The organism is Gottfriedia endophytica (assembly GCF_017814275.1).
GTDB classification, from domain to species: Bacteria; Bacillota; Bacilli; order Bacillales; family Bacillaceae_G; genus Gottfriedia; species Gottfriedia endophytica.
Window position 1 is genome coordinate 288,358 of sequence record NZ_JAGIYQ010000004.1, and the last position, 82,327, is coordinate 370,684.

The 82,327-nt window shown below is 33.0% G+C and carries 64 protein-coding genes, 2 pseudogenes and 3 riboswitches (1 of these 69 cut by a window edge); of the genes and pseudogenes, 44 read left to right on the forward strand and 22 right to left on the reverse strand.

What is annotated here, in order from left to right; all coding sequences use genetic code 11:
* The 7 genes from J5Y03_RS08050 to J5Y03_RS08080 all read left to right on the forward strand — a co-directional run.
* Positions 1–1,999, forward strand: partial view of a beta strand repeat-containing protein gene (locus J5Y03_RS08050; protein ID WP_209404378.1) — the 3' portion only. The gene continues 1,802 nt to the left of window position 1, outside the view; the window shows 1,999 of its 3,801 coding nt (coding positions 1,803–3,801); the start codon falls outside the window, past its left edge; the stop codon is at positions 1,997–1,999.
* A 992-nt stretch (positions 2,000–2,991) separates the two neighbouring features.
* The gene (locus J5Y03_RS08055; RefSeq protein WP_209404380.1) at positions 2,992–3,351 is read left to right on the forward strand and encodes a hypothetical protein; all 360 of its coding nucleotides are present in this window, start codon (positions 2,992–2,994) and stop codon (positions 3,349–3,351) included.
* Between the two features lie 491 nt (positions 3,352–3,842).
* Positions 3,843–4,166, forward strand: a complete 324-nt coding sequence (locus tag J5Y03_RS08060; protein ID WP_209404382.1) for a transposase — start codon at positions 3,843–3,845, stop codon at positions 4,164–4,166.
* 320 nt (positions 4,167–4,486) lie between these two features.
* Positions 4,487–4,954 (forward strand): transposase, encoded by a 468-nt coding sequence (locus J5Y03_RS08065; RefSeq protein WP_209404384.1) that lies wholly within the window; start codon positions 4,487–4,489, stop codon positions 4,952–4,954.
* A 289-nt stretch (positions 4,955–5,243) separates the two neighbouring features.
* Positions 5,244–5,777, forward strand: a complete 534-nt coding sequence (locus J5Y03_RS08070) for a transposase (RefSeq protein WP_209404386.1) — start codon at positions 5,244–5,246, stop codon at positions 5,775–5,777.
* Position 5,778: 1 nt separating this feature from the next.
* The gene (locus J5Y03_RS08075) at positions 5,779–7,296 is read left to right on the forward strand and encodes a YifB family Mg chelatase-like AAA ATPase (protein ID WP_209404388.1); all 1,518 of its coding nucleotides are present in this window, start codon (positions 5,779–5,781) and stop codon (positions 7,294–7,296) included.
* Between the two features lie 172 nt (positions 7,297–7,468).
* Positions 7,469–7,840: a hypothetical protein gene (locus J5Y03_RS08080; RefSeq protein ID WP_209404390.1), complete on the forward strand. Its 372-nt coding sequence runs from the start codon at positions 7,469–7,471 to the stop codon at positions 7,838–7,840.
* A gap of 151 nt (positions 7,841–7,991) precedes the next feature.
* Here the strand turns inward: J5Y03_RS08080 and J5Y03_RS08085 are convergent, their stop codons facing one another.
* A complete protein-coding gene (locus J5Y03_RS08085) occupies positions 7,992–9,737 on the reverse strand; it encodes an Ig-like domain-containing protein (RefSeq protein WP_209404392.1) in 1,746 nt (581 codons plus the stop codon).
* Between the two features lie 411 nt (positions 9,738–10,148).
* Here J5Y03_RS08085 and J5Y03_RS08090 point away from each other — a divergent pair, with 411 nt between their 5' ends.
* The 10 genes from J5Y03_RS08090 (at position 10,149) to J5Y03_RS08135 (ending at position 25,743) form a co-directional block, all read left to right on the forward strand.
* Positions 10,149–12,263, forward strand: coding sequence for a PPC domain-containing protein (locus J5Y03_RS08090; protein WP_209404394.1), 2,115 nt, complete (start codon positions 10,149–10,151; stop codon positions 12,261–12,263).
* A 185-nt stretch (positions 12,264–12,448) separates the two neighbouring features.
* Entirely contained in the window at positions 12,449–14,608 is a 2,160-nt protein-coding gene (locus tag J5Y03_RS08095; RefSeq protein ID WP_209404396.1) for an Ig-like domain-containing protein, read from the forward strand.
* A 292-nt stretch (positions 14,609–14,900) separates the two neighbouring features.
* Positions 14,901–15,506: a transposase gene (locus tag J5Y03_RS08100; RefSeq protein WP_322099562.1), complete on the forward strand. Its 606-nt coding sequence runs from the start codon at positions 14,901–14,903 to the stop codon at positions 15,504–15,506.
* A 111-nt stretch (positions 15,507–15,617) separates the two neighbouring features.
* Positions 15,618–17,201: a spore germination protein gene (locus J5Y03_RS08105; RefSeq protein ID WP_209404398.1), complete on the forward strand. Its 1,584-nt coding sequence runs from the start codon at positions 15,618–15,620 to the stop codon at positions 17,199–17,201.
* Positions 17,170–18,276: a GerAB/ArcD/ProY family transporter gene (locus J5Y03_RS08110; RefSeq protein ID WP_209404400.1), complete on the forward strand. Its 1,107-nt coding sequence runs from the start codon at positions 17,170–17,172 to the stop codon at positions 18,274–18,276. Before J5Y03_RS08105 ends, J5Y03_RS08110 begins: the two co-directional genes overlap by 32 nt.
* The gene (locus tag J5Y03_RS08115) at positions 18,273–19,436 is read left to right on the forward strand and encodes a Ger(x)C family spore germination protein (RefSeq protein WP_209404402.1); all 1,164 of its coding nucleotides are present in this window, start codon (positions 18,273–18,275) and stop codon (positions 19,434–19,436) included. The genes J5Y03_RS08110 and J5Y03_RS08115 overlap by 4 nt, the downstream gene beginning before the upstream one ends.
* 399 nt (positions 19,437–19,835) lie before the next feature.
* Positions 19,836–20,783 carry an Ig-like domain-containing protein gene (locus J5Y03_RS08120; protein WP_209404404.1) on the forward strand — a complete coding sequence of 316 codons (948 nt, stop codon included), beginning with the start codon at positions 19,836–19,838 and terminating at the stop codon, positions 20,781–20,783.
* A gap of 212 nt (positions 20,784–20,995) precedes the next feature.
* The gene (locus J5Y03_RS08125; protein ID WP_209404406.1) at positions 20,996–22,300 is read left to right on the forward strand and encodes a PD-(D/E)XK nuclease family protein; all 1,305 of its coding nucleotides are present in this window, start codon (positions 20,996–20,998) and stop codon (positions 22,298–22,300) included.
* Between the two features lie 507 nt (positions 22,301–22,807).
* A complete protein-coding gene (locus J5Y03_RS08130; protein WP_209404408.1) occupies positions 22,808–23,974 on the forward strand; it encodes an ATP-grasp domain-containing protein in 1,167 nt (388 codons plus the stop codon).
* Between the two features lie 11 nt (positions 23,975–23,985).
* The gene (locus J5Y03_RS08135; RefSeq protein WP_209404410.1) at positions 23,986–25,743 is read left to right on the forward strand and encodes a methyl-accepting chemotaxis protein; all 1,758 of its coding nucleotides are present in this window, start codon (positions 23,986–23,988) and stop codon (positions 25,741–25,743) included.
* A gap of 150 nt (positions 25,744–25,893) precedes the next feature.
* On the opposite strand, the gene J5Y03_RS08140 is transcribed toward J5Y03_RS08135, so the two are convergent.
* The 4 genes from J5Y03_RS08140 to J5Y03_RS08155 all read right to left on the reverse strand — a co-directional run bounded on the left by J5Y03_RS08140 (position 25,894) and on the right by J5Y03_RS08155 (position 31,349).
* Positions 25,894–27,258: a nucleotide sugar dehydrogenase gene (locus tag J5Y03_RS08140; RefSeq protein ID WP_209404412.1), complete on the reverse strand. Its 1,365-nt coding sequence runs from the start codon at positions 27,256–27,258 to the stop codon at positions 25,894–25,896.
* A gap of 14 nt (positions 27,259–27,272) precedes the next feature.
* Entirely contained in the window at positions 27,273–28,691 is a 1,419-nt protein-coding gene (locus J5Y03_RS08145) for a glycosyltransferase family 2 protein (protein WP_209404414.1), read from the reverse strand.
* The gene (locus J5Y03_RS08150) at positions 28,688–29,182 is read right to left on the reverse strand and encodes a hypothetical protein (RefSeq protein WP_209404416.1); all 495 of its coding nucleotides are present in this window, start codon (positions 29,180–29,182) and stop codon (positions 28,688–28,690) included. Before J5Y03_RS08150 ends, J5Y03_RS08145 begins: the two co-directional genes overlap by 4 nt.
* Positions 29,183–29,276: 94 nt before the next feature.
* Entirely contained in the window at positions 29,277–31,349 is a 2,073-nt protein-coding gene (locus J5Y03_RS08155; RefSeq protein WP_209404418.1) for a hypothetical protein, read from the reverse strand.
* A gap of 426 nt (positions 31,350–31,775) precedes the next feature.
* Between J5Y03_RS08155 and J5Y03_RS08160 the strand changes: the two genes are divergently transcribed.
* A complete protein-coding gene (locus tag J5Y03_RS08160; RefSeq protein WP_209404420.1) occupies positions 31,776–32,693 on the forward strand; it encodes a hypothetical protein in 918 nt (305 codons plus the stop codon).
* Positions 32,694–33,367: 674 nt separating this feature from the next.
* Here the strand turns inward: J5Y03_RS08160 and J5Y03_RS08165 are convergent.
* Positions 33,368–35,056: a methyl-accepting chemotaxis protein gene (locus J5Y03_RS08165; RefSeq protein ID WP_209404422.1), complete on the reverse strand. Its 1,689-nt coding sequence runs from the start codon at positions 35,054–35,056 to the stop codon at positions 33,368–33,370.
* Positions 35,057–35,574: 518 nt separating this feature from the next.
* On the opposite strand from J5Y03_RS08165, the gene J5Y03_RS08170 reads away from it, so the two are divergent.
* Entirely contained in the window at positions 35,575–36,555 is a 981-nt protein-coding gene (locus tag J5Y03_RS08170) for an AI-2E family transporter (protein WP_322099565.1), read from the forward strand.
* 248 nt (positions 36,556–36,803) lie between these two features.
* Here the strand turns inward: J5Y03_RS08170 and J5Y03_RS08175 are convergent, their stop codons facing one another.
* The gene (locus J5Y03_RS08175; RefSeq protein WP_209404426.1) at positions 36,804–37,157 is read right to left on the reverse strand and encodes a response regulator; all 354 of its coding nucleotides are present in this window, start codon (positions 37,155–37,157) and stop codon (positions 36,804–36,806) included.
* Positions 37,158–37,219: 62 nt separating this feature from the next.
* Positions 37,220–37,307, reverse strand: a riboswitch (cyclic di-GMP riboswitch).
* A gap of 325 nt (positions 37,308–37,632) precedes the next feature.
* Here J5Y03_RS08175 and J5Y03_RS08180 point away from each other — a divergent pair.
* From J5Y03_RS08180 to J5Y03_RS08220, 9 genes are all read left to right on the forward strand, one after another.
* Positions 37,633–37,938, forward strand: a complete 306-nt coding sequence (locus J5Y03_RS08180; protein ID WP_209404428.1) for a hypothetical protein — start codon at positions 37,633–37,635, stop codon at positions 37,936–37,938.
* Positions 37,939–38,632: 694 nt separating this feature from the next.
* Positions 38,633–38,893 carry a metal-sensitive transcriptional regulator gene (locus tag J5Y03_RS08185; protein ID WP_209404430.1) on the forward strand — a complete coding sequence of 87 codons (261 nt, stop codon included), beginning with the start codon at positions 38,633–38,635 and terminating at the stop codon, positions 38,891–38,893.
* Positions 38,894–39,037: 144 nt separating this feature from the next.
* The gene (locus J5Y03_RS08190) at positions 39,038–39,517 is read left to right on the forward strand and encodes a DsrE/DsrF/DrsH-like family protein (RefSeq protein WP_209404432.1); all 480 of its coding nucleotides are present in this window, start codon (positions 39,038–39,040) and stop codon (positions 39,515–39,517) included.
* 21 nt (positions 39,518–39,538) lie between these two features.
* Positions 39,539–39,898 (forward strand): rhodanese-like domain-containing protein, encoded by a 360-nt coding sequence (locus J5Y03_RS08195; protein WP_209404434.1) that lies wholly within the window; start codon positions 39,539–39,541, stop codon positions 39,896–39,898.
* Between the two features lie 25 nt (positions 39,899–39,923).
* Positions 39,924–40,220, forward strand: coding sequence for a rhodanese-like domain-containing protein (locus tag J5Y03_RS08200; protein WP_209404436.1), 297 nt, complete (start codon positions 39,924–39,926; stop codon positions 40,218–40,220).
* Between the two features lie 80 nt (positions 40,221–40,300).
* Complete coding sequence (locus tag J5Y03_RS08205) at positions 40,301–40,876, forward strand: sulfurtransferase TusA family protein (protein WP_209404438.1); 576 nt, start codon at positions 40,301–40,303, stop codon at positions 40,874–40,876.
* 37 nt (positions 40,877–40,913) lie between these two features.
* A complete protein-coding gene (locus tag J5Y03_RS08210) occupies positions 40,914–42,041 on the forward strand; it encodes an MBL fold metallo-hydrolase (RefSeq protein WP_209404440.1) in 1,128 nt (375 codons plus the stop codon).
* A 175-nt stretch (positions 42,042–42,216) separates the two neighbouring features.
* Complete coding sequence (locus tag J5Y03_RS08215; RefSeq protein ID WP_209404442.1) at positions 42,217–42,444, forward strand: sulfurtransferase TusA family protein; 228 nt, start codon at positions 42,217–42,219, stop codon at positions 42,442–42,444.
* Between the two features lie 59 nt (positions 42,445–42,503).
* Positions 42,504–43,295, forward strand: a complete 792-nt coding sequence (locus J5Y03_RS08220) for a sulfite exporter TauE/SafE family protein (RefSeq protein ID WP_209404444.1) — start codon at positions 42,504–42,506, stop codon at positions 43,293–43,295.
* 338 nt (positions 43,296–43,633) lie between these two features.
* Here the strand turns inward: J5Y03_RS08220 and lgt are convergent, their stop codons facing one another.
* On the reverse strand, positions 43,634–44,446 hold the full coding sequence (lgt, locus tag J5Y03_RS08225; RefSeq protein ID WP_209404446.1) for a prolipoprotein diacylglyceryl transferase: 813 nt from the start codon (positions 44,444–44,446) through the stop codon (positions 43,634–43,636).
* A gap of 793 nt (positions 44,447–45,239) precedes the next feature.
* Between lgt and J5Y03_RS08230 the strand changes: the two genes are divergently transcribed.
* On the forward strand, positions 45,240–45,563 hold the full coding sequence (locus tag J5Y03_RS08230) for a 2Fe-2S iron-sulfur cluster-binding protein (protein WP_209404448.1): 324 nt from the start codon (positions 45,240–45,242) through the stop codon (positions 45,561–45,563).
* Positions 45,564–45,671: 108 nt separating this feature from the next.
* On the opposite strand, the gene J5Y03_RS08235 is transcribed toward J5Y03_RS08230, so the two are convergent.
* Positions 45,672–46,367 carry a hypothetical protein gene (locus tag J5Y03_RS08235; protein WP_209404450.1) on the reverse strand — a complete coding sequence of 232 codons (696 nt, stop codon included), beginning with the start codon at positions 46,365–46,367 and terminating at the stop codon, positions 45,672–45,674.
* A gap of 539 nt (positions 46,368–46,906) precedes the next feature.
* On the opposite strand from J5Y03_RS08235, the gene J5Y03_RS08240 reads away from it, so the two are divergent.
* Positions 46,907–48,877: a methyl-accepting chemotaxis protein gene (locus tag J5Y03_RS08240; protein WP_209404452.1), complete on the forward strand. Its 1,971-nt coding sequence runs from the start codon at positions 46,907–46,909 to the stop codon at positions 48,875–48,877.
* Positions 48,878–49,047: 170 nt separating this feature from the next.
* Positions 49,048–50,382, forward strand: coding sequence for a TcaA 3rd/4th domain-containing protein (locus tag J5Y03_RS08245; RefSeq protein ID WP_209404454.1), 1,335 nt, complete (start codon positions 49,048–49,050; stop codon positions 50,380–50,382).
* Positions 50,383–50,475: 93 nt separating this feature from the next.
* Here the strand turns inward: J5Y03_RS08245 and J5Y03_RS08250 are convergent, their stop codons facing one another.
* Positions 50,476–50,760, reverse strand: a complete 285-nt coding sequence (locus tag J5Y03_RS08250; protein ID WP_209404456.1) for a hypothetical protein — start codon at positions 50,758–50,760, stop codon at positions 50,476–50,478.
* A gap of 208 nt (positions 50,761–50,968) precedes the next feature.
* Between J5Y03_RS08250 and J5Y03_RS08255 the strand changes: the two genes are divergently transcribed.
* Both J5Y03_RS08255 and J5Y03_RS08260 read left to right on the forward strand, forming a co-directional pair.
* Positions 50,969–51,565, forward strand: coding sequence for a lysozyme family protein (locus J5Y03_RS08255; protein WP_245208812.1), 597 nt, complete (start codon positions 50,969–50,971; stop codon positions 51,563–51,565).
* 241 nt (positions 51,566–51,806) lie between these two features.
* The gene (locus J5Y03_RS08260; RefSeq protein ID WP_209404460.1) at positions 51,807–54,539 is read left to right on the forward strand and encodes a glucosaminidase domain-containing protein; all 2,733 of its coding nucleotides are present in this window, start codon (positions 51,807–51,809) and stop codon (positions 54,537–54,539) included.
* 111 nt (positions 54,540–54,650) lie between these two features.
* Here J5Y03_RS08260 and J5Y03_RS08265 read toward each other — a convergent pair whose 3' ends face one another.
* Positions 54,651–58,082 carry a S8 family peptidase gene (locus J5Y03_RS08265; protein ID WP_209404462.1) on the reverse strand — a complete coding sequence of 1,144 codons (3,432 nt, stop codon included), beginning with the start codon at positions 58,080–58,082 and terminating at the stop codon, positions 54,651–54,653.
* A gap of 303 nt (positions 58,083–58,385) precedes the next feature.
* On the opposite strand from J5Y03_RS08265, the gene J5Y03_RS08270 reads away from it, so the two are divergent.
* Positions 58,386–58,688 carry a PTS sugar transporter subunit IIB gene (locus tag J5Y03_RS08270; protein ID WP_209404464.1) on the forward strand — a complete coding sequence of 101 codons (303 nt, stop codon included), beginning with the start codon at positions 58,386–58,388 and terminating at the stop codon, positions 58,686–58,688.
* A gap of 21 nt (positions 58,689–58,709) precedes the next feature.
* Entirely contained in the window at positions 58,710–59,996 is a 1,287-nt protein-coding gene (gene celB / locus J5Y03_RS08275) for a PTS cellobiose transporter subunit IIC (protein ID WP_209404537.1), read from the forward strand.
* Positions 59,997–60,988: 992 nt separating this feature from the next.
* Here the strand turns inward: celB and J5Y03_RS08280 are convergent.
* The 4 genes and pseudogenes from J5Y03_RS08280 to J5Y03_RS08295 all read right to left on the reverse strand — a co-directional run bounded on the left by J5Y03_RS08280 (position 60,989) and on the right by J5Y03_RS08295 (position 65,206).
* Complete coding sequence (locus tag J5Y03_RS08280) at positions 60,989–61,705, reverse strand: polyadenylate binding domain-containing protein (RefSeq protein WP_209404466.1); 717 nt, start codon at positions 61,703–61,705, stop codon at positions 60,989–60,991.
* A gap of 581 nt (positions 61,706–62,286) precedes the next feature.
* A pseudogene (locus J5Y03_RS08285) lies at positions 62,287–62,427 on the reverse strand (YunG family protein); the annotation flags it as partial.
* 144 nt (positions 62,428–62,571) lie between these two features.
* Positions 62,572–63,228, reverse strand: coding sequence for a sugar transferase (locus tag J5Y03_RS08290; RefSeq protein WP_209404469.1), 657 nt, complete (start codon positions 63,226–63,228; stop codon positions 62,572–62,574).
* Between the two features lie 334 nt (positions 63,229–63,562).
* The gene (locus tag J5Y03_RS08295) at positions 63,563–65,206 is read right to left on the reverse strand and encodes an N-acetylmuramoyl-L-alanine amidase (RefSeq protein WP_209404471.1); all 1,644 of its coding nucleotides are present in this window, start codon (positions 65,204–65,206) and stop codon (positions 63,563–63,565) included.
* 266 nt (positions 65,207–65,472) lie between these two features.
* On the opposite strand from J5Y03_RS08295, the gene J5Y03_RS08300 reads away from it, so the two are divergent.
* The 3 genes from J5Y03_RS08300 to J5Y03_RS08310 all read left to right on the forward strand — a co-directional run bounded on the left by J5Y03_RS08300 (position 65,473) and on the right by J5Y03_RS08310 (position 68,235).
* Positions 65,473–66,399 (forward strand): GDP-mannose 4,6-dehydratase, encoded by a 927-nt coding sequence (locus J5Y03_RS08300; protein ID WP_245208813.1) that lies wholly within the window; start codon positions 65,473–65,475, stop codon positions 66,397–66,399.
* Positions 66,400–66,522: 123 nt separating this feature from the next.
* Positions 66,523–67,143: a YigZ family protein gene (locus J5Y03_RS08305; protein WP_209404475.1), complete on the forward strand. Its 621-nt coding sequence runs from the start codon at positions 66,523–66,525 to the stop codon at positions 67,141–67,143.
* A gap of 96 nt (positions 67,144–67,239) precedes the next feature.
* Positions 67,240–68,235, forward strand: a complete 996-nt coding sequence (locus J5Y03_RS08310) for an LCP family protein (RefSeq protein ID WP_209404477.1) — start codon at positions 67,240–67,242, stop codon at positions 68,233–68,235.
* A gap of 96 nt (positions 68,236–68,331) precedes the next feature.
* Here J5Y03_RS08310 and J5Y03_RS08315 read toward each other — a convergent pair whose 3' ends face one another.
* Positions 68,332–68,652 (reverse strand): DMT family transporter, encoded by a 321-nt coding sequence (locus J5Y03_RS08315; protein ID WP_209404479.1) that lies wholly within the window; start codon positions 68,650–68,652, stop codon positions 68,332–68,334.
* Position 68,653: 1 nt separating this feature from the next.
* Entirely contained in the window at positions 68,654–69,001 is a 348-nt protein-coding gene (locus J5Y03_RS08320; RefSeq protein WP_209404481.1) for a DMT family transporter, read from the reverse strand.
* 225 nt (positions 69,002–69,226) lie between these two features.
* A riboswitch (purine riboswitch) is annotated at positions 69,227–69,329 on the forward strand.
* Positions 69,330–69,486: 157 nt separating this feature from the next.
* On the opposite strand from J5Y03_RS08320, the gene guaA reads away from it, so the two are divergent.
* A complete protein-coding gene (gene guaA / locus J5Y03_RS08325; protein ID WP_209404483.1) occupies positions 69,487–71,022 on the forward strand; it encodes a glutamine-hydrolyzing GMP synthase in 1,536 nt (511 codons plus the stop codon).
* A 157-nt stretch (positions 71,023–71,179) separates the two neighbouring features.
* Positions 71,180–72,118: a tyrosine-type recombinase/integrase gene (locus J5Y03_RS08330; protein ID WP_209404485.1), complete on the forward strand. Its 939-nt coding sequence runs from the start codon at positions 71,180–71,182 to the stop codon at positions 72,116–72,118.
* Positions 72,119–72,292: 174 nt separating this feature from the next.
* On the opposite strand, the gene J5Y03_RS08335 is transcribed toward J5Y03_RS08330, so the two are convergent.
* Positions 72,293–73,555: a PIN-like domain-containing protein gene (locus J5Y03_RS08335; RefSeq protein WP_209404487.1), complete on the reverse strand. Its 1,263-nt coding sequence runs from the start codon at positions 73,553–73,555 to the stop codon at positions 72,293–72,295.
* 267 nt (positions 73,556–73,822) lie between these two features.
* On the opposite strand from J5Y03_RS08335, the gene J5Y03_RS08340 reads away from it, so the two are divergent.
* A complete protein-coding gene (locus tag J5Y03_RS08340) occupies positions 73,823–74,392 on the forward strand; it encodes a recombinase family protein (protein WP_209404489.1) in 570 nt (189 codons plus the stop codon).
* 173 nt (positions 74,393–74,565) lie between these two features.
* Here J5Y03_RS08340 and J5Y03_RS08345 read toward each other — a convergent pair whose 3' ends face one another.
* From J5Y03_RS08345 to J5Y03_RS08360, 4 genes are all read right to left on the reverse strand, one after another.
* Entirely contained in the window at positions 74,566–75,072 is a 507-nt protein-coding gene (locus tag J5Y03_RS08345) for a DUF1572 family protein (protein ID WP_209404491.1), read from the reverse strand.
* A gap of 224 nt (positions 75,073–75,296) precedes the next feature.
* Positions 75,297–76,394: a hypothetical protein gene (locus tag J5Y03_RS08350; RefSeq protein WP_209404493.1), complete on the reverse strand. Its 1,098-nt coding sequence runs from the start codon at positions 76,392–76,394 to the stop codon at positions 75,297–75,299.
* Between the two features lie 253 nt (positions 76,395–76,647).
* Positions 76,648–76,851, reverse strand: a complete 204-nt coding sequence (locus J5Y03_RS08355; RefSeq protein WP_209404495.1) for a helix-turn-helix domain-containing protein — start codon at positions 76,849–76,851, stop codon at positions 76,648–76,650.
* Positions 76,852–77,129: 278 nt separating this feature from the next.
* The gene (locus J5Y03_RS08360; protein ID WP_209404497.1) at positions 77,130–77,285 is read right to left on the reverse strand and encodes a hypothetical protein; all 156 of its coding nucleotides are present in this window, start codon (positions 77,283–77,285) and stop codon (positions 77,130–77,132) included.
* Between the two features lie 470 nt (positions 77,286–77,755).
* Here J5Y03_RS08360 and J5Y03_RS08365 point away from each other — a divergent pair, with 470 nt between their 5' ends.
* The 3 genes and pseudogenes from J5Y03_RS08365 (at position 77,756) to J5Y03_RS08375 (ending at position 81,660) form a co-directional block, all read left to right on the forward strand.
* Positions 77,756–79,480 carry an ATP-dependent nuclease gene (locus tag J5Y03_RS08365; protein ID WP_209404499.1) on the forward strand — a complete coding sequence of 575 codons (1,725 nt, stop codon included), beginning with the start codon at positions 77,756–77,758 and terminating at the stop codon, positions 79,478–79,480.
* Positions 79,481–79,722: 242 nt separating this feature from the next.
* A pseudogene (locus J5Y03_RS19995) lies at positions 79,723–79,818 on the forward strand (GMP synthase (glutamine-hydrolyzing)); the annotation flags it as partial.
* Between the two features lie 279 nt (positions 79,819–80,097).
* Positions 80,098–80,197: riboswitch (purine riboswitch) on the forward strand.
* A 137-nt stretch (positions 80,198–80,334) separates the two neighbouring features.
* The gene (locus J5Y03_RS08375) at positions 80,335–81,660 is read left to right on the forward strand and encodes an NCS2 family permease (RefSeq protein ID WP_209404501.1); all 1,326 of its coding nucleotides are present in this window, start codon (positions 80,335–80,337) and stop codon (positions 81,658–81,660) included.
* Positions 81,661–82,327 lie beyond the last annotated feature (667 nt).

Consider the following 82,327-nt stretch of genomic DNA (forward strand, 5'->3'; position numbering starts at 1 on the left):
TTCTCAAGTTGTATTATCATTTGATAAAGCAATCACAAATGTTGGAGATGCAAACGTTGAGTTCTATCAAACTAATGTTGGTACTGCAGCTTATAAAGCTACACAATCTTTATCTGCTGATGGTAAAACATTAACTTTAACATTTGCTAACCCATTAGCAGCTGGAAATGTAAATCTATATTTACATTATGTAAGTAACACTGGTGCTAAACTTCAAGATGCATGGGGTAACAAATTAGCAGAAACAGCATTTACTGCAAATGTTGTAGTTGATACAACAGCTCCTACAATTACTAAAGTAGAGCCAAACTCAAATACAGCTATTCAAGTAACTTATAGTAAAGCAGTTTCAGCAAGTGCAACAAATTCTGCAAACTATACAGTTAAAGATGCTGATGGTAACGTTGTTCCATTTACAAACGTAACAAATGTATCAGGAAATACTTATAGCATTAACTTTGCTCCTGTATTAAATGGCGGAAATTACACAGTAAGTGTTAAAAACGTTACTGATACTACTTTAAAAGCTAATAAATTAGCTGATTTCACTACTACAGTGGCTGTAGCTGATAAAGTTCCTCCACAAGTTGGTACTGTTCAAGTACTTTCAGATAAAAAAGTGAAAATCAACTTTACAGAAGCAATGGATGCAGCTTCTATTACAAATAAAAACAACTACCTATTTGGTCCTTCAGCTCTAGATAGCAATGTAACATTAACAGCTGTTGATAACAATAAAGCTGTAATCTTAGATTTCACAAATGTTGCTTCTGGTGTACAAACGAATCCTAAAGGTCAAACAATTAACGTTGGTCGTGTTGCTGATGCAGCTGGTAATTTAATTGCAGCATTCTCAACAGCTGCTGTAGTTCCTGGTACAATTTCAGCTCCATTATTCAAAAAAGCTGAAGTAACTGGAGCACACACAGTTAAATTCTACTTTGATGAAGTAATTACTTCATCACAAGCAACTGATTTCTTAATTAGTACTGACAATGGTGTTACTTACAAACCAGCAGATGCAATTTCAGTATCAGTAGTAGATGGTAAAACAGTAGTTACTGCAACTACTAATGTATTAACATTACCAACTTCAGCTAACAATGTGGTTGTAGCAACTGCTGATACTGTATTAGGTGGTACTGTATCAGGTAAAAATGTTTACGGTGCTCCAATTGCAATTGCAGCTGGAACAGTAACTGCTGATAAATTTGCTCCAGTAGCAACATCTGCAACTGCATCTGACCTAGGTGGAGCTGCAAACCAAGTGGATACATTCACAGTTCAATTCTCTGAAAATTTATATGTTGCATCTGTACAAGATAGTGACTTCACAGTAGATGGATATGAAGTTACTGGTGTATCTGTTAATGGTTCTACTGTAACATTGACTGTTAAAGAAAAAACAACTAACGATTTAACTGCAACTCCTAAAGTAACATTAGTAGGAACAGTTGAAGATAATGGACGTAATGTTAGTATTACTCAAGATCCATTAACAGCTGTTGCTGCACAAGCAGGTATTGATGCTGCTAACCAAGCTGCTGCTAATGTTGTAGCTAATAAAATCACAGCTTTACCAGCAGTGACTGCTCTAGCTTATACTGACAAACCAGCAGTAGATGCAGCTCGTCTTGCTTATAATGGATTAACAGCTACTCAAAAAGCACTTGTTGCAAACTACACTACTTTAACAAATGCAGAAGCTAAAATCACTGCATTAGGAAATGTAATAGTTTCTGCTACTGCTCCAACAGTAACTAATGCAACAGGTACTTATGCAGATGAAGCAGCAGTACAAACAGCTTTAAAAAATACTATCCAAGTTACTTTAGTAAATGGTAATACAGTAACAGCTTCAGTTGTTTGGACAGCTTCAACTAATTATAATGCTGCTACAGCTAACACAGTAGTAACTTATACTGGTGCTATTACTCCAACCGCTCCAGTTACTCAACCAGGAACACCTGTAACTTCAAGTGTAACTGTAACTAAATAATTTTTGGAATTAGGGAATGGTGCCTGTCATCACCCGAAATTTGTCGAAAGACTAATAGATCTGAAGGAAGGCTCAGTGGAGAGAAAACCTCTGCTGGGTTTTTCTTTAAAAAGTCGTGGAGAAATCCTCGGCTTTTTTTATATTCAAGATAGGACAAAGTTCCGTTTTAAAAAATAATAAATGTACAAGCTGTTCGAGACGCAAAGAATATACTGAACTTAAACTCATGATATGAAGAGGTTGAGAAATATTCTTTTTTTATAACTAAATTTAACTCAATTATCAAGAAGAAATTAATACTCCCGAATCATCAAAAGACCACAATCTCTTTTAATAGAGATTGTGGTCTTTTGATTTTTTTAGAAATTGTAACTCAAATGAAGTTTTACTTTTATACTCAATTGATCGGTAGGGTAGATATTTAAAGTAAATATAGAAATTAAATTTTTATAAGAAAGGTATAAAAATAGAATAATAAGTTAACAATACTACTATTGCAATCAAAGATAGTTAGTTATAGAAAGGAGATTACTAGATTGGAAAAAATAACAAAGTATTGGGAAATTAACAATAAAGATATATCCAAATCAACTAGAACAATAGTAAACGAATATTTATTAAGTCTAAAACTAGCCAACAAAGCTGAAGCAACGATCATAAAATATCGTAGGATATTGGAACGATTTTTCAAAGAGGTGACAAAACCGTTGGAATCACTAACATCCAATGATGTACTAGAATGGTTCACCACCTTTTCATATAATTGGTGCCTGTCACCATATGAAATGTGAATAGAATGTGGAAAAAGCTGGGGTAAATCCTCAGCTTTTTCTTTTTTTAGTAATTGGTGAATAAAGTGCGGAGAAGGTCGGGGAGAAATCTTCGTCTTTTTAATTTTATGAGTATAAATAGTATAAAAGTCTGATTAAAAAGCTATTTTACATCTTTAAGATTATTAATATAAAGGCAATAACAGTACATGGAGGGCAACTATGAAAAGGTTAGCAATAATTATTTTATGTATGTTTATGGTATCAGCATGTGGTAAGAAGGAAGTATCAGTTACAAAAGAAAAAGCCAATAAAACACAATCTATTTCAAATGAAATCAAAGAAAATAAACAAATGACAAGAGATATTAATAAAGAAAAAGGCGTTATTGCAGGAAAAGCATATGTTCAAGGTGAAATGGCAATAGGAACATTAGTATTAAAAAAGGGAGTAAGTGATAAAGAAGCGAAAATACTTAGTGAAAAGTATTTTAATCAGCTTAAGAGGGAATATAAGGGCAAAAAAATAAATGTGCAAGCAGTTAGAGACGGAAAGAATATTGTAAGTTTAAACAATAATTGAAGTTGAGGATAACACCCTCTTTTTCATTTTTAATAAATTTTAATATGATTTTCTAAAAATATACACAAATCATAGAGAGACCACAATCTTATCAATAAGGTTTGGTCCCTTTTTGTTTTCAACTACTTATAGATATATGAACTACCCCCATTTGGATTGGTTTGAAGAGCAAATGAAAGATTCGGTGCCTGTCACCTTTTGAGGTTCGGTGCCTGTCACTTTTTGAAAAGTGAATAAAATGTGGAGAAAGCTGGGGATAGTATTAGGTCCTCAGCTTTTTTTAGTATGAAAGGGAGTAATAATTTTTGTGGTGATCATAAGTAATTTTTGGAATGTTTTTTTGAAGGACATGGGGTTATTTTCTTCTTTTTTAGGTGTGAATTTTGAGTTTTAAAAAGGAATTTAGAATTTTGGTATTTTGTTAGATTGATGATTTGTAGATATGATGAGGGGAGTAGAGGAAAAAAGATAAGGTGGTGTAGAGTAGGTCGATGAGTCGAAAAAAACGGGAGTGGAGAAAAGATGTATTTTATCACGTAGTTAGTAGAGGAAATAGTAGGCAGGCACTTTTTTTAAACGGTGACGATTTTTCAACTTTTTTACAAATCTTGCAAAGAGTATTTGAACAAAAGGCATTCATCGTTACAGCCTATTGTTTAATGACTAATCATTTTCATTTACTAGTTTCTTTTCAGGAGGAATCTTTGTCTAAAATAATGAGTTTGGTAAATAAAAAGTATGCATCTTTTTTTAATAAAAAGTACAAGCGAACGGGTCATGTGTTTGAAAAAAGATTTTATGCAGAGGAGGTTTAGATTCGGTGCCTGTCACCTTTTGAAAAGTGAATAAAATGTGGAGAAAGATGGGGATAGTATTAGGTCCTCAGCTTTTTTTAGTATGAAAGGGAGTAATAATTTTTGTGGTGATCATAAGTAATTTTTGGAATGTTTTTTTTAAGGACATGGGGTTATTTTCTTCTTTTATGGATATGAATTTTGAGTTTTAAGAAGGGATTTAGAATTTTGGTATTTTGTTAGATTGATGATTTGTAGATATGATGAGGGGAGTAGAGGAAAAAAGATAAGGTGGTGTAGTTAGATCGATGAGTCGAAAAAAACGGGAGTGGAGAAAAGGAGTGTTTTATCACGTAGCTAGTAGAGGAAATAGTAGACAGGCACTTTTTTTAAATGGTGAGGATTTTTCAACTTTTTTACAAATCTTGCAAAGAGTATTTGAACAAAAGGCATTTATCGTTACAGCCTATTGTTTAATGACTAATCATTATCATTTACTAATATCTTTTCAGGAAGAATCTTTGTCTAAAATAATGGGCTTGGTGAATAAAAAGTATGCATCTTATTTCAATAAAAAATACAAGCGAACGGGTCATGTGTTTGAAAAAAGATTTTATGCAGAGGAGGTAAGTGGAAGAATTGCAATGATGGAAGTTAGTCGTTATATACACTTTAATCCAGTTCGAGCTAGTATGACGGAATCGCCTCAGTTATATCGATGGAGTAGTTTTTGTACCTATTATTATAACTTGAGCTCTTTTTCTTTTTTTGATAGATTCGGTGCCTGTCACCTTTTGAAAAGTGAATAAAATGTGGAGAAAGCTGGGGATAGTATTAGGTCCTCGGCTTTTTTGTGAAGTATGAAAGGGAGTAATAATTTTTGTGGTGATCATAAGTAATTTTTGGAATGTTTTTTTAAAGGACATGGGGTTATTTTCTTCTTTTATGGATATGAATTTTGAGTTTTAAGAAGGGATTTAGAATTTTGGTATTTTGTTAGATTGATGATTTGTAGATATGATGAGGGGAGTAGAGGAAAAAAGATAAGGTGGTGTAGTTAGATCGATGAGTCGAAAAAAACGGGAGTGGAGAAAAGGAGTGTTTTATCACGTAGTTAGTAGAGGAAATAGTAGACAGGCACTTTTTTTAAATGGTGAGGATTTTTCAACTTTTTTACAAATCTTGCAAAGAGTATTTGAACAAAAGGCATTTATCGTTACAGCCTATTGTTTAATGACTAATCATTATCATTTACTAATATCTTTTCAGGAAGAATCTTTGTCTAAAATAATGGGCTTAGTGAATAAAAAGTATGCATCTTATTTCAATAAAAAATACAAGCGAACGGGTCATGTGTTTGAAAAAAGATTTTATGCAGAGGAGGTAAGTGGAAGAATTGCAATGATGGAAGTTAGTCGTTATATACACTTTAATCCAGTTCGAGCTAGTATGACGGAGTCGCCTCAGTTATATCGATGGAGTAGTTTTTGTACCTATTATTATAACTTGAGCTCTTTTTCTTTTTTTGATGTATATGTATTACTACAATATTTTGAGAATCAATCTACCTATTATTGTGTATGGTGTTTTGAAGAGGAAAAAAAGAATAGTTTAAAAGAGAGGGAATTTTAACATGTATAGCATGATTAAAAGTATTGGCTTACGAGGAATGGAGGGATATCTTGTTGAAGTAGAGGTCAAAATTCAAGAGGGTGATGAAAGTTGTATTATTGTGGGCTTACCAGAGAGAGCAGTGAAAGAATCAAAGGAGCGTGTAATGGCTGCTTTACACTCATATGGAGTAGATTTATCAGATAAGAAAATCACCATTCAGTTATCTCCGGCAGAACGAAAGAAATATTCACCAGTATTTGATGTTGCAATCGCAGTCGCTATTTTAGTTGCTTTAGGAAAGATTCCCTCTATTCCAAGGAATACTGTATTTTTAGGGATTTTATCGTTAGATGGAAGTGTTCGTACGATTGATGGGATTTTACCACTTATAACAGCAGCTGTTGAATTAGAATTTGAAACCATTATTCTCCCTACAATTTCTTATTATCCAAATCTCTCCAATCACCAACTTATAGAAGTATCCCATTTAAATGAGTTAGTAACCTATCTATTAACAGGACAAACCACACTACATGAAACAAGGGAAGTCCTTTCGAACGAAACAAAAAGATCTATCTATACAAAAGATTTTCAAGCAATTATCGGACAAAGGGAAGCGAAACGAGTGTTGGAAATTGCAGCAGCTGGTATGCACCATGTATTACTCATTGGTCCTCCAGGCTGTGGTAAAAGTATGTTGGCTGAAGCATTTCCTTCAATCTTTCCCTCGTTAGAAGAAAAACAGCAAATTGAAGTATTAAGTGTGTATCAACTTGCACAAAAAACATGCGAAGCTTTACCATTTCCACCGATGCGCTCTCCTCATCACTCATCTTCTGCAATTTCATTAATTGGTGGAGGAACGTTTCCAAAACCAGGAGAAATATCCTTGGCACATAGAGGGATCTTATTTTTAGATGAGATTGCAGAATATCCGAGAAAAACACTAGATTTATTACGCCAACCACTCGAAACTGGACAAGTATCAATTTCTAGAGTGAGTGAACAAGTCACATATCCATCAAGAGTTTTATTGATTGGCGCAATGAATCCATGTCCATGTGGATATAATCAATCAAATATACGTTATTGTACATGCACAACGAAACAAATTATTTCCTACCAAAACAGACTATCTGGTCCAATCGAAGACCGCTTCGACTTATCTTCTATTCTATTACCAACCATCATTGAAAAAGAAATACATGAGCTAAGAGAACCATCCTATAAAATACTTGAACGTGTTATTCAAGCTCGAAAAATTCAAAAACAAAGATACCAATCTGAAATACATAATGGTACAGCCACTTTAGAACAACTGCTAAAAAATAATCCGCTTCAACCAAATCAGTGGCGTGCACTTCAATCAATTTCGGAAAAAAGAGGATGGAGTAACCGAGTACAAACAAAAATTATTCGTATCGCACGAACACTTGCGGACCTTGCAAACTCAGAAAATATTAAAGACGAACATTTACAAGAAGCAATCCAACTGAGAAAAGAATGGAAACAAAGTTACCATACTCAACAATCATAAAGTAAAAGCTATGCACATGTTTTGAAGTATCCTTTATTTGTTCTAAAAAAACGATCCACAGTTTATCCACTTTTTAAAAGTGACAGGAACAAAAAAATAATGGAAAACAAGGAATAAACAGGATCCTGTCGAATTATAAGGTAAAGAATAATTTTAAGGGGGAGGGAATGAAGTGGAAGAAAGGATTGTGGAAGTAAATGGTTTTGTTGGACCGTCTTATAAAGATGGTTTTTTTGGATTTCGTTATAATCAACAGCTAGTCCCAAATTACATAGGGGACCATTATGGTTCAGTTTATCATTTGAATATGAGTATGATTGAGTCGCTAGCAACCGATTTTCCTGCATATGTTTTAGCTTTTGATCCGAAAATAGACAAAATAAGTGAATGGGGACCGCAAACGGAAGTTGGCTTGTGTAAGTTAATGATGGATGGGAAAATGCAATTGATTAGAAAAAACGAAATTGGAGAAGAAATACTCATTCGCTTTATTTGGGACGGTCCTATTTGGATACCAAAGAATAGGCCAACAAAAAGAAAATGACAGTTTCAGTATGAATGTTTGAAGAGATTTTTTATTTTTTTGAAACGACTTCACACCAACAGATATTAATCTTGCAAAAAGTTATGAACTTTAAAGTGACAGGCACAAAAAAACAGCAGGTCTGGACGCAGAACCTGCTACTTCTTTTTTCTTATTTTTTTACAATGATAGTTACTTCCTTACTTTTATTCCCTGCCTTATCAATAGCTTGTACAGTTACAACTATTCCAGGCTTTTGCTGTGGAATTGGTAAAGAATATGTCCCGTTTGATTTGACGATAGTTTTATATGTTTTTGAACCGATTTTTGCTACTATTGTTGCTCCCACTTCAGCTTTTCCTGTTAGAATTTTCCCATTACTCTTTAATGAATCGACTACAGGAGGTAATGGCGGAGTTGTGTCCATTATGACAACATCTGCTGTTGCTTCAAAGTCTTTATAATGAACCTTCATACTTGTTTTACCTGGCTTTCTAGCAATTAACATATTCCCATATAGTAATGCAATATTAGTATCATCTACTTTTAAGTCAGTCTGATCAATTGGAATTTGATCCTCAGTTCCATCAGTATACTCTGCAATGAGAATGATTGGTTGTTGTCCTTTTTCTTTTAAAGAGTAAGAAATTTGTTTAAAATGAAGACCAGATAACTCTTTTAAAGGTTCTACTACTTCAAACGGTAATGAAGTTGTTAATCCCCCGTATGTTGCACTTAACGTTGCTGTGCCAATACCTCTAGGGATGATATTTCCATTGTTTGCTAGTAAAATATTAAAATCCGATGTTTGCCATTTTATTTGCTCTGGAGGTACAATCTGGGTGGTATTATTGCTGTAATGAGCAACTAATTGAATAGGTTTTTCTTCGTTTAGGAAGAGAGAATTTCCTTCAACTTCTATAGAAATAGATGTTAATTGTTTTGAAAGATCCTTTAGATCATATAAATTAATATTTTGGTGTTCAGCAATTGCTAAATATTTAAAATTAGGATCAATTCCAAAATCAAGGATATACGTTGACTCAGACGTATAAATTAATGATTGCTTAATAAAATCAAAAATATAAAAATGATAACGATCTTCTAAAAATAAAAATTTCCCATCAGGACTAAGGTTAACTTGGTCGATATTAGAAGGGATCTTAAACGTTTCTTTTCCCAATGGAATCTGTGAAAAATTTTGTTCTACATTAAATAATGTTGGCTGGTTTCCAGCTGCGACAGTTAAAAATTTCCCATCAGGACTAAAATTTATTTGATTTATCTCTTCGTTCGAATACAATGTCTGAATGTACTCACCTGTTAAAGCGTTTCGAATAGCAATTGTATTATTAGAAAGTGCAATTGCTAAAATATTTTTAGATGGGTGATATTTTATTGAAATAATTCTATCTTGAAACGTTATTGTATTTAGCTTAATCCCACTTGGTATGTCCCAAAATGTTGCAGTTCCGGTATTATCAGCAGTTATTAGAGTTTTACTATCAGGACTAAAAGTTAATGTCCGTTTATAGGATGAATAATCGTCTAATTCTAGTATTTTTTTATTATTGAAAATATCCCATACAATGACAGGCTTATAACCGGTAGCAACAGCTAAATATTTCCCATTAGGGCTAAATTCAACCTTATCAACACTTTGATCTACTGAAAAACTAGAAATCTCTTTTAGCTTTTGAACGTCCCATATTTTGACTACATTTTCTTGTTCACCAGTCGCAATATATTTCCCATCTTTACTAATTGCTAATGTATTAATCCAACCAGTATGTCCACTTAATGTCCCATAGTTTGGAATACTTAATTTTTCTTCTGCAAAGCTAGTAACTGGTAGATTTATAATACTTAAACCAATTACCAAAAGCAGAGATAAAAATTTGATAAAAATGCTTTTCATAACAACCTCCGATAAATTGTTTAATATAGTTCTAGAAAAACCCAAATATAAACAAATCCGTGTAACGTTATGTAATCATAATTATCTGTGCTGTTAAGTAAATTTACACTTCTAAATTTTGTTTACATTAGTATCATAACATTAGTGATGGTGTAAAATGTGGTGAAAAATACCTATTTTTGGGTGCGAGTGCCGGTGCCTGCCACTTTTTGAAGTGAATACAATTAAAGTTAGAAATTCGTACATCCTCTGTATTTTAGAAGTAATAATATCCCCTAAGTAAATTTAAAAATTTAAAACTAATTGCCGATAAAATATTAGATATATACCTCTAAAGGCTATTATTTATTTTCTTTATAAATCTTTAGTCTCTTTTTTATAGAGAGGTCTTAATTATTAAGGGGGAAAACTATGAAATTCTTAAGAAAAAAGGGTCAAGCCATAGCTATGATTTTAATTATGCTTTTTGCATGTATCTTAAATCAAGCTATACCAGTTAAAGCGGATTCTGTACAAGATTTATCTTTTAATAAAGAGGTAAATGGAGCAATCACAAATGATATTGATCAACAAGTGTATAAAATTGTCCTTCCACAAGCAGGGAAAATTACAGTTAATCTTTCATCTGAACTTAATGATGTTTATTTAGATTTATACGATTCAAATGGAAATAAGGTGTGGGATTCTGTAAATATCTATACAGGCAGTAAAGTGAATCCGAAAAAATGGTTAGATAGTGAGAATTTAGAAGCAGGAACTTATTTTGTAAAATTAAGTCAATATTATGATTACACTGGAAGTTTCAAGTTACAAGTAAATTACGAATCGGCTAATAATAATGATATAGAGCCAAACAATGGAATGGAACAAGCGCAACAAATAACGTTAAACGCACAAAAGTTAGTAGGCTATATAAGTTGGAATGATAATGTTGATTATTATAAAGTTGTATTACCGACTGGTGGTAGAATTGATGTAAATGTAAGTTCAGAATTGCACGATACAAATTTAGACTTATACGATGCGAATGGAAACAAAGTATGGGATACAGTAGATTTATATACAGGAAGTACAGTTAATCCGAAAAAATGGTCAAGTAGTGAAGATTTAGAAGCAGGAACATATTATATTCGAATGAGTCAGTATTCCGATTATACTGGAAAATATGAGATTCAAGTAAACTATCAAGCCGCGAACAATAATGAACAAGAACCTAATAATGGAACTGAGCAGGCTCAACAGATAACCTTAAATACACAAAAAATAGTAGGTTATATAAGTTGGAATGATAATCTAGATTATTATAAAGTTGTATTACCAAAAGCTGGAAGAATTGATGTAAATGTAAGTTCGGAATTGCACGATGTAAATTTAGACTTATACGATGCGAATGGAAACAAAGTATGGGATACAGTAGATTTATATACAGGAAGTACAGTTAATCCAAAAAAGTGGTCAAGTAGTGAAGATTTAGAAGCAGGAACATATTATATTCGAATGAGTCAGTATTCCGATTATACTGGAAAATATGAGATTCAAGTAAACTATCAAGCCGCGAACAATAATGAACAAGAACCTAATAATGGAACTGAGCAGGCTCAACAGATAACCTTAAACACACAAAAAATAGTAGGTTATATAAGTTGGAATGATAATCTAGATTATTATAAAGTTGTATTACCAAAAGCTGGCAGAATTGATGTAAATGTAAGTTCAGAATTGAACGATGTAAATTTAGACTTATACGATGCGAACGGAAACAAAGTATGGGATACAGTAGATTTATATACAGGAAGTACAGTTAATCCGAAAAAATGGTCAAGTAGTGAAGATTTAGAAGCAGGAACATATTATATTCGAATGAGTCAGTATTCCAATTGTACTGGAAAATATGAGATTCAAGTAAACTATCAAGCCGCGAACAATAATGAGCAGGAACCTAATAATGGAACAGGGCAGGCCCAACAAATTAATCTAAATACACAATTGGTTACAGGTTATATAAATTGGAATGATAGCTTAGATTACTATAAATTTAATCTCTCAAAACCTTCTAAAATAATCATAAATGTCGCATCAGAATTAAAGGATCTAGATTTAGACTTATATGATGCCAGTGGAAATAAAGTATTGGATACGGTAGATATCTACTCAGGAACTACAGTTAATCCCCAAAGATGGTCTCGTGAAATAGATTTAAAAGCAGGGACTTACTATGTTCGATTGAGCAAATATTACAATAACACAGGTAAGTATACGCTAGATGTACAATGTCCATCTTTACTGGCACCAACATTAAGTGTAGATAAAATAACTACTAATTCTCAGGCTATTACAGGGAAAGCAAGTTCAAATAATAAAGTTCTTGCTTATGTAGGAAATCAAAAAATTGGTGAAGCTAAAGTGGATTCACAAGGAAAATTTACTATCAAAATTAAGAAACAGAAAAAAGGGACTAAAATCAAAGTGACTATGGTCAATAATCAAGGGAAAAACGTAGGAGAGAAATTAGTTGTTGTAAGTTAGTTAAAGTGCCTGACACTTTAAAAATGTGAATAATGTGTGGAAAAAGTCGGGGATAACAATTTATCCGCGGCTTTTTTGTAGTAACTATAAACACCTATTTTCGCGAAAATTAGAAATATTTAATCCTCTTATGATATAATTTATATAAATAGTAACATTCAATCATAGTAAAATAGGAGGGCTAAATGGGGAGAAATTATAGATTTAATTTTTCAATTATAATTTGTTTCATATTATTTTCAAATGTTTTTATTTTGCCTTTTAAACCAATTCATACATACGCTAGTAAACAAGTAAATTATTTGAAAATAAAAGAAAAAGATCTAATACTAGAGGCAGGTAAATCTAAAGTACTGCATGTTGAAACAAACTTAATAAAGCCACAAATATCTTGGGTTTCTTCTGATGCAAATATCGTAACTGTTGATAGCAAAGGAGTTATTACTGCTAAAAGGGCAGGTAATGCAAGTATATCAGCGAATATAAAGAATTATAATTTATCCACGAAAATCTCCGTAAGAGTAAAATCATCGGATGTAGAAATTAATAGTATTGTCCCTGATAATAATTCGATAAGTCTATATTCTGGTGAATCAACTAAAATTAACGTCACAACATTTCCTATGAACGCTACAGATAAAAGTTTAATTTGGACTAGTGCTAACAAAGATGTTTTAGAAGTCGATCAACAAGGAGTAGTTTACGCAAAGAATCCTGGAACAACTTCAGTTATTATTACATCAAAGAGTAAAAAAGTGATTAGTTCAGTAACTATAACAGTTAGCAAAAAAGAAGAAACTATTCCGGTTACAATGCTAGAACTAAGTAATAAAGAGATTACAATGGAATCGGGGAAAACCATAAAAGCAAATCTAACTATCTATCCCACTAATGCTACAGACAAAAGTATTATTTGGTCAAGTAGTGATGAGAGAGTGGCAATTGTGGATCAAGATGGAAATATAACGACTAAACAAGATGGTGTGTCAAATATAGTTGCTTCAACAAAGGATCACTTAATATCTACTTATTTGACCGTTTATGTAAGAACCAATATAGTAGCATCTGATATCGAGTTAGAAAAATCGAATTATGATATAGAATTAAATCGAAAGTTACAAATCGTTGCAAAAGTACTACCAACTAATGCTACAAACAAAAAAATAATTTGGAAAAGCTTAAATCCTTCAATTGTTACTGTAGATCAAGAAGGAACAATAACTGGTTTACAAGTTGGGCAAGCTAGTATTACTGCCTCAACTGAAGATGGAAAAATAATAAAATCAATTAATATTAATGTGAAATCAGTGCAATTAACACCACAAGAAATTTATAAACTTGTAAACTCATCGATAGTCTATGTTGAGACTTATGATGTGAATAATAGATTAACTGCAAGTGGAAGCGGATTTATTACAAGCTCTAATGGAACAGTTGTTACCAATTATCATGTTATCTATAGTCAAGAATCTCCTGTAAAATATGTCAAAGTAAAGCTTCCTAATGGAAATATATACACAGTTACTAGAGTAATTGATTACGATAAAGAAAAAGATCTTGCTGTTCTACAAATTGACGGAGTGAATAATTTACCTCCAATTAAATTAGGTAATTCAGATTTAATAGAAGTAGGGGATTCAGTAGTAGCAATCGGAAGTCCTCTTGGATTAGAGAACTCTTTATCCATTGGAATAATTAGTAGTAAACAAAGATTAGTGGATGGTAACAATTATATACAAACTACAACACCAATCTCTCATGGAAGTAGTGGAGGAGCCTTAATTAATTTAAAAGGTGAGGTAATAGGTGTTACTTCAGCTGGGTTTACAAATGGTCAAAATTTAAATTTAGCAATTCCGATTAATAATTTTAAAAAAATGTCACTTGATAAAAATACCGACATATCTACACTCAATAATATTTCAGGTAATATTGGTGGCATTTTAAAGGGAAATCAAGATCTAGTTGAAAGAGAACCTAACGATGATTTAACTAATGCACAATTAATCTCTTATTCAAATTTTAGTATTATTGGAAATATCTACAAATATTATGATTTGGATTTTTATAAATTTACAATTTCTTCAAGTCAGTCTTTTAGAATGCTAGGTGCATTTAAAGATAGTTATTTAACTCATGATCTAGTAATTGGACTTAGAGACTCTAATGGTAAAATAGTAGCTGTTTCGAAGGATTATTATTCAAGTAATGGAATTTATCAAAGTATATCAGCAAATCTAACAGCAGGTACCTACTATTTGGTGGTTTTACAGGGAGGTTCATCGTTGTATTATTCTTTATACAATCAGCCTAGAACGTATTTTATTGCGGGAATATTAGAATAACCTAAATAGTGCCTGTTATTTAAATAGTGCCTGTCACTTTAAAAATGTGAATAATGTGTGGAAAAAGTCGGGGATATCAATTTATCCGCGGCTTTTTTGTAGTAATGATAAGTAATTTTTGGAGCTTTTTTTCGAAGAGTTGGCTATATTTTTAGCATTTTTTGAGTTTGAAATTTAAGTTTTTGGAAAGTATTTTAGATTTTGGGATTTTGTTGAATTGAATGTTTAATCATATGCTTAAGACAGTACATTGTAGGTTTAAGAATGATAGATAGGTGGTGTGTTAGAAGAGGTGAGTCGAAAAAAACGGGATTGGAGAAAAGGAGTATTTTATCACGTAGTAAGTAGAGGAAATAATCGAGAAGCACTTTTTTTAAACGGTGAGGATTTTTCAACTTTTTTACAAATCTTGCAAAAGGTGTTTGAACAAAATGCATTTAAAGTTACTGCCTATTGTTTGATGACCAACCATTTTCATTTACTAATAGCACCTCAAGAGGAATCATTATCTAACATAATGGGTTTGGTGAATAAAAAATACGCAACGTATTTTAATAGAAAATACAATCGAACAGGGCACGTGTTTGAAAAAAGATTTTATGCCGAGGTGGTTCATGGAAAAATAGCAATGACTGAAGTTAGCCGTTACATTCACTTTAATCCGGTTCGAGCTAGAATGAAGGAGTCACCGCAGCTATATCGTTGGAGTAGTTTTTGTGCTTATTACTACAACTTGAGTTCTTTCCCCTTTTTTGATTCATCAGCATTACTACAGTTTTTTGAGAATCAACCAACCTATTACTGTTCATGGTGTTTTGAAGAAGAAAATAAGAATAATTTAAAAAATGCAGACCTTACGAACTCCGAAAAAATATCCACAGTATATCCACATTTATAAAGTGACAGGCACCACTCAAGGCACCACTCAAAACAGGCACCCAACAATAAATATTTCCCATTTTTTAGGTAATGCTAAGGATTAAACGAGTTCGTTAAGGAGAATTAAAGAATGGAGCAAAGCTTTTTAAAAGGGAGATCCACTTCTCCGACATCTACTGGTAAACAGGATAGAACAAGTTCTGCAAGGCAGCTATTCTCTTTATCTTTGGAAAAAAACATTCAGCAGTTAAAAGATAAGTTTGGTGAAACTTTGGATTTTGTTGCTCACCTTTTCACTTTAACAAAGGAGAAAGTACCAGCAGCGCTTGTTTTTATTGATAGCCTTGTGGATTCGGAAAAAATAAATAATCAAATTACGAGATTTATCCTTCAGATTGAAGATGATCCTAATCTATCTGAAAGTGAAAATCTAGTTGATTTTCTTTTTGTTAATTTATTGCAGTTTATAAATGTCTACAAAATAAATAACATGGATAACGTAGTTCAAGCTTTATTGCATGGTGAAACGATTCTTTTTGTTGAGGGGCATAGCCTTGTCTTAGGAATTGGTACAGAACGGATTGAGACAAGGTCTATTTTTGAACCGAGTATTGAAAATGAGATAAAGGGACCGAAAGAATCATTTATTGAAGAAATGCGGACGAACATGGCAATGGTTCGTAGAAAGATTAAAAATGAGAACCTTCGTTATACTCAGTTGCAAGTAGGGGACATCACTCAGACTGGTGTATGTTTGGGTTATATTCACGGAATAGCTGATGAAGCTCTTGTATCAGAAGTCGAGAAACGTTTGAAAAAAATTAAAATTGATGGGGTATTAGAGAGTTCGTACATAGAAGAATGGATTCAAGACCATCCCCGTTCACCATTTCCTCTAGTGGATTACTCAGAAAGACCAGACAAGACGGCAGCCATGTTGTTGGAAGGTAGAGTCGTAATCTTTGTTGATGGCACCCCGCTAGTACTAATTGTCCCAGCTGTATTCATGCAATTCTTTATTACGAGCGGTGATTATTACTTAAACTATTATTTTGCTACTTTTCTTCGTTGGCTCCGGTTTATTGCCTTTGGTTTTGCATTGACTATACCGTCATTTTACATTGCACTGACAACCATGCATCAAGAGATGATTCCAACACAATTAGCCTTGCGAATAGCGGGTTCGCGTTCTGGAATTCCTTTTCCGGCTATTGTTGAAGCGCTTCTGATGGAAGTGACGTTTGAGATTTTGAGGGAAGCTGGAATCCGTTTGCCTAAGGGCGCGGGCCAAGCTGTTAGTATAGTGGGGGCTTTAATTATCGGCCAAGCAGCGGTTGAAGCGGGGATTGTTTCTCCTATCTTAGTTATTGTCGTTTCGTTAACAGGGATCTCATCGTTTACAATTGCAAAGTATGAGCTTGGTTTATCCGTCCGGCTTTTACGTTTTCCGTTAATGATCATGGCATCTATTTTAGGGATACCTGGAATAACAGTGGCATTGCTTGCACTTTTAGTCTATATGGTTTCGTTAAAGTCATTTGGAGTGCCATATATGTCACCACTTGCACCTTTAACAAAGTCCGACCTAAGGGATACGGTAATTCGTGCACCATGGACAAAACTTGGAAAAACGAAACATGTATTTGATAAACAAAGTGAATTTGATATAGAAGGTGAATGGGATGAAGCCGAGCCAAAACCAGCCAAGAATTAGCGCTATGCAGCTTAGTTTCATTTTAATTGCTAATCGGCTTTCAGTGTTGACTGTCTTTCTTCCAACTTTATGGGATGCAAAAAACTCAAGAGACACATGGATTTCTGCTCTTCTATCTGGCATTGGAGGTATGGTGATAACCTATATCGTCGTCACTCTCTCAAAAAGGCACTCGAAACTTACGTTAATTCAAATATGTACTACTTTATTTGGTAAATGGATAGGTGGATTTATCTCATTAGTGTACTTATGGTTTTTTCTTCATATTAGTCTCATTACGATTCGAGCATTTGCGGAAATTTTAAATACAGCGTTAATGCCAGAGACTCCTATTCAAATTTTTATTATTTATGTTGTTCTTGCTGTGGTTTTTTCCGTATATAGAGGACTAGAAGCAATTGCACGAACAAATTTACTGATCTTACCGGGCTCCATGATATCTCTTCTACTGATATTGATTTTATTAGCAAAAGATTTTCATTTAGAATTACTAAAACCGATTTTAGAAAATGGATGGAAGCCAATTATGATGGGGACAATTTTACCGATTGCTTTCTTTGGAGAAGGAATATTGATTTCTATGTTATATCCGTATGTAGAAGATAAACAGAAAGTAATGAAGTACAGCATGGGTGCCATCCTAATTGGAACATTTTTTTTAACAATTTTAAGTATGGCCGTCATAAGTATTTTCGGTCCAATTGAATCCGCAAATTTAACGTTAGCGGTTTATTCATTAGTTCGTATGATATCGATTGGACATTTCCTTGAGAGAATTGAAGCAATTATGGTAGCGGTATGGATCGGCCTGCTATTTATAAAAATATGCATCTTTTTATATGCAGGTGTACGTGGTACAGGCCAATTGCTTAACTTAAAACTGAATAAGTTTCTTATCATTCCTTTTAGTTGCATTGCTTTGATTCTTTCTTATACATCTTTTAAAAATCTTTCAGAAATTAAGCTTTATTTTTCACCAAAGCAATGGGGGATTTATAGCTTAACACTCGAGTTTTTGATTCCATGTATTCTATTAGTTGTCTCATTTTTTCGTAAAAGGAAGAATGCGATATGAAATGTTCACGACTCCGTAAGATTATATTGATTTGTTTACTTAGTTTTTCGTGCTTGATTTCATCGGGTTGTTGGAATCGTAAAGAGATTGAAACCCTCGCATTTGTCATTGCAGTTGGGATTGATTCGTCACCAAAAGGATTCTTAGTTAGTACTCAGGTTGCCAATACAGCAGCATTAACGAAACAAGGAGTCATGAACGCTCCGAACTTTTTTGTTTATTCTGACGCAGGCAAAACAGTCTTTGATGCAGTTCGAACGGCAACTCACTCTTCGCCTAATAAATTATTCTGGTCACATACAAAAGTATTAGTGGTTAGCGAGGAACTAGCGCGAAAAGGACTAAAGCCAGCATTAGATTTTTTTGCTCGTGATGCTGAAGAAAGAAGAAATTTTTTACTAGCGGTTACACCACAATCGGGGAAAGATATTGTAAGTGCAGATGTAAAAACAACTACTATTCCAGCTATCACATTATCAGAGCTATTAGAAGCCTATAAGTATTCTTCTCAAACAGCATATATTAATTTAAATGATTATATACGGGAGCAACACTCTACAATTTCTTCATTAGTTCCCGAAGTACGGATTGTGAAAAATCAAGGAGCAAATGTAGGCTACAAAGTATATAGAGCAGCTGTTATTAAGAAAAATAAATTTATTTCTTATCTTACACGCAAGGAAACGAGAGGAGCCCTTTGGATACTGGGAAAAGTAAAAAGTGGGATCGTGGATACTAAGTGTTTAGGTAAAAGTAAAAACTCGAAAGAACGAATAGCTTTTGAAATCTATAAATCAGATGCAAAAGTAAAGGTTAAAAAGAAATCCGGGCAGTATATGATTAATGTAGACATTAAAGAGCAAGGAAACATCGCGGAAGCATCCTGCACAAAAAATGAAATTGATCCTAAGAAAATTAAGAAAATGGAAAAAATGAAAGCAGAAGCGATTAAGAAAGAAATAAAAGCCTCACTAAAAAAAGCACAGGAACTAAATACAGATTATTTTGGTTTTGGTGAGATTATTCATCGTTCATATCCGAAAGATTGGAAAAAAATAGAGAAAAAATGGGATAAAATCTTCCCAACCTTAAAAGTAAAGATTAAAGTCGAAACCAAAATTACAAGTGATGCGTTAATCGAACGGAAACCACAAAAGTAGGTGTCATCTATGGTTATTTTCCTATCCGTTTTATTACTTACAATAATTAGTTTAAAGGATCTTCCTACACTGATAAATAAATCATGGAAGAAAGAAATAATTCTGTTCTCCTTCCTTGCAATCCTTAACCTAACAATGGCTCTTTTGGTCTTATTAGATATTCAACTTCCTAAGCCACAGGATTTTATTAATTGGATTGGGAAGAGTGCTAGTCATTTGTTTAAGTGGGAATAGCGCCGGGAATAGTGCCTGTCACTTTTCGAAGTGTGAGTAAAGTGTGGAAAAGTCTCGGGAAAAATCTTCGGTTTTAAAGTTGGATAAAATTGGAAGTTTATTAATTTTTTTTAATCTTTTTCTTTTGTCCCTTATCGGCTATTATAGACATTTGGGGGGAATAAGATGAAAAAGTTAGTAAGTTTTTTAGCAATCTTTTTTTTAATTGGTAGTTCGACTACCTATGCAGCAACTGTTACTGAAAATGGTAAGAACAAAGATCCACAAACTGCACAGAATTTCGTAATTGGTGATGACATCGTAGGCAGTGTGGCTAATTATGACGATGTGGATGTTTATAAATTTAACGTAACAAAGCCGAATACATTTTGGGCAGAATCTGATTTTAAAGAAGGAACTAAATATTCAACAAATTATGGACTAGCGGTATTCGACAAAACTGGCAACTTATTAGCAGTCAGTGATACATATATTGACGAAGAAAATATTCCTTTTGAAAGTGTTGAAAAATATTTGCCAGTTGGTACCTATTATTTAGTCGTTGAAAAAATTGACGAAGATAAATCTACTATCGAAGGTAAGTATGATATTACAACTGGAATAGCTGATTTAACGCCTCCTCCTGCTCCTATAGTAGACGGGAAAATGGTTACGAATAAAGCGAAATCTTTTACTGGTAAAGCAGAAGCAAATTCAGCAATTACTGTCAAAGTAGGAACAAAAGTAATCGCAACAGCTAAAACAAATGCAAGTGGTGTGTTTACAGTTACAATGCCACTTCAAAAAGAAGGAACAGTTTTATCAATCACTGCAACAGATGCAGCAAAAAATACAAGCAAGATAACGAAAATAACTGTTCGTGATGTGATTGCACCAGGATCTCCTGTAGTAAATCCTATTAAATATACAAGTACATCAGTGACAGGAAAAGCTGAAGCAAAATCAACTGTTACCGTTAAAGTAGGCAGTAAAATTCTTGGCTCAGGAAAAGCTGATGCAAAAGGTATGTTCAAGATCACGATTAAAAAGCAGAAAAAGGGAACTACACTGTCTATTACTGCAACAGATGCTGCTAAAAATAGTAGTAAAACAAGTATTGTAAAAGTTAAATAATTGCTAGAAATTGAGAATCTCATTCGTGGGATTCTCTTTTTTTGTGATGCCCAGTTCTACATAGTAGCATCTACTTATTTATTTTCCTTTCTATATATATAACCGACTGTTAAAAGGACGATATAAAATTATGTAGAAAAAGTTTGTTTGAAAATTTTCTTGGCTTTTTTTGAATCGTTCATACGTCTATACATATAAGGAGGAGATTTTTTATGAATTCATTAATTTGCCCGCGCTGCGGGGCTGTGTTATTGGAAGATGCTTGGGAGAGTTTGCAGGAAAAGGAAGATGGTGGGTTCTTAGTTGATGCGTATCCTGCCTATGTATGCCGTGCAAAGTGTGGTTATATGAAGATGATTGAGCCTATTCCGGAAGTGATTGCTCAACGAGGAGATGATTGTCTTTTATTATTATACCCTGATAATCAGGGACGGATATTGGATTTAAGAGATTCGTTAATTTTTCCGCCTATGCACATTGATGCGTTGCTCGCAAAAGGATACTGGGATGATTATATTGGGAATTATGATGTTGAGGTATTGCTTGAAAGTGTTCGTGATAGTCGGGGTGCTTTTCTTGAAACTCCTAATTTATTTCAGTTTGCAACAAGTGAATTGTCACAAGACGCTTTTTTATGCTGGTTGATTTCCTGGAGTCAACAAGCTTATAGATCAGTGGACGGTCCCTTACATGAAGCGGCAGTTGATTTTATTTCGATGATTTTTAATATACACGAAATTCCTGTTCCTATTGTAGAAACGCTCAAAGTTATGCGCCAATTTAAATCGCTTGATGTTCTAGTTATCGTGAATAATAAATATGCCATTTTAATAGAAGATAAAACGTATACTAAGGATCATTCAAATCAACTTATTCGTTATCGTAAAGCGGTAAGGGAAGCATATCCATCTCTAATCCAATTGCCAATCTACTTTAAAATTGCTGATCAAAGTCATTATCGTTCAGTAGATGAAGCCGGATATATTCTGTTTAATCGTAAAATGATGTTAGATGTTTTGAAGAAAGGAAAAGATAATGGCGTGAAAAATCCTATTTTTCTTGACTATTATCAACATTTACAGAAACTTGAGGATAGGGTTTCAGCTTTTAGGACTAAGCCTGTAAAAGAGTGGGACGAATTTGCTTGGCAGGGATTTTATAAAGAGCTACAAACAGAAATAAAAGGGGATTGGGGATACGTATCGAATCCTTCTGGAGGTTTTTGGGCTTTTTGGTGGGGATCTACCTATAGTAATCGATACTATCTGCAACTGGAACAGCTGAGACTTTGTGTGAAAATAACAGCTAAAGAAGATGAAAATAAACAAGAACTTCGAACGATGGCAATGAAAGAAGTTTTATTGGAAGCAGAAAAACGAAATCTATCATTACAAAAACCCGCTATAATGCGTAATGGCAAAACAATGACCATCGCCCAAAGACAAGATTATATTCAAACAAACGATGACGGCACGGTAGATATGCAGCGAACCATTTTAGAATTGAAGAAATACTAATAAGCACAAAAGGGAATCCATTCAGTTGGACTCCTTTTTTTACCTATTCACAGTTTATCCCCAATGTTAAAGTGACAGGCACCGCACGCGATCTATCCACAGCTTATCCCCAATGTTAAAGTGACATGTTGAAAGTGACAGGCACTAAACAAGAAAATCTGAATTTTATCACAAATCCAAAAAAATAGGTAATAAATATCGTTAATTGTAAAGTTTGTAAAAATGATACGACTTAAGTAACGAATATTCATAAAAGATTAAGAAATGTATATTTTTGTCGATATTTTTAAAGGGATGGAAAAAAATTCCACTTATTCCCACGAGTTATTTTATTCATCATAGAACTTCATAATAAGAGTTATTAGGAAAATAGTACTAATTTACTGAAGGAAGGGAACCCCTTTTACTTCTACCTTGAAAAAAGATAAGTCTACCTTAAGATCAGGTAGGTTTTTTTAATGCTACACGTAACAGTTGATATATATAAATTAGAAAAGGAGATTTTTGATGATAATCATTAATGACCAAATTATTTCACCGCTATTACTTACAACATTAGAAGAACTTAATACTCCGATTTTAATGGATGGAAATTCTGAAAAATTGCCAAACGAATTGTCTATTATGGAAGTAGAAGATTTTTTTGCTTCTCTAAAACCAAATCAAAAACTACTTACGAATTCTGAGAGTTGTATAAAACTCATTGAATCTCACATCCCAGAAAGTAACCAAAATCGTTGGTCAAAGTTACTTAAAGACAAAGGGCAACTTCGTGAAATTCTTTCTACAATCTATCCAAGTTATTTCTATAAAGTAGTATCAATTTCTGAATTATTCGAGCTTCCAGTTGAATCAATTCCATTTCCTGTTGTTGTGAAACCAACTTTTGGCTATTCGAGTGTTGGGGTTTATAAGGTAAAGAGTGCTGAGGAATGGGAAGAGGCATTACAAAAATTGAATGTTGAGCTTGTTCTTTCAAAAGACCAACTAAATCAAAGTGTCATTAATAGCGATAATATTCTGATTGAAGAATGGATACAAGGGGAAGAGTATGCAATTGATGGCTATTATGACGAAAACGGAAATCCTGTTATTTTAAACATGTTTAAACGATTATTTAAAGATGAGTACGATATTTCCGACAGAATTTATTACACGTCTAAACAAGTGGTTCGAGAAATCTACGAAAGTACGCTTTCATTTATGATGAAACTTAAAGAATTAGTACCATTTAAAAATTATCCTATTCATTTTGAAATTAAAAAGGATAAAGACAAAGTTATGCCAATAGAAATTAATCCAGTCCGTTTTGCTGGAGCAGGTACAACTGATCTTGGATTCCATGCGTATGGTAATAACGTATATAAACAATATTTTAACGGAATTAATCCAGATTGGGATTCAATTATTGAAGAGATGGATGATGCAGTATACAGTTTTTGTTGCGCAGAAGTTCCATTAACAATCTCAAGTTCTTTAGTAGAAAAAATCGAACACGATCGTTTTAAAGAACAATTCGAACACATCCTAGAATATAGAGAAATTCAAGCAGCTAATGATCGAACGTTTGCGATTTTATTTTTTAAGAGTCATAGTCTTGAAGAAAACCACAGAATACTTCAACTAGATTTATCAGAATATGTACAACTAACCAAAGAAAAAGTTCATATATAGGAGGAAGTTAAGTGAAACTTAAACTGGTAAGTCCTAAAAAATCAATTAAATCACAATTAATTATCAGTTTTCTAATCCCATTTTTAGTTTTCGCAATCGTTATTTGCCTTTTCTTTATGAAAATGATGAGTAATACAATAAATAATAATATTATTCCACAATTTGATAGTAGATTAGAAGATAATAGTAAAGCTTTAGTAAAGAATTTGGATTCTGGACTAATTAATCATGTGATGGAAAGTCCACAAGAATATGGAAGAAACTTAGAAGTGTTTTTAGATTCCTTTAATAAGGGTCGAAAGGGAATCCAATTTACATATGTATTATCCCGAAAAGATGGAAAAGATGTTATTGTTGCATTAAATGGAAGTAGTAGTTTTATGGGTGAACAACAATTTACAAGTGCTCAGAAAAAAGCATTTGATCAAAAAGAAGTTGTGTTTAGCTCAATTTATAAAGATAAATGGGGAGTACATAAATCAATCTTCGTTCCAGTGGAGGGCACGGATGCAATTATTGGTATGGATATGGACGCAGCCTTTATTGATAAATTGCAAACACAAATGATTCTATATCCAAGTCTATTTTTACTTTTAGCCGTTATTATTGGTTTGGCTTTAGCGATTTTTATCGGAAATAGAATTTCGAAACCACTTCAAAAAGTAGTGGGCTTTACAAAGACTATTGCTGGTGGGAATTTAAGTGAAAGTACTCGTAGCGACAGGCAAGATGAAATTGGTGAATTAGCAAATAGTTTTGAAGAAATGAGACTAAATTTAAGTTCAATCATCGATAATGTAAGAGGGAATTCTCAAACAATTACTGAATCAAGTAACATATTATTTACATCATTTGAAGAATTAGCTGGAGCTTCGGAGCAAATTGTAGATAGTACAAATGAGGAAGTAACAGGTTCTGAAGAAAGAGCAAAACATATTGAGAAAATATCAAATATGATTTCAGACATGACTGCTGCGATTGAAAATATGGACACACAAACGAAGCAAATAAAAGATGTTACTTACAACACTAGTAACTTATCACAAGAAGGTTCTGAACAAGTACAGATGGTTTCAGAACAAATTAACAAAATAAAAAATAATGGACTAGTTACGAAAGAGAATTTATCTGATTTAAATAATAAATTGGAGCATATTAATAAAATTATCGTTTTAATTAGCGAGATTTCTTCTCAAACGAATTTATTATCATTAAATGCTTCGATTGAAGCGGCTCGTGCTGGTGAAGCGGGAAAAGGATTTTCAGTTGTAGCACAGGAAATCCAAAAATTAGCAAACCAAACAGCAACTTCAACACAAGATATTTCGAATATTGTTAATGAAATCAACAAACAAACAGATAAAGTTCTACAATTAAATCAACAAGACTTTGAGGATATTGTTGAAGGAGTAAAGATTGTTGAACAAAACGGAAAATTATTTAATCAAATTTTCCACTCTGTTGAAGAACTAAAAACTAGATCAGAAAGTATTTTTGAAAGCTCTGAAAACATTTCGAAAGCATCTGATTCGACTCTTTCTTCAATACAAGAAATTGTTGCCATTTCAGAAGAAGGCTTAGCAAATACAGAAGAAATAGCTGCATCTGCAACGCAACAAAATTACACTGTTGAAACATTAAAACATCAAAATGAATTACTGACAAATGTTGCGAACACACTACAAGAAACAGTTGGTAAGTTCCATACAGGTAATGAATTGAAAGAAGATACTGAGGAAAGCATTTCAGAGGATCTTAATGAGGGATAAAACTTATTATAGCTACTGTATATACTGATTTGTTTTTGGAACAAAAAATAACCAACTATCTAAAGTATCATTTTAGATAGTTGGTTATAATTTTTATACCGCATTAACGGGTAGTAAGACCCCCACTGATGGAAGTTTAACTTTAATTAATTATACATGTAGTGGATTGCTTAGATTTTCTTGATACCATAATTGATCGCCAATACGGTAAATATGAGCATCTTTCGCGTCTTTAAAAATGTAACGGGTATCGTAAATTGGAACATTCATTTCACGAACTGCATTATAATCTACTTGATCATGAGGAGTAAGCATGATAAAAAGATCATGTTTTTTCATTTCTTCTGTATTCCATTCAATCCCTGTAACTAATTCGCCTTTTCCGTTGCGGAAGGTTTGAATGAATGGATCATAAAAACTTACTTCAGCACCTTGTGCTGTTAAAATTTCATATATCCATAAAGATGGGGATTCACGGACGTCATCAATATTTGGTTTATAAGCCATACCGAATAACACAACTTTGCTTCCACGTAATGCTTTTCCATAATTATTTAAAATCTCTTGTACAGCTTGTGAAACATGGAATGGCATATTATTATTTGTTTCTTGAGCTAATTCAATAAAACGACTGTGGAATCGAAACTCTTTTGCTTTCCATGCCAAGTACATTGGATCAAGAGGGATACAGTGACCACCAATTCCAGGTCCTGGATAAAACGGCATAAAGCCAAATGGTTTTGTTTTAGCTGCGTCGATTACTTCCCAAATTGATATACCCATAATTTCGCACATTTTCGCCATTTCATTAATGAATGCGATATTAACTGATCGGAATGTATTTTCAAGTAATTTCGTCATTTCAGCGATTTTTGGTGAACTAACTGGGACCATCGTATCAATGACATTTTCATATAATGCCATACCAATTTCAGTACAAGTTTCTGTTATACCACCTATTACTTTAGGTGTATTTTTTGTATTGAACTTTTGGTTGTTTGGATCAACACGTTCAGGTGAGAAACATACAAATAGATTTTCACCTATTTTAAAGCCATTCTCTTTTAAAGGCTCTGCAATTAATTCTTCTGTAGTTCCCGGATAAGTTGTACTTTCCAATACAATTAATGTATTAGGTTTTACGAAGGACTTTAACCAAGTTGTCACTCCTTCAATATATGATACATCAGGGTTCTGTTGTTCATTTAATGGTGTAGGAACACAAATACAGACAACATCAGCTTCATGGATGATAGCTGGATTACTGTCAGCTTTGTATTTATTTGTTTCTAATGCTTTTTTTAATTCGATATCAGAAACATCCCCGATATAAGAAACGCCACTATTTAACATGTTAACTTTTTTTTCATCAACATCTAAACCAATTACATTATATCCACCTTTGTTCATTTCCATTGCTAATGGTAAGCCAACGTATCCTTGGCCGATAACAATTACTGTTGCTTCTTTATTTTTTAACTTTTCTTTTAATACATCTATTTGGTTAATTGTCATGTTGGATTCTCCTCTTATGCTGATTTAGATTCTTCTTGGTCAAAACTTTGTCTAACCATTGTCCCCCAAGTGTTGTTATTTCGTAGATAGTCAATGAATCCTATAAACTTCCAATATGAGTTCAAATAATAGTATCCTAAAAACATAATTGGTACAGTTGCTAGTAATTTTACTAATTCTTTTGTATCTGTATAAAAGCGAAACTCTTTCATGTCTAATAGAATACTTCCGTAAGAAAGGATAAGTCCTAATAAGAAGTTTAGTAACATAAAGAATAGAACGATTTTGAGATTAGTCATGTTGTAATATGAGTAACCTAGTAGTGCTAACGCACCAGATAGTTTTAATAATGGATTTAATGTTTCATACAAAATGGTATATGGTAATGTAATAAGTCCAACGGCTTTATATTTTGGTCTTAACGTCATTGATAAGCCAATCTCAACCATGTTTTTCACATTTCCACGTCCCCAACGCTTCCGTTGCGAACTTAAAATACGATAACTTTCAGGAGCCTGTGTAAAGCAAATAGCATTTGGACAATAATCGATACGGTACTTTATATTTTCATCTCTATGATGTTTATGTAATTTTAAAATGATATTCATATCTTCGCCTGGAAAACCACCGCGATAACCTTTGATTTCTTTCACAATACGTTTATCAAATAACCCAAATGCGCCAGATACAATAATTAGACCATTCCACTTACTCCATGCAGTTCGGCCGGATACAAACGCTTTGATATATTCTAATGCTTGAAACCTAGCCCAGATATTTTTTGGGGTACGAATCGTTTTAATTTCGCCGTTGTCAATTGTACTACTATTAACAACTCGAACTTGTCCACCAACAGCAACAACTTCTTTAGGTTTTCTAAGATAGTGTTTAACTAACTTTAGTAGAGCTTTTTCTTCAAGTAATGAATCAGCATCAATACTCGCAATCAGAGGATATTTCGAATAACTAATTCCGACGTTTAATGAATCAGCTTTACCGCCATTTTCTTTATCGATCACAATCAATCTTTTATCTATTGTTGAACGATATGCTTGTTTTACTCTTTCAGTCTTAATAAAAACATCTCGCGTTAATTTTACTTTTTCTAATTGAAAAGATTCCTTTAAAAGATCGACAGTACGATCATCTGAACCATCATTTATAACGATTACCTCTAATTTTGGATAATCTAACTTTAATAGATTTTTAACATTTTCTTCTATTGTTAATTCCTCACAATAACTAGGAACTAGTAATGATACACCAGGTAAGTCTTTTTCCTTTTTCATACTGTTCAACATGTTATCATGTGTTAACAAATTTTGTTTTCGGATTATTTGTGCACTTCTAAGCGTCAACGCTACATACAATACATTTACTACTGTTACAATTACTGACGCAATTATTCCATAGTAGAATAAGACTTCTCTCATTTTTGCACCACCTTCATGATTACTTTTTCTTTGTCATCTTTAGATAATAAAGATAGTGCTGTTGACCAAAGTTCATATTCTTCTTGATTTTCATTTAATTTTTTTTCTTGATGTTGCAGATTTTCTTTTAGATTAGTAATGTTGAAACGCACAACATCAATCCAAGCTTGGAAAGAATTCTTCTTTGATAATTCTTTTTCAAGTTGTTTATGTAATCCGCAATCTTGTACCCATTGGTCAACCAAATCACTTTTAATTTGGTGGTGTTCTTCTAAGAAAAGATCAAACATCTTACCCCAGGTTTCTCGTTCATAATGATTTTTTATTCTCAAAGAAGGGAAATCACTCAACTGGGTGATTTCTTTTCTAGTTTCCCATTCTTTGGTAATTGCGATTATTCTTTTTGTAATGAATTGCTGATATACGATGTTGCATATAATCAACATAAGTACAATCATTAAAATCGCAAAGAATAGCAATGACTTCTCCATGTTAATCCCTCATTTCTCACTGATGTTTAATAGCATTTGTTGTTTTATCTAATTAAATAGGGATCTATTTCATTTCCATTCTATTAATACTCAATTAATGAATAGAAACAATATTGTTAAGAGCTTTTTTATAAACATGATATCCATTTTTAAATTGATCAGAATTATTTTCTGGTAATGAGTTCCAATTCTCCCAAGTGTAATCAATCGTTTTATCTTCACTTTTTCCATCTAATGTAACAAATAAATGAAGATCTTTAATATTTTCATGTTTAAAAGCTTTATTGTTTAAATTATATGAAAGAACTTCCTTTGTACTAGGGTCTGAGAATCCTAATAACATCCAAGGAATTCTAATCTTTATGGTGTCATTATTTGCATTCCACATAGCATGGTTATCAATACTACTATCGCCTTTTTCTAGTTCACTAGTTTTCGTATATGAAAAAGGTGTATAAACTTTTGATTCTGGTGGTTGCATTTCGAGCTGAGTAGCTAGGTACTGGTCGACAAATTCGTTTCCTTTTTTAGGTGAATAGATATTCAGTACATCTCCATACCATTTGTTAAAAGGACTATATTGATTATTGACTTTAATATTTAAATCCTTATTTAGCTCTAATAAATAGTCAATACCATAAGGAACAGTATTACTTCCTAGTTCTTTTACAGATTTTGTCCCACCTTGAGCTGTATCAATGCCAATATATAGTTGATCCTTGTTTATATCAAAATTATTTTTTGTCTTTAGTATTAAATAAAGGTAAGCCTCATCACTAGCCATATACATACTATCAATGGAGTTTCCATTTTTTAATACAGGCTTTATGTAAGAATCATCTAGATTAATTTTTTTATCATTGATGACAATTTTATTTTCTAAAGTAGTATTTCTTTTTAAAAGTCCAAAGTTTGAATCACTATTTAGGACATTCTTCCAATAAGCAGTTCTTTCATGGTTTACAAAAGGAAACGTGTTCCATGTAGTGCGATACCACTCATCTAATGATCCAGTAACAATTGCACCATTAAAATGAGAGTTGAAAATATCAGTAAGCATTTGTTTATTTTGTTCCCATTGTTCTTGCTCTGTTTGGCCACCATGATTCATATTTAAGCTACCATTATGGCTATTAGCTAATGAAGAAGGTACACCAAATTCAGACACGATTAATGGAGCATCGGAATGGAATTTTCTTAAACTATCAAGGTATTCTTTATATGTATCTACTGTGTTGTTTTTATCATCATTTAAAAAGTCTGGATAGAACGGATACACTTTATATGAATAAAAGTAACCAGCTTTCCAATTAACTGTTTTGATATTTTCAGGATTAATAGATTCTTGATCCTCATAAAATACTTTTTCGTTTGGATGTTTGATTGGATCTGTAGTTGTCCAATTACTAAATGTCATTGGATGTTGCATGCCTTGTTTTAAGTCTTTTTCAGCCAATTCATTCATTACGGAAGCAATCCACTTTTCTAGAGGTGTTGCATTGTTGGAATAGGTTATAGTCTTTAAATCTGGTGTTATAGTTTTCGATTGATTTGTATGTTCTACTAATTTTGGTGACCAGTTCATTCCTAAGTCCCATGCAATCATATAATGACTTGTGTCATGTTTATAAACAACTTCGTCACTTTTGAAATATTTACTAATACCTTTTTCTCCGTATACTGCAAGAATTGCTTTATCTAAACTTTTTCTTAATTTGGAATTAGTGTTCTTATCCCATAAAAACATATCTTTTTGTTGTTCTTCACTAAAGTCCCAAATACCTTGGATAAAATAAAGTTGATGATTTGGATTTTCTTCATTAAATTCACTTAAAGCCGAGTAAAAGCTTGGAGGAAGAATAGTAGACAATCTGATGGTATTAAAACCAGCTTTACTGATCTTATTTAGCCACTGTAAATATTGTTTTTTACTTGAGTTTGAATCTGTAGGATATTCTCCTGGAGCAGCTGAATGCAGATTTATTCCCTTAATAAAAAAAGGATTCCATTTACTATTTTTGTAAATTTCTAGGTTTTTTTGGTCTGTTTTAAATGCAATAGTTGTGTTTTTTTTATTATCGTTCAAGTGATTCATCTTACTTAAAAAATAAAAGCTAATACACAATATTAAAACAATAAAAACAGGAATATAGACTCTTCTTTTCACTTGCCAATCCCCTAACAATCTAAAATATTATAAATTTCTAACGATATTAAATGTTATATTAAAAAACAATAAAATTCAATTAAAATTATCATTATTTTTTAATGTACAAAGTGTTTTTTTAGTGAAATTGACTTTATATACCATATGAAAAATGGGAATTATTTACAATTTTAATGATGATTGAAGATAGAAAGAGTGAGGTTTAATTTATAGTTTTATATTTTTTTAGTATAATTATTAGTAAATAACGAAAAAAAACTATATTAAAAATATTTGAAATGATTTTTGTTTACCTTCTTATATAAATTTTTTAATTGAATCAAAAGAACTAGATTTAAATGTCATTATGATATTAAAGCAGAACTTATTATTCCGATATATAAAATAGAACTTCTATAGAATACAAATAAAAGGGGCTGTTTTAAAATGAAAGTTCCGAGAAAATTAACCTTGTTAATATGGGTATTTAGTCTTGTGTTTACTATGATTTACCCGGCTTTTTACATGGATAGTGTAAAAGCTAAAGAAAGTGATTTTAACTTTAAAGGTACTTGGTTATGGAATACGCAATTGATAAAAAAATCACCAAAAGAAGTAGTGCAAAATATTAAAAATCAAAGAATGAATGAAGTTTATCTTCAATTGAATGAAGACATTAATAAAAAATATTATCAAAATTTTATAGACCTTTGCTCACAGTCCTCCATCAAAGTATACATCCTCATAGGGTCTCCAAATTGGATTTCCAGCAAGAACTCTGCACAATTGAATCATATTTTTTCATGGATTAGCGACTATCAAAAATATGCAAAAAAAACTCAAAAGTTTTCAGGAATAAAAGTTGATTTAGAACCTCAAGCATCTTTAATGTGGAATACAGATAGGAAGAATGCGATATTCATTTATCAAACGATTATTTCACAATTTTATGCTTATACAAAACAACAAAAGATTAACTTACTTCTAGACATAGCCTTCTGGTACAACGAAGTTACTTATAATAATAAATATGGTGAAGGAAATTTATATGAATGGGTATTGAAGAATGATGATGTTACTTATTTAATGACATATCGAAATAAAGCGTTAGGAAGTAACAGCATACAGTCGATATCAGAAAAACCTTTAAAAATTGCCAGTCAGTTAAATAAAAAAGTAGTTCTTTGTATTGATTTATCTGTTTCAAAGGAAGGCGATAATATCTCATTTAATGGGTATAGTTTGAATGCGATAAAAAGTGAAATAGCCTTATTGCTACCTTTTGTTCAAACTCAAAGTAGTTTTGCTGGGATTAGTATACATAGTTACGAATACATGTTTAATAACGTGCCTGTCACAAAATAAAAAACAGTTGGTAAGTTCCATATAGGTATGAATTGAAAGAAGATAATGAAGAAAGTGCTTCAGAGGTTTGAGTAATTTTAGGGATTAAATCAAGTAAGTAACTAAGCATTCCATGGCTGATAAATAGTCACTATTAATCAGCCATGGAATGCTTTTTTTTTATTATTGTATTGGTAAAAAAGATAGAAATAATCTAAAAAAGTTGGAAACTTTAGAAAAAACATAAAATCTCATGGAGAAAATTTATGGAAAATAGACCTTGGTATTTAAAAGATAACTTTTTATATACAATCTGTTTAATATTACCATTAATAGGGTATTTAATTGTTTTATTAAACAAAAATAAATTCACTCATGAAAATTGGTTACCGTTTCTCTTAGTAGCGACAATTATGACCGCTTTTTGGGTACTAAAATTCCTTCCGACTAACATGTTTTTTATAGGAATAGTTATAACCATAATTATAGTATATGTAGTTATCAATAATTAAGTTGATACCTCCACTATTTTTGTGTTTATTTATATTTTAAATAGCCACAATCTGTTAGAAAAGAGCCAACTAAAAAAAGCCATTTACTTCATATTAATAGAAGTAAACTGGCTCTTTCTCTAAATCCTTATCCCGTATTCCTTATTCCTTATTTCCTCATCCCTAGATCCTAATCCCTGCCCTTTAAACCTTGAACCTTAAAACTAGCCCTTGAACATGCTCTGCAAGCTTAGCTAATGAAGTAGCTGCATTTGATATTTCTTCTAATGAAGCAAGCTGTTCTTCAGTTGCTGCTGCAATTTCTTCAGTACTATTAGATGTTTCATTTGTTCCACTTGCAATCTCTTCTACAGAGTGCGATATCACATGAAATCCTGAGCTAATTTGCTCAGAAGTTGCAGCAATTTCTTGGATTTGTGATGATACTTGTTCGATTGCTCCAATAATTTCCTTGAATTGCACGGATGTAGATTGTGATAATTCGATTCCTTCTGATACATTCTCTTTTACCAAGCTAATCATATGAACAGTTTCTTTCGTTTCCGTCTGAATGTTTTGAATGATTTCTTTTATTTGTTTAGCCGATTCATTTGACTGCTCTGCTAGTTTTTTCACTTCATCTGCAACAACGGAAAAGCCTTTACCATATTCACCAGCTCTAGCAGCTTCAATGGCTGCATTAAGTGCGAGTAGGTTTGTTTGGTCAGATATTTGATTGATTAATGTCGTAATGTTATCGATTTTGATAGCATGTGAAGCAAGATTATTAATCCCTTTATCAGCAATATCTACAGAATTATGAATAGAAGCCATTTGCTGGGCAACTTGTTTTAACGATGTTGCACCTTTATCTGCCTGCATTTTCATCGAATATGAAAAATCTGCAACATTTGATGTGTTAGTCGAAATAGTCATTAACCCTGTCATTGAGTCATTTATGGATTCTAGACTAGTCTTAGTCATCATGGCATGATCAGTAGATTGGCTTGCAATTTGCTGCATTGAATAGGAAATCTGCTCTGAAGTTTCTTTAGACTGTTCTGAACTAGCCGAGAATTCTTCAGACGCTGCTGTAATTTGTTCTGAGGAATCAGCAATTTTTATCACTAATTCACGTAATGAAGACATAAATTTATTAAATGAACTAGCTAATTCGCCAAATTCATCTTTATTCTTAACTAATATCGTTTTTGTTAAATCAGCTTCACCTTCAGCGATGTCTAGCATTTGATTGTTCAAAAGTTTTAATGGGCGCATGATCGAGATTAATAAGATTACTCCTAAAACGATCCCGAATATGGATGAAATAATTGTTGTTATAAAAAGTATTAATTTCCTAGTATCTGTCGTATTAATATGATTTTTCATTAATAGGTTAACTTCACTATCCAAGGAACTAATAATTTTATTGACTGAAGGATCTAATAAGTTTTTTCTTATGTCTCTTTCATTACCAAAATGAAGGTCACTAGCTTCTTTAGGCTGTGTGCTTTTTAATGTAATGACTTCTTGACTTATGCTCCAATACTTATTAAAGTTTTGATCTAAATCATTTATTGTTTGCCTGTTTTGAGTATTTGTATTTAAATCTTTTAATGAATTGATGTTCTGTTGGATCTCACTAGCCTTGTTTTTCATCTCTATAGCAAAATCATTTTTATCAGTTAATAAATAACCTCTTTCATCATTAGAAAGTCCAGCCAACCTAAATTGTATATGTTTCATGGTTTTTTGCATTTCCATTTTTTGTTTTAATAAATCGGTTTGGTTTACTGAATCTTTTAATGAGTTAATCGAAAAAATGCCAATCCCAATAATTGTAACGATTAATGTTGAGATGATAACGATTAGCCTAGTTTTAACTCGTTTCATTAGCTCTTGTCCTCTCTAGGTAACTAAATCTAAATTTTTAATAAAAGCATTTACTCACTCTTTTTAAATCAATTTTTGTAGGATAAAAAAGTAGATTTTTCTACTGAATTTGAAAAAAGAATCATTTTTTGTTAAAACGTTTCGTATTAATTAATAAAATAAGAGTGACACTATAAAGAGTTTGCTTAAACCTATTCTTATATCGTCAATTTACTTTTACAATTAAGTCCTAATACCAAATAAGCAGAAATAAAAGAAAAATCTCACCAATATAAAAGACAATTTTAGTTTTTTTAATGTAGACTTATGGTAATCCTAATTAAAACCTTACAATTAGGGGGTATTATCAGATATAATTAAATTGTGTAGCTAGTTTTGGTGTACACATGTAAACTTGATAAGTCTATACTTCAAGAAAGAACGCATTCTTTGTAATTTAAAAAATAGAAATAAAGGAATGGTATAAGGATTTGATAAAAAATTTTTTTCAAGATGTTGCTGTTAAAAAAATTATTGCGGTGATCATTTTAATTCTTTTGCTGTTTAGTGTGAGAGGACTTATAAATCTAATATTGTTGACGTTTTTATTTACTTACCTTTTATATACTTTTCAGCAGTTTCTTTACAAGAAAGTAAATTTATTCATACCTGTAAAGAGCATTTTCATTACCCTCTTTATGTACATTTTGTTAATCTTTGGATTTGTATTTACCCTTGTTAGATATATTCCTCTTTTAATGCAACAGCTCATGGTGATTGGTAGAGAGTTTTCTTCTTTCCAAATCGATAAATACACGATGAATTTGGACCCTAAAATTGTTTCATTGATTAAAAATATAAATATTGGAAAGTATTTAAAAGAGGCAGGGGATGCGCTGATAAATATTATCCCTCATATAAGTGAAGTTAGTATTCAATTCTTTATTGCCTTTTTATTAAGCTTTTTCTTTATCATTGAAAGAAATGAAATCATTCGATTCGGAAAAAAAATAGAAGCAAGCAAATTATCATTCTATTATTCTTATTACAGTTATTTTGGAAGGAACTTTTTAAATTCGTTTGGAAAAGTCCTTCAAATGCAAATATTAATTTCTTTAATTAATGGATTTTTATCTGTGATTATGTTAGCTATTTTAGGATTCAGTGAAGTTATTGGACTTGGATTCATGATCTTTATTTTAGGATTAATACCTGTTGCAGGGGTAGCTATTTCCTTTATCCCTCTTGCAATTATTGCTTTTAAAATTGGAGGATTATCAAAAGTTTTATCTGTCGTTATTATGATCCTTGTCCTTCATGCTTTAGAAAGCTATGTATTAAATCCTAAACTGATGTCCATCAGAACAAAGCTGCCAATCTTCTTCACATTTTTAACACTAACAGTTGCTGAACACTATTTAGGAATATGGGGTCTACTAATCGGATTACCATTATTGATGTTCTTCTTAGATATGGCGGGTGTTAATATGGCTGAACCGAAGAAAGTGAAGGGGAAATAGCAGTGTAGCGGTGCCTGTCACTTTTTGAAATGTGAATATGTTGTGGAAAAGTCGGGGGATAATTCCTCGACTTTTTTTGTGGATTGGTTAGCAATGGATGATGAATAGTAATGAGGCTGAATCTAAGTTAAGATTCAGCCTCACATCACTTTTGAATAAAATGAAAAAGTATTTGATAATAATTTGTTTTATGGAAAATTGAGATATTTATACAGTAAGATTTGCTGCAAATACTATGATCAAGAGTACTAACTAATTTTATCCAAGATATGATTTAAATTTTTGAAATGTGGTTTCACAATAAAATCTTTTGCACCAATTTTAGTTGCTTCAATAATAAATGGTTGCTGTCCTAGTGAAGAACACATGACAATTTTGGCTTTTGAATCGAACCTTACCAGTTGCTTAAGTGCTTCAATACCATTAAGTAATGGCATTGTAATGTCCAATATAAGAATATCAGGTAAAAACACTTTATACTTTTCAACAGCCTGTACTCCATTTTCAGCTTCAGCAATTACAAAATAGTTTTCGTCATCTAGAAGCTGCTTTATCCAATTCCGCATGAAAGAGGAATCATCTGCAATTAATACAGTTTTCATATAGTACACCTTTCCAAAGAATTTAAGCAAAATAGGAAAGTAGTCCTTATTAAACTAATTTCATTTGTAACCCGGCTACCATGACAAGCACGTTGTTTTAGGCCCGTGGCTTTGCGTCTTTTACTTTCATAAAATTTGCCCATATGAGAATAGTAACATGTCGAATTTTGATGTTAAATAGGTTGAAAGATATGTATTCAAACGATTCAAATGATTGGTATAGGTCTAATTTATCATGTAAGTATGATTGAAATTCGTTCTGAAGGTTGAATTCAATTAATATTGAGAAAATGTCCAAAATGTTTGGAAATACTAAGGTTTAAGGGGATTTTATTGTAGAGAAAATAAAGCAAAATACCTTTTGAAATTTGAATTTATACGAAATTTGACTAACAAAATCGGTATTTTCCTCATATTGTTTTCTTGAAATTTACTTATTATAATTTAATTATCATAACATTGTCGAGGTAAAAAAATGAGTAAATTCAAAGATATCCAATACCATTTAGATGAAGGAACTAATGTTGTATCTGTTGAAATTAAAAGTTTTCGAGCAGTAGGAGAAAAATTAATCCTTGAAGAAAGAGTATATTTAGAGCCTGGAAAAGAATATATTCTAAGAATGAATGACGGAAAATCCAAAAAACTAGAGGATCGAAAAGTCGTTTTACAGGATTTTGTATTAGATCAACTCGGAAATCCAATGGATGCAGTTGTCATGTATCAAAAAAATAGTACAACAACAAAAGTGGAGATTACTGAATTAGCTATGGCAGTTTGATTGTGTATGGTGCCTGTTGTATAGTGCCTGTCACCATTTGAATTGTGAATATAATGTGGAAAAAATTGGGGACAAAAAGTTCTCAATTTTTTTATGGATTTGAATAAATGTAAGGTCAATAAAATTCTGTTTTAGATTAGGTAACTTGGTATGATTACGTAGGTAGCATAGAAGTCAATGCCCTCCAATAATGGAGGGGATCTATGTGCCAGTTTTTGAAAAACTTAATTTGATCATTCAATTAGTACATACTCTAATTGAAATCATTTTAATGGTATTTTCTATTCTTACCACAATTAAAAACAAAGAATAGCTAATTACAGCAAAGAAACAATTTGCTAGGAGAGGAGAATACGGTTGGCATATAGTCAAAGGAGCATCAACTTCATTGCTACTAGGGAGTATGCAGCCATTTTGCATACTTCCTTTACCAAAAGTATTAACAATTAAGCCTATAAGTATTCAGAAAATAAAGTTCAAATCGCTTTTGTTGTCCATTCATAAAGAGTCTAAAAAGGAGATAGTATTTTGTTGACTAAATACCCACTAGGGTATACTATAAGTTCATAAGGTAATCTTTTTTATATTAAATAGAGGTTAGCATTCCGTTTTTGTTAATACTAACTATATGAAATAATATCTGTTCTATTATATAAAAAATAGTTTTAAGAAAAACCAAGTAGGAGGGAAATCCTTGGATTACAATAATCAAGTTAAAAATAGAATCAAGCGAATTGAGGGACAGCTTAGAGGAATTTTGAAAATGATGGAAGAAGATAAAGACTGTAAGGAAGTCATTACACAATTATCCGCAGCTAGAACTGCAATTGATCGGACAATTGGTGTAATTGTTAGTTCTAATCTTGTAGAATGTGTAAGACATGCAGATGCAAACGGTCAAAATGCTGAGGAATTAGTAAAAGAAGCCGTAAATTTACTTGTGAAAAGTAGATAAAGAAGGGGTGATCCCCTCTTTTATTTTCAAAATTCTTATACCCTAATGGGTAATTAGTTTAATATTAAGTAATAGAGTCTATTATTTTTTTAATTGGTAAAATACCCAACAAGGTATAAATAGGGAAAATCGGAGGAGATTAAAATGGCAGAAACGAAAAAAACCAATATTATCCTATTCAGTGGTGAGTATGACAAAGCAATGGCAGCTTATATTATTGCAAACGGTGCGGCAGCATTTGACCATGAAGTAACAATTTTCCACACATTTTGGGGATTAAATGCATTACGAAAAGATGAACAAGTAGCTGTTAAAAAAGGATTTTTAGAAAAAATGTTTGGGAAAATGATGCCAAGAGGCGCAGATAAAATGGGACTTTCAAAAATGAATTTTGCTGGTTTTGGTCCGAAAATGATTAAGGAAGTAATAAAAAAACATAATGCTCTACCTCTGCCTCAATTAATTGAAATGGCGCAGGAACAAGATGTCAAACTTGTCGCTTGTACTATGACTATGGATTTACTTGGTCTTCAAAAAGAGGAACTATTAGAAAACATTGAATATGCAGGTGTAGCAGCCTATATAGGAGATGCAGAAGAAGGAAAAGTTAATTTGTTTATTTAATATCTGAAAAGAGGTAATGAAATGAACTATATCAATATCATCCTAATTGTACTAATCGCATACTTCTTATTGCGAATGTTATTACCTTCAAAAGGTGTTAAACAAATTTCAACAGCAGAATTAAAGAATCAGTTAAACGATGAAAATAAGCAATACATCGATGTTCGAACACCCGGTGAGTTTAGTGGTAATCACATTAAAGGATTTAAAAATATTCCACTTCATCAGCTAAAGGGGAAAGCAAATACTCTTTCGAAAGACAAAGAAGTCGTTGTGATTTGTCATAGTGGAATGAGAAGTAACAAAGCAAGTAAAGTGCTAAAGAAATTAGGGTTCACGCAAGTAACGAATGTAAAAGGCGGAATGAGTGCCTGGTCATAATTAATAGAAAAGGAGAGGAAGTACGGTGAAAGAAATAACAGCAGTAGATTTAGAGAAGTTATTAGATGAAGGAAAGACAGTTAATCTGATTGATGTTCGTGAAACAGATGAAGTTGCAACTGGTAAAATACCAGGAGCTATCAACATTCCACTTGGTTTAATTGAGTTTCGTCTACAGGATTTAGATAAATCAAAAGAATATGTTTTAGTTTGTCGTTCAGGTGGTAGAAGTGGTCGTGCGACAGAATTCCTTGAAAGTCGTGGGTTTCATGTTATGAATGTGACAGGTGGAATGCTTTCTTGGAATGGAGACATTGAATAATATTTTTTTAGATTGCTAGATACCTATAGTGGTATTTAGTAAAACTTCCATCAGTGGGGATAAATCGGGAGGTATAGAAAATGGAAACAATTAAATCACATGTTCAATTAGATGCTAAAGGATTAGCATGTCCAATGCCGATTGTAAAAACTAAAAAAGTAATGAATGGAATAGAAGCAGGTCAAGTATTAGAAGTACAAGCAACGGATATAGGTTCAAAAGCTGATCTAAAAGCTTGGGCTGAAAGTACAGGTCATCAGTATTTAGGCTATGTGGAAGAAGAAGGTGTATTAAAGCATTACTTAAGAAAATCTTCTAGCGATCAAACCATTGAGTTAAACTATTCAAACGTTATTTCAAATGAGGAATTAGAGAACAAACTTCATTCAAATGAAAAGGTTGTTGTACTTGATGTAAGGGAAGAAGCAGAGTATGCATTCCATCATATTACGAATGCAATCTCTATTCCTTTAGGTGAGTTAGAAGAGCGTCTTTCTGAATTGAACAAGGAAGACGAAATTTATGTGGTATGCCGATCAGGGAACAGAAGTGATTTAGCTGCGCAAAAAATGGTGGCGAATGGTTTTAATAAAGTCGTAAACGTTGTGCCTGGCATGGGTCAGTGGTCTGGTGAAACAACAGGTTTTAAAGGATAAATTTTTAAGTGAATGAAGAAGGTGGGGGGATAAAAAAATGACGGTTAATCCAATGTTAGCGAAAGAAGTTACAAAAAAAGTATTCAACAAAGAAGAATTATTTATCTTAGATGTGCGCAATGAAACTGATTTTGCAGATTGGAAAATTGAAGGAGAAAATTTTCAACATTTAAATGTTCCCTATTTTGAATTACTTGATGGTGTTGAAGAAATTTTAGATAGGATTCCAACTAATAAAGAAGTTTTAGTCGTTTGTGCGAAGGAAGGCTCATCGATTATGATCGCAGATATGCTTTCTGAAGCGGGTCTAATTGTTTCTTATTTAAAGGGTGGAATGAAAGCATGGAGTGAGCATTTAGAGCCTGTAAAAGTAGGAGATTTAAAAGACGGTGGAGAATTATATCAATTTGTGCGTATTGGTAAAGGTTGCTTGTCTTATATGGTTGTATCAAATGGAGAAGCGGCAATTATTGATGCAACACGAATGACGGATATTTTTCTTGAGTTTGCAGAAGGTATTGGAGCAAAGATTACGCATGTTTTTGATACTCATCTTCATGCAGACCATATTTCAGGTGGAAGAAAAATTGCCGGAAAAACAGGGGCAACGTACTGGTTACCTCCGAAAGATGCAACAGAAGTTACATTTTCCTACGAGCCATTAGATGGTGGCAATGAAATAGTGATTGGTAATACAAAGATTACAATTGACGCAATCTACTCTCCAGGTCATACAATTGGATCAACTTCTTTTGTTGTAGACGAAAAGTTCTTACTTTCTGGAGATATTTTATTCATTGATTCAATTGGTAGACCAGATTTAGCGGGGTTAGTAGAAAATTGGGTTGGCGATTTAAGAGAAACGCTTTATAAACGCTATCGAGAATTATCTGATGAGTTAATCGTCTTACCAGCTCACTTTATGATTATTGAAGAATTAAATGAAGATGGTTCAGTTTCTGAAAAGCTAGGTACATTATTTGCAAATAATCATGGTTTGAATATTGAGAATGAAATTGAGTTCAAAAAGATGGTTACAGAAAACTTACCACCTCAACCAAATTCTTACCAAGAAATTCGTGAAACAAATATGGGGAAAATCACGCCAAACGAGAAAGAACAACGTGAAATGGAAATTGGTCCAAACCGTTGTGCCGTTCGATAAAGTGAAACTTCCGTCAGTGGGGGGGGTCATCCTCCACTGACGGTTAGCCCGACCAATCGGGCTTTTACGGGCAGTTATCCACCACATAACTTCTTGGCTACTTTCTCAATCTCGTGGTTGGGGGTCTTACTGCCCGCGAATAGCGGGATAATTTTACTAATAGGAGGTTTTTAATATGGAATCAACAAAAGTATTAGACGCAAAGGGATTAGCATGTCCAATGCCAATTGTAAAAACAAAGAAAGCATTAGCTGAGCTTGAAGCTGGTCAAGTGTTAGAAATTCATACAACAGATCAAGGTGCAAAAAATGACTTAACTGCTTGGGCAAAATCTGGCGGACATGAGTTAGTGAAACATGAGGAAGAAAATGACGTTTTAAAGTTTTGGATTAAGAAAGGTTAATAATATTTGTATAGGGAAAAGCACAGTAGAGTGCTTTTCTCTATTTAGGAGGTCTTAAAATGGAATGGACCTTTATCATTGTTCTATTTCTAATTGGATTTATAGGCTCTTTCATTTCAGGTATGGTCGGTATAGGAGGAGCGATTATTAACTTTCCGCTTCTACTTTATGTACCACCTCTCTTAGGCTTCGCTGCTTTTACTAGTCACCAGGTTTCTGGTATTAGTGCTTTACAAGTGTTTTTTGCCACACTTAGCGGAGTAATGACGTATCGAAAGAGCGGGTTTTTGAATAAAACTGTCATACTGTTTATGGGAACAAGTGTATTAATTGGTAGTTTTATTGGTGGATTTGGATCCGATTTACTTTCAGAACAGGGGATTAATCTAGTATATGGTATACTCGCACTCATTGCAGTAGTATTGATGTTTATCCCTAAGAAAGAAGTAGATTTTAATCTAGGAGAACAACTGAACATCAATAAATGGCTTGCTGTTAGTTTAGCATTTGTTGTGGGTATAAGCGCAGGTGTAGTTGGAGCAGGAGGAGCATTTCTATTAGTTCCTATTATGTTAACAATCTTAAAAATACCAACACGTGTAACTATTGCATCTTCCCTTGCTATTACATTTATGTCATCAATAGGTGTAACAATCGGGAAGGTTACAACGGGACAAGTTATTTTATTACCTACAATTATAGTAGTAATTGCTAGTCTAATAGCTTCTCCTTTAGGTGCTAAAATAGGAAAGAAATTGAATGTAAAGGTGTTGCAAAAAATTCTAGCTATTTTGATAAGTATCACTGCCTTGAAAATATGGATTACGATTATTCATTCATGGATTCAATAAATATATGAGATGGGCCACTTTCATTGTGGTCTTTTCTTTAGGCTCTTTTTAAAATTGTTGTTTTTTAGGTTTTGATATTCAAAAGAGAGAAGTTGATTGGAATAGAAGGGTGCCCAGGCTCCTGTGGGAGATGTGTGAAGGCTGAGAGACCCCACAGGAGCGTATGCGACGAGGAGGCTCAGCTCACGCCCCTAGGAAAGCGAGCACCCTGGAGTGGAAATCAACTTACACATACTATAATAGCAACAATGTATACGAAAACAGCCTTTCTTTATTTCGATGAATCGATAAAAAAGCGATACAAGTAAAATGTATCGCTGATTTCTTCCTTAGGCTTATTAATTTGTTAAATAGCGTTCAGAATTAGAACCTTTCATTCTTCTAATAAGTATTACTAGTAGACTACCAGTTATAATCACAATAGAGATTACTTGTGCAATTCGTAAGTGACTTGTTAGCATCAAGCTATCAGTTCTCATACCTTCTATAAAGAATCGTCCAATTGAGTACCAAATAAGATATGTTAAAAATATTTCTCCTCGATAAAGATTGACCTTACGCAATGAAATGAGCACGATCACACCAATAAAACTCCAAATGGATTCATACAAAAACGTTGGATGATAATAAACACCATGAATATCCATCTGATTGATGATAAATGATGGGATATGCAGATTCTCAAGAAATGCTCTTGAAACAGGGCCACCATGAGCCTCTTGATTCATGAAGTTTCCCCATCTTCCAATGGCTTGTCCTAATAGTATGCTTGGTGCAGTAATATCTGCTAATTTCCAAAACGATATATTTCGTTTTCGTGTAAAAACAATTGCTGTAATTGTACCACCAATTAAACCACCATGAATTGCAAGTCCACCATTCCAAATTGCAGGAATTTCGCTTAAATGATTTTTATAATAACTCCACTCAAATAATACATAGTAAGTTCTAGCTGAAAGAATAGCAATTGGTAATGCGTACATGACTAAGTCCACAAGTGTTTCGGAAGGTATTCCTCTTTTTTCACATTCACGTGAAGCCATATATAGGCCTAAAATAGCACCTACTCCAATAATAATGCCGTACCAATGCACACTAATTGGTCCTAGATGAAATGCAATTGGATTTAATGGGAACTGATTCGAGTGCATAGTGAGATCCTCCAAATTTTAATTCGAGAAATTATGTCATTATTATATCATTTAAGGATTGTGGATAGGTAAATTCTTGTTGAAGTATTTGTTTTTTAGAACATAATTAATACCTTCAATTTCAAATCTAGTATAGTCTCCCAAAATATCAAATTTCTATTTTTGAGAGTAATAGTAAAGTAAATAGGCTTGATTATATTATTTTTAAAGTTAAAAATCGGAAATTTAGTCAATTTAATTATTTTTGGGATTTTGCTAGATATCAAGTGGAGCTGATATGATTATTTCGGTAGCGTAGAAGCTGATGCCTTCCATAATATTGAAGGTAATCTATGTGCCAGTATTCGAAAAGATTAATTTGATCTGTCAATTAGTACATACTATAATTGACCTCATTTTAATCATTTTTTCTATTTTAAACTTTATGAAAAACAATAATTAGTCCCACTAGACAGAAAAAAGTGTTTCAATAGGGTAAGGAGAATACGGTTGGCATATAATCAAAAGTGCATCAACTTCAATGCTACTAGGGAGTATGCTGCCAGTTTGCATACTTCCTTTATATCAAGTATAGTCAATTGAAATTGAATGTATTCATTATGGAACTTTATAAATAGTTTATGAAAAACATAGATATGCTGTTTTTTTTAGAATCTTAAAGGTATATTAATGGTTTTAGTAGAAGATTAAATATAAACTATTTAAAAGACGCCAATCTTTTTATGTCTAAAATGTATAATAAAGGGCGATAAATAAGATTGAGATAAATCACATCAATTAGGAGTGAATGAAAATGCCAAAAGTAACTGTAGTAGGTCATGGAACATTTGAAGTTGAAAAGGGAACAAAGCTAACATTAGCATTAGAAGATAATGGTGTACATATTCTTCATCGTTGCGGAGGAAATGCAAAATGTACAACTTGTCGTGTCGAAGTGCTTGAAGGAGATTTTCATGAGTTAACAAGTGTTGAACAGCAAGCATTTTCAGCAAAGCAGATAGAGGATGACAATTTACGTTTGTCTTGTCAAGTTCGTGTCAATGACGATGTAACAGTAAAACCAGTTATGACAGTTGAAAGCTCTGGCTTAGAGGCAGGCCCTAGACCGGTAGAATAAAGAGTGAAACTTCCTAGCGAAGTTTCACTTTTTTTGTTCTGAAATAGTATAGAAATATACCCAACATTAACGAGCAATAGGACTCCACTAATAGAGTTTTGACTCTATTTATTTTATAGGAAAAGTAATATTCTCAGTTTTTCCATCTGTATTTTTTTTAAATAGTAGATTGATGTTTTTTCCGTTTAAGGTAAAGGTACCAGTTCCATTTTTTGAAGGATCATCTGTATAAGCATATGTGAAAGTTATTTTGTTTTTTTCGACATTTTTAATCGTTCCATTAAAGAAAATTTCTTGTCCATTACCTGTTGGCTGATACCCTAGCCAAATTTTTCTGTTTAGATTATGTAAACCAATTATATAGTATTCAGGTTGCTCAGAGTGTAGCTCATAATCATCCGTATTTAGAATCTCATTGACTATGAATGGTTCTGTTTTCCGAAGAGGATTGATTTGTTTTTCTGGTGCTTTTATGAATTTAATATTTGGTGTAGAACTAATATAATTGTTATATGCTGATTCATATCCGTATTCTCTTAAAGAATAAGCTCCGTATTCTTGTCCTTTTTTTGCAGTGCCTGCCTTGACTAAATCACCATTTTCATTTTGTTTGTTTATGGGTGTATCTTTTAAAATGACAACTTTTCCTATCATTCTACTATTTAATGAAACTTTACCCCATTTTCCACTTTTTGGTTCCGTTGTTGTTTCGGCAGTATGGTGAAATGATTTATAAAGTAAAATGGCACCTATACTTAATACGGCTACTACAACAATGCTGATTAGTAAACTAAATTTCTTCACTAAGTTAATCCTCCTTTACTAAATAAAAAAAGACACACCTAAACAAAGTTTGTCTAGATGTGTCTCTTGATGTAGATAAATTATACTATACATCAAATTATGTTAAATGAGTAAAATTACCTTTTTATATTCCGTATAGAGTATGAATAAAAATAGGTAATCGAAACTTACTCTTAAGATTAAACATTCTTAGTTGGTGCTACATACTTTTTCCTTTTAAAACTTATGTGGTTAGTATTTTGAAAAAATAAATAGCTGGAATATAAATAAAATGGATAAAAAATACAATTGAATATTTTTTCATAAAAATAAATAAATATACTTGATTACAGATTGCTTTCTAGTAAGTAAAATTCCTAATTGATAGGGTGAATACCGAAATAATTTATAGAATTATCTTAATATTTAAATACATTAAAAGAGTGTAAGTTTTTTATTAAAAATTATTTTCAAAATGACAATTCCTTTAACTCTCTCTGTTTTATCCGAAGTAATGTATGAAGTATTCATCTCAGGGGAGCTGAAAAGGAGATTAGGGAATGAAGAAGCTAAAAATTCGCACGAAATTATTATTGTTTTTGATATTTATTTTAGTTGTTCCAAGCATTATGATTGGTCTGATTTCTTATAATAGTGCTAAAAACAAGCTACAACAAAATATTATTAAAAGTGCAACTGAGAACGTAACATTATTAAATAGATCTGTACAAGACACAATTTCTAGCCACTATGAACTAATAGACTTTCTATCTCACAAGATTAATAAAAGTATGTTTGAAGAGAAAAATACGTCGATATTGACGGAGAATTTTAAGGACTTAGTAACGACACATAATGAGGTTAGTTCGGCTTATACTGGTACAGAGGATGGAAAAATGTTTCAATATCCTTATGAAAGTATGCCGGCTGGCTATGACCCAAGAACGAGAGATTGGTACAAAAAAGCAAAGGAACATCAGGGTGAGATGATTATTACGAGCCCATATGAAGATGCATCAACAAAGTCACTAATCGTAACGATCGCTAAAGAATTACCAGATGGTAGCGGCGTTGTAGCATTAGATATTCAATTGAATGAATTAAGAAAAGTAGTATTAGATGTAAAAATTGGTGAGCATGGCTTTCCAATGATCTTAGATGATCATCAAAAAGTAGTTATTCATCCAACTCTTAAACAAGGATCAACATTACCTAATAACGTCATTAATCCTATTTTTAATAGTGAAAAAGGTCAATTTTCTTATACACTCAATGGCACTCCGAAAGAAATGGTATTTGAAACGAATAAAATAACCGGATGGAAGATATCTGGAATCATTCAAGATGATGAGTTCAAGCAACAAGCTAACCCAATCTTAATGACGACCGTATATGTAGTAATAGCATTTATCTTAGTTGGTGCGGTGATTACATTCTTTATTTTAAGGATGATCATAAATCCAATTAATCAATTAATAACAGTTACAGAACAAGTAAGTAATGGGGATTTAACTGTTCGAGTTCCAATTAATTCAAATGATGAGTTTGGAATATTAGGTAAAGCATTTAATCAAATGATTAATTCGCTCCTTCAATTGATTAATAAGATAAATTTTACTTCACACAGGCTAACAGAATCGTCTGAAAATCTAGCTCTAACAATTGAACAAGTAAAAGATATTACGAAAGAAATGAATAACTCGATGGAAGTCATGTCCCGTGGAGCAGAAGTTCAAATGACAAGTACGAAAGAGTCTGCAGTAGCAACTGAAGAAATCGCAACAGGTGTACAGTATGTTGCTGAAAAACTCTCAGTAGCCAGTGAATCTTCAACAGATGCAACCAAAAATGTTGAAGAGGGAAGTGTACATATACAAAAAGGAATTTCTGAGATGGAAAGCATTCACCATTCAGTTGAGCATAGTTCAAGCTTAGTCCAAGAGTTAGGAAAAAAATCTGAAGAAATTAATACGATTATTAATGTGATTAACTCAATTTCTGAACAAACAAATTTACTTGCATTGAATGCTTCTATAGAAGCTGCACGAGCTGGAGAGCATGGTAAAGGGTTTGCAGTTGTAGCACAAGAAATTCGTAAGTTAGCTGAAGGATCTAAGACTTCTACAGTTAAAATTTCAGAAATCTTGTCGAGCGTTCAAGCTGAAACCAATTTAATCATTGAGGCGATGGAGCAAGAGAAAACCAAAACAATCAATGGTTTACATGCAATAAAACAAACAGGTGAGAAGTTTACTCAAGTATCGGAGTCAATTTCTAAGGTGAATCAACAAATTCAAGAAGTATCAGCAACATCAGAACAAATTTCAGCCGCAACAGAAGAAGTAACAGCTTCTTTTACTGAAATATCACAAATTGCAACCGAATCGTTCCAATCAACTGAAGCAGCTGCAAATGAATCGAAAGAACAACTTAAAATGGCTGAAGAGATTAATAGTAGTGTAAATGAATTAGCAAAATTAGCAATTGAACTAAAAAAAGAAATTGAGTCATTTAAGACTGAAGAGGAGTAAAGTAAAACGTTAAACTAAAATAACAAGTCATCTATTATATGGATGGCTTGTTATTTTTTTGTCCACTTTATTCCAAAAATATTAAATATCTAGTAGAATCATAGTATTACTTTTAATGAAATTTAATACTAACTATATATATTCGCATAGAAAGGAGTTTGTATCTTTGGATGAGTGAACAAACGATCGTTTTTGAAAAACCAAATATAAGTAAAAGTAGAAGCCATATTAAAGAAAATAAAAAGAAAGTATTTCAGTGGGTACCTAAACGTCCGAATCGAATAAGTTTATTGATAGGAATAGGAATTGTCTGTTTAATTGGGATCCATTTGCTAATGCGTTCAATGTATTCACCAGAACATACAGTAAAGGTGTTACAACGGGCAGTTGAAGAGCATCAAATTAATAAAGTGACTGATATTCTTGAAAAAGGTGGCACTTCTGCTTCGTTAGATGATCAATCTGTAAAGTTGTTTACACAATATTTGAAGGATACTGATTTGGTGAATCACCTAACTGATTTAGTAACGAATTATAAAAATGGTAAAGGTGTATTAAAAGATCACAATGGAAACAAGATTTTAACATTGCAAAAAGGTGGAAAATTTTTAGGGCTTTATCAAAAGTATTCTATTTCCGCAGAGCCGTTTGACTTAGTGCTTAATTCACCAATCGATGGCGTAGGTATTGAGTTAAATGGAAAACGGACGAATTCAACTATAAAGGATGGAGAAATTACTTTTCATAGATTATTACCAGGTGAGTACCAAGTAAAAGCATTTTTCCAAAATGACTACAGTACCTTAAAAGAGAAAGACGAATTAAATTTCGCTACTGCAACGAATAATAAACTAGTAAAAGATCTAGAATTTAATGCAGATTATGTAGAAATCTATTCAAATGAGCCTGAAGCCGTGCTATTAATCGATGGAAAAAATACAGGAAAGAAAATTGTAACTGGTGAGAAATACGGGCCGTTTACTTTAGATGGAAAAACAATGGTATCTGCACAGGTTGAACGGGATGGTCAAACAATTAGAACAAAAGAAGTACCAGTAACTGGAAAATATGTTGATTTGTTATTTGAACCTGCGGAACCTAAAAAGGCACCAGAACAAGAAAATAATGGTTTTTTCTCTAGTATAAAAAATTTCTTTTCAAAATATCTTCCAGGTTCAAGCTCATCGGATAATAATTTAGAGGAAAAGCAGTTAATTAATGGTCTTTTTGATCATAATAGTCAACCTTTTCTCCAGTCGACGGATTATCAACAAATGATTAACAAACAAGGCTCTACTCAGAAACTACTACAGTTCTCAGTGATTGATTCCAAACAAGATGATGCGGGGATGGAAATTAAGACACAAGAACAATATGAGATTACAGATAAATATGGAAATACAAACCAGAAGAAGTTTGAAATTCTATATCGCTTTGTAAGAGAAGACAATCAGTTGAAACTGACAAACATTGAAGAAGTTAAAGATGTAACGAATAATGAATGAAAGTGATTAATTAAGACATCTATTTAAGACTAAAGCTTTCTAGCTCCAACGTCACCCTTGGACGTTGGAGCTAAGAAAGTTAACTTCCTGTCTTTAAGACAAATACCCTTTTTCCACTAGAATATTTTTTGACTCTTCATCTGCAGGTACATAGCCACTTAAAAGTTCCTTTTTAATATAAATCCCATTGTAAAAGAACGCAAAAATGATGTTTGTGAGACTACAAAAAATGATTTGTAATACAAATTGTATGAGTGCCCATTTCCAATCCCCACGAAGTAATGCAGGAAAAAATCCGAAAAAAAGCGTTGTCCAACTAAAACCAAATTTTATATTTTTTAATACTCCTGTTTTAGGTTCTTTTAATTTTACATGCATTAGTTTTACTCCAACGTGTTTTCAATTAGTATGGAAAATAGGAAGAATTATATGCGAATAAATGGAATTACTTTTTCTAAATTATTACTTTTATCTCATTTTCATCTCAAATTAATGTTGTTTAACTTCAAGTCTTTATTTAAAGTTATTTTCCGTTATAATGAAGAGGAATAGACATAGTAAGGAGATGTAATAGAAGTAACTAATGATGACATTAATTAAACGAATTATTATATTCTTATTTGTATTCATTGCTCTCGTTTTATTCGGGTTGTACCGATATTATATAAATGATGTATTACGTTATGAACCTCTAATTCATGAAGACCTCAAAGCAGTTGGGCTAGAAGAATATACCCCGTTATTATTAGGATTGGTGATGCAGGAAACAAAGGGAAAAGGTAGTGACCCTATGCAAGCATCTGAATCACTAGGACTAGCCAAAGAAGCAATTAAAGATCCCGAAAAAAGTGTTCAACAAGGTGTAAGGCATTTTTCAGATGTGTATGCTTATGGGCAAAAACAACATGTTGATTTAGCCACTATTGTTCAGAGTTATAATATGGGAATATCATATATTGATTATGTAAAAAATCATGGTGGTCATCATACACAAGAACTTGCAAAAAGTTTTTCATTAGCAAAGGTTAAAGCAAATCCAAATCTATACACTTGTAAGAATAATCCTAATAATTTCCGATATCCTTATTGTTACGGGGATTTTACTTATAGTGAGAAAGTATTGAAAAAAGCGAAATATTTTGAGCTATATGAGAAAATAAAAGATCGATTAAAACAAAATTAACTCTAGGAAAGTAATAATTTCCTAGAGTTTTTTTATGGTTAGGACTTTTGTCGAATTTTATATGTTTCAGGAAGATTACATCTTCAGAAAACAAAACAATTTTCTATTTTATCCGATATAATATTTATAATGAGAGATTAATAGAATAAAGGACTTTTGTCGAATGAAATTATTTTCATCAGGTCATTCAGCATAAGTTTTCATAAAAAATTTTACTATACATAAGGAAGGGGAGTAATTGATGGAAAAGTTTTCATGGAAACGTATGGGGAAAAACGTTCTTGCTAGCGTAACAGCATTGACGGTTGCCTGTTCCCTTGTGCCAAATGTTCGGGCAGCAAGTATAAACGGAATCAGCCAAACAGCTTCAGGAAAATGGACTGCCACTTATTATAAAGGAGCTAGTTCTAGTGGTAAACCGCTCGTTTCTACATTCATTTCGCAAACAGGAACAAGTCTAACTCAAAATTTAGGCTTAAAAAGTCCTGTTCCTAACAAAGTACCAGTAAATAATTTCTCAGCTAAATTCAATAAAAATATGAATTTATCACCAGGACTATATTCAGTTCGAGTTAAAGCGAATGATGTGATGAAGGTACTGATTGATGGGAAAGTAGTTCTTAACCAAACAAAAAACGTAGGTAACAAAGAAAATAGCGTTTCTGTTGCTCTTACAAACAAAAATGGAAGTACTTCTCACGCGGTTGAGCTTCGCTATGCAAATCAAAAAAGTCTTAATAATTTTTCCTTTTCTATTGATCCTATTTTTTCTAGTTTTTCAAAGGATTTACCAAACGTAGCATATAACTGGGGACTTAATCGACCAACAGAAGCAAAATCAGTTAATTTTCAAGCAACCTATAATCAATCACAAACTGTGCCATCTGGTGATTATGTGTTAGAAACATATGCCGATGGGCCGATAATTGTTAAAAATGGTTCTCAATATTTAGTCAATCAAATTAAAGATGTACCAAATCATTGGGCATCAATACCACTTGTAAGTAAATCAGGAAAACAAAGTATTATTACTACATATGTCCATACAAATGGAAATGCCGCCGTGTTCAGTCATCTAGTCCCATTCTCTTCTTATTTAGGATATTACTATAATAATCCTAATCTATCAGGTGCTCCAATTGCAGCTAAGATCATATCACCAACTGGTAAAACAATGGATTTACAAACAACTTATGGAAGTGGATCTCCTTTGAAAAATATCAAGGCAGATGGTACTTCAGCAAAATATTTAGTTACAAAACGCTTAAAAGCTGGAAGCTATACGCTTAATGTTACTTCAGATAGTGGCGTACGTGTTTATGTTGATGGTAAGCAAGTACTTAATCAGTGGACAAAACGCACTAATCGTACTGATGCTGCCACGTTTACAGTTTCTAACGGAACAGCTTCTAGTTTAAAAGATGTTCATAGAATTGAATTACAAACAGTGGATATCAATGCTGTAAAAAATATTAAATTTACTATTGTTCCTAAGTCTGTAGATCCATCTCCTAAACCGGATCCAAACCCTGGAACAGATCCAACGAAACCGCCGGTAGATCCAACAAAACCACCGGTAGACCCAACAAAACCGCCGGTAGACCCGACAAAACCACCGGTAGATCCAACAAAACCACCGGTAGATCCAACAAAACCGCCGGTAAACCCACCTAAGCCACCAGTTACATTACCTTATACTGTGGCAAAAGTAGGCACTGATAAGAAAGTCTCTGCTATTAAAACATATCAGACATATGATGAAGCAGTTCAACAAGCGAAGTCACAAAATGCAAATGCAGTTATGAAGAACAATAAATATATTTGGGTTAAAAGTGGATTTGGATATACAAACGATAGTTCAGCTGCTACACAAAATATCTATCAAACTAATAAAATATCAAGTAAAGAAATATTAACTTACTTTTCAAAGGGTACAGAAGTTAAAATACTTGATACTCAGCAAGATGTTGTCAAAGTACAGCACTTAAATTTAATTGGATATATGAGAAAGTCAGATCTTGACTTATATCCAACAGAGATTGCTCCTAAATCGTATTATTCGTTAGATAGTAGGGGTAATTTATATCATAATTACTATATAAATGGAAAGTTGTATAAATATTTATATCGAAAAGCGCCAGCGGGTGTTTCAGCGAATAAAGATGGTACTGTCAATACAGAAGATGGTATTCATTTTGGCACAACTGAAAGTTACTCATATTTTGATTATCTATCATTGCACACTGTTTCAAATGTCACTGACGTTGATATCGATAATTTTTTGAGGGCTACGACAGAAACTACTACTAAAGGAATTTCTCCTCTTTATGGTTTAGGCTGGAAATTTAAAGAGGCGGAAGCAACTTATGGCGTAAATGCATTGGCTATTATCGCTCATACAATCTTAGAATCAGATTATGGCAGAAGTAAATACTCACTAGATCGTTTTAACTTATTTGGAATTGGTGCAGTAGATAGTAATCCAGATTTAGCAAAGCCTTTTAATTCATTTGAAGATTGTATTGATTATTATGCACAGTCTATGATAAATCAAAAATATTTAAAACCTAATTATTTTGGTTTTTACATAGGTTCCTATTTTGGAGATAAAAGTGGTGGATTTAACGTAAAATATGCATCTGATCCATATTGGGGACGTAAAATTGCCAGTTTGATGTCTCAAATTGATGCATTTTCTGGGTCGAAAGATTATCAGAAACGCTATCAAATTGGAATGGTGAAAACTGATACATTAAATGTTCGATCTAAACCAGTTGCAGATTCATCAGTAGCACCGATTTTATACACAATGACAAAAGGTAAAGCATTTACCATTTTAAAAACTGTTACTAACGATAACGGTGATAAATGGTACCAAATCGCAAATGATAAACGTAATGCAGATGGTACAGATGCAGGACCAGCCTATGTTAGTGCTTCTGAAGCTTACAGCAGAATTCTAAATACGAATTAATAATGTGAAAAAACCTGATAGTTTTGTCTATCAGGTTTTTTTGTACATCAGTCTAATAAAATAGGAAACGAAAAAAAGCAGGTGCGAAAGGGGCACCTGCTAGTTTAATAATTATTTTTTAATATCAAGTTCATATGGATCATAGTCAGATTGACCATTTACATCTTCTACCTTAATAAAATAAGTTCCTTTTTTTAGGTAAATACTACCTACTTCGTCATCATTGGCCGTGTAACGATCGAAGGCTTGAATGAGTTTTCCTTTTGCATCATAGAATGTGACTTTACCGTTCATCCCAGGTGTAGGCATCGTCAATGAGAAATTGATGGTGCGATTTATTTCGTTTGTAAGTGTAAAGAAATCTTTGTCACCGCCAGCAACCCCTGCATTTAAGTATCCAGTACCTACAAGTGTTGTTTTATTGACATTCTTTAAAGGTAATCGGATGGATGGAATGCCATTTTTATACGTTGCTTTTGCATCTTCATCTACTCGGTTCATTGAGTAGATACGGAATGCGTAGGAATGAATATTTGGGATTTCTTTATAACCATTTGATATTTCAAAGAAATAGCCACGTTTTGGTTTTGCTACAAAAGATCCTTTTGTAAAGTCCCCGTAATTACCATAATAAGTTGCTTTTTCTTCTTCTTCAGGATCTAGTTTTTTATTTCCATTAGTATCTTCATAGACTGTTATATTGATAAGTGTATCATCTGTTAACATCTTTGGAATTTTTCCCGTTTCATCGCTATCTAGTCCGAAAGTGATAAATTCAAATCCTTTTAGGACATCAGTTTTACCAGTATTTTTATAATAATAGTAATCGACATCATCTGAAGTGGAGAAATTTCCAGAAACTTCTTTGTAGTCTCCAAGATTTGTTGCACTTTCGAATGAATTATTTGGTTCAAGAGCATCCTTTTGAACAGGAGCAATTGTTTTTGCTGATAAAGTATACGGTGAATCAGTTACTCCATTAAATGATGCTATTCGAATATAGTATGTTTTATTCTTTTCAAGTGTTGCAATGACATCTTGATTTGTTTCCCCATAAGTTCCATCTGGGAAGTACTTATAAGAAGAAGTTATATACTCAAACATCTGGTCATCTTTGTTATATTGGTAAATTTGGGCATTTAATAGCTGATCTTTAGCACCGTTTAAAGTAAATTGAGAAAGCTCATCTTGAGTTGGTGTATATGTGTACCAATCAACATCATTATCACTTTGAATATATGCTGTTTTTTTAGAGTGATAAGGTAACTGAATTGCTTTGTTTAGTATATCCTTAACTGCATCGGAGTCCATTCCAACTGTGTTTTCATCAATTGGTGTTGCATCATACAATGGATCAAGTTTACCACTTGTTACATCCATTTTAGTAGCTGTATTTGTTAAACCGTCCTCATCAGGAGGTAATGAAAGCTCACTAATTTGGAATGAAATTGGATCTAATGTTGCTGGGATAGCTGATGAATTATCATCAGGCTGATTATCGTATTTTGGTAAAGTAAATACTGTGCTTGGTGTACTAGAAACTTCAAAAACATAATCAGTATCTTTTTTAACCGGCACTGCGCCTTTTTCACTTTCACTAGTTCCATTTCGATCGATTGAATAGAGTGGAAGAGGCTGTCTTGTATTTGGCGAGCTGGTAAATTTATCCCACTGTTCCTTTGTATATACATTAATGGATGTATTTAAACCAGGTATTGCATTAAGGGATAATAAAAGAGACTCATCTTGTGTTGCCTTGTATGCAAAGTATCTTGCTCCTCTTGAATCTTTGTTAAATAAATCAATTGTTTTTCCTTGAGTTGAGAATGGCAATTCAGAAACTGCCATAGGATTTTGTTGTGTTGCGTCTGTAGGATCTTGCTCTACAGATTTTTTAACTTTTAAAGTATATGTATCTGACGAACTGTAACGAGTATTTTTATCCATTACTTCTAGAACGATGGTTCCGTCTTTTAAAGCTCTGTAAACTGTACCCTCATCTTGTCCAGCTAATACATCGTCGATAACAACTGGTTTTTTAACTTCTTTATTTGTTTGATCATAAAAATGAATGACTAATTTTTGATCATAATCTTTTGCCTTCGAAAGTGAAAGGCCTACGTCATCACCAGCATTTACAGGTAATTTAAAACGGTCAATTTGATGCTCCTTTTTAATGCTACCATTAACGGATGATATTCCTTGATCTGACAAAGATAATGGTGTTGCAGATGAAAGAATTGTATTACTAGATGCCTTGTTGTATTTTTGAAGCTTTGAAATATCATATTTTAGTGCTTTTACAGGATTTATTAATCCATAACCATACTTTATGTCATATCCCTTTGGTCCAAGGTCTGTTGCAGTATCTTCAAGTATTTGCTCAACATCATAGGATGTTAAATTTGGATATTTTGTTTTTAATAGAGATGCTACACCACTAACGATTGGTGCCGCCATTGATGTACCACTTAAATAGTAGTATGTGCTCCCGATTGTAGGATGATATATAGTGCTGTAAATGTTTTCTCCGGGTGCAACTACATCGACTCCAGGTCCATATGTTGAAAAAGATGCAAGTTTCTTTTGAGCATTTGTTGCTCCAACAGATATTACACCATCATAAGATGCCGGGTAGCTATATTCATTTGTTCCGCTATTTCCCGCTGCAGCTACAACAACAACCCCTTTACTAATTGCATACTGTATCGTGTCATCAAGTAGCTGACTATACAACGTGCCACCTAAACTCATATTAATCACTTTTGCCCCATGATCTACTGCATATAGTATACCTTGAGCAATCGTATAATCAGATGTATAGTCGTTTCCATCAAAAACATTAACAGACATAATTTTTGCATTCGGATTTATCCCATATGCACCAATTCCATTGTCTTTATCAGCCGCAATAATACCAGCAACATGCGTACCATGGAAATCTCTTGATCCTTTATTAGCAGGGTTTACTACATCGTAGGTTGATAGAATTCGACCAGCTAAATCAGGGTGCTGTGTATCAACTCCTTGGTCAATAACGGCAACAGTAATATTTTGTTTTTGCACAAGTTTTTGAGCACTTGCAATTTGTAATTGTGAAAGGTAATATGCTTCATTCTCTTTCGGATTAGGATCTGAAATGGCAAACGGTTTATATAAAATACTTGGAGATACAGAAGTTACAGCGTTTGATTGATCATAAACATTTAATGCTCCTTGGAGTTTTTTCCCGGGCTGTAGCTTTACAATATCATAATGAAGTGATGGGAAGGATTTTACGATCGACATCCCAGCATGTTTGTGGAGGGAACTAGAAAATTCACCATTATATTTTACAACGTATGTATTTTCATTAATCTCTTGTCGTTCATTTGAGAACGATAATGGCATTGGTTTCTTCAAAATTGATGCTATTTTTCCGCTAAATGGTGACACTTTTTTGTTTGGAATTGTCTGCTTGTTGGTCGTTGCTCCTGCCAAAGAAGAAGAAAGAAGGCTAGTTGCAAGACTGAAAGCAGCTGTGAATATAAGTAATTTTTTCAAGCATACCCCTCGTTTCTAATAAAAGTAGATTAGTAGGTTAATCATACTAGAAAATGATTCTTTAAAAAAGAGTTAATAGGCGATTTTTTCAGAATATTTTTTGCTATTCTATGCATATAGGAAAAAAATTTAAATTTCTTTCCTGTATTAATTCTAAAGCGCTTTCATACTCATAAGAATAGTATTACAACTAGTTAGTAGCTAGTACTAAGGAGGGATGGGAGGTTCTACTAGCACCTTGATTTTAGTATGGGGGAAATGTAACTGGTTGTTTTCAAATATAAAATATTGTGAGGACGAACTATGAATATATTACTATGCTGTGCTGCAGGAATGTCTACAAGTCTATTGGTCTCTAAAATGGAGCAGGCTGCTTCATCACAAGGTATTGAAGCAAAAATTTGGGCAGTTTCTGGTGATGATGTGAAAAATCATATTGATAACGCAAATGTATTATTGATCGGCCCACAAGTTCGTTATCTACTTCCACAAATGAAAAAGCTTTGTTTAGAAAAGGGGATCCCTTGTGATGTTATTCAGTCAGTACACTATGGAATGTGTAACGGTGCAGAAGTGTTAAAACATGCAAAATCACTACTTGAATAAGGAGGGGTTAGTATGGATTGGATGAATACTTTTCTTGAAAAGTATGTGATGCCTGTTGCAGGTAAGATTGCAGGGCAGAGGCATTTACAAGCAGTAAGGGATGGAATTATTTTAGCAATGCCTCTTTTAATTATCGGCTCGTTGTTTCTAATAATAGCTAATATTCCATTTGAAGGCTATCCTGGATGGATGGCGGATCATTTTGGTGCTTCATGGCAAGCAAAGCTAAATTATCCAGTACATGCGACATTTGATATTATGTCACTGATTGTCACATTTGGTATTGCTTATCGATTGGCAGAGAAGTATAAAGTGGATCCTGTTTCAGCGGGGGCAGTTGCAGTTTCTGCGTTTTTATTGGTTACTCCTTTTGAAATGTCAATTTTAGCAAAAGATAAACTTGCAATTCCACTTGATCTAATGGGTAGTAAAGGATTGTTTGTTGCTATTATTATTTCTCTTTTATCAACTGAGATTTTCAGATGGGTTATTCAAAGAAAAATTGTTATTAAGCTACCAGACGGAGTGCCACCTGCAGTTTCGAAATCATTCGTAGCGTTAATTCCTGGTGCACTAGTTATCTTGGTAATGTGGATCATCCGTTTAATTTTTGAAAACACAGACTTTGGTTCTGTGCATAATATTGTGAGTAAACTTCTTTATACACCGTTAACACATGTGGGTGCAAGTTTAGCAGGAGCAATTGTAGCGGTAATTTTGATTCAGCTTTTATGGTCTTGTGGTATACATGGAGCAGCCATCGTTGGTGGTGTAATGGGACCTATTTGGTTATCGTTAATGGATCAAAATCGTTTAGCTAATGAAGCACATCATGCTTTACCGAATGTCGTTACTCAACAATTTTTTGATTTATGGATTTATGCAGGTGGATCAGGTGCAACACTTGCACTTGTGGTCGCAATGATTTTTAGGGCAAAAAGTAAACAATTGAAAAGCTTAGGAAAATTAGCGCTTGGCCCAGGAATATTCAATATTAATGAACCTGTCACATTTGGTATGCCAATAGTCTTAAACCCTCTATTAATTATTCCATTTATAATTGCACCTGTTGTCTTAGTAATAACTACGTACCTTTCAATGAAATGGGGATGGGTTGCCCGTCCAAGTGGAGTTGCGGTACCATGGACAACACCGCTCCTCTTTAGTGGTTATTTAGCAACTGGTGGTAAAATCTCTGCTGTTATTTTACAACTCGTTAATTTTGCCATTTCCTTCATTATCTATTATCCATTCTTAAAAGCATGGGACAAACAAAAATTAGCTGAAGAAAACGCGGTTAAATCGTAAGCCCTTACAATAATTTGTGGATAAGTGGAATTAATTATCCACAAATATGTGTATAACTTCAAAATTATCAACAAAAAACTGATTTAATAAGATTAATAGATTTGAATTATTCACAATTATTGTGTATAACCTATGGATAAGTCATTTTTACAAAATTGAATGAAATGAGAATAAGCTATCCTAGAAAAATTGTGGGATGGCTTGTTTTTTTATTTGGGGAGGGTGCACAATGGTGTCGGAAAATGAATGATTGAAATGTTGAAAAATCCTGGGGGGTATGATCGAGTGAGATTGTGGGTAACTGGTCATGAGGATTTTGATTGATGTATTTTGGGGGGCTGGCGAAATACGTAATACTATAACTGATAATAAGAAGTTTGACTGATATATCCGAGAGATTGACCGATAAAACGTGGAAAGTGACTGATAAAAGGGAGGGAGTGACTGATATATTGGTTAGGACGACTGATAAAATGGTCGTTCTGACTGATATTTCCAGAGCTGGCCGGAAAAAAAGTGGAAATGGTTGAATGATTATAGAAAATGGTTGAAAAAAACTAATTTTGGTTGAATTATCGTCAAAAATGGTTGAATAAATCTGATTCTGGTTGAATTATTATTAAAAACGGTTGAATAAATGAGACTCTGGCCGAATTATTACCAGAATCGGCCGAATAAAGGAAATTATGGCCGAATAAAGGAGATTATGGCCGAATAATGGTGAACGCTGGCCGGAAAAATAGTGGGAATGGCCGAATTATTGTCAAAAACCACCGAATAAATGAGTCTGACTATATCTGAATAATAGTCTACGCTGGCTGGAAAAATTATTAAAGCGGCCATATAAATTGATACATAACTAATGAGTAAAGACCGACGCTTTAATAAAATCGCCGGTCTTTCTTTTGTAGAGAAACTCTTTCGCATCCTAAATGAATACTAAAAAATTTGGATTAATAATAAATGAATAAAGGACTAAGTATTAATTAGCTTTAATATTGAGGTACCCTACCCATACCTGGAAGCGATCCCATAGTAGGAGGCATACCCATGCCTGGAGCAGAGCCCATAGTAGGAGGCATACCCATGCCTGGAGCAGAGCCCATAGTAGGAGGCATACCCATGCCTGGAGCAGAGCCCATAGTAGGAGGCATGCCCATGCCTGGAGCAGAGCCCATAGTAGGAGGCATACCCATGCCCGGAGCAGAGCCCATAGTAGGAGGCATACCCATGCCCGGAGCAGAGCCCATAGTAGGGGGCATACCCATGCCTGGAGCAGAGCCCATAGTAGGAGGCATACCCATGCCCGGAGCAGAGCCCATAGTAGGAGGCATACCCATGCCTGGAGCAGAGCCCATAGTAGGGGGCATACCCATGCCCGGAGCAGAGCCCATAGTAGGGGGCATGCCCATGCCCGGAGCAGAGCCCATCATAGTAGGAGGCATGCCCATGCCTGGAGCAGAGCCCATCATAGTAGGAGGCATGCCCATGCCTGGAGCTGTACCCATGGTAGGAGGCATACCCATGCCTGGAGCTGTACCCATGGTAGGAGGCATACCCATGCCTGGAGCTGTACCCATGGTAGGAGGCATACCTATATATGGGACTGTGCCTACACTCGGAAGCACATGAACACTCCCTGAGCAACCACAACCTGGATATCTAAAATAATAATCTATATAATCTATATAATCTATATAATCGTACATATCATCATTCCTTCCTATAGGTTACAGTCTAGATTATGTTTTATGATGATAAGAAGTATAGATATATACCCATTTCTAATGAAAAAACATAGAACTCTTTGGGGATTAGCCTCAGGTTGCGAGCGGAATTTAGGATTGTTTAAGTTTCAAAAGAGAGAGTTTCCTACTAAGTAAATTTGGATTGAATAATGTGGGAAATGATTGAATAAAGTGAAGAAAGGTCGAATAATCTGTAGAAATGGCAGAAAAAAAGAATCGACCTATAAAAAGGGAAGACTGACTGATATATAGTGGAAACTGACCGATATATATATAAACTGACTGATATAACGACAATTTGGCCGGATTATGGTTTATTCAACCGTTTTTGGAGATAATTCAACCGAAATCCAGATAATTCAACCGTTTTTGATGATAATTCAACCAGAATCTAGATAATTCAACCATTTTTGATGATAATTCAGCCAAAATCTAGTTTATCCGACCAAAATGATTATTTTTCCGGCCGGTTCTGATGATTATTCGGCCAGAATTGCTATTTTTCGGCAGACTCAGAAAATATCACAATTATATGGTCCGTGATCGTTGACTACTAAGGTCGTTACCCCACATTGTCCATTTGCTGGATTATGAATAGTCCACTTAGAACTTGATTCAATTGACCAGACTTTTAAGAATACATTTTTCAGTGCTAGAATTTTTTCATCGATTATATCCCGCATTAACGGGTAGTAAGACCCCCCATTGATGGAAGTTTCACTTTATTCAATCGTGATCCCATCCTTACAGTGTTTTAGTCTAGTGGTTTCAAAAAAATGTCAAATAAAAAAGAGCTCTCCTTTTTACTATGGGAGTAGCTCTTTTGGTTATCTAGCACCTTCACCTGTCAGAACAACTTTAACTGTTTTGAACATAATGTTAATATCCAATAAAATTGTTTGGTGTTCGATATAGTATAGGTCTAATTCTAATTTTTCTTTTGGAGCTAGTTCGTATCCACCATTTACTTGTGCCCAACCGGTTAAACCAGGTTTAACTGCTAGACGTTTTGTAAAGCCTGGCACTTCGTGATTAAATTTTACTAAAAAGAATGCACGCTCTGGACGAGGCCCAACTAGGCTCATATCTCCTCGCAGTACATTTACAAATTGAGGAAGCTCATCAATTCGTGTTTTACGTAAAAATTTTCCAAGTTTCGTAATTCGCGGATCGTCAGTACTAGCCCATTGTGGACCATTCACTTCAGCATTTAATCGCATTGTTCTTAGCTTATAGATTCGAAAAGCTTTTCCGTTTAAACCTACACGTTCTTGAATAAATAAAGCAGGTCCTGGGGAATCGATTTTAATTAAGATAATGAATAGTAGCACAACTGGTGCTGTAACGATAAACGCTATTAGTGATAGTATAAAATCCATTGTTCTTTTAATAAATAAGAACGCATAATTTTTTCTTTTAACTGAATCAAATATTTGAGATGCATATCCTGATTCAACTTTTTGTTGAGTATTCTGTAAGGCCATTATAACACCCCAGTTAAAATTTTAGGTACATTGGTGCAAAAAAGCACACTAAGTCCTATACAAATGTTTTACAAAAATTTAATATCACATCAATTATAAATGTATATAAGAAAAAATCAATGGTTTTCTAGATTAAGCATTGATTACAATGGGTTTCAAAAATATTACAAGGGTCCTTACACTTTTAGTCTTTCCCATTATTACTTCATTTCACAACTAATAACTTGAATAAAATTTATTTTTTATTAAAAGTTTCTCATTCGAAATGGAAGTAATAATAGGGAATCAGGATACTTCAAATTCAGTTAGAAAAATAGAATTTATAAGATGTTAATTAATGATATAGCTTATAGCTTTCTGTATCGATGCCTTGTGTTTCTAAGAAATCGAGTATTCCCATGTAGATAGCTTCTGCTGCTTGTTGCTTCCAGTAAGGTGATGCAAGCATCCCGGCATCTTGTTTATTTGTGACAAAGCCAAGTTCAGTTAGTACTGCTGGGAGATTATTTTCTCGGATTACAGCTAAACTTTGACTTTTTACACCGCGATCTTGAAGACCGAATGCAGCAGTTAATCGATACTGTACTAATTGTCCAAGAAGTAAACTGTCACTTACGTAAGGATTTTTTCTGCTTGAAAGAAGTGAGCTGTTGTTTGACAATCCAGTACTATTTTTTACTCCGCCCCCTGAGAAAGAGTTTCCCTTAAAATTAGGTGGCAAAGAAAAAGATTGTGACGTTTTTACTCCGTAATAATATGTCTCAATTCCACTAGCTGATGAATTACCCGAGTTCGCATGAATACTGACAAAAGCATCAGCATTTTTCTTGATTGCAAAAGCAGGGCGCTGTTCTAATGGTATGAATATATCTGTTGATCGGGTTAGATACACTTTAAAAGGTGTAAAATCTTTAAACAACGCTTCAGTGCGTTTCCCTACATCTAATACAATATCTTTTTCTCGAATTTTTCCAACACCAATTGCACCAGTATCCTTTCCTCCGTGCCCTGGATCTAGGACAATTGTTTTAATCATGTCAGGAGTGGTTTTAACATAAGGTGTGAATGTAAAAAATAAATCTTGTGGACTTTTTCGATTATATGTCCTAATTTCAATTTTATGTATGTCTTGTTGTGATGGGATTGCTGTGTTTTGATTTGCAATATCAATTAATATATCTGTCTTTGCTTTATTTCCATCTGTCCATTTTGTTACAACTGGTTTCCCGTCAATATATACTTTTATTCCTTCACCAGCTTTGTATGAAAGCTTATATTTTCCTGCTGATAATCGAGAATAGGTAAGATATTTTACCCCATAGTTTGTTTTGTTAATTACACCTGGAACTGGGCTATCTGCTCCATTTTGAGCACGTAAAATTAGGTGTTCTGTTGTTGGGGTTATCATTTGTCTAGCAAGTGGACTACCTGTGAAAGTTGTATTGTTATAATAGTATGCTACCCATGATGAAAAAGGTGCAATGATTGAAAAAACTGAAGCATCGCCTATTAGTTCCGTGTAATCATTTTCAATAAGATGGTCACCTTCTTGAAGATTTTCAAGTATTGAAGTGGCGTATCGTTCACTGCTATTTTCATTCTTAGTTTCAATTGGTTTTCCATCTATAAAAGTTTTTACAGAATCGTCTGCATAGGTTGATAAGAAATAGTCACCTTGGTCGAAGTAATTAGAAGCAGAAAAATGCAAAGTGAAATTATCTGCAGGGTAGTTTTTTGGAGAAGAAGCTCCCCAATAATAGGCTGGCGATGGATCCTTTAAATTTACTTCCTGTTGGTTTGTAGTCATGGGCTGGGTTGTTGCAGAAGTAAGTGTTGTCTTTTTTAAAGAACTGGTAATAGCATTTGATGTAGGTGTCATGAAGTTGGTAAAAAGTGTTCCTGTTAATAAGAAAGCGGCAATTTGTTTCGATTTTTTTAAAATCTGTTGTCTGTTCTTACTCGGTCGTTCAATCTGCATAATTTGACTCCTTTCTAGTTATTTCGTCTCACTTTTATAAAATTCTAACCTTAATATTACTTGATTCTAAAGATTCAGTAAATACGATGTTCTTCCTATCTTTGTAAACTTTTGAGGAAAAATGTTGTTTTTTGGTATAAAATAGTGTTGAACGCATTTTTTTGGTAAAATAAACTATTGAGATGAAATCAACTTTTTTACATAATGGATAGATGAAAGCTTAGAGATGATAGTCTAGCGCCCAGTTAATATAAGGAGATCTTATGATGAAGAAAGTATTAGTAACCGGTGGAGCAGGTTTTATAGGTTTAAACCTAGTGAATGCATATCTTAAAGATGGGTATGAAGTGGTTATTGTTGATAATCTGTCTACCGGTAAAATTGAAAATATTCCAACAGGCGTTACATTTTATGAAGAGGATATTCGTAGTCAAAATTTTATTGAGATTGTTAAAAAGGAAAAACCAGATTTAATTAATCACCACGCTGCACAAATCGATGTACAGTATTCTATTCATCAACCTGTAGAAGATGGAAGTATTAATATATTAGGTACGTTAAACATTCTTGAGGCAGCAAGAGCATTAAAAGATGAGATGGATATTTCTTTAATCTATGCATCATCGGCTGCGGTCTACGGAGATCCAGTATACTTAGGAATTGATGAACAACATCCAATTCAACCAATCTCATATTATGGTGCTTCAAAATATGCTCCCGAATCGTATATGCAAATTTACCATGATTTATATGGAATTTCATATAGTATTTTCCGTTATGCGAATGTATATGGAATTGGACAAGATCCGAAAGGTGAGGGTGGAGTTGTCAGTATTTTAGTCGATAAAATTGTGACAGACTCTCTGTTTACAATCCATGGTGATGGCGAACAAACGAGAGATTTTATTTTTGTTGATGATATTGTTTCAGCAAATCTGTTGGCAAGTAAACATCCTATTAATACCGTTTGTAATATTTCAACACATACGAAAACATCTTTACTTGATTTGCTTCAGATTGCCGAAGAGATTATTGAAAGAAAAATTGAAACTGTTTATCAAGAAGACCGTCCAGGTGACATAAAGCACAGTTACTTACTTAATGAAAAGGCAAACCAATTATTGAACTGGAAACCGCAATATTCTTTAAAAGAAGGTTTAGCAAAAACCATTCAATATTACAAAGAAAAATAATCAAAAATTATCTATGCCATTTTGTCTTCTTTACTAATGATGGACAAAATGGTTTTTTTATTAGATGTGTCTGCTTGAATTAAATTTACTTTGTATTGAGAAAATGGAAAGGTTTGATGTCGTTTGTTAAAGTCTTATTTTACTGTAAAGGGCCAGGGCTCACATGAGATTGAAATAGAAAGATCAAGGTTTATTTGTTATGTAAGTCCAGCTAAGACAGAGGCAGAAGCGCAAGAATTTATAGCAGATATTAAGAAAAAGCACTGGGATGCTACCCACAATTGTTCGGCTTATTTAATAGGAGAGCATAATGAAATACAAAAAGCGAATGATGATGGTGAACCTAGTGGTACAGCAGGGGTACCAATGCTTGAAGTATTAAAAAAGAGGGATGTAAAAGATACAGTTGTTGTCGTAACCCGTTATTTTGGAGGAAAAAAATTAGGTTCGGGTGGATTGATTCGAGCTTATGGTACTTCGGTTAGCGAAGGGTTAAACGCAGTGGGTGTCATTGAAAGAACACTTGTAACAGTAATACACATTAAAATTGGCTATAAATTATTGGGTAAAATAGAAAATGCGATACGAAATTCTAATTATCACTTAGAAAAAACTTCACATTTAGAAGACGTTGAATTTGAGATGTGGATTAAGGTCGATGAACTTGATTCATTTAAGGATTGGATGGTTGAATTGACAAATGGTAGTTGTCAGATAACCGAAACTAGTGTTAAATACATGTAGAAGTTATTCGAAAATTTAGTAGAAATTTGTAAAATAATTTGGTTAAGGGTATAAATACATTCCATAATATTGAGTAAAGGAGGTCGTTTCGCACTAATGAATGAAACACGAAAAATGGCCAGGAGAAAAAGAAAGAAAAAAAGACATCCTATTATAAGATTCTTTCTGTTTATCGTAATTTTAGCGATTGCAGTTATTGGATATAAAGGTGTAAGAGCATATATAGAATTTAATAAAGCGACACAAGGTCAAAAAATCCACTCTAATATTCGTACACAAAATGTCGCAGTTGCGAAAGATCCATTTTCAATATTATTTCTAGGAATAGAAAATTATTCGACAGGTGGAAAAGGTGGACGAACAGACTCGATGATATTGGTTACTGTAAATCCAAAAACTAAGTCTATTCAAAAAATGAGTATTCCTCGTGACACATATGTTGAAATCCCGGGTCGAATTAATAAAACTAAAATTAATGGGGCTTATGCATATGGTGGGCTTCAATTGACAGTGGATACGGTTGAGAAATTTTTAAATGTACCGATTGATTATTATGTAACGGTTGATTTTAATGGATTTAAAAATATCGTTGATGAAGTAGGCGGTATTGATGTAGATGTTCCTTTTGATTTTTGGGAACATACGGACACAAAACCTCGAGGCACAGTTTATTTCCATAAGGGCGTGCAACATTTAAATGGTACTGAGGCATTAGCTTATTCTCGAATGAGAAAACGTGATCCGCGTGGGGATTTTGGACGTGAGGACCGTCAGCAACAAGTAATGTTGGCGATTATAAATAAATTGAAGTCACCAGAAACGATTTTAAAAATAGATAATTATGCAAGTGTATTCAGCCAAAATGTTAAAACAAATATGAGTATGACAGAAGGTCTTTCGTTATTTAGCAGTATGAAAGATGTTTCAGCTCAAGGTATAGAAACACTTAAACTTCAAGGTAAAGACGATTATATTAATGGAGTTTATTATTACGTACCAGATGAAATGAGTGTTAACGACATTACAAGTAGAATGAGAGTTCATTTAGATCTTGATAAATCACCGGCTAATTCTACAAATACTACTCCGTAAAAAAGCTAACTACTATTTTTTTGAGACTTGAAATAATAAAATTTTTAACCCCTCTTTAAAAATAAAGAGGGGTTTTTTGAATGATAAAATAATGTCTTAGTGAGGGGCGATGATTTTTAACCCTACAACGGAAAGAACAATCATTGAAATAAAGAGTATTCTTTTCCAATCACGTGATTCTTTAAAGAAAATCATTCCTACCAAGACAGAGCCTGCTGCCCCAATTCCAGTCCAAATAGAATAGCCTGTACCAACAGGTATTTCATTTAGAGCTTTTGAAAGTAAGAAAAAGGATGCCCAGCCTGATGCTACACATAGCAATGTGTATTTCAGATGTTTAAAATTATTGGATAGCTTCATAAATGTAACGAAGCCTACCTCACCAAACCCAGCGATGATTAAGTATATCCAAGACATTTTAAGCTCCTCCTCTATCTTCCATCTTTTCTTCTCCAGATGTTAACTTTAAACCGATAATTCCTGTTAATAGTATGATGACTAATACAATTTTCGCTAAAGAAGCTGTTTCTCCTAAAAAGAACATGCCAATTAAAACAGTCCCTGCTGCTCCAATTCCTGTAAATACAGCATAAGCAGTTCCAATTGGAATCTCTCTCATTGCTTTGGAAAATAGAAAAAAACTAAATAAAATCCCTATTATTGTTAAAGCACTAGGTAACGTTTTTGTGAAGCCTTCTGAATATTTCAAACCAAATGCCCATGCAATTTCGCACATACCGGCAATAACTAGGTAAAACCAAGCCATTTCTGTTCCTCCCTCTGTTGCAAACGCACTTTATTTCGCTCGAATGGTTTTTCGGAAGATACCGTTTTCAACCACACCAATTATCAAACGTTATATAAAACCTATCAATAAACTGGTTAGTTTTCAAATGAAATATATTGAAAAAAACAATAGGGCTATTACACCATTTACCATTGAAAAATACCTTGACCACCTATGATTACGTTGATAGAATAGAAAAATAATCTATATATCGACAATTTTCTTCATATATCCTCAACAATATGGGTTGAGAGTCTCTACCGGGGCACCGTAATACGCCCTGACTATGAAGGCAGGATGATTTTGATGAATTGCCAGTTCTCTGCCTTCTTTTTTTATGGATAATGGGGGGGAACTGGCTTTTTTTATTTTTTAGTAGGAATACCTACTCCATCTTATAGGGAAAAATAGTATTAGCTTATTGCTGGTACGCTCTTTATATAAATACTGATGAGGTGAACGCTATGCAAAAACATGACACAATCGTTGTATTAGACTTTGGTAGTCAGTACAATCAATTAATCGCTCGCCGTATTCGTGAATTTGGTGTATATAGTGAATTACGCCCACATACGATTACAGCTGAAGAAATTAAGCAAATGGGTGCAAAAGGGATTGTTTTCTCTGGAGGTCCAAACAGCGTTTACGGAGAAAATGCTTTCTTCTGTGACGAAGCAATTTTTGAATTAGGTTTACCGATTTTAGGAATTTGTTATGGAATGCAACTTATGACTCATCATTTTGGTGGAAAAGTTGCACGTGCAGATCAACGTGAATATGGAAAAGCAGAATTAGGAATTCAAAACCAAACTGCTCTATTAAAAGATCTTCCGAATGACCACGTTGTTTGGATGAGCCATGGTGACAAAGTTATTGAACAACCAGAAGGTTTTGTTATCGATGCAACAAGCGCATCTTGTCCAATAGCTGCAATGAGTAATGAAGCGAAAAAAATGTATGGTGTTCAGTTCCACCCAGAGGTTCGTCACTCTGAGTACGGAAATGACCTATTAAAGAACTTTGTTTTCGGCATCTGTGAATGTGATGCAAACTGGTCAATGAAAAACTTTATTGAAGTTGAGCTTGAAAACATTCGTAAAACAGTTGGAGACAAAAAAGTTCTTTGTGCATTAAGTGGTGGAGTAGATTCATCAGTTGTTGCAGTACTAATTCACAAAGCAATCGGTGATCAATTAACATGTATTTTCGTTGATCACGGCTTATTACGTAAAGATGAAGCTGAAGGCGTTATGAATACATTCAGCGAAGGCTTCCACATGAACGTAATCAAAGTTGATGCGAAAGAGCGTTTCTTATCTAAATTAGCAGGCGTTTCTGACCCAGAACAAAAACGTAAAATCATTGGTAATGAATTCGTTTATGTATTTGACGATGAAGCTTCAAGATTAGAAGGAATGGATTTCTTAGCGCAAGGTACTCTGTACACTGATATTATTGAAAGTGGTACTGCTACTGCTCAAACAATCAAGTCTCATCATAACGTTGGTGGTCTACCAGAAGACATGCAGTTTAAATTAATCGAACCATTAAATACGTTATTTAAAGATGAAGTACGTGCAGTAGGATCAGAGTTAGGTCTTCCTAATGAAATCGTATGGCGTCAACCATTCCCAGGTCCAGGTCTAGGAATTCGTGTATTAGGCGAAATTACAGATCAAAAACTTGAGATCGTTCGCGAATCAGATGCAATTCTTCGTGAAGAAATAAGTCTAAATGGTTTAGAAAGCGAAATTTGGCAATACTTCACTGTATTACCTGACATCCGTAGTGTTGGTGTAATGGGTGATGAGCGTACGTATGACTACACAGTTGGTATCCGTGCTGTAACATCAATCGACGGAATGACAGCTGACTGGGCACGTATCCCTTGGGACGTACTACAAAAAATCTCAACACGTATCGTTAACGAAGTAAAACACGTTAACCGTATCGTTTATGATATTACAAGTAAGCCACCTGCAACTATTGAGTGGGAATAACGGTTATGTGCGATAATTTGTAATGAAGCTAGAAGCCTTGATATAAAAGTGTTTTAGCGACTTTCAGAAGTATCGTATAATACATCCTGCAACAATTGGCTATTTAAAAATTACTCTCTTTTATTTGCGTTATTTGCAAATAGAAGGGAGTTTTTTTATGACTAAAATAGTCGAGATGATTGATGAGTTTAAGTTAAATCAAGAGATAGTAGGACTTAAGAAAGCATATATCGATGTGTGTTTGTACCGTTTAAACAGATGGAAGAATTTTATGGAGTGTAAACTAGGTGTAACTGATATAGAGGATATAAAGCCGATTCATATTAAAAAGTATGTTCAAGAGTGTCAAAGTGTAGGAAAAGAGGTTAATTCTACAATTAATAATAATCTAGCAACGTTAAAAGTATTCTTTCAGCAACTCGTTGATGAAGAATATATAGATGAACAAGACAACCCCATGAAACGAATTAGAAACTTAAAAGAGGAGAAAACAGTTATTGTTACTTTTAATGATGATGAAGTAGCTAGGATTTTAAATGATGTAAAAGAAGAAACATATTCTAATGTTCGTGACAAGTTAATCTTAATTATGCTTTTTGATACTGGTGTGAGGGTTTCTGAGCTTTGTGACATTAAGATAACGGATATAGCCAGTGGACATATCCTAATTCATGGAAAAGGCTCTAAACAGCGTTTAGTGTACATTAGCAGGGTTATGCGTAAATACATGAGGAAATATGAGCATATGAAGAAAGAACGCTTTAAACACAAAAATATTCATGAAATAGAGGAGCATTATTTCTTAGACCAATCTGCAATGCGTTTATCTCGTTCACGAATTAATAAAATACTTAAGGAACACTGTGCTAATGCAGGCGTTAGAGAAGAAGTTCGTTGTTCACCACATGACTGTCGTCATTACTTTGCACAAAAACAGTTAAGGAATGGGATAGACATTTATAGTTTAAGTAGGTTGATGGGGCATTTTGATACTCAAATAACATCCAGATACCTAAGAGGGTTAGAACAAGAGGATATTTTGAATATTGGTCGGATGAATAGTCCTTTGAAGGAAGTTAAGATTGTAAAGAAGTAACAACTATGAATATATGGTATCTTAAGTAGTTTAATATTAAAGAAAGGGATGAGATACTTAATAATTACAATTAAACAGTAATTTAAAATGAAATTTATGATTTTTATGGTCATTATAGTAACTCCCATTATTTTTAATAAAAAGCTATTAAAAATAATGGGAATAGTTCATTTTTTAATCTGCATAAAATAATCCTCTTTCAGAACCTTCGGTTTCACCATCATATCTTTCCCACTTTAACTTCAAGTAATCTTCGGTTATAGTACCAGTAAGATAATGACTTGAAAGTTCAATCTTTATTTTGTCATTGATAATTTTATATGAACCATATCGAATATCTTTATCATCACCAGTGTAATAGTCAACGTTTCCATTTTCATAAAATCGATAAAAAAATTGAAACTGAGCAATACCATCTTCAACATCCGAATCGTCGAGATTATCTTCAAGTGTTTGATAATATCCATCAAATCTGATACGGGAAGTATTATTATTAATACCAACAGTTTTAGCTTCATCAATTACTTCTTGTGATATGTCAGTTCCTAGAATTTCCTTAGCGGAGAATAGAAATTGAGAAAATGTGTACATTAAGAAGTCTACGTTTGCTTTATCTCTTATTTCTCTAATTAAATCTTCCTTCGGTCTATCAATTCGTACTTCATTACCTCTTTTGTACTGATAACACCAATCTTCCTTTACATCATTAGTAATATAAACGATTGGTTTTCGATTTTGTTCTGCGAAATCTATTATTTGTTTCCAGATTATTAAGTCGCCATACTTTTGTAGCCCTTCTTTATTAGGTTCATCTTTATAACCTGGTGGGATTTGATTTCTATAACGGATTTCTCCTTCTTCTACAATCTCCATTATTCGTTCAAAAGAATATTCTCTACCTACCATAAAATACTCATTAAAATAATTAAGAACTGTATCTTCAGTAGCAAAGGAAACAATTTCTTGTTCTCTTTTTTTAAATTCTATTTCAACGTTGGATTTAAAGCTGGAAAAAGTCTTTTCAAACTCTGCATATGCTAATTCAAAATTAAGAGGAATTGTACTATCAATATAGGGGTGCACATCCGTTTTTTTTGTATGATTAATAAAGTCCTCAAGATTTCCTTTTATACTTTTTATCCCATTTTCAATTGCTTTTAATTGTTCATTTTGGAGTTTTTTGTATTTCTCATCAATTGGTTTCTTTAATGTGTTTTCCCTATTTTTCAAATATTCGAATTTAACATGATGAGGAATCCATAGTCTTCCCTTAATTTTTTCAAAAGTACTACTAAAAATATCTTGTTGTGATTTTTTAGGGAAGTAATAAAATTCTAAAAGAGCAGAAGTGTCAAAAATAAATATACAATCTGTCCAAATGTCTTTTTCTTTTTCTTTATTAGGTTTAAAGTAATGCTCAATTTCATCTGGTTTCATAAATACTCTCCATCGCACCTTTTTCTAAATTTTCTGTTACAATCAATCATTAAAATAATAACATAGAATTGTTTGAGTAGGATATCAATAAACTACTAAAAATCTATCGCTAGTTAAGTGTTATGTATTTTCTATATTAATAAAAGTGTATTTAAGTGTCATAACTTAATAGTATTGACACCGTTTTGCCGAAGTAGTAATATCAGAGTATCTTAAGGTGTCATAACTTAGTGTCATAAATAAACGTATAAAAAGGAGTAATTTTGTATGAAATATGGCTATGCAAGGGTAAGTACATATAATCAAGAACTTGAAGTACAAATTGAACAATTAAAATTAGAAGGTTGCAAAGAAATATATTCTGAAAAGTTTACTGGAACTAAGGCTGATAGAAAAGAGTTTCAAGCACTATTAAAGAAGTTAACGAATGGTGACACGTTAGTAGTAACGAAACTAGACCGTTTAGCAAGAAATACTAAAGAAGGAATCGAAATAATAGAAAACTTATTCAAGAAAGGTGTTAAAGTCCATGTATTAAATGTAGGATTGTTGGAGGACACCACAATGGGTAAATTCTTCTTACAAACATTATTGGCTGTAGCAGAGATGGAAAGGAACTTGATTGTAGAACGTACTCAAGAGGGAAAGGTAGTTGCAAAACAACGTGACGATTTTAGAGAAGGTAGACCTAAGAAGTATAGCAAGAAACAAATACAACATGCTTTACATCTATTAGAAACAAATTCGTATAAAGAAGTTGAACAAATTACTGGGATTAGTAAAAGTACGCTGATAAGAGCGAGAAGACAAATGAATATAGTTAAGAGTAATGAATAGAAGGAATCACCTGTAGCATCCCATTGTCTTAAAGGCATGTATGTACTAAATGCTGAATTTGATTCTGTTAAAGTACCTAGTTTTATTGAAACAAAATAAGACTATCTAAATAGATAGCCTTTCTTCACGTTTAATGAACTTCCGTTAATTAAGTTAAATTACTCTAACTAGCCTTAATATTGCCAATGTAACTGACCTTTTCTCATTTTTGCTATATACATGATTTGTCCAGTGTGGTTATGTATTTCACGTACCATTTGTACCATCATATCAAGTAGTGTTGCATCGTTTTTATTTGCACTAAACGTAAGTGGTGGCATATCCAAATATGGTTGCCACAATAACAATTTCGGTTTCAATTTCATGTCTTCTAAAATCTTTATAATAACTTCAAATGATTCATTTGCTAAAGTAAGAGCCTGCTCTTTTGATAATTGAAGCCCACGTGCAAATTCCTTCTCCCTATCTCTTTTGTCAGGTACATTATAGAAGACTGTTTCAAGTCTTTGGCGTACAGTTCCCCTAATATGAGATACTAGATTTGCAATGCTGTTACTCTCTGGAGATGGAATCCAAATAATATCCTCTTCTGTTAATTGGTTGATAGCTTGATAAACCCATCTTTTTTCTGATTTAAACTTTCCTAACATACTTTCAATTAATAGAATCGAAACATCCAACGTATTCACTACTTTCGTGTATAAATTAAATACTATTCTATACAAAATAACATTCTATGTGATTCAATATAATCCTTCATAAAGATTATGCCTAATACAATATATATAATCGTTTATGGATGGGGGATAGTTTACAGGAATGCTTAATAGAACATGTTATATATCCCGCTGAGTACATTTACGGACAAACCCTAATATGAATTGCTACGATACGAAAAGCTTAATTATAAATTTAAAGGCATTTTTAATTCTATGTTAACCTCATTTACTTCTTCGATAGTACCAAGATACACCCCAACCTTCGAATCATAATATTCATAGCTTACTACTTTACGAGTTTCTACACTCTTTTTCTCATACTTATAAAAGTCTTCGAAATCAAATGTAATATATGTATTGGGAGGAACTTTTTTTCCTTTAGGTAATCCAATTACATAATGATTATGTGAATTAAATATCATATTATGCTCTTCTAAAACAGTGAGCAGTTTTGATAACACTGATTTTCCAATTCCAGTATCCTCTGATAAATCTTGTAAAGTTCTAACGTATCCTTTTCTATCTGTTGTAGCATAAAAATAGTCACATCTACTTTTTAGATATGCATACAAATAGAATCCCAGTTTACCTAATTCTTTTCTAGCCATACAGTAGGTAAAAACATTTATTTTAATTTCTGTAGAATATTGGACATCATAAAAATACCCATCAAGAGTATTCGCAGATTCTGATTCTTTATCGTAATGCATTGCTCTTATTGGGTAGTTTATTTTCTTATTATATTTGTTATAACCCGTAGGTAGGTCATATTTTACTTTAGAATACAGAATAAAATCTGGAAAACTATAATCTACGTTACCGAAAACATCTACATAGTAAACATAGTCAATTGGAAAATCATCTTCCTTAACGCTATAACCTAATCGTTCTAATAGTCCGTCTTTTTTAGTAATGTATGAAACTCCATCTTTCCCTCTACTTGTAGGTGATGTACCACAAAGCATATAGATTAGCTTGTCATCAATAAAACATTCTTCTTCACCTTTATAATAAATATAGTTTGCGTAGCGGTACAAGTATGAAATCATGTATACAAAACAAAAAGCAAACGCAATATGGTTAGCGTTTGCTTCTTTTTCATAAGTATTTACTGTTCCTTCGTGAGTTTTAATTTTACTAATCTTAGGCTTAAACTCATTACATTCTATCAAATCCTTAAAAAATTGATTTGGAATGAATACCTTCTTATTACTATTTACCTTTAATATATTATTAAGTTCTAATTCATTAAAATAAGGTGTACCTACTTTTTTTCTCTCCATATTACTTTCCAACTCCCTAAATATTCACTATATTAATATCAAGTACACTCTAATTAGAGTACTATTTGTACTCTGTTAATGCTCTAAAGAGTTCCTCATTTTTCTCAAACAACCAAAATGGCTTCAACGTCTTGTCGCTTAATGCATAACATATAAAAGAAATACCCTTGTCCATTTTTAAATACTTGAACAAGGGTACTGAGTAACAAAAGAAATATTTGTGTGTATATTCTGTTTTATCCATCGCTTCCTCCTACAAATTAATGTCATTTCGCATAATAATTAAGCGGTATTTATTCTCTTTTTCCTTATTTAGATTGGCAAGCTCGTTCTCATACATAGATAACATTGGGACTGATACTCCAATTTCTTTTGAGATGTGTCTTAATTTTATACCTTTCTGTTTTCTTACCACTTTATACTTCTCTCTAAGGCTTAAACTTAATTCGATATTCATATCACAATCACTCTCCAATAATGATTTAACTATTTCAATAATTAAACTCATTACCGCTTAAATAGTTATTCATTTTTGGCTGGGTAATTAAATAATTAATGTCATTAAGAATCTACACACTAGAAATAATGGACTTTGGATAATGTGCGATTTACGAACTATATTAAATATATAGATTTATATCACTCTATCTAAAAAGGAAAATTAGTAATTGCTATACTGTATATTATATATAGTCCGTAAATCGCACAGAATGAATTTTCACTTAGCAGGGCTAACTAGTTAATTAAAGTTTCTAATTTTTTTTTAACTTTTCCAAAACGTTTTGCATGGCAGATGATACATTCGCAGTCTTTTTCTTCTTCATAATCTTCAAGGTTAATTTCATTTATAATATAGCTAATTAATGCTTCTTCAGTCCAAAAAAGCTTCATTTAAACACCCTCCTATTAAATTGCTTTCCAATTTAAATATATGATTTCCAAAATAACAGAATGTTATACCTAAAAGGTATAACTTATCCATTATGGCCAAGTGCCAAATAAAGTATTCAACTTTTTGAAAAAAAATTTAATATCTTGTGTTTTAGTAATTAAACTACACTCAATAAAACTTTAATTTTATTGGGTTTTTGTTTAAATTACGAAAAGGATAATAATTGTGTTTCTTAATTAAACTGGCAGTGTAGAACATTAAAACCTCAGTTATATTACGAAAACACCAAGAATCAGTTATCTCCAACCACATAAATGGGTATTTCAACTACGTAATTAGGTTATCATCACTCTTAAGATAATTACGGAATAAATCCGAAATATGGAAAATAAAGGGATTATATGTGAAATTTTGTTATAATATGGACTATGGTTTTAAGATACAGATTTATATACTAGGGGGGACTTTCTTGCGATTAAAGAAGTTTAGTGTTTTAAACTACAAAGTGTTTAATGCGAAGTTCAGCATTGACTTTTCCAAAGAGAACATTGTAATTTTGACAGGAAGAAATAATACTGGGAAATCAACATTTCTAGAAGCGATAAACCAGTTTTACCTTCCTACTACAGCAAAAGGGAAGATACCAGTTGAGTGTTATTCCAATCAAGATGAGAACAATACTATTGAATTAGAAGCTGAGTTTGTTGTGAACGATGAAACTGGTGAAACTATAACTATTATCAAAAAGTATTCGAATGACAATGGAAAATACTATGATAAACAAAACGTTGAAATTAAACGAACTCATGAATTAAAGGAAACATTAGATGAAATTTTGGCAAATAGTCCATATTACATTACACCGTATATGACTACTGAAGAAATTGACAAACAAGTACAAGAAATTTACTCGCAGATAATTACTGCAGAATTAAGCAAGCTGGAGATGGAAGATTCTGATGTAGAAGAGATTCAAGCGATTAAGAAGGAGTATTTAGAATTAAAAAGTGCAATCCCTAAATTTTTAAAGAAATTAAAGGGCAATACAGATTCTTCCCTTTCAAATGTTAGTACAAGTGTATCAAATAGTTTGCAAAGTGTATTTTCAAATAACTCACTTCAACTTTCAGTTTATGGCGGAGAAAGTACTGGTTTTACCGTATCTGATATAGTTAAATCTACTAGCTCCAGCGTGCTTATAGGAAATAATCATAGTAGTAATATGCCCCTTTCAACACAGGGTACAGGAATACAAAGAATGAGTTTAATTTATATGATACAAAATATGATTGAACAAGGACTTATGGGAACAAACAATACTCAAAAAATGTTACTTATAGATGAACCAGAAGCATTTTTACACCCCGAAGCTGTCAGAGCTTTAAGTAAGTCACTTTATTCAATTGGAAGTAGGATGCCATTAATTATTTCTACCCACTCACCTGTGCTGATTGACCTCTCTGAGAACCATACCACTATTCAAGTATTTAGGATTGGAAAAACTGAAGCTATTGAATTGTTTCAATCTTCCAGTTCCCAGTTTGATGACGATGACATAAAGAATATGAAGCTTTTGAATTATGTTGATTCATATGTTAATGAATTTTTCTTTGCAGACAAAATTATTGTTGTAGAAGGCGATACAGAATATGTTGCTTTTAAGCACTTTATTAAAGAACGGGGTTTGAACATACATGTAATTAGAGCAAGAGGAAAAGCAACAATCTGCTCGCTAATGAAAATTCTAAACCAGTTTAACACCAGTTATTACATCTTGCATGATATAGACAACCATGAGAGATTTGAAAACGCGACACTGAAGCAACAACAAACAAACTGTTATAACATTTATGCATTAAAGAATGATTCTACTAGAATTTTTGGTTCAGTACCAAACCTTGAACGTTCTATAGGACTTAATGATGTTCATAATAGTAAAAAGACTGAAACCATACATAGAATAATACATGATTCAGTTGAACCATCTTATATTCAAGCTAGAGAGAAGATAGAGAAGGTATTCAACTACATCTTTAGGTTAGATAATCAAACATCACTTGAACAACCTTTCATCGAAATTGTAGGGGACAAGGATTATGAAAATTTGTTTAATCCGCTATTAAGCAAAAAACAAAAAGTGGTAGGGAAAAGGGTATCTAGGAAAGTTGTTAAAGCAGTTCCTGATGTTGAATGAATGAAGAGCGGAAGTTATTACTAAAGAAAGTAAGGATGTATTATAAATGTGTTTCAAGTAATGTTCGCAAATTTCAGGGGAAATTACACTTTATAATAAATTTAAGTTATTTGAAGCTCTTTTAGTTATTGATTTAATTGAAATTTCCCTATTCAGCCTGCTACAATTGACATATGAAAATAACGTAAATAGCTGAATTGTAATTTAGTCGATTGAAGTAAACGGGAAGTCCTAGAAACCTTGTTATCTCAACACGTATCGTTAACGAAGTAAAACACGTTAACCGTATCGTTTATGATATTACAAGTAAGCCACCTGCAACTATTGAGTGGGAATAACGAAAAGCGTAAGTGGCTTGAACACCTCCGGCAGACATTGATTTTTGTGAAACGACCGTGGAGATGAGAGCTGAAGCTAGACAGAACGAAAAGCGGATGCGGCATGACCTGCTACGTAAGCATAAAACAAGAGTAGGATGCAATGGCATTCCTACTCTTGTTTTTTTTATAATCAAACAAACAGGGAATAAAACGAACAAACACTACGTTTTTTAAATTAATGTTCGTTTTTTCGTTGACTAACTTTTAAGATTAATGTATGATTTCTATATCAAATATAAAAATATTGTCACATCATGTCGTATATGCTAGGGAATATGGCCCAAGTGTTTCTACCCACTACCGTAAAAAGTGGACTACGAGTGAAGATGTTGCTTTCTGGAAGAGATGCATCTAGGATGATTTTCCAGTACATTTAAACTACGTGTAGAAACGCTTTTATCAAATTGATAGAAGCGTTTTTTGTTTTAGTAGATTGGTAGATTCGTTTAACGCATGAGACATAGAGGAGGAACTATGAAGCGTTATTTTGAGTTTGAAAAGTTTGGAACATCCTATCGTCAAGAAATTATTGCTGGTTTAACAACGTTTTTGGCAATGGCATATATTTTATTCGTGAATCCAAGCACTCTTTCATTAAGTGGTATTAAGGATTTTCCAGATGCATTAAGAATGAATCAAGATGCAATTTTCGTCGCTACTGCTTTAGCGGCAGCATATGGATCAATCGTAATGGGACTTTATGCGAAATATCCGATTGCTTTAGCACCAGGTATGGGCTTAAATGCATTCTTTGCCTTTTCTGTTGTTTTAGGTAGTGGAATCCCATGGCAAACTGCACTTTCAGGTGTATTCGTTTCAGGTATTTTATTTACAATCCTTTCTGCAACAGGACTTCGTGAAAAAATTGTTAATGCAATTCCATCTGAACTGAAATATGCAATTGGTGGAGGTATTGGGCTTTTCATTACATTTATTGGATTAAAGAGCTCTGGCATTATCGTTAGTAATCAGGCGACGTTTGTTACTTTAACAGATTTTAAAGATAAAAATGCACTATTAGCGATTTTTGGTATTGTTGTTACGGTAATTTTAATGACACGAAAAGTAAAATCAGCTGTATTTATTGGAATGATCTTAACAGCAATTGCTGGAGTGGTTACTGGGCTTATCGACCCACCTTCAAAAATTGTTGCACCTATTCCTGATATTTCTCCAACTTTTGGGGTAGCGATCACTCATTTATCTGATGTGTTTACGAAAAAAATGTTCTTTGTAGTATTAACATTCTTTATTGTTGATTTCTTTGATGCAACTGGAACACTAATCGCAGTAGCAAACCAAGCTGGTCTAGTGAAAAATAATAAATTAGAGCGTGCTGGACAAGCGTTAATGGTTGATGCAACAGCAGTTTTAGTTGGAGCTACACTAGGTACTTCAACAACAACTTCTTATATTGAGTCAACTGCTGGTGTAGCAGCAGGTGGGCGTACAGGGTTTACAGCTGTAGTGGTAGGTATTCTGTTTTTATTCTCATTATTCTTTTCTCCATTACTTGGAGTTGTTACACCAGCGGTTACAGCACCGGCACTAGTAATAGTAGGGATTTTAATGGTTTCTTCTATCGGAGAAATTAATTGGAAAGAATTTGATATAGCAGTTCCTTCATTCTTAACAATGGTTGCAATGCCATTAACATATAGTATTGCAACAGGTATTGCAGTTGGTTTTGTTTTCTATCCGATCACAAAATTGGTTGCTGGTAAACGAAAAGAAATTCATCCTATTATGTATGTTTTATTCGTAGTTTTCGTATTGTTCTTTATGTTCTTTAGAGATTAATTCTATTACGACTTATAAATTATATGTAATGTTAAAAAGGTTAGTTCGCTTATGTGAACTAACCTTTTTTGTTCCTAATCAATTGATTAGCTTCTCTTTCGTTTCACAATCAATTGAATTGAAAATCTACTTCGTATTATGTCAAAGCTAATCAAGTCTGTCCTCTTGTTATTAGTTTAAAGTAGCAGATTCTAGATGTAGTTCTAGTACTTCGTGTTTCTGCCTGATGGGAAATTTGTAGTTACAACGAGATGATTGATAACTTCACTACTTCTCTATCTCTATAGTATTAGACGGCTCAATCAAAATAGGTATACAAAAAATAAACTAGAAAACTAGTAGTTTAAATGTTTTGTTGGTAGAGTGTAGGTGGGGTTAATTCAGAATAATAGAACATTAAAGAAATGTATTGCTAAAATAGTATATAGCTGATATATTTATAAACGTTGTCGCAACAAAACGTTGAGACACACAAAAAAAGAATAATTAAAAGTTGTTGACATAAACAACTGGAAATGATATTCTAATATAGTTGCTTGTGAGTGACAAAATGAACTTTGAAAACTAAACAAAACATGAAGTAAACGTCAATTATTAGTTTTAGAGCTTAAGATAAACAATCTATTATGGAGAGTTTGATCCTGGCTCAGGACGAACGCTGGCGGCG

Bases quoted from the DNA above. Each gene is read 5' to 3' on its own strand.
- J5Y03_RS08270 (WP_209404464.1), top strand. From the start codon at position 58,386: ATGAATATATTACTATGCTGTGCTGCAGGAATGTCTACAAGTCTATTG.
- J5Y03_RS08115 (WP_209404402.1), top strand. From the start codon at position 18,273: ATGAAATGTTCACGACTCCGTAAGATTATATTGATTTGTTTACTTAGT.
- J5Y03_RS08085 (WP_209404392.1), bottom strand. From the start codon at position 9,737: ATGAAAAGCATTTTTATCAAATTTTTATCTCTGCTTTTGGTAATTGGT.
- J5Y03_RS08260 (WP_209404460.1), top strand. From the start codon at position 51,807: ATGGAAAAGTTTTCATGGAAACGTATGGGGAAAAACGTTCTTGCTAGC.
- J5Y03_RS08320 (WP_209404481.1), bottom strand. From the start codon at position 69,001: ATGGCTTGGTTTTACCTAGTTATTGCCGGTATGTGCGAAATTGCATGG.
- J5Y03_RS08280 (WP_209404466.1), bottom strand. From the start codon at position 61,705: ATGTACGATTATATAGATTATATAGATTATATAGATTATTATTTTAGA.
- J5Y03_RS08215 (WP_209404442.1), top strand. From the start codon at position 42,217: ATGGAATCAACAAAAGTATTAGACGCAAAGGGATTAGCATGTCCAATG.
- J5Y03_RS08075 (WP_209404388.1), top strand. From the start codon at position 5,779: ATGTATAGCATGATTAAAAGTATTGGCTTACGAGGAATGGAGGGATAT.
- J5Y03_RS08240 (WP_209404452.1), top strand. From the start codon at position 46,907: ATGAAGAAGCTAAAAATTCGCACGAAATTATTATTGTTTTTGATATTT.
- J5Y03_RS08360 (WP_209404497.1), bottom strand. From the start codon at position 77,285: ATGAAGCTTTTTTGGACTGAAGAAGCATTAATTAGCTATATTATAAAT.
- J5Y03_RS08315 (WP_209404479.1), bottom strand. From the start codon at position 68,652: ATGTCTTGGATATACTTAATCATCGCTGGGTTTGGTGAGGTAGGCTTC.
- J5Y03_RS08205 (WP_209404438.1), top strand. From the start codon at position 40,301: ATGGAAACAATTAAATCACATGTTCAATTAGATGCTAAAGGATTAGCA.
- J5Y03_RS08150 (WP_209404416.1), bottom strand. From the start codon at position 29,182: ATGGAGAAGTCATTGCTATTCTTTGCGATTTTAATGATTGTACTTATG.
- J5Y03_RS08120 (WP_209404404.1), top strand. From the start codon at position 19,836: ATGAAAAAGTTAGTAAGTTTTTTAGCAATCTTTTTTTTAATTGGTAGT.
- J5Y03_RS08110 (WP_209404400.1), top strand. From the start codon at position 17,170: ATGAAGCCGAGCCAAAACCAGCCAAGAATTAGCGCTATGCAGCTTAGT.
- J5Y03_RS08180 (WP_209404428.1), top strand. From the start codon at position 37,633: ATGAGTAAATTCAAAGATATCCAATACCATTTAGATGAAGGAACTAAT.
- J5Y03_RS08245 (WP_209404454.1), top strand. From the start codon at position 49,048: ATGAGTGAACAAACGATCGTTTTTGAAAAACCAAATATAAGTAAAAGT.
- J5Y03_RS08375 (WP_209404501.1), top strand. From the start codon at position 80,335: ATGAAGCGTTATTTTGAGTTTGAAAAGTTTGGAACATCCTATCGTCAA.
- J5Y03_RS08230 (WP_209404448.1), top strand. From the start codon at position 45,240: ATGCCAAAAGTAACTGTAGTAGGTCATGGAACATTTGAAGTTGAAAAG.
- celB (WP_209404537.1), top strand. From the start codon at position 58,710: ATGAATACTTTTCTTGAAAAGTATGTGATGCCTGTTGCAGGTAAGATT.
- J5Y03_RS08210 (WP_209404440.1), top strand. From the start codon at position 40,914: ATGACGGTTAATCCAATGTTAGCGAAAGAAGTTACAAAAAAAGTATTC.
- J5Y03_RS08330 (WP_209404485.1), top strand. From the start codon at position 71,180: ATGACTAAAATAGTCGAGATGATTGATGAGTTTAAGTTAAATCAAGAG.
- J5Y03_RS08340 (WP_209404489.1), top strand. From the start codon at position 73,823: ATGAAATATGGCTATGCAAGGGTAAGTACATATAATCAAGAACTTGAA.
- J5Y03_RS08175 (WP_209404426.1), bottom strand. From the start codon at position 37,157: ATGAAAACTGTATTAATTGCAGATGATTCCTCTTTCATGCGGAATTGG.
- J5Y03_RS08195 (WP_209404434.1), top strand. From the start codon at position 39,539: ATGAACTATATCAATATCATCCTAATTGTACTAATCGCATACTTCTTA.
- J5Y03_RS08190 (WP_209404432.1), top strand. From the start codon at position 39,038: ATGGCAGAAACGAAAAAAACCAATATTATCCTATTCAGTGGTGAGTAT.
- guaA (WP_209404483.1), top strand. From the start codon at position 69,487: ATGCAAAAACATGACACAATCGTTGTATTAGACTTTGGTAGTCAGTAC.
- J5Y03_RS08090 (WP_209404394.1), top strand. From the start codon at position 10,149: ATGAAATTCTTAAGAAAAAAGGGTCAAGCCATAGCTATGATTTTAATT.
- J5Y03_RS08335 (WP_209404487.1), bottom strand. From the start codon at position 73,555: ATGAAACCAGATGAAATTGAGCATTACTTTAAACCTAATAAAGAAAAA.
- J5Y03_RS08220 (WP_209404444.1), top strand. From the start codon at position 42,504: ATGGAATGGACCTTTATCATTGTTCTATTTCTAATTGGATTTATAGGC.
- J5Y03_RS08160 (WP_209404420.1), top strand. From the start codon at position 31,776: ATGAAAGTTCCGAGAAAATTAACCTTGTTAATATGGGTATTTAGTCTT.
- J5Y03_RS08060 (WP_209404382.1), top strand. From the start codon at position 3,843: ATGAGTCGAAAAAAACGGGAGTGGAGAAAAGATGTATTTTATCACGTA.
- J5Y03_RS08095 (WP_209404396.1), top strand. From the start codon at position 12,449: ATGGGGAGAAATTATAGATTTAATTTTTCAATTATAATTTGTTTCATA.
- J5Y03_RS08125 (WP_209404406.1), top strand. From the start codon at position 20,996: ATGAATTCATTAATTTGCCCGCGCTGCGGGGCTGTGTTATTGGAAGAT.
- J5Y03_RS08055 (WP_209404380.1), top strand. From the start codon at position 2,992: ATGAAAAGGTTAGCAATAATTATTTTATGTATGTTTATGGTATCAGCA.
- J5Y03_RS08140 (WP_209404412.1), bottom strand. From the start codon at position 27,258: ATGACAATTAACCAAATAGATGTATTAAAAGAAAAGTTAAAAAATAAA.
- J5Y03_RS08165 (WP_209404422.1), bottom strand. From the start codon at position 35,056: ATGAAACGAGTTAAAACTAGGCTAATCGTTATCATCTCAACATTAATC.
- J5Y03_RS08145 (WP_209404414.1), bottom strand. From the start codon at position 28,691: ATGAGAGAAGTCTTATTCTACTATGGAATAATTGCGTCAGTAATTGTA.
- J5Y03_RS08130 (WP_209404408.1), top strand. From the start codon at position 22,808: ATGATAATCATTAATGACCAAATTATTTCACCGCTATTACTTACAACA.
- J5Y03_RS08355 (WP_209404495.1), bottom strand. From the start codon at position 76,851: ATGAATATCGAATTAAGTTTAAGCCTTAGAGAGAAGTATAAAGTGGTA.
- J5Y03_RS08255 (WP_245208812.1), top strand. From the start codon at position 50,969: ATGACATTAATTAAACGAATTATTATATTCTTATTTGTATTCATTGCT.
- J5Y03_RS08300 (WP_245208813.1), top strand. From the start codon at position 65,473: ATGAAGAAAGTATTAGTAACCGGTGGAGCAGGTTTTATAGGTTTAAAC.
- J5Y03_RS08250 (WP_209404456.1), bottom strand. From the start codon at position 50,760: ATGCATGTAAAATTAAAAGAACCTAAAACAGGAGTATTAAAAAATATA.
- J5Y03_RS08350 (WP_209404493.1), bottom strand. From the start codon at position 76,394: ATGGAGAGAAAAAAAGTAGGTACACCTTATTTTAATGAATTAGAACTT.
- J5Y03_RS08310 (WP_209404477.1), top strand. From the start codon at position 67,240: ATGAATGAAACACGAAAAATGGCCAGGAGAAAAAGAAAGAAAAAAAGA.
- J5Y03_RS08290 (WP_209404469.1), bottom strand. From the start codon at position 63,228: ATGGCCTTACAGAATACTCAACAAAAAGTTGAATCAGGATATGCATCT.
- J5Y03_RS08295 (WP_209404471.1), bottom strand. From the start codon at position 65,206: ATGCAGATTGAACGACCGAGTAAGAACAGACAACAGATTTTAAAAAAA.
- J5Y03_RS08105 (WP_209404398.1), top strand. From the start codon at position 15,618: ATGGAGCAAAGCTTTTTAAAAGGGAGATCCACTTCTCCGACATCTACT.
- lgt (WP_209404446.1), bottom strand. From the start codon at position 44,446: ATGCACTCGAATCAGTTCCCATTAAATCCAATTGCATTTCATCTAGGA.